The 83,352-nt window shown below is 68.7% G+C and carries 68 protein-coding genes and 1 tRNA gene; 49 read left to right on the forward strand and 20 right to left on the reverse strand.

Translation table 11 applies throughout. The features are described 5' to 3' along the window. The first annotated feature begins 135 nt into the window (after window positions 1-135). The 23 genes from rpsO to AC07YS_RS19580 all read left to right on the forward strand — a co-directional run bounded on the left by rpsO (window position 136) and on the right by AC07YS_RS19580 (window position 21,471). Entirely contained in the window at window positions 136-402 is a 267-nt protein-coding gene (gene rpsO / locus AC07YS_RS19470; protein WP_056579564.1) for a 30S ribosomal protein S15, read from the forward strand. Window positions 403-606: 204 nt separating this feature from the next. After that, complete coding sequence (gene pnp, locus AC07YS_RS19475) at window positions 607-2,940, forward strand: polyribonucleotide nucleotidyltransferase (RefSeq protein ID WP_495268936.1); 2,334 nt, start codon at window positions 607-609, stop codon at window positions 2,938-2,940. Window positions 2,941-3,030: 90 nt separating this feature from the next. Next, a complete protein-coding gene (locus AC07YS_RS19480; RefSeq protein ID WP_495268937.1) occupies window positions 3,031-4,029 on the forward strand; it encodes an NAD(P)H-quinone oxidoreductase in 999 nt (332 codons plus the stop codon). Window positions 4,030-4,042: 13 nt separating this feature from the next. Then, window positions 4,043-4,807, forward strand: coding sequence for a triose-phosphate isomerase (gene tpiA, locus AC07YS_RS19485; protein ID WP_495268938.1), 765 nt, complete (start codon window positions 4,043-4,045; stop codon window positions 4,805-4,807). Between the two features lie 38 nt (window positions 4,808-4,845). Further along, entirely contained in the window at window positions 4,846-5,256 is a 411-nt protein-coding gene (gene secG / locus AC07YS_RS19490) for a preprotein translocase subunit SecG (RefSeq protein ID WP_159271069.1), read from the forward strand. Window positions 5,257-5,375: 119 nt separating this feature from the next. Continuing rightward, window positions 5,376-5,460: transfer RNA gene (locus AC07YS_RS19495), tRNA-Leu, on the forward strand. A 67-nt stretch (window positions 5,461-5,527) separates the two neighbouring features. Next, window positions 5,528-5,887, forward strand: coding sequence for an NADH-quinone oxidoreductase subunit A (locus AC07YS_RS19500; protein ID WP_055805154.1), 360 nt, complete (start codon window positions 5,528-5,530; stop codon window positions 5,885-5,887). A gap of 15 nt (window positions 5,888-5,902) precedes the next feature. Beyond that, window positions 5,903-6,382, forward strand: a complete 480-nt coding sequence (locus tag AC07YS_RS19505) for a NuoB/complex I 20 kDa subunit family protein (RefSeq protein WP_007837763.1) — start codon at window positions 5,903-5,905, stop codon at window positions 6,380-6,382. 13 nt (window positions 6,383-6,395) lie between these two features. Next, a complete protein-coding gene (locus AC07YS_RS19510; protein ID WP_495268939.1) occupies window positions 6,396-7,007 on the forward strand; it encodes an NADH-quinone oxidoreductase subunit C in 612 nt (203 codons plus the stop codon). Window positions 7,008-7,012: 5 nt separating this feature from the next. Beyond that, window positions 7,013-8,266 (forward strand): NADH-quinone oxidoreductase subunit D, encoded by a 1,254-nt coding sequence (locus AC07YS_RS19515; protein WP_070063113.1) that lies wholly within the window; start codon window positions 7,013-7,015, stop codon window positions 8,264-8,266. A 10-nt stretch (window positions 8,267-8,276) separates the two neighbouring features. Then, window positions 8,277-8,819 carry an NADH-quinone oxidoreductase subunit NuoE family protein gene (locus AC07YS_RS19520; RefSeq protein WP_062475406.1) on the forward strand — a complete coding sequence of 181 codons (543 nt, stop codon included), beginning with the start codon at window positions 8,277-8,279 and terminating at the stop codon, window positions 8,817-8,819. Next, window positions 8,819-10,159, forward strand: a complete 1,341-nt coding sequence (gene nuoF, locus AC07YS_RS19525) for an NADH-quinone oxidoreductase subunit NuoF (RefSeq protein WP_070063112.1) — start codon at window positions 8,819-8,821, stop codon at window positions 10,157-10,159. The genes AC07YS_RS19520 and nuoF overlap by 1 nt, the downstream gene beginning before the upstream one ends. 20 nt (window positions 10,160-10,179) lie before the next feature. Beyond that, window positions 10,180-12,345, forward strand: a complete 2,166-nt coding sequence (gene nuoG, locus AC07YS_RS19530; protein WP_495268940.1) for an NADH-quinone oxidoreductase subunit NuoG — start codon at window positions 10,180-10,182, stop codon at window positions 12,343-12,345. Next, a complete protein-coding gene (gene nuoH, locus AC07YS_RS19535; RefSeq protein WP_095949076.1) occupies window positions 12,342-13,418 on the forward strand; it encodes an NADH-quinone oxidoreductase subunit NuoH in 1,077 nt (358 codons plus the stop codon). The genes nuoG and nuoH overlap by 4 nt, the downstream gene beginning before the upstream one ends. Window positions 13,419-13,436: 18 nt before the next feature. Next, the gene (nuoI, locus tag AC07YS_RS19540; RefSeq protein ID WP_062475395.1) at window positions 13,437-13,982 is read left to right on the forward strand and encodes an NADH-quinone oxidoreductase subunit NuoI; all 546 of its coding nucleotides are present in this window, start codon (window positions 13,437-13,439) and stop codon (window positions 13,980-13,982) included. A 37-nt stretch (window positions 13,983-14,019) separates the two neighbouring features. Continuing rightward, window positions 14,020-14,679, forward strand: a complete 660-nt coding sequence (locus AC07YS_RS19545) for an NADH-quinone oxidoreductase subunit J (protein WP_062475392.1) — start codon at window positions 14,020-14,022, stop codon at window positions 14,677-14,679. After that, window positions 14,676-14,984: an NADH-quinone oxidoreductase subunit NuoK gene (gene nuoK / locus AC07YS_RS19550; protein ID WP_007837741.1), complete on the forward strand. Its 309-nt coding sequence runs from the start codon at window positions 14,676-14,678 to the stop codon at window positions 14,982-14,984. Before AC07YS_RS19545 ends, nuoK begins: the two co-directional genes overlap by 4 nt. Window positions 14,985-14,991: 7 nt before the next feature. Then, window positions 14,992-17,037, forward strand: coding sequence for an NADH-quinone oxidoreductase subunit L (gene nuoL, locus AC07YS_RS19555; RefSeq protein ID WP_062475389.1), 2,046 nt, complete (start codon window positions 14,992-14,994; stop codon window positions 17,035-17,037). 25 nt (window positions 17,038-17,062) lie between these two features. Next, window positions 17,063-18,541 carry an NADH-quinone oxidoreductase subunit M gene (locus tag AC07YS_RS19560; protein WP_062475386.1) on the forward strand — a complete coding sequence of 493 codons (1,479 nt, stop codon included), beginning with the start codon at window positions 17,063-17,065 and terminating at the stop codon, window positions 18,539-18,541. A 24-nt stretch (window positions 18,542-18,565) separates the two neighbouring features. Then, complete coding sequence (gene nuoN, locus AC07YS_RS19565) at window positions 18,566-20,053, forward strand: NADH-quinone oxidoreductase subunit NuoN (RefSeq protein ID WP_062475383.1); 1,488 nt, start codon at window positions 18,566-18,568, stop codon at window positions 20,051-20,053. Between the two features lie 15 nt (window positions 20,054-20,068). Next, entirely contained in the window at window positions 20,069-20,374 is a 306-nt protein-coding gene (locus tag AC07YS_RS19570; RefSeq protein WP_062475381.1) for a DUF2818 family protein, read from the forward strand. 1 nt (window position 20,375) lies between these two features. Beyond that, the gene (locus tag AC07YS_RS19575) at window positions 20,376-20,981 is read left to right on the forward strand and encodes an NUDIX domain-containing protein (RefSeq protein WP_495268941.1); all 606 of its coding nucleotides are present in this window, start codon (window positions 20,376-20,378) and stop codon (window positions 20,979-20,981) included. 7 nt (window positions 20,982-20,988) lie between these two features. Beyond that, on the forward strand, window positions 20,989-21,471 hold the full coding sequence (locus AC07YS_RS19580) for a DUF1178 family protein (protein ID WP_495268942.1): 483 nt from the start codon (window positions 20,989-20,991) through the stop codon (window positions 21,469-21,471). A gap of 36 nt (window positions 21,472-21,507) precedes the next feature. Here AC07YS_RS19580 and AC07YS_RS19585 read toward each other — a convergent pair whose 3' ends face one another. Then, complete coding sequence (locus AC07YS_RS19585; RefSeq protein WP_095949072.1) at window positions 21,508-23,295, reverse strand: ABC transporter transmembrane domain-containing protein; 1,788 nt, start codon at window positions 23,293-23,295, stop codon at window positions 21,508-21,510. A 78-nt stretch (window positions 23,296-23,373) separates the two neighbouring features. Between AC07YS_RS19585 and AC07YS_RS19590 the strand changes: the two genes are divergently transcribed. The 5 genes from AC07YS_RS19590 to AC07YS_RS19610 are packed head-to-tail and all read left to right on the forward strand — an operon-like array spanning window position 23,374 to window position 29,268. Continuing rightward, on the forward strand, window positions 23,374-23,910 hold the full coding sequence (locus AC07YS_RS19590; RefSeq protein ID WP_159271080.1) for a MarR family winged helix-turn-helix transcriptional regulator: 537 nt from the start codon (window positions 23,374-23,376) through the stop codon (window positions 23,908-23,910). Next, on the forward strand, window positions 23,903-25,381 hold the full coding sequence (locus AC07YS_RS19595; protein ID WP_495268943.1) for an efflux transporter outer membrane subunit: 1,479 nt from the start codon (window positions 23,903-23,905) through the stop codon (window positions 25,379-25,381). Before AC07YS_RS19590 ends, AC07YS_RS19595 begins: the two co-directional genes overlap by 8 nt. Before the next feature lie 35 nt (window positions 25,382-25,416). After that, window positions 25,417-26,742, forward strand: a complete 1,326-nt coding sequence (locus tag AC07YS_RS19600) for an HlyD family secretion protein (RefSeq protein ID WP_495268944.1) — start codon at window positions 25,417-25,419, stop codon at window positions 26,740-26,742. Between the two features lie 35 nt (window positions 26,743-26,777). Then, entirely contained in the window at window positions 26,778-28,340 is a 1,563-nt protein-coding gene (locus AC07YS_RS19605) for a DHA2 family efflux MFS transporter permease subunit (protein WP_062474087.1), read from the forward strand. Between the two features lie 19 nt (window positions 28,341-28,359). Further along, a complete protein-coding gene (locus AC07YS_RS19610) occupies window positions 28,360-29,268 on the forward strand; it encodes a LysR family transcriptional regulator (RefSeq protein WP_495268945.1) in 909 nt (302 codons plus the stop codon). Between the two features lie 16 nt (window positions 29,269-29,284). On the opposite strand, the gene AC07YS_RS19615 is transcribed toward AC07YS_RS19610, so the two are convergent. The 3 genes from AC07YS_RS19615 to AC07YS_RS19625 all read right to left on the reverse strand — a co-directional run bounded on the left by AC07YS_RS19615 (window position 29,285) and on the right by AC07YS_RS19625 (window position 31,713). After that, complete coding sequence (locus AC07YS_RS19615; RefSeq protein WP_495268946.1) at window positions 29,285-29,728, reverse strand: cupin domain-containing protein; 444 nt, start codon at window positions 29,726-29,728, stop codon at window positions 29,285-29,287. 51 nt (window positions 29,729-29,779) lie between these two features. Then, the gene (locus AC07YS_RS19620) at window positions 29,780-30,397 is read right to left on the reverse strand and encodes a cysteine hydrolase family protein (RefSeq protein WP_495268947.1); all 618 of its coding nucleotides are present in this window, start codon (window positions 30,395-30,397) and stop codon (window positions 29,780-29,782) included. Between the two features lie 107 nt (window positions 30,398-30,504). Then, a complete protein-coding gene (locus AC07YS_RS19625; RefSeq protein WP_495268948.1) occupies window positions 30,505-31,713 on the reverse strand; it encodes an AGE family epimerase/isomerase in 1,209 nt (402 codons plus the stop codon). A gap of 340 nt (window positions 31,714-32,053) precedes the next feature. On the opposite strand from AC07YS_RS19625, the gene AC07YS_RS19630 reads away from it, so the two are divergent. From AC07YS_RS19630 to AC07YS_RS19665, 8 genes are all read left to right on the forward strand, one after another. After that, window positions 32,054-32,824, forward strand: coding sequence for an ABC transporter ATP-binding protein (locus tag AC07YS_RS19630; protein WP_062474077.1), 771 nt, complete (start codon window positions 32,054-32,056; stop codon window positions 32,822-32,824). Then, entirely contained in the window at window positions 32,824-33,531 is a 708-nt protein-coding gene (locus AC07YS_RS19635) for an ABC transporter ATP-binding protein (RefSeq protein WP_062474075.1), read from the forward strand. The genes AC07YS_RS19630 and AC07YS_RS19635 overlap by 1 nt, the downstream gene beginning before the upstream one ends. Before the next feature lie 34 nt (window positions 33,532-33,565). Then, on the forward strand, window positions 33,566-34,765 hold the full coding sequence (locus tag AC07YS_RS19640; protein WP_095949065.1) for an ABC transporter substrate-binding protein: 1,200 nt from the start codon (window positions 33,566-33,568) through the stop codon (window positions 34,763-34,765). A 31-nt stretch (window positions 34,766-34,796) separates the two neighbouring features. Then, window positions 34,797-35,993 carry an ABC transporter substrate-binding protein gene (locus AC07YS_RS19645; RefSeq protein ID WP_062474071.1) on the forward strand — a complete coding sequence of 399 codons (1,197 nt, stop codon included), beginning with the start codon at window positions 34,797-34,799 and terminating at the stop codon, window positions 35,991-35,993. A gap of 45 nt (window positions 35,994-36,038) precedes the next feature. Then, a complete protein-coding gene (locus tag AC07YS_RS19650) occupies window positions 36,039-36,914 on the forward strand; it encodes a branched-chain amino acid ABC transporter permease (protein ID WP_062474069.1) in 876 nt (291 codons plus the stop codon). A gap of 10 nt (window positions 36,915-36,924) precedes the next feature. Then, window positions 36,925-37,911 (forward strand): branched-chain amino acid ABC transporter permease, encoded by a 987-nt coding sequence (locus AC07YS_RS19655; RefSeq protein WP_495268949.1) that lies wholly within the window; start codon window positions 36,925-36,927, stop codon window positions 37,909-37,911. Window positions 37,912-38,018: 107 nt separating this feature from the next. After that, a complete protein-coding gene (locus AC07YS_RS19660; protein WP_062474067.1) occupies window positions 38,019-38,468 on the forward strand; it encodes a cupin domain-containing protein in 450 nt (149 codons plus the stop codon). 142 nt (window positions 38,469-38,610) lie between these two features. Then, window positions 38,611-39,369, forward strand: coding sequence for a hypothetical protein (locus tag AC07YS_RS19665; protein ID WP_062474065.1), 759 nt, complete (start codon window positions 38,611-38,613; stop codon window positions 39,367-39,369). 21 nt (window positions 39,370-39,390) lie between these two features. Here the strand turns inward: AC07YS_RS19665 and AC07YS_RS19670 are convergent, their stop codons facing one another. Further along, window positions 39,391-40,482, reverse strand: coding sequence for a lipocalin-like domain-containing protein (locus AC07YS_RS19670; RefSeq protein ID WP_495268950.1), 1,092 nt, complete (start codon window positions 40,480-40,482; stop codon window positions 39,391-39,393). A gap of 5 nt (window positions 40,483-40,487) precedes the next feature. Beyond that, window positions 40,488-41,567 carry a PLP-dependent cysteine synthase family protein gene (locus tag AC07YS_RS19675; RefSeq protein WP_070063094.1) on the reverse strand — a complete coding sequence of 360 codons (1,080 nt, stop codon included), beginning with the start codon at window positions 41,565-41,567 and terminating at the stop codon, window positions 40,488-40,490. Window positions 41,568-41,674: 107 nt separating this feature from the next. Here AC07YS_RS19675 and AC07YS_RS19680 point away from each other — a divergent pair, with 107 nt between their 5' ends. The 6 genes from AC07YS_RS19680 (at window position 41,675) to AC07YS_RS19705 (ending at window position 59,460) form a co-directional block, all read left to right on the forward strand. Beyond that, entirely contained in the window at window positions 41,675-44,173 is a 2,499-nt protein-coding gene (locus tag AC07YS_RS19680; RefSeq protein WP_495275724.1) for a penicillin acylase family protein, read from the forward strand. 224 nt (window positions 44,174-44,397) lie between these two features. Next, entirely contained in the window at window positions 44,398-45,105 is a 708-nt protein-coding gene (locus AC07YS_RS19685; RefSeq protein WP_495268952.1) for an STN domain-containing protein, read from the forward strand. Window positions 45,106-45,108: 3 nt separating this feature from the next. Then, on the forward strand, window positions 45,109-45,636 hold the full coding sequence (locus AC07YS_RS19690) for an RNA polymerase sigma factor (RefSeq protein ID WP_139702794.1): 528 nt from the start codon (window positions 45,109-45,111) through the stop codon (window positions 45,634-45,636). Window positions 45,637-45,708: 72 nt separating this feature from the next. Further along, window positions 45,709-46,701 (forward strand): FecR family protein, encoded by a 993-nt coding sequence (locus AC07YS_RS19695; RefSeq protein WP_495268953.1) that lies wholly within the window; start codon window positions 45,709-45,711, stop codon window positions 46,699-46,701. A gap of 404 nt (window positions 46,702-47,105) precedes the next feature. Continuing rightward, window positions 47,106-58,793, forward strand: coding sequence for a filamentous hemagglutinin family protein (locus AC07YS_RS19700; RefSeq protein WP_495268954.1), 11,688 nt, complete (start codon window positions 47,106-47,108; stop codon window positions 58,791-58,793). Further along, complete coding sequence (locus AC07YS_RS19705) at window positions 58,780-59,460, forward strand: RNA polymerase sigma factor (RefSeq protein WP_495268955.1); 681 nt, start codon at window positions 58,780-58,782, stop codon at window positions 59,458-59,460. The genes AC07YS_RS19700 and AC07YS_RS19705 overlap by 14 nt, the downstream gene beginning before the upstream one ends. A 4-nt stretch (window positions 59,461-59,464) precedes the next feature. Here the strand turns inward: AC07YS_RS19705 and AC07YS_RS19710 are convergent, their stop codons facing one another. Then, complete coding sequence (locus AC07YS_RS19710) at window positions 59,465-62,050, reverse strand: FtsX-like permease family protein (protein WP_495268956.1); 2,586 nt, start codon at window positions 62,048-62,050, stop codon at window positions 59,465-59,467. A gap of 74 nt (window positions 62,051-62,124) precedes the next feature. On the opposite strand from AC07YS_RS19710, the gene AC07YS_RS19715 reads away from it, so the two are divergent. Next, on the forward strand, window positions 62,125-63,549 hold the full coding sequence (locus AC07YS_RS19715; RefSeq protein WP_495273731.1) for a serine hydrolase domain-containing protein: 1,425 nt from the start codon (window positions 62,125-62,127) through the stop codon (window positions 63,547-63,549). A 5-nt stretch (window positions 63,550-63,554) separates the two neighbouring features. Here the strand turns inward: AC07YS_RS19715 and AC07YS_RS19720 are convergent, their stop codons facing one another. From AC07YS_RS19720 to AC07YS_RS19750, 7 genes are all read right to left on the reverse strand, one after another. Continuing rightward, a complete protein-coding gene (locus tag AC07YS_RS19720) occupies window positions 63,555-64,787 on the reverse strand; it encodes an RNA polymerase sigma factor (RefSeq protein WP_495268958.1) in 1,233 nt (410 codons plus the stop codon). After that, the gene (locus AC07YS_RS19725) at window positions 64,784-65,158 is read right to left on the reverse strand and encodes a YciI family protein (RefSeq protein WP_062478473.1); all 375 of its coding nucleotides are present in this window, start codon (window positions 65,156-65,158) and stop codon (window positions 64,784-64,786) included. Before AC07YS_RS19725 ends, AC07YS_RS19720 begins: the two co-directional genes overlap by 4 nt. A 149-nt stretch (window positions 65,159-65,307) precedes the next feature. Further along, entirely contained in the window at window positions 65,308-66,669 is a 1,362-nt protein-coding gene (locus AC07YS_RS19730; RefSeq protein WP_495268959.1) for an NAD(P)H-dependent oxidoreductase, read from the reverse strand. Window positions 66,670-66,674: 5 nt separating this feature from the next. Continuing rightward, a complete protein-coding gene (locus AC07YS_RS19735) occupies window positions 66,675-67,550 on the reverse strand; it encodes a phytanoyl-CoA dioxygenase family protein (RefSeq protein ID WP_495268960.1) in 876 nt (291 codons plus the stop codon). Then, entirely contained in the window at window positions 67,547-68,257 is a 711-nt protein-coding gene (locus tag AC07YS_RS19740) for a GntR family transcriptional regulator (RefSeq protein ID WP_495268961.1), read from the reverse strand. Before AC07YS_RS19740 ends, AC07YS_RS19735 begins: the two co-directional genes overlap by 4 nt. Window positions 68,258-68,341: 84 nt before the next feature. Further along, entirely contained in the window at window positions 68,342-69,367 is a 1,026-nt protein-coding gene (locus AC07YS_RS19745; RefSeq protein ID WP_495268962.1) for an LLM class oxidoreductase, read from the reverse strand. A gap of 33 nt (window positions 69,368-69,400) precedes the next feature. Further along, window positions 69,401-70,033, reverse strand: a complete 633-nt coding sequence (locus AC07YS_RS19750; RefSeq protein ID WP_495268963.1) for a glutathione S-transferase family protein — start codon at window positions 70,031-70,033, stop codon at window positions 69,401-69,403. A gap of 119 nt (window positions 70,034-70,152) precedes the next feature. On the opposite strand from AC07YS_RS19750, the gene gcvA reads away from it, so the two are divergent. Together gcvA and AC07YS_RS19760 are read left to right on the forward strand one after the other, a co-directional pair. Then, complete coding sequence (gene gcvA, locus AC07YS_RS19755; protein ID WP_495268964.1) at window positions 70,153-71,067, forward strand: transcriptional regulator GcvA; 915 nt, start codon at window positions 70,153-70,155, stop codon at window positions 71,065-71,067. A 9-nt stretch (window positions 71,068-71,076) separates the two neighbouring features. After that, window positions 71,077-72,033, forward strand: a complete 957-nt coding sequence (locus tag AC07YS_RS19760) for a threo-3-hydroxy-L-aspartate ammonia-lyase (RefSeq protein WP_495268965.1) — start codon at window positions 71,077-71,079, stop codon at window positions 72,031-72,033. Window positions 72,034-72,039: 6 nt separating this feature from the next. Here AC07YS_RS19760 and AC07YS_RS19765 read toward each other — a convergent pair whose 3' ends face one another. From AC07YS_RS19765 to AC07YS_RS19775, 3 genes are all read right to left on the reverse strand, one after another. Beyond that, the gene (locus AC07YS_RS19765) at window positions 72,040-72,690 is read right to left on the reverse strand and encodes an ABC transporter ATP-binding protein (RefSeq protein ID WP_095746026.1); all 651 of its coding nucleotides are present in this window, start codon (window positions 72,688-72,690) and stop codon (window positions 72,040-72,042) included. After that, window positions 72,687-73,673: a tRNA (adenosine(37)-N6)-dimethylallyltransferase MiaA gene (gene miaA / locus AC07YS_RS19770; protein ID WP_495273730.1), complete on the reverse strand. Its 987-nt coding sequence runs from the start codon at window positions 73,671-73,673 to the stop codon at window positions 72,687-72,689. The genes AC07YS_RS19765 and miaA overlap by 4 nt, the downstream gene beginning before the upstream one ends. A gap of 126 nt (window positions 73,674-73,799) precedes the next feature. Then, window positions 73,800-74,729: an AraC family transcriptional regulator gene (locus AC07YS_RS19775; protein WP_062478493.1), complete on the reverse strand. Its 930-nt coding sequence runs from the start codon at window positions 74,727-74,729 to the stop codon at window positions 73,800-73,802. 204 nt (window positions 74,730-74,933) lie between these two features. Here AC07YS_RS19775 and AC07YS_RS19780 point away from each other — a divergent pair, with 204 nt between their 5' ends. From AC07YS_RS19780 to AC07YS_RS19790, 3 genes are read left to right on the forward strand one after another with little or no spacing between them, the layout of a single operon-like run. Next, window positions 74,934-75,281, forward strand: coding sequence for a c-type cytochrome (locus AC07YS_RS19780; protein WP_495264558.1), 348 nt, complete (start codon window positions 74,934-74,936; stop codon window positions 75,279-75,281). Window positions 75,282-75,320: 39 nt separating this feature from the next. Then, entirely contained in the window at window positions 75,321-75,794 is a 474-nt protein-coding gene (locus tag AC07YS_RS19785) for a (2Fe-2S)-binding protein (protein WP_070063074.1), read from the forward strand. Window positions 75,795-75,807: 13 nt separating this feature from the next. Next, a complete protein-coding gene (locus tag AC07YS_RS19790) occupies window positions 75,808-78,072 on the forward strand; it encodes a xanthine dehydrogenase family protein molybdopterin-binding subunit (protein ID WP_495270283.1) in 2,265 nt (754 codons plus the stop codon). A gap of 31 nt (window positions 78,073-78,103) precedes the next feature. Here AC07YS_RS19790 and AC07YS_RS19795 read toward each other — a convergent pair whose 3' ends face one another. After that, window positions 78,104-79,096: an alpha/beta hydrolase gene (locus AC07YS_RS19795; protein ID WP_447745695.1), complete on the reverse strand. Its 993-nt coding sequence runs from the start codon at window positions 79,094-79,096 to the stop codon at window positions 78,104-78,106. Between the two features lie 215 nt (window positions 79,097-79,311). Next, the gene (locus AC07YS_RS19800) at window positions 79,312-80,124 is read right to left on the reverse strand and encodes a helix-turn-helix transcriptional regulator (protein WP_495270284.1); all 813 of its coding nucleotides are present in this window, start codon (window positions 80,122-80,124) and stop codon (window positions 79,312-79,314) included. Window positions 80,125-80,227: 103 nt separating this feature from the next. On the opposite strand from AC07YS_RS19800, the gene AC07YS_RS19805 reads away from it, so the two are divergent. After that, complete coding sequence (locus AC07YS_RS19805; RefSeq protein WP_495270285.1) at window positions 80,228-81,802, forward strand: MFS transporter; 1,575 nt, start codon at window positions 80,228-80,230, stop codon at window positions 81,800-81,802. Here AC07YS_RS19805 and mutL read toward each other — a convergent pair. Then, the coding region (gene mutL, locus AC07YS_RS19810; RefSeq protein WP_495275725.1) for a DNA mismatch repair endonuclease MutL at window positions 81,786-83,352 on the reverse strand (1,567 nt) is incomplete at its 5' end. The two genes, AC07YS_RS19805 and mutL, sit on opposite strands and share 17 nt — an antisense overlap.

Consider the following 83,352-nt stretch of genomic DNA (forward strand, 5'->3'; position numbering starts at 1 on the left):
TGACGGGAGGCGGCGGGAAGGAGCGGTCAAGCCGGCCGATGTATACTCCCAAAGCTTTGCATGCCGCAAGGCGCACGGTGAGGGCAGTTCCAGTGCTCACCGCAAGTCAAACATCCCGGAACAAGGAAATTCAACATGATCGCAGCCTCCATCAAGGCCGAAGTTGTCAAGGACAACGCCCGTGCAGCCAACGACACCGGCAGCCCCGAAGTGCAAGTCGCACTGCTGACCGCCCGTATCAACGAGCTGACCCCCCACTTCAAGACGCACGCCAAGGACCACCACGGTCGTCGCGGCCTGCTGCGCATGGTCAGCCGCCGTCGCAAGCTGCTCGACTACCTCAAGTCCAAGGACGCCGAGCGTTACACCGCGCTGATCGCCAAGCTGGGTCTGCGCAAGTAATTCGAATCGCATGAAAAAACGCCTGGGTTAGTCCGCTAGCTCAGGCGTTTTTTACTTCGCGATCCACTTTCGGAGTGCCCAACAGAGCGAAGCTGTGTCATTCCAATGAAGTTCGTCCCGAGCTTCGCTGGAATGGCATCGTGTTCTGAGCAGCCTCCGCCCCTTGCGAATCCTGTGTGATTCGCTATCAAAATAGGAGCAAAAATGAGCCTCTTCAACAAAATCACCAAGTCCTTCCAATGGGGCGACAAGACTGTCGTCATGGAAACGGGTGAAATCGCCCGCCAGGCGACCGGCGCCGTGCTGGTCGACATCGACGGCACCGTGATTCTGGCGACCGTGGTCGCTTCCAAGACCGCCAAGCCCGGCCAGGACTTCTTCCCGCTGACCGTCGACTACATCGAGAAGACCTACGCCGCGGGCAAGATCCCCGGCAGCTTCTTCAAGCGCGAAGCCAAGCCCAGCGAACACGAAACCCTGACCAGCCGCCTGATCGACCGTCCGATCCGCCCGCTGTTCCCCGAAGGTTTCCTGAACGAAGTGCACGTGGTGATCCATACCGTGTCGCTGAACCCTGAAGTCGACGCCGACATCGCCGCCATGATCGGCGTGAGCGCCGCGCTGTCGATCTCCGGCATCCCGTTCAGCGGCCCGATCGGTGCCGCCCGCGTGGGCTACATCAACGGCCAGTACGTGCTGAATCCGGGCCCCACCGCCCGCAAGGATTCGCAGATGGACCTCGTCGTCGCCGGCACGCAAGCCGCCGTGCTGATGGTCGAATCCGAAGCCCAGCAACTCAGCGAAGAAATCATGCTGGGTGGCGTGGTGTTCGGCCACGAGCAAGCCAACATCGCGATCAACGCGATCCACGACCTCGTGCGTGACGCCGGCAAGCCGGAATGGCTCAAGGAAGGCACCTGGGTGCCGGAAGCCAAGGACGAGGACTTCATCGCCAAGATCAACGGCCTGGCCGAAGAAAAGCTGCGCGCTGTCTATCAAATCCGCAGCAAGCAAGCTCGCACGCAAGCCCTGCGCGAAGCCAATGCCAGCGTCTTCACGGCCCTGAAGGCTGAAGGCGCCGAGTTTGACGCCGGCAAGGTCAGCGACCTGCTGTTCGCGATCGAATCGCGCATCGTGCGCGGCCAGATCCTGCAAGGCGAGCCGCGCATCGACGGCCGCGACACGCGCACCGTGCGCCCCATCGAAATCCGCAACTCCGTGCTGCCCCGCACCCACGGCTCGGCGCTGTTCACGCGCGGCGAGACGCAGGGCCTGGTCGTCACCACGCTCGGCACCGAGCGCGACGCACAGCGCATCGACGCGCTGGCCGGCGAGTACGAAGACCGCTTCCTGTTCCACTACAACATGCCTCCCTTTGCCACCGGTGAAGTGGGCCGCATGGGCTCCACCAAGCGCCGCGAAGTGGGCCACGGCCGTCTGGCCAAGCGCGCGCTCGTCGCCGTGCTGCCGACCAAGGAAGAATTCCCGTACACCATCCGCGTGGTGTCGGAAATCACCGAGTCGAACGGCTCCTCGTCGATGGCTTCGGTCTGCGGCGGCTGCCTCTCGATGATGGACGCCGGCGTGCCCATGAAGGCACACGTGGCCGGTATCGCCATGGGCCTGATCAAGGAAGACAACCGCTTCGCGGTGCTGACCGACATCCTGGGCGACGAAGATCACCTGGGCGACATGGACTTCAAGGTGGCCGGCACGACCAACGGCATCACCGCGCTGCAGATGGACATCAAGATCCAGGGCATCACCAAGGAAATCATGCAGGTCGCACTGGCACAGGCCAAGGAAGCGCGCATGCACATCCTGGGCAAGATGCAAGAAGCGATGGGCGAGGCCAAGGCCGACGTGTCGCAGTTCGCACCGCGCCTGACCACGCTGAAGATCAACCCCGAGAAGATCCGCGACGTGATCGGCAAGGGCGGCGCGGTCATCCGTGGCCTGCAGGAAGAAACCGGCACGACGATCAACATCGACGAAGACGGCACCATCACCATCGCCTCGACCGATCCGGAAAAGGCCGAATTCGCCAAGCGCCGCATCGAGCAGATCACCGCTGAAGTCGAAATCGGCAAGGTCTACGAAGGCCCGATCACCAAGATCCTGGACTTCGGCGCGCTGGTCAACCTGCTGCCCGGTAAGGACGGCCTGCTGCACATCAGCCAGATCGCGCACGAGCGCGTCGAGAAGGTGACCGACTACCTGAGCGAAGGCCAGATCGTGAAGGTCAAGGTTCTCGAGACCGACGAAAAGGGCCGCGTCAAGCTGTCCATGAAGGCCCTGACCGAGCGTCCGGCCGGCATGGAATACAGCGAGCGCCCGCCGCGCGAAGACCGTGGTGATCGCGGCGACCGTGGCGACCGCCGCGAGCGTTCGGATCGTGGCGACCGCGGTGACCGCGGCGGCGATCGTGGCGAGCGCGCACCGCGCTTCAACGACCAGCAGCAACAGCCCCGCGGCGAGCAGCAACAGCAGCCCGCCGGCGAGTCGCAGCAGCAAGCGCCGCGCGAACCGCAGGAGTAAGCAGTGAGGCGCGACAGCCCAGTGCCGTCGCCTCTCGTGGACAGCCACTGATGCCCGCCCCTGTGCGGGCATCCGAGTCTCGGAGACCCCATGAAAGCCATTGAGATCACTTCGTACGGCGCCCCCGAGGTGCTGCGCGTCGCTGCGCGTCCCGACCCGGTGGCGGGCGGGGGTGAGCTGCTGATCCGCGTGGCGGCCAGCGGCGTGAATCGCCCGGATGTGCTGCAGCGGATGGGGCACTACCCCGTGCCGCCCGGCGCCTCCGACCTGCCGGGCCTCGAAGTGGCTGGCGAGATCGTGTCGGGCGACGCCAAGGCGCTGGCCGACGCGGGCTTCAAGGTCGGCGACCGCGTGTGCGCGCTGGTGGCTGGTGGCGGCTATGCCGAGCTGTGCGTGGCGCCCGTGGCGCAATGCCTGCCGGTCCCCCAGGGCTGGAGCGACATCGAGGCGGCTTCGCTGCCCGAGACCTTCTTCACCGTCTGGAGCAATGTGTTCGAGCGCGGCCGCCTGCAAAAGGGCGAGACCCTGCTGATCCAGGGCGGCTCGAGTGGTATCGGCGTCACGGCGATCCAGATCGCCAAGGCGCTCGGCGCGACCGTGATCGTCACGGCCGGCAGCGACGACAAGTGCGAAGCCTGCCTGAAACTCGGCGCGGACCACGCGATCAACTACCGCACGAGCGATTTCGTCGAGGTGGCGAAGCAGCTCACGGGCGGCAAGGGCGTGGATGTGGTGCTCGACATGGTGGCCGGCGACTACGTGGCGCGCGAGGTCGAGTGCCTGGCCGAAGACGGTCGGCTCGTGATCATTGCGGTGCAGGGCGGTGTGAAGAGCGAGATCAATGCGGGCCTCGTGCTGCGTCGGCGGCTCACGATCACCGGCTCGACGCTGCGTCCGCGGCCGGTGGCGTTCAAGGGCGCCATTGCCAAGGCACTGCGCGAGAAGGTCTGGCCGCTGCTCGAAAGCGGCGCGGTCAAGCCCGTGATCCACAGCACCTATGCGGCAGCAGGTGAACCCAGCGGTGCGGCCCAGGCTCACACGCTGATGGAATCGAACCAGCACATCGGCAAGATTGTGCTGACTTGGTGAGACGAACAACGCGATGACAACCTTCAAGAAACTGATTGCCGGCAACTGGAAGATGAATGGCGGCCTGGCCGCCAACGAGGCGCTGGTGAAGGCCCTGCAGCAAGGGCTGGCCGACAGCCCCGCGGCTTGCGGCGTTGCACTGTGCGCGCCTGCGCCGTACTTCGCCCAGCTGCAATCGCTGCTGGCGGACACGCCGTCGCTGGCCCTCGGTGCGCAGGACATCTCGGCGCACCCGCAAGGTGCGTTCACCGGCGAGCAGTCGGCGGCGATGCTGAAGGATTTCGGTGTGCGCTATGCCATCGTGGGCCATTCGGAGCGTCGCCAGTACCACGGCGAAACCGACGATGCCGTGGCGGCCAAGACGGCGGCGGCGTTGGCGAACGGCATCACGCCGATCGTCTGTGTCGGCGAGACGCTGGCAGAGCGCGAAGCAGGGCAGACCGAAGAGGTCGTCAAGCGCCAGCTGGCTGCGGTGATCCATGTGAACGGCCATTGCATCAGCGAGATCGTCGTGGCCTACGAGCCGGTCTGGGCCATCGGCACGGGCAAGACGGCTTCGCCGGAGCAGGCGCAGGCGGTGCATGCCGTGCTGCGTGCGCAACTGCACCATGCCGCGAGCGAACACGCCGCGGGCATCAAGATTCTGTACGGCGGCAGCATGAACGCGGCGAATGCCGCCGAACTGCTGGCGCAGGCCGACATCGACGGCGGCCTCATCGGCGGCGCCTCGCTCAAGGCGCCCGACTTTCTGCAGATCATTTCTGCCGCTGCACGCTGATTGCGGCAACGGCAGCCATCACTTAGGAGTAAGAACGAATGAACGTGGTCCTCAATCTTCTGGTCGGCGTGCAAATGCTGGCGGCGCTGGCAATGATCGGCCTGATCCTGATCCAGCACGGCAAGGGCGCCGACATGGGCGCGGCCTTCGGCAGCGGCAGTGCGGGCAGCCTGTTCGGTGCCAGCGGCAGTGCCAACTTCCTCTCGCGCACCACGGCTGTGCTGGCCGCGGTGTTCTTCGCCTGCACGCTGCTGCTGGCCTACTTCAGCCACGCACGTCCTGCGGGCGGTGGCAGCCTGCTGGAGCGCGCAGCCGTGGGTGCGCCTGCTGCACCGGCCGCGCCTGCGACCGGCGCTGCGGGCGAAATCCCCGCTGCAGCAGCGCCTGCCAAGGCCGCTTCGGCGCCTGCTGCACCCGTTTCGGGCTCCGGTCAGATTCCGGCCAAGTAATCAGGTTGTTTTCATGCAGCCGTTCGTGAGAAACGGCTTCATTTCAGGGTAAACTCTAAATCTGTTCAGAAAGCCAAATGCCTCAACGGCACCTCATGCCATCTGGACAGTTAAAAACCGCGGTCGTGGTGAAATTGGTAGACACGCTATCTTGAGGGGGTAGTGGCGAAAGCTGTGCGAGTTCGAGTCTCGCCGACCGCACCAAATCTCACCGGCAGAAGATCTCTTTCCAGAGGCTCTTCTGTCGGTGGCAAGCGGTGAAAATTTCTCGATGAACCTCGATTCCTACCTTCCCGTCCTTTTGTTCATTTTGGTCGGGGTCGGCGTAGGCGTCGCCCCGCAAGTCATCGGATACATCCTCGGGCCCAATCGGCCCGATGCTGCGAAGAACGCGCCCTACGAGTGCGGCTTCGAAGCCTTCGAGGATGCGCGCATGAAATTCGACGTGCGCTATTACCTCGTCGCGATTCTCTTCATCCTCTTCGATCTCGAGATTGCCTTTCTCTTTCCGTGGGCCATTGCGCTCAAGGAAATCGGCGCTGTTGGCTTCTGGGCCATGATGATCTTTCTCGCCATCCTCGTCGTGGGCTTCGTCTACGAGTGGAAAAAAGGCGCGCTCGACTGGGAATGACAAGGAAGCTACACGATGGCCATTGAAGGCGTTCTCAAAGAAGGCTTCGTCACCACGACCTACGACTCGGTCGTGAACTGGGCGAAGACCGGATCTCTCTGGCCGATGACGTTCGGCCTCGCATGCTGCGCGGTCGAAATGATGCACGCGGGCGCTGCCCGCTACGACATCGATCGTTTCGGCATGCTGTTCCGCCCCAGCCCGCGCCAGTCCGATCTGATGATCGTGGCCGGCACGCTGTGCAACAAGATGGCGCCGGCGCTGCGCAAGGTCTACGACCAGATGCCCGAGCCGCGTTGGGTGCTCTCGATGGGCTCCTGCGCGAACGGCGGTGGTTACTACCACTACAGCTATTCCGTGGTGCGTGGCTGCGACCGCATCGTGCCGGTCGACGTCTATGTGCCGGGTTGCCCGCCCACCGCTGAAGCGCTGCTGTACGGCGTGATCCAGCTGCAGCAGAAGATTCGCCGCACCAACACCATTGCCCGCGCCTGAGAGATTGCCGACGATGACTGACTTTGCAATTTCGCCGGAGGTGCTGCGCGCCACCATCGCCGAGACGCTCGGTGCCAAGGCCAAGAGCGTGACGGTTGCGCTCGAAGAAGTGACCGTCGTGGTCAGCGCCGCTGACTACATCGACGCGGCGTTGCTGCTGCGCGATGCGCCCGGCTGCCGTTTCGAACAGCTGATCGACCTGTGCGGCATGGACTATTCCGACTACCGCGAAGGCGAGTGGCAGGGCGAACGCTACGGCGTCGTCTCGCACCTGCTCTCCGTGAGCCTCAACCAGCGCGTGCGCCTGAAGGTGTTCGCGATCAGCGAAGACCTGCCCGTGATCGACTCGCTCCAGCCCGTCTGGAGCGCTGCCACGTGGTTCGAGCGCGAAGCCTTCGACCTGTACGGCATCGTGTTCGACGGCCACGACGACCTGCGCCGCATCCTGACCGACTACGGCTTCATCGGCCACCCGTTCCGCAAGGACTTCCCGGTGTCGGGTCACGTCGAAATGCGCTACGACGAAGAGCAGAAGCGCGTGGTCTACCAGCCGGTCTCGATCGAGCCGCGCGAAATCACGCCGCGCGTGATCCGCGAAGACAACTACGGCGGCGGTTTGCACTGACAGATATGGCCGAAATCAAGAACTACACACTCAACTTCGGTCCCCAGCACCCCGCAGCACACGGCGTGCTGCGCCTGGTGCTCGAGCTGGATGGCGAAGTGATCCAGCGTGCCGACCCCCACATCGGCCTGCTGCACCGCGCGACCGAGAAGCTCGCCGAATCGCGCACCTTCATCCAGTCGCTGCCTTACATGGACCGCCTCGACTACGTGTCGATGATGTCCAACGAGCACGCCTACTGCCTCGCCATCGAGCGGATGATGGGCCTGGACGTGCCGATCCGCGCGCAGTACATCCGCGTGATGTTCGCCGAGATCACCCGCCTGCTGAACCACCTGCTGTGGCTCGGCGCGCACGGTCTGGACTGCGGCGCGATGAACATGCTCATCTACTGCTTCCGCGAGCGTGAAGACCTGTTCGACATGTACGAGGCCGTGTCCGGCGCGCGCATGCATGCGGCGTACTTCCGTCCGGGTGGCGTTTACCGCGACCTGCCGGATTCGATGCCGCAGTACAAGGTCAGCAAGATCAAGAATGCGAAGGCCATCGAGAAGCTCAACGAGAACCGTCAGGGCTCGCTGCTCGACTTCATCGACGACTTCTGCAAGCGCTTCCCGAAGATGGTCGACGAGTACGAGACGCTGCTCACCGACAACCGCATCTGGAAGCAGCGCACCGTGGGCATCGGCGTGGTCACGCCGGAGCGCGCGCTGAACCTGGGCTTCACCGGCCCGATGCTGCGTGGCTCGGGCGTCGAATGGGACCTGCGCAAGAAGCAGCCCTACGACGTCTACGACCAGATGCAGTTCGACGTGCCCGTGGGCAAGACCGGCGACTGCTACGACCGTTACCTGGTTCGCGTGGAAGAAATGCGCCAGGCCAACAAGATCATCCAGCAGTGCTCGGCCTGGCTGCGCGCCAACCCCGGCCCGGTGATCACCAGCAACCACAAGGTCGCAGCGCCCGCGCGCGAGTCGATGAAGGCGAACATGGAGGAGTTGATCCACCATTTCAAGCTCTTCACCGAAGGCTTCCACGTGCCCGAAGGCGAAGCGTATGCCGCCGTCGAGCATCCCAAGGGCGAGTTCGGCATCTACCTCGTGAGCGACGGCGCCAACAAGCCGTACCGCCTGAAGATCCGCGCCCCGGGCTTCCCGCACCTCGCTGCCCTCGACGAAATGTCGCGCGGCCACATGATCGCCGACGCTGTCGCGGTGATCGGCACGATGGACATCGTGTTCGGCGAAATCGACAGGTGAGAAAGAGCGAATGACGACTTCCTCAACCCATCACCATGACGCGGCGCCCTCGGCGCCGTTGAAGGCTGCCATCCTCGAGCGCTTTGCGCGCGAGGTCGCGAAGTACCCCGAAGCCGGCAAGCAGTCGGCCGTGATGGCCTGCTTGGCCATCGTCCAGCAGGACGAAGGCTTCGTGAGCGTGCAGCGCGAGCGCGAGATCGCCGCCTACCTCGGCATGGCGCCCATCGCCGTGCACGAAGTGACGACCTTCTACAACATGTACAACCAGCATCCGGTGGGCAAGTTCAAGCTCAACGTGTGCACCAACCTGCCGTGCCAGCTGCGCGACGGCGTCACCGCGCTCGTGCACCTCGAGAAGAAGCTGGGCATCAAGATGGGCGAGACCACGGCCGACGGCCTGTTCACGCTGCAACAGAGCGAATGCCTGGGCGCCTGCGCTGATTCGCCCGTGATGCTGGTCAACGACCGCACCATGTGCAGCTTCATGAGCAACGACAAGCTCGACCAGCTCATCGACGGTTTGCGCAGTGCCAAGCCAGGGGAGGCTTCGTGATGACGCCTGAACAGGTTCTCTCGCAATTCCAGGCCACCGGTGTCCAGACCTGCTTCCATGACCGCCACATCGGCGCTCAGATCTATGCAGGCCTGGACGGCACCAACTGGCACCTGGCCGACTACGAAGCGCGCGGCGGCTACCAGGCGCTGCGCAAGATCCTCACCGAGGGCCTCACGCCCGACCAGGTGATCGCCGAAGTGAAGGCCTCGGGTCTGCGCGGCCGTGGCGGCGCGGGTTTCCCGACCGGCCTGAAGTGGAGCTTCATGCCCCGCCAGTTCCCGGGCCAGAAGTACCTCGTCTGCAATTCGGACGAAGGCGAGCCCGGCACGTGCAAGGACCGCGACATCCTGCAGTTCAACCCGCACATCGTGATCGAAGGCATGGCCATCGCCGCGTATGCGATGGGCATCAGCGTGGGCTACAACTACATCCACGGCGAGATCTTCCAGAGCTACGACCGCTTCGAGGCCGCCCTCGAAGAGGCGCGCGCCGCCGGCTATCTCGGCGACAAGATCATGGGCAGCACGTACAACTTCCAGTTGCACGCGGCCCACGGCTTCGGCGCCTACATCTGCGGCGAAGAAACCGCGCTGCTCGAATCGCTCGAAGGCAAGAAGGGCCAGCCGCGCTTCAAGCCGCCGTTCCCGGCGAGCTTCGGCCTGTACGGCAAGCCGACCACCATCAACAACACCGAGACCTTCGCGGCGGTGCCCTGGATCATCCGCAACGGCGGCCAGGCCTACCTCGAGTGCGGCAAGCCGAACAACGGCGGCACCAAGATCTACTCGGTGAGCGGCGACGTCGAGCTGCCCGGCAACTACGAGGTGCCGATGGGCACGCCGTTCTCCAAGCTGCTCGAGCTGGCCGGCGGCGTGCGCAAGGGCCGCACGCTCAAGGCCGTGATTCCCGGCGGCTCGTCGTCGCCGGTGCTGCCGGCCGACATCATGATGGCCTGCACCATGGACTACGACTCCATCGCCAAGGCCGGCTCCATGCTGGGTTCGGGCGCCGTGATCGTCATGGATGACACGCGATCGATGGTCGAGTCGCTCAAGCGCCTCTCGTACTTCTACATGCACGAGTCCTGCGGCCAGTGCACCCCCTGCCGCGAAGGCACGGGCTGGCTCTACCGCGTGGTGGACCGCATCCACAACGGCCAGGGCAAGCCCAGCGACATGCAGCTGCTGGACTCCGTGGCCGGCGACATCATGGGCCGCACCATCTGTGCGCTCGGCGATGCGGCAGCCATGCCCGTGCGCGCCATGATCAAGCACTTCCGCCATGAGTTCGAGGCCCTGATCCCGGGTCACGTCCCGACGGCGCCCGTCAAGGCCTGAGTGCGAGAAGAAACACAGACATGATCGAAATCGAACTCGACGGCAAGAAGGTCGAAGTGACCGAAGGCAGCATGGTGATGCATGCGGCCGAAAAGGCGGGCACCTACATCCCGCACTTCTGCTATCACAAGAAACTCAGCATCGCGGCCAACTGCCGCATGTGCCTGGTCGACGTGGAAAAGGCGCCCAAGCCGATGCCGGCCTGCGCCACGCCCGTCACGCAGGGCATGATCGTTCGCACCAAGAGCGACAAGGCCATCAAGGCCCAGCAGTCCGTCATGGAGTTCCTGCTGATCAACCACCCGCTGGATTGCCCCATCTGCGACCAAGGCGGCGAATGCCAGCTGCAGGACCTGGCCGTGGGCTACGGCGGCTCTTCTTCGCGTTACGAAGAAGAAAAGCGCGTCGTGTTCCACAAGGACGTCGGCCCGCTGATCAGCATGGAAGAAATGAGCCGCTGCATCCACTGCACGCGCTGCGTCCGTTTCGGCCAGGAAGTGGCCGGCGTGATGGAGCTGGGCATGTCGCACCGCGGCGAGCACTCCGAAATCGAAACCTTCCTCGGCGACTCGGTCGACTCCGAGCTGTCGGGCAACATGATCGACATCTGCCCGGTCGGCGCGCTCACGAGCAAGCCCTTCCGCTACAGCGCCCGCACCTGGGAACTGTCGCGCCGCAAGTCGGTGAGCCCGCACGATTCCACCGGTGCCAACCTGATCGTCCAGGTCAAGAACAACCGCGTCATGCGCGTGGTGCCGCTCGAGAACGAAGACGTCAACGAATGCTGGATCGCCGACCGCGACCGCTTCTCGTACGAAGCGCTCAACGGCACGGAACGCCTGACGCAGCCCATGCTGAAGCAGGGCGGCCAATGGCAGCAGGTCGACTGGCAGACGGCGCTCGAGTACGTCGCCAACGGCCTCAAGCAGATCAAGACCGACCACGGTGCGCAAAGCATCGGCACGCTGGTCAGCCCGCACAGCACGCTCGAAGAGCTGCAGCTTGCCGCCATGCTCACGCGTGAACTGGGCAGCGACAACATCGACTACCGCCTGCGCAACGCCGAGTTCACGGCCTTCGAAGGCGTGCGCTGGCTCGGCACCTCGATCGCCTCGCTCACGCAAGTGCAGCGCGCGCTGGTCGTCGGTTCGAACCTGCGCAAGGAGCACCCGCTGTTCGCACAGCGCATCCGCCAGGCCGTGCGCAAGGGCGCCGCGCTGTCGGTGATCACCTCGTCCAGCCTCATGGCCGACCGCGGTGCCTGGGCCATCGACGTGGCGCAAGCGTCGATCGTCGAGGCCGACCAGTGGGTCGAGGCGCTGGCCGCCGTGGCTGCTGCCATCGGCCAGACCAACGGTGCCGCCGCGCCGCTGGCACCGAAGAACGCACCCGACGCTGCCGCGCAAGCCATCGCAGCCTCGCTGCTGAGCGGCGAGCGCAAGGCGATCCTGCTCGGCAATGCCGCCGCGCACCACGCGCAAGCCAGCAGCCTGCTGGCCCTCGCGAACTGGATCGGCGCACAGACCGGCGCCACCGTCGGCTACCTGACCGAAGCGGGCAACACCGTGGGCGCACAGCTCGTCGGCGCCTTCCCGCAGAACGGCGGCCTCGATGCCGGCCGCATGCTCGCCGCCGGCTCCGGCCTCAAGGCCGTGCTGCTGCTGAACACCGAACCGGTGTTCGACTCGGCCGCCGGTGCTGCCGCCGCCGATGTCATCGGCAATGCGCAGATGGTGGTCACGCTGAGCCCCTTCAAGGCCAACCTCGAGTTCAGCGACGTGCTGCTGCCCATCGCCCCGTTCACCGAAACGCCCGGCACCTTCGTCAATGCCGAAGGCCGCCTGCAGGGTTTCCATGCCGTCGTGAAGCCGCAAGGCGAAACGCGTCCGGCCTGGAAGGTGCTGCGCGTGCTGGCGAACCTGCTCGGCCTGCCGGGCTTCGCCTTCGAATCGACCGCCGAGGTGCTGGCCACCGTCGGTGACAAGGGCACCGTGCCGGCGAACGCGCTGAGCAACGCCACCTCCGCCAAGGCCGTCGCGGCCAGCGGCGCCGTGGCCGCACCCGTGGTCGCGAGCATCTACCAGCTCGACTCGATCGTGCGCCGCGCACCGTCGCTGCAGCTGACCGCCGACGCGCGCCACAGCGCACAGGCCGCACCCGCTCGTGCCGAGGAGGCCCTGGCATGATCGACGCAATTCATGGCTTCGGCCAGGGGCTGGTCGCCGCAGGCTGGTGGACGTCCGTCGTCTGGCCCGTGGTCTGGACGCTGATCAAGATCATCGTCGTCGTGATCCCGCTGATGTTGGCTGTGGCGTACCTCACGCTGTGGGAGCGCAAGGCCATCGGCTTCACGCAGATCCGCGTGGGCCCGAACCGCATCGGGCCGCTGGGCCTGCTGCAGCCGATCGCCGACGCGCTCAAGCTGATGACCAAGGAAATCATCCTTCCGACGGTCGCCAACAAGGGCCTGTTCCTGCTCGGTCCCATCATGACCATCATGCCGGCGCTGGCCGCATGGGCCGTGATTCCCTTCGGCCCCGACGTGGCGTTGGCCAACATCAACGCCGGCCTGCTGTTCGTGATGGCCATCACCTCGCTCGAGGTGTACGGCGTGATCATCGCCGGCTGGGCCTCGAACTCGAAGTACGCCTTCCTGGGTGCGCTGCGCGCCTCGGCGCAGATGGTGAGCTACGAAATCGCGATGGGCTTCTGCTTCGTCGTGGTGCTGATGGTCACGGGCAGCCTGAACATGTCCGACATCGTGACGGTGCAGGGCAAGGGCATGTTCCAAGACATGGGCATTGGCTTCCTGTCGTGGAACTGGCTGCCGCTGCTGCCGATCTTCGTCGTGTACTTCATCTCGGGTCTCGCCGAAACCAACCGCCACCCGTTCGACGTGGTGGAAGGCGAATCGGAAATCGTGGCCGGCCACATGATCGAGTACTCGGGCATGAGCTTCGCGATGTTCTTCCTGGCCGAGTACGCCAACATGTGGCTCGTCTCGATCCTGACCGTGGTGCTGTTCCTCGGCGGATGGCTGCCGCCGTTCGAGTTCCTGAGCTTCATCCCGGGCTGGATCTGGCTGGGCCTGAAGACCTTCTGCGTGGTCACCATGTTCCTGTGGGTGCGCTCGACGTTCCCGCGCTTCCGCTACGACCAGATCATGCGTCTGGGCTGGAAGATCTTCATTCCCGTCACCCTGGTGTGGCTGGTCGTGGTCGGTGGCTGGATGCAGACGCCGTTCAACATCTGGAAATAAGCAGGAAGCGACGACATCATGACTGCTTCACACACCGCCGGAGGGCTCGGACGCACCTCCAAGCTGGCCTCCGCACCGTTCTCGCTCAAGGACTTCCTGGGCAGCTTCATGCTGTTCGAACTGTTCAAGGGCCTGGCCATCACGGGCAAGTACGCCTTCGCGCGCAAGATCACCGTCCAGTTCCCCGAAGAGAAGACGCCGCTGTCGCCGCGTTTTCGCGGCCTGCACGCGCTGCGTCGCTACGAGAACGGCGAAGAGCGCTGCATCGCCTGCAAGCTGTGCGAGGCCGTGTGCCCCGCGCTGGCGATCACCATCGAATCCGACGTGCGTGACGACGGCTCGCGCCGCACCACGCGCTACGACATCGACCTGACCAAGTGCATCTTCTGCGGCTTCTGCGAAGAGAGCTGCCCGGTCGACTCGATCGTCGAGACGCACATCTTCGAATACCACGGCGAAAAGCGCGGCGACCTGTACTTCACCAAGGACATGCTGCTGGCCGTGGGCGACCGCTACGAAAAAGAAATCGCGGCGAACAAGGCGGCCGACGCCAAGTACCGCTGAGCCGGCTCCGCTCGAAACCCGTACCAATCGAATTCCAATGGACGTCAAGACCGGTCTGTTCTATCTGTTTGCCGCGGTGCTGCTGTTTGCAGCCTTCCGCGTCATCACCTCCCGCAATCCCGTGTACGCCGCGCTGTACCTGGTGCTGGCATTCTTCCAGGCCTCGGCCATCTGGCTGCTGCTGCGCGCCGAGTTCCTGGCGATCTCGCTCGTGCTGGTGTACGTCGGCGCCGTGATGGTGCTGTTCCTGTTCGTCGTGATGATGCTGGACATCGACGTCGACGGCCTGCGAGAGGGCTTCTGGAAGCACTTCCCGCTGGCGGCCGGTATCGGCGCGCTCATCGCGCTCGAAATGGCCGCTGTGCTCATGGGCGGCTTCCGCCTGGGCGAAGGCCCGCGCGCCATGGCGACGACGTCGCCCAACAGCTCGAACACGCTCGAGCTGGGCAAGCTGCTGTACTCCGAATACCTCTATCCGCTGGAAATCGCCGCGGTCATCCTGCTGGTGGCCATCATTGCCGCCATTGCACTGACGCTGCGCACCCGCAAGGACAGCAAGTACGTCAACCCGTCGGACCAGGTGCGCGTGAAGGCGCGCGACCGCGTGCGCATCGTGCAGATGCCCGTCACGCGTGCGGCCGAGCCGGTGGTTGAGGCCCCGGCAGCGGATGCCGCTGCAAAGGAAAACAAGGCATGACGCTCACGCTCGGACACTTTCTCTCGCTCGGCGCGATGCTCTTCGCGCTGTCGGTGATCGGCATCTTCCTGAACCGCAAGAACCTGATCGTGCTGCTGATGGCCATCGAACTGATGCTGCTGGCGGTCAACATGAACTTCGTGGCCTTCTCGCACTACCTGGGCGACATGCACGGCCAGATCTTCGTGTTCTTCATCCTGACGGTGGCGGCGGCCGAATCGGCCATCGGCCTGGCGCTGCTGGTCCTGTTGTTCCGCAACAAGTCCAACATCAACGTCGACGAACTCAACTCGCTCAAGGGTTGACAGCAGTATGAGCGCAACCCTTTCCGCATCCACCTTGCTGGCCGTGCCGCTGGCACCCCTGGTCGGCGCCGCACTTGCCGGCCTGTTCGGCACGAAGTTCGGCGGCAACCACATCGGCCGCAAGGTCACGCATTCGCTGACCATCCTGGGCGTGTTCGTCGCCTTCGTGATCTCGGCGATGACGCTGAAGTCGGTCATCGTCGACGGCGCCCGCTTCAACCAGACCATCTACGAATGGATGATGGTCGGCGGCCTGAAGATGGAAGTCGGCTTCCTGGTCGACGGCCTCACGGCCATGATGATGTGCGTCGTGACCTTCGTGTCGCTGATGGTTCACATCTACACCATCGGCTACATGGAAGAAGACGACGGCTACAACCGTTTCTTCTCGTACATCTCGCTGTTCACCTTCTCGATGCTGATGCTCGTCATGAGCAACAACATGCTCCAGCTGTTCTTCGGCTGGGAGGCGGTGGGCCTGGTGTCGTACCTGCTGATCGGCTTCTGGTTCAACAAGCCCACGGCCATCTTCGCGAACATGAAGGCCTTCCTGGTCAACCGCGTGGGTGACTTCGGCTTCATCCTGGGCATCGGCCTGATCGCCGCCTACGCCGGCACGCTGAACTACGGCGAAGCCTTCGCCAAGGCCCACACGCTGGCTGGCATCACCTTCCCGGGCACCGAGTGGATGCTCATCACGGTGATCTGCATCTGCCTGTTCATCGGCGCGATGGGCAAGAGCGCCCAGTTCCCGCTGCACGTGTGGCTGCCCGACTCGATGGAAGGCCCGACCCCCATCTCGGCGCTGATCCACGCGGCGACCATGGTGACGGCCGGCATCTTCATGGTGGCGCGCATGTCGCCGCTGTTCGAGCTGAGCGACACGGCCCTGAGCTTCATCCTCGTGATCGGTGCCATCACCGCGCTGTTCATGGGCTTCCTGGGCATCATCCAGAACGACATCAAGCGCGTGGTCGCGTACTCGACGCTCTCGCAGCTGGGCTACATGACGGTGGCGCTCGGTGCCTCGGCCTACTCGGTCGCGGTGTTCCACCTGATGACGCACGCGTTCTTTAAGGCGCTGCTGTTCCTCGGCGCGGGCTCGGTGATCATCGGCATGCACCACAACCAGGACATCCGCTGGATGGGCGGCGTGCGCAAGTACATGCCCATCACCTGGATCACCTCGCTGCTGGGTTCGCTCGCGCTGATCGGCACGCCGCTGTTCTCGGGCTTCTACTCGAAGGACAGCATCATCGAGGCCGTGCACGAAAGCCACCTGTGGGGCGCGCAGTTCGCCTACTACGCGGTGCTGGCCGGCGTGTTCGTGACGGCGTTCTACTCGTTCCGCATGTACTTCCTGGTCTTCCACGGCAAGGAACGCTACGACCAGAACCCGGACGCACACCACGACGACCATGCGCACGACGCGCACGGACATGACGATCACGGCCATGGCCACGACGCCCACAAGCCGCACGAATCGCCGATGGTGGTCTGGCTGCCGCTGGTGCTGCTGGCGATCCCCTCGGTGGTGATCGGCTTCATGACCATCGACCCGATGCTGTTCGGCAGCTTCTTCAAGGACGCGATCTTCGTTGACGGTGCCAAGCACCACGCGATGGGCGAGCTGAAGGAAGCCTTCCACGGCCCGGTCGCCATGGCGATCCACGGCCTGCAGACCGCACCGTTCTGGCTGGCGCTGGCCGGCGTGGCGCTGTCGTACTACATGTACATGATGAACCCGGCACTGCCGGCCGCCATCAAGCGCGCCTTCAGCCCGATCTACAACCTGCTCGAGAACAAGTACTACCTCGACTGGATCAACGAGAACATCCTCGCCCGCGGTGCGCGCCTGCTCGGCACGGGCCTGTGGAAGGGCGGCGACCAGGCGCTGATCGACGGCGCGCTCGTCAACGGTTCCTGGAAGGTGGTGGGTCGCGTGGCCGGCGTCGTGCGCTGGCTGCAGTCGGGCTTCATCTACCACTACGCCTTCGCGATGCTGCTGGGCATCTTCATCCTGATGACGTACTTCGTCTGGTTCAAACGTTGAGCCCGAACGCTGGAGAAAAAGAAAAATGGGTTTGTTGAGCCTTGCCATCTGGGTGCCGATCGCATTCGGCGCCGTGCTGCTGGCGTTTGGCCGCGACGAGCACGCCAAGGGCGTGCGCTGGGTCGCGCTCGTCGGTGCCATCGTGAGCTTCCTGGTCACGGTGCCGCTGTTCACGCGCTTCCAGAACGGAACCGCCGCGATGCAGTTCGTCGAGAAGACGAGCTGGATCTCGCGCTTCAACGTCAACTACCACCTGGGCATCGACGGCATGTCGCTGTGGCTGGTGCTGCTGACCTCGTTCATCACGGTCGTGGTCGTGATCTCGGCCTGGGAAGTGATCACCGAGCGCGTGAACCAGTACATGGGCGCGTTCCTGATCCTGTCGGGCTTCATGATCGGCGTGTTCTCTGCGCTCGACGGCATCCTGTTCTACGTGTTCTTCGAAGCCACGCTGATCCCGATGTACCTGATCATCGGCATCTGGGGCGGCCCGAACAAGATCTACGCGGCGTTCAAGTTCTTCCTGTACACGCTGCTCGGCTCGCTGCTGATGCTGGTCGCGCTGATCTTCCTGTACAACAAGTCGGGCGGCAGCTTCGACATCCTGAGCTGGCACAAGCTGCCGCTGGGTTCGACCGCGCAGACCTTCCTGTTCTTTGCCTTCTTCGCGGCCTTCGCCGTCAAGGTGCCGATGTGGCCGGTCCACACCTGGCTGCCCGACGTGCACGTCGAGGCCCCCACGGGCGGTTCGGCCGTGCTGGCCGCGATCATGCTGAAGCTGGGTGCCTACGGTTTCCTGCGCTTCTCGATGCCCATCGCGCCTGACGCTTCGCACGAGTGGGCCTGGCTCATGATCGCGCTGTCGCTCATCGCCGTGATCTACGTGGGCCTGGTTGCGCTGGTGCAGCAGGACATGAAGAAGCTGGTGGCGTACTCGTCGGTCGCCCACATGGGCTTCGTGACGCTGGGCTTCTTCATCTTCAACGAGCTCGGCGTGTCCGGCGGCATCGTGCAGATGATTGCCCACGGCTTCGTGTCGGGCGCCATGTTCCTGGGCATCGGCGTGCTGTACGACCGCGTGCACTCGCGCCAGATCGCCGACTACGGCGGCGTGGTCAACACCATGCCCAAGTTCGCCGCGTTCGCGCTGCTGTTCGCCATGGCCAACTGTGGCCTGCCGGGCACGGCCGGTTTCGTGGGCGAGTGGATGGTGATCCTGGGCGCCGTCAAGGCCAACTTCTGGGTCGGCCTGGGCGCCGCCACCGCACTGATCTTCGGTGCCGCCTACACCCTGTGGATGTACAAGCGCGTGTACCTGGGCCCGGTCGGCAACGACCACGTCAAGGAACTGAAGGACATCAACGCCCGCGAATTCCTGATGCTCTCGCTGCTGGCCATCGCCGTGCTGTGGATGGGCCTGTATCCGAAGCCTTTCACCGACGCGATGGATGCCTCCGTCGTCGAGCTTCTGCGCCACGTGGCGATTTCGAAGCTGCCCGTCTGATGCCACGCTGAAGAAGAGAACGAGATGATTGACAAACTCAGCTGGGTGACGATCTACCCCGAAATCGTGTTGCTGGTCATGGCCTGCATCATTGCGCTGGTCGACCTGTCGGACACGAGCCCGCGCCGTACCCGCACCTACATCCTGACGCTGCTTACGCTGGCGGCGGTGGCCGTGCTCACGGGCCTGGCCGCTGTCGGCGGCAAGACTTCCTACGGCTTCGGCGGCATGGTGGTGAGCGACACGATGGGCAACTGGCTCAAGTGCTTCGCCTCGCTGGCCCTGATGGTGACGCTGGTCTACGGCCGTCCCTACGCGGCCGACCGCGAGATGCTGCGTGGCGGCGAGATGTTTACGATCAGCATGCTGGCGTTGCTGGGCATGTTCGTGATGATCGGCGGCAGCAACTTCCTGCTGATCTACCTCGGCCTGGAACTGCTCACGCTGTCGAGCTACGCGCTCGTGGCGCTGCGCCGCGACAACGCGGTGGCCAGCGAAGCCGCCATGAAGTACTTCGTGCTCGGCGCCATGGCCAGCGGCTTCCTGCTGTACGGCCTGTCGATGATGTACGGCGCCACCGGCTCGCTCGACCTGAACGAAGTGTTCAAGGCGATCTCGACCGGCAAGGTGAACCACCAGGTGCTGGTGTTCGGCCTGGTCTTCATCGTGGCCGGCCTGGCGTTCAAGGTCGGTGCCGCACCGTTCCACATGTGGGTGCCCGACGTCTACCAGGGCGCGCCGACGGCGATCACGCTGCTGATCGGTGCCGCGCCAGAGCTGGCTGCCTTCGGCATCATCATCCGCCTCCTGGTCGACGGCCTGCAGCCGCTGGCCATCGACTGGCAGCAGATGCTGGCCGTGCTGGCGGTGGCGTCGCTGGTGATCGGCAACCTGGCCGCCATCGCGCAGAGCAACCTCAAGCGCATGCTGGCCTACTCGACCATCGCGCAGATGGGCTTCATGCTGCTGGGCCTGGTGGCGGGTTCCGACCTGCAGGGCACGCAGAACGCGCAGGCCGCCTACAGCGCCGCGATGTTCTACGTCGTGACCTACGTGCTGACCACGCTGGCGAGCTTCGGCATCATCCTGCTGCTGGCGCGCGAAGGCTTCGAAAGCGAAGAGATCACCGACCTGGCCGGCCTGAACCAGCGCAGCCCGCTGTACGCCGGCGTGATGGCCATCGCGATGTTCTCGCTGGCCGGCCTGCCGCCGCTGGTCGGCTTCTACGCCAAGCTGGCCGTGCTTCAGGCGCTGATCGCCTCGGGCGCCGCCATCTACATCGGCCTGGCGGTGTTCGCCGTGATCACCTCGCTGATCGGTGCGTTCTACTACCTGCGCGTGGTCAAGGTCATGTACTTCGACGCGCCCGTCACGGCGACCACCGTGTCGGCCTCGTTCGACGTGCGCACCGTGCTCACGATCAACGGCGCGCTGATCCTGATTCTTGGCGTGCTGCCCGGCGGTCTGATGACGCTGTGCTACGACGCCATCGCGGCCACGCTGGCCCACTGACGCGGCCCGCACACGGTGTCGCAAACCGCGTCGGTCTGGGTGGTGCTGCTGGTGGCCCTGGTGGCCGCCAACCTGCCGTTCCTGAATGAGCGCCTGTTCGGGGCGGTGCCGCTGTCGACCGCGCACAAGTCGCTCGCCATCCGCTTCGGCGAACTGGTGGTGCTGTACTTCATTGCCGGCGGCATCGGCCTGCTGTTCGAACGCAGGGCAGGGCAGATCGCCGCGCAGGGCTGGGAGTTCTACGCGGTGACGGCCTCGCTGTTCGTCGTGCTGGCCTTCCCCGGGTTCACCTGGCGCTACCTGATGAAGCACAGGCACTGACATGACTTCTCCCATTGCCGATTCGCACCTGAAGGAAGAGCTCATCAGCAGCGAAGAGCTCTTCAAGGGCAAGTTCCTGCACGCCAAGCGCGACACCATCCGCCTGCCCGACGGCCACAGCGCCACGCGCGAGTACGTGGTGCATCCCGGCGCGGTGGTGGTGATTCCGCTGCTCGACGACGGCCGCGTGGTGCTGGAGCGCCAGTTCCGCTATCCGGTGGACCGGGTGATCGTGGAGTTTCCCGCGGGCAAGCTCGACGCCGGCGAAGATCCGTTGCTGTGCGGCCAGCGCGAACTGCTCGAGGAAACCGGCTACACCGCGCGCGAATGGGCGCATGCGGGGGCCACGCACCTGGCGGTGGCGTACTCGACCGAAGTCATTTACATCTATTTCGCACGCGGCCTCTCGCTGGGCGAGCGCCAGCTGGACCACGGCGAGTTTCTCGACGTGTTCACCGCCACGCCGCAGGAGCTCATCGGCTGGTGCCGCGACGGCACCGTGACCGACGCGAAGACGCTCACCTGCGCCCTGTGGCTGCAGAACGTCCTGTCGGGCGCATGGGCACTGGATTGGCAGGCCGCAGCCTCGCAAGGCGGCGCGGGATAATCCGCGCATGAAGGTCCTCGATCTCCGCTGCACGCACGGCCACGGCTTCGAGGGCTGGTTTGCGTCCAATGAAGCGTTTGACAGCCAACTCGCCAGCGGCCTCGTCGAGTGCCCGGTCTGCGGCGACACCGCCATCGTCAAGCTGCTGAGCGCACCCCGCCTGAACCTGAGCAACGCCAAGGCGCCGAAGGAAGAAGGGCGCGACGCGGCCCAAGCGCCGTCGGCGCCTGCATCGCCTTCCACGCAAGTATCCGCAAGCGCGACTTCACCTGAAGCCCGTTGGATGCGCGCCGTGCGCGAGGTGCTGGCCAAGACCGAAGACGTCGGCGACCGCTTTGCCGACGAGGCGCGCAAGATGCACTACGGCGAAACCGCCGAGCGCGGCATCCGCGGCCAGGCCACGCCGGAGCAGACCGAGGCGCTGCTCGACGAAGGCATTCCGGTGATGGCGCTGCCGATTCCGGCGGCGCTGAAAGAAACCCTGCAGTAACCGGCCGGCTCGACGAGCCCGTCCGGCCCGGCCCGCTCAGGCCGTGAACTGCAGCGCGGCCAGCCGCGCGTACACGCCGCCTTGCGCCACCAGCGCCGCGTGCGTTCCCTGTTCGACGATGCCGCCGTGGTCCAGCACGATGATGCGGTCCGCCTTCTGCACGGTCGCCAGGCGGTGGGCGATCACGAGCGTGGTGCGGTTTTCCATCGCCGATTCGAGCGCGGCCTGCACCATGCGTTCGCTCTCGGCGTCGAGCGCGCTGGTGGCTTCGTCCAGCAGCAGCAGCGGCGGGTTCTTCAGGATGGCCCGCGCGATCGCGATGCGCTGGCGCTGGCCGCCCGACAGCCGCACGCCGCGTTCGCCCAGGAAGGTGTCGTAGCCCTCGGGCAGGGCCTGCAGGAAGTCGTGCGCGAAGGCGGCGCGCGCCGCGGCGTGCACCTCGTCGGCGCTGGCGTCGGGCCGGCCGTAGCGGATGTTCTCGAAGGCGCTGGCCGAGAAGATCACCGCGTCCTGCGGCACGAGGCCGATGCGGGTGCGCAGGTCGTGCAGCGCAAGCGCGTCCAGCGACGCACCGTCGAGCACGATGCGGCCCGACTGCGGGTCGTAGTAGCGCAGCAGCAGCTGGAACACCGTGCTCTTGCCCGCGCCGCTCGATCCCACCAGCGCCACGGTCTCGCCTGGCGCGATGTCCAGGCTGAAGTCGCGCAGCGCCGGCGTGCCCGGCCGCGAAGGGTAGTGGAAGGTGATCGCGTCGAAGCGGATCGCGCTGCCCGCGGCGGGAACGGGCGCGACCGCCGGCCGTGCGGGCGAGGCGATGGCCGTCGGCGCGTGCAGCAGTTCCATCAGGCGCTCGGTGGCGCCGGCCGCGCGCAGCAGGTCGCCGTACACCTCGCCGAGCACGGCCGTGGCGCTCGCCAGGATCGCCACGTAGACCACGGTCTGGCCCAGGTGGCCGGCCGTGATGTCGCCGCGCAGCACGGCCTGCGTGCCTTCGTACAGGCCCCAGAGCAGGGCGGCCGAGGTGGCGATGATGATGAAGGCCACCAGCACCGAGCGCGCGCGCGTGCGGCGCACGGCGGTATGAAAGGCGTTCTCGGTAGAGCCCTTGAAGCGGTCGGCCTCGCGGCCTTCGGCCGTGTAGCTCTGCACCACGGGAATCGCGTTCAGCACCTCGGCCGCGATGGCGCTCGAGTCGGCCACGCGGTCCTGGCTGGCGCGCGACAGCTTGCGCACGCGGCGGCCGAACCACATGCTCGGCAGCACCACCAGCACCAGGATGCCCAGCACCTGCACCATCACATAGGGGTTGGTCCAGACCAGCACCGCCAGTGCGCCCACGCCCATGACGGCGTTGCGCAGGCCCATGCTCAGCGACGAGCCGACCACCGTCTGCACGAGCGTGGTGTCGGCCGTGAGGCGCGACAGCACCTCGCCGGTCTGCGTGGTCTCGAAGAAGGCCGGGCTCTGTTGCAGCACATGGCCGTAGACGGCGTTGCGCAGGTCGGCCGTGACGCGCTCGCCGAGCCAGCTCACCGTATAGAAGCGCGCGGCCGAAAACAGGCCCAGCGCCACGGCCACCGCGAAGAGGGCGCCGAAGTGCTCGCGCAGCGCCATGGTCTGGGCGCCCTTGTCGGCGCTGACCAGGCCGCCGTCAATCAGGCTGCGCAGGGCGATAGGAAAAGCCAGCGTCGTGACCGCCGCCATCACCAGGAAGACGCCCGCCAGCACGATTTGCACGCGGTAGGGGCGAAGGAAGGGGCGCAACCCCGACAGCGAGCGGGGCGAGCCCTTGGCTGCGGAGGACGACGGAGGGGAAGAAGCCATGGGCGCGAATTCTACCGAGCCCTTGCCCCCACAAAGGTCGCCTTGACAGTAATTGCCATGACAACTAATATTTCGGGCATGAGCGATGCCCCCATTTCCCCGGTCCCTCCGACGCCCGACGAGGCCGTGCGCCCGCCGGCCGACTTCTATCGCGCCGAGGACTACCGCGCCGAAGAGAGCATCGGCTACCTGATGCGCCGCATCGTCACGTCCGTCGGCCAGACCGTCGGCACGCGCATGTGCGAGCCCGGCAGCCCCACCTACCCGCAGTGGGTGCCGCTGTACAAGCTGCACGTCGGCGCCGCCACCACCGTGGCCGAGCTGGCCCGCGCCTGCGAACTCGACACCGGCGCCATGACGCGCCTGCTCGACCGCCTCGAGGCCAAGGGCCTGTGCCGCCGCGTGCGCTCGCTCGAAGACCGCCGCGTGGTCAACATCGAACTCACCGACGAAGGCCGTGCGGCCGCGAAGGAAGTGCCCTATGTGCTGAGCCGGGTGCAGAACGAGTACCTGGCCGGCTTCAGCCTCGAAGAATGGGAGCAGCTCAAGGATTACTTGCGCCGCATCCTCGACAACGCACAGGGCCTCGCGGCCCGTGGAGAGAAGAATGACTGAGTCTTTCGCCGTGCGGGCGCTGCGCCGCACGCCCGTCGTGGCCGCCGCGCTGGCGGTGGTCGCGCTCGCCGGTTGCGCCGACATGGCCGGCATCGGCTCGCACGCCACGCTGCGCGATGCGTCCACGCTCGGCATCGCGGCCGACCCTGCGCGCGCTACCGTGCCCAGCCTGGACAGCCAGTGGTGGCAGGCCTTCGGCGACAGCCAGCTCAATGCGCTGGTCGACCAGGCCGTGGCCGGCAACCCGAACCTGCAGGTCGCGCGTGCACGCCTCGTGCGCGCCCAGGCCTCGGCGGACATCGCCGGCGCGGCGCTGCTGCCCAAGGTCGGCGCCGACCTGAACCTGAACCGCCAGAAGTTCAACAGCAACTACATCTACCCGGCGCCGCTGGGCGGCTCGACGCAGAACATCGGCCTGCTGCAGCTGGGCGCGAGCTGGGAGCTCGACTTCTTCGGCAAGAACCGCAGCGCGCTCGACACCGCCCTCGGCGCGGCCAACGCCGCCGCAGCCGACGCCGATGCCGCGCGCGTGCTGCTCGCGAGCAACGTGGCGCGCAGCTACTTCCAGTGGGCGCGCCTGAACGAACAGGTCGAGGTGGCCAAGCGCACGCTGGCCCAGCGCGACGAGACCTTCAAGCTGGTGCGCGACCGCGTCTCGGCCGGCCTCGATACCCGCCTCGAACTGCGCCAGAGCGAAGGCGGCCTGCCCGAGGCACGCCAGCAGATCGAAGCGCTCAACGAGCAGATCGCGCTGCAGCAGCACGCGCTCGATGCGCTCGTGGGCCAACCCAACGTGTCGGCCTCGCTGAAGCCACCGGTGCTCGCCGGCGTGAAGCCGATGGCGCTGCAGGCGAACATCCCGGCCGACCTGCTGGGCCGCCGCGCCGACATCGCTGCCGCGCGCTGGCGCGTCGAAGCGGCCACCAGCGACGTGGCCAACGCCAAGACCCAGTTCTATCCCAACGTGAACCTCACGGCCTTTGCCGGCTTCCAGAGCCTGGGCTTCGGCAAGCTGCTCAAGTCGGGCAGCGAGCAGTGGGGCGTGGGCCCGGCCATCCACCTGCCGATCTTCGAAGGCGGGCGCCTGCGCGCCAACCTGCGCGGCAAGTCGGCCGACCTCGACGTGGCCATCGAAAGCTACAACGCCACCGTGCTCGATGCCGTGCGCGACGCGGCCGACCAGGTGTCGAGCGCGCAGTCGATCGTGCGCCAGCAGACCGAACAGCGCGCCGCGCAGACGGCCGCCGAAGGCGCCTATGACATTGCCGTGCAGCGCTACCGCGCCGGTCTGGGCAACTACCTCAACGTGCTGACCGCCGAAACCGCCGTGCTGGCCCAGCGCCGCCTCGCGGTCGACCTGGCGGCCCGCGCGCTCGACACGCAGGTGGGCCTGGCGCGCGCCCTGGGCGGCGGCTGGCAGCCGCCGGCCACCGCCACGGCGGCGGCCCCGACGGCCGCCACCCAGAACTGATTTGCTGATCCGCCTTCTTCGGAAAGAACTCCATCATGAGCGATAACAACACTCCGACATCCGCTTCCCCCGTGCCCCCCACCGCAGCGCCCGAGGCGCCTGCAAGCAACGGCAAGCGCCGCCGCGCACTCACCGTTCTCACCGCCGTGGTGCTGGTCGCCGGCGGCGGCTGGGGCCTGTACGAATGGCTGGTCGCCAGCCACTACGAGAACACCGACAACGCCTACGTGCAGGGCAACGTCATCCAGATCACGCCGCAGATCGGCGGCACCGTCATGGCCATCGGCGCCGACGACACCGACTTCGTGAAGGCCGGCCAGCCGCTGGTGCAGCTCGACCCGGCCGACGCCAAGGTGGCGCTCGAGCAGTCCGAGGCCGCGCTCGCGCAGGCCGTGCGCCAGGTGCGCACGCTGTACGCCAACAACGGCTCGCTGGCCGCGCAGGTCACGCTGCGCCAGAGCGACATCGCCAAGGCCCAGAGCGACATCGCCAAGGCGCAGGACGACCTGCAGCGCCGCCGCGCGCTGTCGGGCAACGGCGCCGTGTCGAAGGAAGAACTCAACCACGCCGAGACGCAGCTGGCCAACGCCAAGAGCGCACTGGCCGCCGCACAGGCCGGCGTGGTCGCCGCGCGCGAAGCGCTGGCCAGCAACCAGTCGCTGACCGAAGGCACCAGCGTGGCGCAGCACCCGAGCGTGCTGGCCGCCGCCGCCAAGGTGCGCGAGGCCTACCTCGCCACGCAGCGCGTGGCCATGCCCGCGCCGGTCGACGGCTACGTCGCCAAGCGCACCGTGCAGCTGGGCCAGCGCGTGGCCGCCGGCACGCCGATGATGTCCATCGTGCCGCTGCACCAGCTGTGGGTCGACGCCAACTTCAAGGAAGTGCAGCTGCGCAACATCCGCATCGACCAGCCCGTGAAGCTCACCGCCGACGTGTACGGCAAGAAGGTCGAGTACACCGGCAAGGTCGCCGGCCTGGGCGTGGGCACCGGCGCCGCCTTTGCGCTGCTGCCGGCGCAGAACGCCACCGGCAACTGGATCAAGGTGGTGCAGCGCGTGCCCGTGCGCATCGCGCTCGACCCCGAACAGCTCAAGGCCAACCCGCTGCGCATCGGCCTGTCGATGGACGCCGAGATCGACATCACGCAGAAGACCGGCAAGATGCTGGCCGATGCGCCGCGCAGCACCGCCTTCGCGCAGACGCAGGTCTATAGCCAGCTCGACCGCGGCGCCGACGCCGAGGTGGACCGCATCGTGGCCGCCAATCTCGGCCGCGGCGCACCCGCGGCGGCCGTGAGCCGCCCGGCAGCGTCCGCTGCCGCACCGGCCGTGCACGCCGCCACGCAGGGCCAGCCGGGCTGATCGCCGCCGGCCGCTGAACCCTCACAGCCCGCGCCATGGCCACTGCTGCTCCTGCCTATATCGCGCACCCCCCGCTCGAGGGCTCCGCCCGCGTCTGGGGCACGGTCGCGCTGTCCGCCGCCACCTTCATGAACGTGCTCGACTCGTCGATCGCGAACGTGTCGCTGCCGGCCATCTCGGGCGACCTTGGCGTGAGCACCACGCAAGGCACCTGGGTCATCACCAGCTTCGCGGTGGCCAACGCCATCGCGGTGCCGCTCACGGGTTTCATGACCCAGCGCTTCGGCCAGGTGCGCCTGTTCATGGCCAGCGTGATCCTGTTCATGGTCGCTTCGCTGCTGTGCGGCCTGGCGCCCAACATGACCACGCTCATCCTGTTTCGCGCGCTGCAGGGCTTCGTGGCGGGGCCGATGATCCCGCTGTCGCAGACGCTGCTGCTGTCGAGCTACCCGAAGGCCAAGGCCGGCCTGGCCATGGCGATGTGGTCGATGACCACGCTGGTCGCGCCCGTGATGGGGCCGCTGCTCGGCGGCTGGATCACCGACAACATCTCGTGGCCGTGGATCTTCTACATCAACATCCCGGTGGGCATCGTGGCCGCGGCCATCACCTGGACGCTGTATCACAAGCGCGAGAGCAAGACGCACAAGGTGCCGATCGACGCCATCGGCCTGGCGCTGCTGGTGCTGTGGGTCGGATCGCTGCAGCTCATGCTCGACAAGGGCAAGGAGCTCGACTGGTTTCATTCGGCCGAGATCGTCACGATGGCCGTGGTGGCCGTGGTCGGCTTCGCGTTCTTCCTGGTCTGGGAGCTGACCGACAAGCACCCGGTGGTCGACCTGTCGCTGTTCAAGCGGCGCAACTTCTGGTCGGGCGCGGTGGCCACGGCCATTGCCTACGGCCTGTTCTTCGGCAACGTGGTGCTGCTGCCGCTGTGGCTGCAGCAGTGGATGGGCTACACCGCCACGCAGGCGGGGATGATCATGGCGCCCGTGGGGCTGCTGGCGATCTTCTTCTCGCCGGTGGTGGGCCTCACGGTCTCCAAGATCGACCCGCGCCGCTACGCGACCTTCTCGTTCCTCGTGTTCGCGCTGGTGCTGTGGATGCGCTCGAACTTCAACACGCAGGCCGACTTCGTGACGATCATCATCCCGACGATCATCCAGGGCATCGCGATGGCGTTCTTCTTCATTCCGCTCGTGACCATCACGCTGTCGGGCCTCACGCCCGACCGCATCCCGGCCGCGTCGGGGCTGTCGAACTTCCTGCGGATCACGGCGGGCGCCATGGGCACCTCGATCGCCACCACGCTGTGGGACAGCCGCGCGGCGCTGCACCACGCGCAGCTGGTGGAGTCGGTGAACCCGGGCAACAGCGCGGCCACCAGCGCCATCTCGGGGCTGACCGGCAGCGGCTTCAGTTCCGAGCAGGTGCTCGGGCAGATCAACCGCCTGGTCGACCAGCAGTCGTTCATGCTCGCGACGAACGACATCTTCTATGCCTCGGCGGTGCTGTTCCTGCTGCTGATTCCGCTGGTGTGGCTGGCACGGCCGCAAAAGGGCGGCGCGGGCGGCGACGCGGCCGCCGGCGCGCACTGACAACCGGCAGCGCTCGCGCATGGACCAGTTCGCGGCCATGAAGGCGTTCCGCGCCGTCGTGGAGGCCGGCGGCTTCACCGCCGCGGCCGACGCGATGGACGTGTCGCACACGGTGGTCTCGCGCCACGTCAAGCAGCTGGAAACGGCGCTGGGCGTGCAGCTGCTGAACCGCACCACGCGCCGCTTCGCGCTCACGCAGGCGGGCCAGACCTACTACGAGCACGCGCGGCAGATCCTCGACCAGGTCGAGACTGCGGCGCTGGTCGTGGCGCAGCACCAGGTGGAGCCCACGGGCCTGCTGCGCATCAACGCACCGATGTCCTTCGGGCTGGAGGAACTGGCGCAGTGGCTGCCGGCTTTTCTCGACGCGCACCCGCAGGTCAAGGCCGACCTCGTGTGCAACGACCGCTTCGTCGACCTGATCGAAGAGGGCTTCGACGTGGGATTGCGACTGGCGTATGCACTCTCGGACTCGACGCTGATCGTCAAGCGCCTCGCGAGCTTCGAGGAGTGGTGGGTGGCATCGCCCGCCTACCTGCAGCGGCGCGGCACGCCGCGAACGCCCGCCGACCTGGCGGCGCACGACTGCCTGAACTATTCATTGGCCGCGAAGGCCGCCCAGCCCAGCTTCACCGCGCCGGACGGCAGCGTCCACACCGTGGATGTGGGTGGGCGGCTGCAGGCCAACAGCGGGCTCGTGCTGCGCAGCGCCGCGCTGGCGGGCACGGGGCTGGCGGCGTCGCCGGCGTTCCTCGTGCGCGACCCTGTGGCGCGCGGCGAACTGGTGCGCGTGCTGCCCGAATTCCGCCAGCAGCCGTTGAACCTGTATGCGCTGTATCCGCAGAACCGGCACCTGTCGCCGAAGGTGCGGGCGTTTGTCGACTTTGCTGCCGCGCGCTACCTGCCCGCGGACGGGCAGGGCGACTGAGCGCGGCAGCCGCGCCTTACTTCGCTGCGGTGGGCACCAGGTCGAAGCGGTCGCTCTGGTACTGGAACAGCAGGCAGTTCGCGCCCGGTTCGCAGCCGCTGCGGTGCGGCAGCCGCGCCGGCAGCAGGTAGTACGAGCCGGCGGGGTACAGCACCTTCTTGCCGTCATCGAAGATCGCGTAGAACACACCCGAGAGCACGACGGACGGGAGTGCCTGCGTGTGGCGATGGTGCGGGTTGTCGAAGCCGGCCGGGAATTCGACAAAGGCTTCGTAGGGGCCATTGCCCGTCAGGTTGCCGCGCACGTTGGCGTAGCGGATGCCGCCCGCGAGGGCCTGCCATTGCAGCGTGTCGACCGGCGCCGAGATCGGCGTGCGGGGTGCCGGCGTGGCGGCGGTGGCGAGGCCCGGCGCGGACAGGGCGCAGGACAGGGCGAGGAACAAGGCGGAAGAGAACTTCATGGTCATGGATCGAAGAGGGTGGAATCGTGGGTGCATGCGAAGGGCAGGGCGTCAGCGGCCCGCTTCCAGCAGTTGCAACACCTCGTCGGTCGAGCGCACCTCGGCCACCACATCCGACACGCCGCGCAGCGCCGCGCGATGCAGCTCGCGGTGGCCCAGCACGCCGCCTTCTTCCAGGTCGAGGTCGCGCGTCGCGCAGGCATCGCCCACGATGAGGCTCTGGTAACCGCGCGGTGCGGCATCGAAGGCCGTGGCCGATACGCACATGTGCGTCATGAGGCCCGTGAGGATCAGCGTCGTGATGCCGCGCGCCTGCAGCTCGGCCTCGAGCGTGGTGCCGGCGAAAGCACTCGGTGTGGCCTTGCGCAGCACGGCATGCTGAGACGCCGGACTCAGTTCATCGTGGATGCCGAAGGCATGGCTGCCGTCCGCGAAGATCGGGCTGTCGGCGGGCGCCACGTGCTGCACATGGAACACCGGCACCGCATGCCGGTCGGCGGCATCGATCAGGCGTCGCGCCTGGCGCAGGGCGGCCAGTCCGTCGGGAATGGGCATGCGCCCGTCGAAATACTCGTTCTGGAAGTCGATCGCGATCAGCGCCGTGGCGGCGGGATCGAGACGGCTCGTGGGCACGGCGCCGGTGAGGCTGCGAATGCTGGGGTGCTTCATGCGTTCTCTGCGTGAGTGAAAGAAGGCCTGAAGCGTAGGCAGCCCGCGCGCTGCGGGGTAGGGGCGCCGCCGCACAAGATTTGTGCGGATATTGAAGGGTGACGCGGCTATTTGACGCCGTGTCCCAGCGCCTTCAGCACGTCATGGCACGCACCCATCGTGTGGTAATCGGTCTTGCCCGCCGGGCTCTTCTCGTCGCTGATCTTCGCGTTCTGCGGCGTGAGGATGCGGTACCACGCGCCGTGCGTGTGGTCGACGAAGTGGTCCCAGCTGTAGGCCCAGATCCGGTCGTACCAGTCCCAGTAGCCGGCATCGCCCGTGCGCACCGCGAGCAGGGCGGCGGCGGCGAAGCTTTCGGCCTGCACCCAGAAGTACTTGTCGCCATCGCACACCGCGCCGTCGGGCCCGAAGCCGTAGACCAGCCCGCCGTGCGTGGCGTCCCAGCCGCGCTGCATCGCGGTGTCGAAGAAGTGGCGCGCGCGCGGAACGATCCATTCGGTGCCCGGCGCGTCGGGGCCCAGGTGGCCCTCGAGCTGCAACAGCAGCTTGGCCCATTCCGTGAGGTGGCCGGTCTGGAAGCCCCAGGGCCGGAAGATGTTGGTCTTGTCGCCGCGGTTGTAGTCCCAGTCGACCGACCAGTCCTCGCGGTAGTGCTCCCACACCAGCCCGTCGGCGAGCGCGGCCTGCCGGCCCGTGATGCTTTCGGCGAGCGTGCGCGCGCGCTCGAGGTAGAAGGGCTCGCGCGTGGCGTCGTAGGCCGCGAGCATCGCCTCGCAGGCGTGCATGTTGGCGTTCTGGCCGCGGTAGGGGCCGACCTGCCAGCTTGGCGTCGCCTCGTCGGCGTACAGCTGGTGCGCCGGCTCCCAGAAATGCTGTTCCATCAAATCGCGGGTGTGCGCGAGGCTGGCGCGTGCTTCCTCGACGCCGGCCATCAGCGCATGCGCGTGCGCCAGCAGCACGAAGGCCAGGCCGTAGCAGTGCTGCGTGCCGTCCTGCACCGTGGCTTGATGGCCATCCCAGTCGATCTGCCATGCATAGCCACCATTCGGCTGCGCATGCGCGGTCTGCAAAAACGCCAGGCCGTGGCGCACCGCCGCAAGATCGTCGGGCCGGCCGAAGCGGCGCCATGCCATCGCGTGGTTGAACACGAAGCGCGTGCTGCTCACGAGGTGGCGCGTGCGGCGGTCGTACACCGTGCCATCGTCCTTGAAGAAATGGAAGAAGCCGCCCGAGGCATCGCGGCTGCGCGGCGCGTAGAACGCCAGCGTGTGGGCGATGTGGTCGGCAAGGAATTCGGGTGAGCGGAAGTTCGGCATGGCGGTGATGGATTCAATCCGGGTGAAAGCGCATCGTGGCAGCGCAGCGGGCACGCCAGTTTTTCACGAAGCGCGCATGCGTGCCCGACATCCTCATGACGGTGCGCGTGCATGCATCGCGCATTCGCAGGTGTGCGTGTTGCGGTGCGCAATGTCGTTGGGACGACAGTCGCTCGCACAGAGGGGGCGCACTCTGTGAATGGTTGCAGTGCAGCATAGGCATTTGCCCCAGTATGCAATTGCATAGCAGCCACCAACAATCGGTCCGCGCTCGATGGTGGCGCATTGAGATGGACCGCATGACCGATTTCTTTTTTCCGCACACGGACGACGCCGCGAGATGAGCGACGTCATTCTTGAAACACGCCAGCTCACCAAGGAATTCAAGGGATTCACCGCGGTCAGCAAGGTCGACCTCTCGGTGAAGCGCGGTTCGATCCACGCGCTCATCGGCCCCAACGGTGCCGGCAAGACGACCTGCTTCAACCTGCTCACCAAATTCCTCGAGCCCACGGCCGGCACGATCCTGTTCAACGGCCACGACATCACGGGCGAACGCCCGGCGCAGATCGCGCGGCGCGGCGTGATCCGCTCGTTCCAGATCTCCGCCGTGTTCCCGCACCTCACGCTGCTCGAGAACGTGCGCCTGGGCCTGCAGCGCAAGCTCGGCACCTCGTACCACTTCTGGAAGAGCGAGAAGTCGCTCAAGCCGCTCGATGCGCGCGCCCGCGAGCTGCTCGCCGAGGTGGGCCTCGAAGAACTGGCCGACGAACAGACCGTGAACCTGCCCTACGGCCGCAAGCGCGCGCTCGAGATCGCCACCACGCTGGCCATGGAGCCCGAGCTGATGCTGCTGGACGAACCCACGCAGGGCATGGGCCACGAAGACGTGCACCGCGTGGCCGAGCTCATCAAGCGCGTGTCGGCCGGACGCACCATCCTGATGGTCGAACACAATATGAGCGTGGTCTCGACCATCGCCGACACCATCACGGTGCTGCAGCGCGGCGCCGTGCTGGCCGAAGGCCCGTACGCCGAAGTCTCGAAGAACCCGCAGGTGATGGAAGCCTACATGGGCACCACCGACGGCGAAATGCAGGGGGCTCACTGATGACCGCTGCACTCGAAATCAAGGGTCTGCAGGCCTGGTACGGCGAATCGCACGTGCTGCACGGCGTCGACATGGTCGTGCAGCCGGGCGAGGTCGTCACGCTGCTGGGCCGCAATGGTGCGGGCCGCACGACGACGATGCGCGCCGTGATGGGACTCACCGGCGCCCGCAAGGGCAGCATCAAGGTCAACGGCGTCGAGACCGTCTCGATGGCGACGCACCGCATCGCGCATCTGGGCATCGGCTACTGCCCCGAAGAGCGCGGCATCTTCGCCAGCCTCTCGTGCGAAGAAAACCTGATGCTGCCGCCCGAGCTGAAAGGCGCTGGGCAGGGCATGTCGGTCGACGAGATCTACGCCATGTTCCCCAACCTCGCCGAGCGCCGCCACAGCCAGGGCACGCGCCTGTCGGGCGGCGAGCAGCAGATGCTGGCCGTGGCGCGCATCCTGCGCACCGGCGCCAAGCTGCTGCTGCTCGACGAGATTTCCGAAGGCCTGGCGCCCGTCATCGTGCAGGCGCTGGCCCGCATGATCACCACGCTGCGCGCCAAGGGCTACACCATCGTCATGGTCGAGCAGAACTTCCGCTTCGCCGCGCCGCTGGCCGACCGTTTCTACGTGATGGAGCACGGCCGCATCGTCGAGAAGTTCGGCGCCGCCGAGCTCGAAGCCAAGATGCCCGTGCTGACCGAGCTGCTCGGCGTCTGAGTTCTTTCACCCCTTGCCACTGCTGGAGACATCCATGAAAAATCAGCTCACCGCTTTCGCCCTGGCTTTCAGCGCACTGGCGCTCGCCGCGTCCGCCCAGGCGCAAGGCCAGGACAAGGTCAAGATCGGCTTCATCACCGACATGTCCAGCCTGTACGCCGACCTCGAAGGCAAGAACGGCGCGCTGGCGATCCAGATGGCCATCGACGACTTCGGCGGCAAGGCGGCCGGCAAGCCGGTCGAGCTGCTCACCGTCGACCACCAGAACAAGCCCGACATCGCCGCCTCGAAGGCGCGCGAGTGGATCGACACGCAAGGCCTGAGCATGGTCTTCGGCGGCACCAACTCGGGCGTGGGCCTGGCGCTGGCCAAGGTCGCGGCCGAGAAGAAGCGCGTGTACTTCAACAACGGCGCGGCCTCCTCGGCGCTCACCAACGAACAGTGCTCGCCCTACACCGTGCACTACGCCTACGACACCGTCGCGCTCGCCAAGGGCACCGGCGCCGCGGTGGTCGACGGCGGCGGCAAGACCTGGTTCTTCCTGACGGCCGACTACGCCTTCGGCCACGCGCTCGAAGCCGACACCTCCACGGTCGTGAAGGCCAAGGGCGGCACGATCGTGGGCGCGGTGCGCCATCCGCTCAACGCGTCCGACTTCTCGTCGTTCCTGCTGCAGGCGCAGAACTCCAAGGCGCAGATCCTGGGCCTGGCCAACGCGGGCGGCGACACCGTCAACAGCATCAAGGCCGCCAAGGAGTTCGGCATCGGCAAGTCGATGAAGCTGGCCGGCCTGCTGATCTTCCTGAGCGACGTGCACAGCCTGGGCCTGAAGAACACCGAGGGCCTGCAGTTCACCACCAGCTGGTACTGGGACCTGAACGACGAGACCCGCAAGTTCGCCAAGCGCTTCTTCGACAAGACCAAGCGCATGCCCACCGAGATCCAGGCCGCCGACTACTCGGCCACCATGACCTACCTCAAGGCCGTGGACGCCGCCAAGACCGACGATGCCGACAAGGTCATGGCCGAGCTCAAGAAGATGAAGCTCAACGACTTCTTCGGCACCGGCCAGATCCGCCCCGACGGCCGCTACGTGCACGACATGTACCTGATGCAGGTCAAGTCGCCCGCCGAATCGAAGACGCCGTGGGACTACTACAAGCTCGTGAAGAAGCTGCCCGGCGACACGGTGTTCACCACCAAGGCCGAGTCCAAGTGCACGCTCTGGAAGTGACACCACCGAACACCCCACAGGAACAACATCCATGAAGACCACCACATTCGCTCTCTCCGCCGTTTTCGCCGCCGCTGCGCTGGCCGCCGGTGCCGCCCAGGCACAAGACAAGGTCAAGATCGGCTTCGTCACCGACATGTCGAGCCTGTACGCCGACGTCGAAGGCAAGAACGGCGCGCTGGCGATCCAGATGGCCATCGACGACTTCGGCGGCAAGGTCAACGGCATGCCCATCGAGCTGCTCACGGCCGACCACCAGAACAAGGCCGACATCGCCGCCTCCAAGGCGCGCGAGTGGATCGACACGCAGGGCCTGACCATGCTGTTCGGCGGCACCAGCTCCGGCACGGCCCTGGCCATGGCCAAGGTGGCGCAGGAGAAGAAGCGCGTCTTCGTCGTGAACGGCGCGGGCAGCTCGGCGCTCACCAACGAGCAGTGCTCGCCCTACACCGTGCACTACGCCTACGACACCGTCGCGCTCGCCAAGGGCACCGGCGCGGCCGTGATCGGCCGTGGCGACAAGAGCTGGTACTTCCTGACCGCCGACTACGCCTTCGGCCAGGCCCTCGAAGCCGACGCGACCAAGGTCGTGAAGGAAAAGGGCGGCACCGTGCTGGGCTCGGTGAAGGCACCGCTCAACACCTCCGACTTCTCGTCCTTCCTGCTGCAGGCGCAGAACTCCAAGGCGCAGGTGCTGGCGCTGGCCAACGCCGGCGGCGACACCATCAACAGCATCAAGGCCGCGAAAGAGTTCGGCATCACCAAGAGCATGAAGATGGTGGGCCTGCTGGTGTTCGTGACCGACGTGCACAGCCTGGGCCTGAAGAACACCGAAGGCCTGCTGCTCACCACCAGCTGGGACTGGAACCTGGACGACAAGACGCGCGCCTTCGGCAAGCGCTTCTTCGAGAAGACCAAGCGCATGCCCACCGACATCCAGGCCGCCGACTACTCGGCCACCATGACCTACCTGAAGGCCGTGCAGGCCGCCAAGACGGTCGATGCCGACAAGGTCATGGCCACGCTCAAGTCCACGCCCATCGACGACTTCTACGCCAAGGGTAGCATCCGCGCCGACGGCCGCTTCGTGCACGACATGTACCTGGTGCAGGTCAAGTCGCCGGCCGAATCCAAGCAGCCGTGGGACTACTACAAGGTGGTCCAGAAGCTCAAGGGCGAAGAAGTCTTCACGACCAAGGCCGAAAGCCGCTGCGCCCTCTGGAAGTGACCTCCCGCGGGCGCCCCTGCGGCGCCCGGGTTCGTTGAAACGCTTATGAACATTTCCCTTCCCGCCTTGTTGAGCCAGCTCCTTCTGGGGCTGGTCAACGGCTCGTTCTACGCCATCCTGAGCCTCGGGCTGGCGGTGATCTTCGGTTTGCTCAACGTCATCAACTTCGCGCACGGCGCGCTGTTCATGCTCGGGGCCGTCCTCACCTGGATGGCGATGGAGTACCTGGGCGTCAACTACTGGGTGATGCTGATCGCCGCGCCGGTCCTCATCGGCCTGTTCGGCGTGGTCATCGAACGATTGCTGCTGCGCTGGATCTACAAGCTCGACCACCTCTACGGCCTGCTGCTCACGCTGGGCCTCACGTTGCTGATCGAAGGCGTGTTCCGCTCGGTCTACGGCGTGTCGGGGCTGCCCTACGATGCGCCCGAGCTGCTGTCCAGCGCCACCGACCTGGGCTTCATGGTGCTGCCCAACTACCGTGCCTGGGTGGTCGTGGCCTCGCTGGTGATCTGCTTTGCGACCTGGTACGTGATCGAGAAGACGCGCCTGGGCGCCTACCTGCGCGCCGGCACCGAGAACCCGCGCCTGGTGGAAGCCTTCGGCGTCAACGTGCCGCTGATGATCACGCTGACCTACGCCTTCGGCTGCGCGCTCGCCGCCTTCGCCGGCGTGCTGGCCGCGCCGGTGATGCAGGTGTCGCCGCTGATGGGGCAGAACCTCATCATCGTGGTGTTCGCGGTGGTCGTGATCGGCGGCATGGGCTCCATCATGGGCGCCATCCTCACGGGCCTGGGCCTGGGCGTGATCGAGGGGCTCACCAAGGTTTTCTATCCCGAGGCTTCTTCGACGGTTGTGTTCGTGATCATGGTCATCGTGCTGCTCATCCGCCCCGCCGGCCTGTTCGGCAAAGAGAAATAAGGCGAGCGGCATGAACATGAAAAAAATCTCCACCGTCGTCTACGCGCTGCTGCTGGTCGCCCTGGTGCTCGCGCCGTTCTTCGGCGCCTACCCGGTGTTCGTGATGAAGCTCATGTGCTTCGCGCTGTTCGCCGCGGCCTTCAACCTGCTGCTGGGCTACACCGGCCTGCTGTCCTTCGGCCACGCGGCCTTCCTGGGCGGCTCCGCGTACGTGGCGGGCCATGCGATCAAGGTCTGGGGCCTCACGCCCGAGCTGGGCCTGATCGCGGGCACGCTCACCGGCGCGCTGCTGGGCTGGCTGTTCGGCGTGCTGGCCATCCGCCGCCAGGGCATCTACTTCGCGATGATCACGTTGGCGCTCGCGCAGATGATGTTCTTCGTCGCGCTGCAGGCCAAGTTCACGGGCGGCGAAGACGGCCTGCAGGGCGTGCCGCGCGGCAAGCTCTTCGGCATCGTCGACCTGTCGAACGACCTCACCATGTACTACGTGGCGCTGGTGATCGTGGTCGCGGCCTTCCTGCTGATCGTGCGCACCATCCACTCGCCGTTCGGGCAGGTGCTCAAGGGCATCAAGGAAAACGAGCCGCGCGCGCTCTCGCTGGGCTACGACGTGAGCCGTTTCAAGCTGCTGGCCTTCGTGATCTCGGCCGCGCTGTCGGGCCTGGCCGGCTCGCTCAAGACGCTGGTGCTGGGCTTTGCCACGCTGTCCGACGTGCACTGGACCGCCTCGGGCCAGGTCATCCTGATGACGCTGGTGGGCGGCCTGGGCACGCTGTCGGGCCCCATCGTGGGCTCGGCGGTGGTCGTGCTGCTCGAGAACAAGATCGGCGAACTCGGCAACTTCCTGGCGCGCATCACGACCGTCGACTGGTTCAACACGCTGGGCGAGTCGGTCACCATGGTCACGGGCCTGATCTTCGTGATCTGCGTGCTGGCCTTCCGCAAGGGCATCATGGGCGAGATCATCGCCTTCATCGATCGCCGCCGCGCGAAGTAGCGATGCAGGTGGCGCGGCGGCGGGGTGGTTACCCTCCCTGCGGCGCCACCGCTTGTGCCCCCTGGGGCCGGGGCGCAGAATCCGGCTCCCACTTCGAGGAGCCGGCCATGGCCCTTCTTCCGTACTTTGTCCTCACGCCCGAGCGGCGCGAAACGCCCTTGAACGTGCTCGGCACGCAGGTGACGGTGCTGGCGTCGAATGCCTCGACGCAAAGCTACGGCGTCACCTTCCAGCGCGGCGACGAAGGCACGGGCCCGCCACCGCACAGTCACGACTGGGACGAGTCGTTCTACGTGCTCGGCGGCGAGGTCGAATTCCTCTGCGACGGCCAGGCGCATCGGTGCCAGCCCGGCACGCTGGTGCACGTGCCGCGCGGCACGGTGCATGGCTTTCACTACGGCAAGGGCGGCGGGCAGATGCTCGAGATCACGGGGCAGGATGCGATGGCCGCGCAGATGTTCACCGCCATCGACCGCGAGATTCCGGTCGGGCCGGCGCCCGACATTCCGAAGCTGCTGGCGGTGCTGGCGCGCAATGGGGTGACGGTCTCGGCGTGAGTCGCGGCCCTCATCGGCATTGACAATGCCGACGCTGTCCAAAACCACCGGTTCCCGTGGCGACGCCGCATGCAGCGCTCGGCACAATCATCCGCACCCGGCCGCACAGGCCTACACCGACAAGAAGATGGAGGAGACCCCCATGCGCAGACGGCTGCTCGCACTTTTCGTGGCGCTCGCGCTGACAGGGTGCATGACCCCGCCGCCGCTGCCGCCGAACGGCGGCCAGCTCGCGAAGGGCGCGAAGGTCGGCCTGCTGGTGCGCATCCCCACCGCCTCTGCGGAACACATGCACGTGGGCACGACCGTCTTCAACAACTTCTCGACCACGTACCCGTTCCCCTGGAACCCCACGGCCAAGGTCTACGAGGCCTTCACGTCGGAGCTCGAAAAGGCCGGCTTCCAGGTGGTGCGCCTGACGAGCTTTGCCACGACCTCCGTCAACGCACTGGCCGTCTTCAAGCACGATCGATGGATCGCGAATCCTGCGCAGGCGTGGGCGACACGCAAGCTGAAGGACGACCAGATTGCCGCGGTGGTCCTCGTCGAGGCGACGCGAACGCAGGCGCGCCTGGAGTGCACCGGCGGGCCCTGTGGCGAGAGCGTCATGCAGAACTCGGGCCTCTTCACGCGCAGCATGCTGGGGTCGACGCGGTACTACGCGGTGCCCGCGATCGAAGCCAAGGTCTTCGTCATGGACCCGCCGCTGAACCTCGCGGCCTACGAGCCGATGCTCGCCCAGCAGCGGCAACGGGTGCGGCAGCTCAAGGATTTCCAGGAGCCGCGCGACCTCAAGCGGTTGAGCACCGCCGAGTTCGCGCCCGTCGCTTCGGCGATCGACGACCACGTCCGCGCGTTGTCGCGCAACACGGCGCAGGCGCTGAGCCAGGGCGTGAAGTAGCCCATCGCGCCGGGCTTCGGCTCACAGCCGCAGCGGCGCCGCGTACCCCGTCATCTCGAGGTACCCGCGTCCCACGCGCCGGCCTTGCTGCGCATCGCGCAGCTCGCTCAAGCCTTCCCAGTACACGCCGCCCGTGGAGCCGCGGCTGTCCAGTTCCTGGTCGTCGAGCAGCGCCTGCACCTCGAAGCGGCCCGCGGGCGTATCGATGCGCCAGTGCGTCGGGTAGCTGGCGCGCGTGCGCGGGCTGGTCCAGCTGCGAAGCGCCTCGAAGCGCACCTCGCCGGGCTGGAAGATGCGTGCCGCGCCACCGCGCGGGCGGAACGAGCCGCCCGACCACAGCGCGCTGCCGTCGCGGCGACGCAGGTGGAAGGCGGTGAGCGCGCTGCCGTCGTCGAGGTTCATGCCGATCCAGTCCCAGCCCACGGCCTCGGGGTGCATCAGCGCCTCGCTCCATTCGTGGTCGAGCCAGGCGGTGCCGGCGATCTCGAACGGGGCCTGGCCTTGCAGCGTGAGGCGGCCCTGTGCCTGCAGCTGCGGCTCGCTGTAGTAGTAGCTCGCCTGCTCGGGCTCGGGGCCTTTGCGCGACAGGCCTTCGCGGCCCTGCAGCAGCACGGGCTGCGACGGCGCGAAGCGCAGGTCGAGTGTGAATTCGCCGGCAGGGATGCGCGCGGTGTAGGCGCCGCTGCCGGCGTCGCGCACCAGCGACCAGTCGCGCAGCCGCACGTCGGTGTCGGCCTCGCTGGCCGAGGCCACGTCGAAGCCCGCGCGTGCGATGCGCTGGTCGTGCCACAGCACGCGGCCTTCGAGGTCGGTGACGGCGGCGTGCGCGAACACCAGCTGCTTGGCGGCGAAGGCCGAGCGCATGGCCTGCGTGGCGTCGACACGCGAGCGGAAGAAGGTCACCTGGAAACCGAACGCGCGCCCCGCGGCGGTCTGGCCGTGGCCGGTGATGTACCACCACTCGGTGCGCAGCTCGGGGTGGCTGCCGAAGTCGCGCGGGAACTGCAGCGCCTTCGCGGGCAGGGCCCAGGCGGGATGCGGCGCGCCCGCAGCGGCCAGCGCCGCCAGCAGCAACAGTTGCCGCCGCGCGATGAGGCCACGGGACGGGCGCATGGCCATCAGCCTGCCACCAGCGCGTCGATGCGTTGCTGCGCGGGCGCGATGTCGCCGAAGGCGTTGCGCACCCAGTCGGCGTCGTGGTAGCTCGGCAGGTAGCGTTCGCCCGCGTCGCACAGCAGCGACAGGATCGAGCCCTGCTGGCCGGCCGCGCGCATCTCGTGCGCCACGGCCAGCATGCCGACGAAGTTGGTGCCGGTCGACGGGCCGACCTTGCGGCCCAGCAGCGCCGACAGCGCATGCATGGCGGCCACCGAGTCGAGGTTGGGCACTTCGAGCATGCGGTCGACCAGGGTGCGCACGAAGCTGGGCTCCACGCGCGGGCGGCCGATGCCTTCGATGCGCGAGCCGGGCGCCGTGAGCGTGGCGTCGCCGCTGCGGTGGTAGGCCGAGAACACCGAGCCCTCGGGATCGGCCACGCACACCTGCGTGTCGTGGCAGCGAAAGCGCAGGTAGCGCCCGATGGTGGCGCTGGTGCCACCGGTGCCGGCGCCCACCACGATCCACGCGGGCACCGGATGCCGCTCGCGCGCCATCTGCTGGAACATGCTCTCGGCGATGTTGTTGTTGCCGCGCCAGTCGGTCGCGCGCTCGGCGTAGGTGAACTGGTCCATGTAGTGGCCGCCGGTGCGCTCGGCCAGCGCGCGGGCCTCGTCGTACACCTGCGCGGCATGGTCGACGAAGTGGCAGCTCGCGCCGTAGAAGGCGATCTGCGCGACCTTCTCGGGCGAGGTGCTGCGCGGCATCACGGCGATGAAGGGCAGGCCCAGCAGCCGCGCGAAGTAGGCCTCGCTCACGGCGGTGGAGCCACTCGACGCTTCGACGATGGTCGTGCCTTCGCGCACCCAGCCGTTGCACAGCGCGTACAGGAACAGCGAGCGCGCGAGCCGGTGCTTGAGGCTGCCGGTGGGGTGCGTCGATTCGTCCTTCAGGTACAGGTCGATGCCGTGCGCGGCCAGCGCGGGCAGCGGCAGCGGAATGAGGTGCGTGTCGGCGCTGCGCTGGTAGTCGGCTTCGATGCGGCGGATCGCGCCGGCGAGCCAGCTGTCGCAGGAGGAGGTTGAAGGGGTGGTGGGCTGCATAGCGCGCCAGTCTACAAGTCATGCCTTGTAACCCGGCGGGTGACAGAAATCGGGATACTGCCCGCTGCCAATCCACAACAAGACCGGAGACGAACTGCATGAAGAGAATGAACCATCGGCTTTCCCTGGGCGCCATGTCGCTGGCGGTCCTCGCCCTCGCAGGGTGTGCGTCCAATGCCCCGGGCGTGAACACGCCCACGCGACCCTCGTCATCCTTCGCGGTGCCCGGCCTTGAGAAGCCTGCCGAAGTGCTGGTCGACCGCTGGGGCGTGCCGCACCTGTACGCCGGCACGCTCTACGACGCCTTCGTGGCGCAGGGCTTCATCGCCGCGCGCGACCGGCTCTGGCAGATGGACCTGTGGCGCAAGCGCGGCCTGGGCGAGATGGCGAAGGACTTCGGCCCCGCCTGGGTCGAGAGCGACCGCGCCGCGCGCGCCGTGCTCTACCGCGGCGACATGTACCGCGAATGGCTGGCCTACGGCTCCGACGCCAAGCGCGTGGCCGAGGCCTTCACGGCCGGCGTCAATGCCTACGTGGCGCAGGTGCGCGCGCAGCCCGCGCTGCTGCCGACCGAGTTCGCGCTGCTGGGCTACCAGCCGGCCACGTGGTCGCCCGAGGACGTGGTGCGCATCCGTCACCACGGGCTCACGCTCAACTTCACGTCGGAGGTCGACCGCGCACGCGCGTTCTGCGCCGGCGCGCCGGGCGTCAAGGCCGACTGGCTGCGCCGCGAGCTCGATCCGCCGGTGACACCCAAGGTGCCCGAGGGCTTCGACCCTTGCAGCCTTCCCGCGGCGGAGCTGCGCGCGGCCTACCTGCGGGCGACCGATGCGCCGCGCTTCACCAAGGAGAACACGCGCGTGGGCATGAACGCGGGCGCGTCTTCCGCGCCGGTCGCGCTGCTGCCGGGCAGCGCCGAGGCGATGGCCGCGAAGGCCGAGCAGGACGACGCGGCGCAGGCCGACCCCACGGCCGCCTACGGCAGCAACAACTGGGTCATCGCGCCCAAGCTCACGTCCACGGGCCGGCCGATCCTGGCGAACGACCCGCACCGCGCGCACGGCGCGCCGAGCCTGCGCTACATGACGCACCTGAGCGCGCCCGGCATGGACGCCATCGGCGCCGGCGAGCCCTTCCTGCCGGGCCTGTCGATCGGCCACAACGGCACCATCGCCTTCGGCCTCACGCGCTTCTACATGGACCAGGAAGACCTGTACGTGTACGAGCTCAACCCGGGCAACCCCGAGGAGTACCGCTACCAGGGCCGCTGGGAGCCGATGACGCGCGTCACCGAGCGCATCGCGGTCAAGGGCGAGGCCGCGCCGCGCGAGGTGGTCAACACCTTCACGCGCCACGGCCCGGTGCTGGTCGCGGAGCCTGGCAAGCGCCGCGCCTTCGCCTTGCGCGCCGCCTGGCTGGAGCCCGGCATGGCGCCGTACTTCGGTTCGATGGACTACATGCGCGCGCGCAACTGGGACCAGTTCCGCGCGGCCATGAACCGCTGGGGCGCGCCGGGCGAGAACCAGGTGTATGCCGACAGCAGCGGCAACGTCGGCTGGATTCCGGGCGGGCTCACGCCGATCCGCCCGAACTGGGACGGCCTCATGCCCGTGCCGGGCGACGGCCGCTATGAATGGTCGGGCTTTCGCAACGGCGACGAGCTGCCTTCGGAGTTCAACCCCGCGCGCGGCTACGTGGTCACGGCCAACGAGAACAACATCCCGCCCGACCATCCGGCTGCGAAGAAAGGCGTGGGCTACGAGTGGAGCGATGCGGCCCGCGCGCGCCGGCTCAAGGAACTGTTCGCGGCCAAGGTGGCCGCGGGTTCGCGCTTCACCATCGAAGACTCGGAGCGCATGCAGAACGACATCGTCGCGACGCCGGCGCAGCGGCTGCTGAAGCTGCTGGCCGGCCAGCGCAGCGACGACGCCCAGACTGCGGCGGCGCTGCGCCTGCTCCAGGGCTGGGACGGCGCCATGGACCGCGACAGCGCGGCCGCCGCGCTGTACGAGGTGTGGAGCAGCAAGTTCCTGCGCCAGGCCGTGCTCAAGGCCGGGGCGGGCGATGCCGGTGCCGCACTGGCCGCGCCGGGCGACAACACGCGCATGGTGCTGCTGCTGGAGAACCCGTCCGGCTGGGTGAGCAACGCGCAGCGCGATGCCTTGCTGCTGACGACCTTGCCCGCCGCCATGCAGGAGCTGTCCGCCAAGCTCGGGCCCGACCCGGCGGCGTGGAAGTGGGGCGCGTTGCACCGCGCCGAGTTCCGGCATCCGCTGGGCGGCGTGGTCGATGCGGCCACGCGCAAGAAGCTCGAGGTGGGCGACTGGCCGATGTCCGGTTCGTCGTTCACGCCGATGGCGGCCACCTACCGCGCGAACGACTACAAGCTGACCTCGGGCGCGTCGTTCCGCATGGTGCTCGACGTGGGCAACTGGGACGCCTCGCGCGTCATCAACACGCCGGGCCAGTCGGGCAACCCCGACAGTCCGAACTACCGCGACCTCGCGCCGCTGTGGCTCGAAGGCAAGTACGTGCCGCTGGTCTACAGCCGTGGCGCGGTCGAGAAAGAAACGGTGGAACGGATCCAGCTGACGCCGGGGCGCTAGCAGGAACGGCAACGCAAGAGGGCGCTGCCCCGCGCCCCGCGGCGGCGCGCCCGGCCCCACCGGGCGTCACGCGGTCGTCATTCGCCGATGTGATGCTTGCAGGAGTTGAAATACTGCCCACAAGCTTGCTGACACGATCCACTTCTTCCTTGTTGACTTCAGCGCATGGTGGTCGTGGGCGAGTGGTTGGACGGGGCTTGGGCCGGGGCAGGGACGACAGGCTCGTGCGAGCCTTTGTCTCCGGCCTGACGTGCACCGTGGTGTGCGTCTGCATCGCCTGGGGATCGACAGCGAAGGCCGTGGCCGCAAGCACCGACGTGCAGTCGGCAGATGCCGCCACCCGCGCGTCGCCCGAAGCGCAGATGCTGGACTTCGACCTGCCGGCGCAGCCCTTGGCGACTGCCCTGGCGCAATACGCCGCGGTGTCGGGGCGATCGGTGATGTTCATCGACGAGTGGGTGGCGGGGCGAACCTCCGCCCCGGTGCGCGGGCGCCATGCGCCGCATGCCGCCTTGCGGGCCTTGCTGGCCGGCACGGGTTTCACCGCGGATGACGTGGACACGCAGCTTTCCGGTGCCTTCATCCTGAAGCGCGTCGCAGCGGCGCCCGGGGTGGCGTCGACTGCCGGTTCGCCACGCGGGTACGACGCCCTGGTCCAGGCCCGCGTCTGGGACGCGCTGTGCGCCGATCTGCGTACGGCCCCCGGCCACTACCGCGCGATCCTGCAACTGCAGGTGACCGCGTCGGGCCGAATCAGCCAGGCCCGCCTGGTGTCGTCTTCGGGAGACCCTGCGCGGGACGCCGCCATGCTTGCGGCATTGGCTCCTCTGAAGATGGACCATCCTCCGCCGGTGGACCTGGCGCTGCCGCTCACGCTGGCCATCCTCCCGCACGATGTGTTGCCCGGGCCCCGCTGTGCCACGGTGCACTGACGCATGACGGAGAACGTCATCCCGCTGCTGCGCAGCTTCCTGGTGCAACGCTACGAGCAGCTCAGGCAACGCCTGGCCGTGCGGCTGGGCAATCGCGAACTGGCGGAAGACGCCCTGCACGAAACCTGGCTGAAGCTGGAGCGCAGCCAGCCCATGGCGGGCCCCATTGCCACCCCCCAGGCGTACCTGCTGCGCATGGCGGTCAATCTGGCCATCGACGTCCGGCGCGCACAGAGCCAGGTCTTGCTGTCCGACGACATCGAGCTGCTGATGAATGAGCTGCCGGACCCGGCGCCCGGTCCCGCCGAGGTTGCCGAGGCCCGTTCGCAGCTGGAGGCGCTGGACGGCCTGCTGTCGCGCCTGCCGCCGCGCCGCCGCGAAATCCTGCTGCTGGTTCGCCTGGAGGGCTGGTCCCAGCGGGACGTGGCCACGCGGCTCGGCATTCCTGTGCGGACCGTCGAGTACGAACTGAAGGCCGCGCAGGATCTTCTGTTCTCGCGGCTGGAACCGCGCCCTGGCAGGTCTTCATGACGGCACGAAGAAATAGTTTGCGGATTGCGGTGTCGGCAACCGTCTATCAAGTACGGGGCCCCTGAAACCGACATGACGACGCACCCTTCACCACCGACGCTTCCCGAGACGCTGCGCGAAGACGCGCGCGCCTGGGTGCGCAAGCTGCATTCGGGCGCCGCCACACAGTGGGAGGCGCAGGCGTTCCGCCGCTGGCGTGACGCGAGTCCCTTGCATCAGGCGGCGTTCATCGAGGCCCGGCAGCAGTGGCGCGTGCTTCAACCCGCGCTGAACCGGCTGGTGCGCACCGACGCCGAAGCGGCGAGCCTTCACCGCGAGACCCTGCGCAAGCCCGCGGCGGGCCGCCGGGCCTTCCTGGGCGTGGCGGGCGCAGCCGCCGCGGCGGGTGTCGCCGGGGTGGCGGTCTATTCGCCCTTGGGGTTGTGGCCCGCGGCCAATGAATGGCGTGCGGACTGGCGCACAGCCGCCGGCGAGCAGCGTGCGATCGCGTGGTCCGACCAGATCGGCGTGACCTTGAACACCCGCACCAGCATCCGCCGGGGGGCCTCGGACGAGCAGGCCGAGGGGCTGGAGTTGCTGAACGGCGAAGCGGCCATCGAGATGCTGCCCAGTGCGCGCACCTTCAGCGTCGTGGCCGGCGCCGGCCGCAGCATTGGCGAATCGGCGCGCTTCGAGATCAGCCGATTGGAAGGGCGGGTGTGCGTGACCTGCCTGGCGGGGCGCGTGCGCATCGAGCATCCGGCCGGCGACCGTGTGCTGCTGGCGCGCCAGCAAGCGGTCTACCGCGATCACTCGATCAGCGGCATCGCCGCCGCAGACCCCGAGGTGGCTTCTGCCTGGCGGCGCGGTGAACTCGTGTTCAAGCAGGCGCCCTTGTCGGCGGTGCTGGACGAGATCAATCGCTACCGCCCCGGGCGTGTGGTGCTGATGGTGGATGCGCTGCGGGGGAAAACGGTCACCGCGACCTTCAAGCTCGACCGCCTCGATCTGGCCTTGCTCCAGATGCAGCGCTCCTTCGGTTTGAACGCCCGGTCGCTCCCCGCCGGCGTGCTGGTCCTGAGCTAGAGGTGGACCTCGGGGTTGGGTGGCGACCCTGTTTCGATGTCGCGGCTTCCCATGGTGGTCGTGCGCAGCCACTGTGAAGCTTTCGTGACTTTGCCGAGGTGCAGTGCGTCCCCGCCGTTGATCTGCAAGGACTTTCCGGACCAAGGCCGCAGCAGCACGCGCGCGCCCACAACGAGGCCAAAAATATTCTTCTGGAATTCGACGTTTCCGTCCCGTCAAGAAACTGACGGCTCCTGTCGCCTTGGCTTTCGATCGCCATCGCAGGGGCTTCTTGAATGGGGCTGGCCTGCGCGACGCGCACAGCCCCTTCGGCACAGGCTTTACTTCGGCGGGAACGAGAAATGACCATCAGTGGGTGCAAGGAAAAGAATCGACCGGCGCGCGCGGCGCAGCAGGTTTTCAGGATGGCGCCCCTCGCGCGGGCCATCGCGGTGGCGCTGGCCGCTGGTGGTGTCCTCGGCAGCGCGCACGCCCAGCGGGCGTTCAGTCCGGCGTGGTTCGCCGACAAGGGCGCGGCGCAGGCGGGTGCGATCGCCACGGGCAAGCTGCCGAACGGCGCGCCGGCGTCCAGCCTGATCCACCCGACGCAGCCGTCGTCGGCGGCGAGCCAGCAGCTGCAGACGTCCATCACCAACCTGAACCTGGCTGCGCGCGCGATCGCCGCGCAGCAGGCGCAGCAGACACAGAAGCGGGCCGAGGCGCTGGCCAGCGGTGAATCCGCGCCGGACGGCCTGGCCGAAGGCGGCCTGAAGGTCGACACGAATTCGCTGACCGCCGGCTGGCTCAACGCCAGGGACCCCGTGCAGTCCGCAGCGAACGGCAGGACCACGGTCACCATCGAGCAGACCGCCGACAAGGCCATCCTGAACTGGGAGACCTTCAACGTCGGCAAGAACACGACGGTGAAGTTCGACCAGCGTGCAGGCACCCACGCCAAGACCGGCGCCAACGAGTGGATCGCGCTCAACCGCATCAACGACCCCAGCGGCCGACCCAGCCAGATCGCCGGCCGCATCGAGGCCGAGGGCAGCGTCTACCTCATCAATCGCAACGGCATCCTGTTCACCGGCAGCAGCCAGGTCAACGTGCGCAACCTGGTCGCCTCCAGCCTGAAGCTCAGCGACGAACAGTTCAAGGTTGGTCTCAACACGCGCCTGGGCGCGAAATCGGGTGACCCCGGTTACTGGAGCGGCCTCGAAGTGGGCGTCGGCATTCCCACCTTCGGCGAGAACTCCAAGCAGATGCCGGCCGATTCGAACGTGCAGTTCGCCGACATGGGCCCTGCCTTCGATCCGGGCAAGCCGCCGGGCGACGTCAAGGTGCTGGCCGGTGCGCAGATCACGGGCCAGGGCGGCCACGTGCTGATGTTCGCGCCCAAGGTCAGCAACGCGGGCAGCATCCGCACGCCGAGCGGCCAGACGCTGCTGGGCGCCGGCGAAAACGTGTGGCTGGAAGCCAAGGAGATCAGCCCCACCGTGCGCGGCTTCGATGCCGTCACCTCGTCGGTGCGGCCCTGGCTCTTTCCGGCCAAGTTCCTGATCAACCCACAGACAGCGCCCGCCTTCCAGCCCTACCTCATCGGGCGCATCGTGTCCGACATCCTGCCGCTGATGGAACAGCGCGCAGCCCAGGTCGGCTACAGCGTGCACAACACCGGCATCGTCCAGGCCGATCACGGCGACATCACCATGGTGTCGCGCGAGATCCACCAGGGCGGCATCCTGCAAGCCAGCACCGCGCTGAACAACCGCACGGGCTCCATCCGCCTGCGCGCCTGGGGCCAGGGCGTGCACAACATCGACATCAACCTGGCGGCCGACGTCCCGCGCCTGACGGCCTGGTCGGGCGGCACGCTGACCCTGGGGCCGGACAGCATCACCCAGGTCGTCAACGACTGGCAGGACACCACGCGGATCGAAAGCGGCTCGCTGGCCAACCGCTACCAGCCCGGGCGCATCGAGCTCTACGGCAAGACCATCGACGTGCAGACCCGTGCCCAGGTCACCGCCGCCGCGGGCCACATCGACATCCAGGCCCAGGCCAACCCGGCGGCCTTGCAGCGCAACACCCAGGTGGGCGACGGCAGCCGCATCCTCATCGGTGAACACGCCACCGTCAGCACCGCGGGGCTGATGCAGATGCCGGTGGACATGGCCAGCAACTTCGTCGAGGCCGAACTGCGCATCAACGAACTGCGCGACTCCCACCTGCAGGCGAACACCTGGCTGTACGGCCGGAAGGTCATCGTGGATCGCCGCCGGTCGGGTGCCTTCAAGGGGCTGATGGCGGGCGTCGAATGGGTCACCGACGAGTCCGGCAAGGCGCTCAAGGGCGTCTGGGTCGGCACCCCGCTGGCGGACGTGACGGGCTGGGTGGGCAACGGCCTGGTCGGCCTGTCCGAGCTGGCGGCGCGAGGCGGCGACATCACCATCCAGTCCAACGGTTCGGTGATCACGCGGCCGGGCTCCATCCTGGATGTGTCCGGCGGCTCGGTGCGCTACAGCGACGGCTGGAACACGGAAACCTTGCTGCGCGGCGCGGACGGGCGCACCTACACGATGTCGTCCGCGCCGGCGGACATGACCTACACGGGCATCGCGGGCCAGTACCTGCACGCGCATGCGCGCTGGGGCGTCACGCAGACCTATGTCAATCCGATGCTGTCGGGGCGGCGCTGGGAGCCGGGCTACGAAGAAGGCCGCAATGCCGGTTCGATCGACATCCGTGCCGGCAGCGCCTTCATCCTGGAGGGCGAGTTCAGGGGCTCGGTGCAGCCGGGCGACCGGGTGCAGGAAGTGGCCGAGCTGCCTCGGGCCGGCCGCCTCACGGTGGGTTCCAACCGGGCGCAGGAGGGCATGTGGACCCTGGGCCAGGTCGTCATCAGCGACAAGCCTGCGTTGCTGCCGGCGGGTTTCAGCATCGACAGCCCGCTGGGCAAGGACGCCTTCCTGACAGAGCCGGAAGGGCAATCCCCCGGCGCCGGCGCGGGCGTGGGCCGCACCACCTGGCTGTCCGCCGCGGGGCTGAGCCATTCAGGCCTGGGGGCCATCGAGCTGAACCTCAACACCGGCTTCGTGCTGGAAGACAGCGCGGTGGTGACTCTGCAGCCGGGGGCGCGCTTCACGGCCGCGGTCTACGACGGCCAGGGCATCCCCGGCAACTTCGACATCCAGGGCAAGCTCATCGCCCCGGGCGGCTCCATTGCGCTGAGCGCCGGCGGCAAGGCGGACAGCGTGCTGCGCCTGGGGGCGAACAGCCTGCTGAGCGTCGCGGGCCAGTGGGTCAACGACACCGGCCAAGGCGTCACGCTGGGCCGTGCCATCCACGGCGGCTCGATTGCACTGGGCACCCCGATGAAAGAGGGCCTCGGCACCGTGTACGGCAACGTGGAGGTGGCCGCCGGCGCGGCGCTGGACGTGTCCGGCGGCGGCTGGCTGTCCGGTGCCACGGCGGGCGGCAAGGCCGGCAAGGTGAAGGCGGGCAACGGTGGGGCCATCAGCCTCACGGCGTTCGACAACACGGCGCTCGAGACGCTGGACCTGCGCGGCTGGGCGGGGGGCGATGCGTCCCGGCTCACCCTCACGGCGATCGGCGACGTGCAGGTGGGCGGCGCCGCGCCCGTGGCCGACGCCACGGGCGGGAAGGCATCGGGCGCAGCCAAGCCGCTGCACCTGCCGCAGACCCTGTACACCGAGCGCGGCTTCGGCACGATCGGCATCCGTTCGCTCGGCGGGGACGTCGTGGTCGCGGAAGGCGCACAGGTGCACATCCAGCCCACGAGCTGGGACATGCCTGCCGCGGCATCGACGCTGCGCACGCTGCCCAGCGGCAGCGCCTTGGGCGATGTGCTGGCCCCCAAGGCACTGGACGAACTGAGCGAACAGCGCCGTGCCGCGCGCGCGCCCGGTGGCCTGTCGCTGGCGACCGGCGCGACCGGCGGCGGCATCCGCATCGACGCGAACGCCAGCATCCAGACAGAACCCGGCGGCGCGATCTCGCTGGACGCGGACGGGTCCGGGCAGGCCTCCGTGCGGGTGGCGGGCCGCCTGCAGGCGCCGGCCGGCACGCTGAACATCCGCGCCAAGAACACCCTGACGCTGGCCGACGGGGCCGAGCTGCTGCTGCCCGGCGTGGCGCAGATCTTCCACGACCCGGCCATGCGCCTGCCCCAGGGCAAGGTGCTGCCGGGCGGCACGGTCACACTGAGCGCCGGCACGCTGGACGCGCAGGCGGGTGCGCTGATCGACGTGTCGGGCGCGCGGGGCACGGTGGCGTATTGGGATCGCGGCACGGGCGCGCTCGGCGCCTTGCGGCGCGTGGAACAGGAACTGGGCAGCGACGGCGGCGCGGTCGTGATGGAGGCCGCCGCCGGCGGCGCCATGAATGCCAGGCTGCGCGCCCACGGCGGCAATGCCCAGGCGGCGGGCGGGTCCTTGTCCATCACGGACACGAGCGCGGCTGGGCGTGCGTCCGGGGACCTGGTGGCGCCGGACATCGGCTCCTTCCTCTACTACAAGAGCCCCACCGGCACGTACACCTTCAACGGAGAAAAGTACGCGCGGATCATCGGCACCAGCGGCAACCTCGACGTGCGCGACGAGTACGCCGGCGACGTCAAGATGAACAGCGCCATGCGCACCGCGATCAACACCACGCTGCCGACGTCGGTGTCCAGCAGCAAGGGGCTCGTCCTCGACGCGGGTGCGGCGCTGGCCGCGGGACCGGGCGCCGACAGGGCGCCGTGGGAGCACGACGCGACCATCGACAAGCGGGTGGTCGAACTGCTCAACAAGTACTTCTGGAGCGGCACCGGCACGGCGCTGAGCCACAAGATCCAGATCGGCAACATCGCCACCTCGGATGGCACCCTGCACGTGTCGGCGAAGGCGCTGCAAGACACCGGCTTCTCGGCGGTCGATCTGCGCTCCACGCAAGTGGGCGTGCAGCTGGCCGGCGGCGTCGACCTGAGCGTCGCCGGTCGCCTGGGCATCACCGCCCCGGTCATCCAGAGCGACGGGCTGGGCGGCGTGGTGCGCTTGCATGCCCACCATCTGCAACTGAACCCACTGACAGGTGCGGTGGGCGCGGTCGGTGCGGTCGGCGCCACGGCCCGCAATGCGGGCGAACTGATCCTGTCGGCCACCCAGGCCATCGACATCGCAGGCAGGGGTGCGAAGGGCGAGTCCGCCTCGCCCGTCGACGTCAAGCTGCGCGGCTTCGAACGCACCGTGCTGGAAACCGGCGACATGCGCTTCGTGGCGGGCGCCTACAGCGAAGGCGGCACCGACTACGACGACCCCCAGCTGCGGGCCACGCTCGACGTGGGTGGCGCGCTGGAGATCAAGGCCGCGCAGGTCTATCCGGCCACGGCCGTCACGGCGCGAATCAACTCGGACCACTCCATCACCGTGCGCGGCAACGGGAGCGCCGCGGCGCCTCTGTCGGCCGGCGGCAGCCTGACGCTGAACGCGCCCGTCATCGAGCAGGACGGCGTGCTGCGCGCGCCCTTCGGGCAGATCGCGCTGAATGCCGGCGAGCGCCTGACGCTGGGCACGAACAGCCTGACCTCGGTGTCCGGCGCGGGCCTGGACGTGCTCTACGGCAGCCTGCGCAACGCCGAATACTGGCTGGACCCGGCCAACCCGCAGGGCCGCAACCGTGCCAATGCCGGCGATGCCAGTTCCCTGGACGAAAACCGCTATCTGTCGTCCCTGCCGGAAAAGCGCGTGCTGCTGCAAGCGCCGGACGTGGCCATGGCCGCGGGCGCGGTGGTGGACATCGCGGGCGGCGGCGACCTGCATGCGTGGGAGCACGTGCCCGGCTCGGGCGGCTCGCACGACGTGCTGACGCTGCCCGGCATGTACGCCGTGCTGCCGGGCTACCAGGGCCTGTCGCCCGTGGCGGGCGGTGCGGCGGGCCAGAAGGTCTGGCTGGCCGGCGGAGGCCTGGGCGCTGGCTGGTACACGCTCCTGCCGGCACGCTATGCGCTGCTGCCCGGCGCCTTCGCGGTGCAGAGCACGGGCCAGGCCTTGCCGGCGTGGGCCGCGTCCCGTGGCGAGGTGGTGAGCCTGCGCGACGGCTCGACGATCGTGGCCGGGCGGGAACAGAACACGATCAGCGGCGCGCGCGATGCCACGGCCTCGGGCTGGCGCGTGCTGCCCGCCAGTCTGGTGCGCAAGGTCAGCGAATACAACGAAGCACATGGCAACGCCTTCTTCTCGTCGGATGCGTTCAAGCTGACGCAATACCGCCTCACAGGGCAGGACGTCGTGACCCCGCGCCTGGCGCGCGATGGCGGCGCCGTGGTGTTCAAGGCCGACCGCGCTCTGACGCTGGACGGCGAACTGCGCGCGCAACCCGATGCGGGCGGGCGCGGCAGCCTGGTGGACATCGCCGCCGCCAAGATCGCGATCGTCGGCGCGGGGCAGGACAGCAGCGACCTGCGCGCCGACGGCTACCTGGTCGTGGATGCCGGCAGCCTGACGCGCTTCGGCGCGGGCAGCCTGCTGGTGGGCGGCACGCGCACGGGCAATGTGCGCGGCCTGCAGGTGGACGTGGCCGCCAGCGACGTGGTGCTGCGCAACGCGGCAGGCACCGCGTTGAGCGGCCCGGAGGTGATCCTGGCCGCGGCGAATGCGGTGTCGATCGAGTCGGGCAGCGTGCTGCGCGCGCACGGCGCCGCGTCGGGCGACGAGGCGAACCTGGTGCTCAAGCCGCAGGTGGCGGCCGTGTGGAGCGACAACAACACGCCCAACGACACCAGCGACGACCACATCGTCACGCCTTCCAGGGACTGGGGTGCGCTGGTGCGCGTGAGCAGCGGCCAGGCCGTGCGGGCGCTGCGCGAGAACGTGGACACCACCGTCGGCGGCCAGGTTCGCATCGGCGCCGGTGCGCTGCTGCAGGGCGGCGAGGCGTTGCTGCTCGACGCCACCAGCAACACCGAGATGGCCGCCGGCGCGCAGCTGTCGGGCAAGGCCTTGTCGGTGGCCGCGAGCCGCATCGGCATCGGCGGCGGCAGCGGCGGCCTGGTGCTGGACACCGACGCCCTGGCGCAGTTGTCGCGCGCGCAGTCATTGACGCTGCACAGCTACGGCAGCCTGGACTTCTATCGCTCGCTGGACATGCGCGGCCTGGCGCAGGTGGTGTTCGACGCCGCAGCCTTGCGGGGCCATGGCGCCGATGCCGTGCAGGTGCAGGCCTCCCACCTGACGCTGCAGAACACCGGCGCGTCGCTCGGCAGCGCGGGCACAGGCAGTGGTCGCCTGGAACTGTCGGCCGGCGAGCTGGTGCTGGGCGCGGGCGACAAGACGATGTCCGGCTTCGACCAGGTGCTGCTGTCGGCCAGCCGGCGCATCGCCGGCGAAGGCACCGGGAGCCTGGACGCCGGTGCGGCGGCGCTGACGCTGCGCACGCCGGTGCTGCAAGGGGTGTCCGGCGCCGACCAGGCCCTGCGAGCGCAGGGCCAACTGGTGTTGCAGCAGGACGCGCAGCTGGATGCGCAGGAGATGGCGTCACTGGGCCGCGCCAGCCTGGGCGCGCGCCTCAACCTGTCGGGCCAGGGCGTGACCGTGGCGCTGCCGGTGCTCGCGCTGGGCGGCAGCATTGCGGTCGATGCCGGCACGGGCAACCTCACGCTGGCAGAGTCCGGCCGCCTGCACGCGGGCGGCCTGGAAAAAGTCTTCTTCGACGCGGCCCAGTACGTGGACGCCGGCCAGATCAGCCTCGCGACGCGAGGCGGCCTGATCGACCTGGCTCCGGGCAGCCTGCTGGACCTGTCCGCCCATCCGCACGGTGGCGACGCCGGCCGCCTGACGGTGGACGCATCGGCCGGCGGACGGGTCCACTTCGGTGGCACTGTGCAAGCGCAGGCCGGTGCCGGCGGCAACGGTGGCAACTTTGCGCTGGCCATCGATCGGCTGGACGATTTCGGCGCGCTGGCGCGAACGCTCAACGATGCGGGCTTCAGCCGCTCGCGCCAGTTCCGCGTCCGCCAGGGCGACCTCACGATCGCGGGCACCACGCGCGTGGCCGACTTCGAAGTCATCACCGACCGCGGCGTGATTGCTGTCGACGGCACGGCGCGCGTCGAGGCCCACGCGGCCTACGGCGGCAGCATCCGCCTGGTCGGCGGGGCAGGGCTGACGATGCAGCCTGGCGCGGTGCTGGCGGCCCATGCCACCGACGCCGTCGATGGCCTGGGCAGCAGCCGCATCGACCTGGAAGCGGTCGACGGCCAACTGAACCTGGCCGGCGGCACGCTGGACCTGAGCGGCGGCGAAGGCGGCAAGCTGCGGCTGAGGGCGCAGCGCACTGCAGGCAACGACGGCCTGAACGTCACGGCGCTGAACGCCGCCGTGCAGGGCGCGCGCTCCGCGGTGCTCGAAGGCGTGCGCCGCCATGCGAGCACGGATGGCACAGTGGAATCCGTGGCCCCGCAGGCGATCGCCGAGGCCAATGCCTTTGCAGGCCACACCGGCATCCTGGCGAGGCTGGGTGGCAACGCCGCCGCCTACACCTTGGCGGCGGGCATCGAGATCACCAGCCCGGGCGACCTGACGCTGGGCCGCGACTGGAACCTGTTCGACAGCTTCGGTGCGGCGCACCGCGAAGGCACGCTCACGCTGCGCGCCGGCGGCAACCTGAACATCGACGGCCATCTGAGCGACGGCTTCGACGTGGCGGGCCGCGACAACGGCGCGGGCCGGGCGGCGCGGCTGCAGCAGGCCGCGTCGTGGAACCTGCGCCTGGTGGCGGGTGCGGACCTGGGGTCGGTCGATGCACTGGCCACGCGGCCATCGGGCGCGCTTGCAGCCGACACCGGCACGATCCGCGTGGGCACGGCCGGCACCGAGTCGGGCGCCGGCAAGCTGGTGCGCACCGGCAGCGGCGACCTGACGGTACGCGCCGGGCGCGACCTCGTGCTGGCGCACAAGGAGTCCGCGCTGTACACCGCAGGCCGGGCCGAGGCCGATCCCACCTTGGGCGGCGGCTTCGACACCGCCAGCGTCGATGCCCAGTACGGCACCGCAGGTGGCCACGTGGATGTCGCGGTCCAGGGCAGCGTGCGTGCGCCCACCGCGCAGGGCGCGCGTTCGGACCAGATCCTGACCGAATGGCTGTTCCGCCAGGGCCGCTATGGCGGAGATCTCAGCAGTCCCACCGGCTACTACGACGCGTACAACATGGGCGAGAGCTGGGCGCCGGTCATGTCCGCCCGGGGCCAGCAACCGAGCTGGTGGGTGAACCACGCCAGCTTCCAGCAGGGCCTGGGCGCGCTGGGCGGCGGCAACGTGAAGCTGTCGGCGGGCGGCGACCTGGTGAACCTGGTGGTGGCCTTGCCCAGCACCATGCGCGTGACGGGCGGGCGTTCCGCTGGCGATGCCGCGGCCTCCACGGTGACCCGCAACGGCGGGCAGCTGCAGGTGGCGGCGGGCGGCACCCTGAAGGCCGGCCAGTACTACGTGGGCCGCGGCGCCGGCGAGATCGAAGCCGGCGCAAGCGCCTCCGGCTATGCCCTGACCGGCATCTCGAGCAGCTGGCCCAACACCGCCTATTCCTACGACATCGCGCCCGTGCTGGCGCTGTCGGACGCCACGCTCAAGCTGCAGACGCTGGGCGACCTGGTCCTGCAGACCGTGATCGACCCGATGCAGATACGCCGTGCCTACGTCGACCAGGCCGACCGGGACACCAGCGGCGCGTCCAGCCATGCGATGTTCATGAGCAGTCAGACAGAGCGCAGCGCCGTCAGCCTGGTGTCCACCGGCGGCAACGTGCGCCTGGTCAACCAGTCGGAATTCGTGGCAGGAAACGACACGGAGAACACCACCAGGCTGGTGAGCGGCATGACGGACACCAAGCTCCAGACGGACATGGTGGGCCTGTACCCGGCCAAGGTCAGCGTGTCGGCCCTGAGCGGCAACATCGACGTCGCGGGCCTGCTGGCGATGGCGCCGGCGAACAGCAGCGACCTGTCTTTGCTGGCCGCGAAAGACCTGCGCTTCCTGCGCGGCAGCAGCCTGCAGAACACGGGTGCCATCGTCATGACCCAGACCACGCTGGACAAGTGGCCGTCGATATTCCGGCCGTGGATGGGTTTCACGATCACGCTGGGCGGGGCATCGGCGTTCGGCGCGCCGCTGAAGTCGGTCTATGGCGGCTTCTCGGTGACGAACACGTTCCTGACCAACAGCCTCAATGGCATGGAGCTGTTCGACAACCCCGATGTGCTGCCGATGCAGGTGCATGACTTCACGCCCAGCCGCTTGTACGCGGCGACCGGTTCCATCAGCGACCTGAATCTGATCGCGTCGGAATCGGTGCACGTGCAGGCCGGCACCGACATCCGCAACTTCGAGCTCAGCGCGCGCAACCTGCGCCCCACCGACACCACCATGCTGGCGGCGGGCAACGACATCCTGGCTGTCGCCAACAGGCTCCTGTCGCACCGATATGCGCGATACAGCGGCGACGCGGCGGCCTACTACTACGACAGGGGCAGCCGCACCGCGCTGCAAGGGCCGGGATCCCTGCTGCTGCTGGCCGGGCGCGACATCCAGGGCAACAACCTGTCGCTGTACACCAATGCCAATCGCTATTGGGACTACGTGTCGGCAACGCCGCTCGGCGAAGAATCGAACGTCATCAAGGCCCTGCCCGCCGAGGGCGCCGGCATCACCCTGATGGCCGGCATGAACAAGGCCGCCAGCTACGACGCCTTCGAGCGGGCCTACCTGAACCCGGCCAACGTGGCCGCCATGCCGGACTATCTGAAGACCACCCTGGCCGACGGCACCGTGGCGCCGCTGTACCTGAGCGACGGGGTGGAAAACCGCGGCGACCTGGCCAAGTTGGCGCGCCGGGGCCTGGTGTCCTTCGTGGAAGGCATGCTCGGTGCCGACAAGGTCGCCAGCCTCACCGGCACTGCGGACGGCAGGCTGAGCCCGCAGCAGGCGTGGGAGCAATACCGGCAACTGCCGCCCCTGGTGCGCGAGCAGTTCCTGCGCCAGGTCTTTGTCTATGAACTGCGCGAAGGAGGGCGCGACCAGAACGGGGGCGATGGGCAGAACGGTCCGATCAACGGCGGCTACCGTCGCGGCTCCGCGGCCATCGACACGCTGTTCCGCGGTGCGACGGCCGAAGGCCAGCCCGTTCGCTACGCCGCGGACCTGCCGGACAACTGGCGCAGCAGCTGGTCCGGCGTGGGCAGCATCGCCGCGACCCGGATGGCGGCGCGCACCCACCAGGGGGGCGACATCAACGTCTTCACCCCCGGCGGTGGCCTGCAGGTGGCGGGGCTGGGCGCGGTGGTGCCGGACGGATACGGCCTGGTGACGCTGGCCTCGCCGGGGCAGGTCAATGTGTTCACCGACCGGGACATCATCGTGAACCGTTCGCGCATCCTGTCCTTCGTCTCGCAGGCCGAGCCGCTGGGCAGCGACCAGGTGTTGTGGTCCAGCCAGGGCGACATCGACGCCGGCCGCGGCGCCAAGACCGTGCGCATCCCGCAGGCGCCGGAAGTCACGTCGGATGCGGACGGCAACATCACCGTGGAGGAAAAGCGCGACATGAGCGGCGCCGGCATCGGCACCGTGGGCGAAGGCGACGTGGACCTGGTCGCACCGAGGGGCACCATCGATGCGGGCGATGCCGGCATCCGGGTCGCGAGCAACCTCAACATCGCCGCACTGCAGGTGCGCAACGCCGACAACATTCAAGTGAAGGGCGAAACGACCGGGCTGCCCGTGGTGGCCGCGGTGAACATCGGGGCACTGACCACCGCCAGCGCGGCGGCGTCGGCAGCGGCCATGGCGGCGCAGGAGTCCATGCGCCAGGAGCGGGCCGCGGCACGGCAGAACCTGCCCTCGGTCTTCACGGTGCGGGTGCTGGGCTTCGGCAACGACAGCCTGCCGTCGGGCGGTGCGGGTGCATCGTCGCCGCCACGCCCCGGTGCGCAGGCGGGCGCTTCGCCTCGGTACGACTCTGCCAATCCCGTGCAGGTCTTCGGACACGGCAACCAGTTCGACGCGTCGGTGATGTCGCTGTTGACCGACGCCGAGAAGAACAGGTTGCGCCATGCCGGCAAGTAAGACGATGTCCGCGGTTGAGCTCGATCCCGGTCCTTGTTTTCAAGGGCCATTCACGGGTCACGGCGAGCCCGTCGGCGTCGTGCTGCGGGCGTTCCTGACGGCGAACTACGCGTACCTGCATCGCCGGTTGGCCCGCGATCTTGGCTGTTCCGACCAGGCCAGCGAGTGCCTGCACGACGCCTGGCTGCGCCTGGGCGAGATGACGGCATCGGAGCCCGTGCGCAGTCCCGGGGCCTATGTCTATCGAACGGCGCGCAACCTGGCCATGGACCGCCTGCGCAGCGACCGGTCCTGGCAGTACGTGGGCGAATGGGATACGGCCCTCGATCTCCTGGCCGATCACGCGCCCGGCCCCGATGCCATCGCCGAGGCGCGTTCGGCCGTGGAGGCCGTCGAGCAGGCGATGCAGCGGCTTTCGCATCGGCATCGTTCGGTGCTCGTGGCACTGCAGATCGAGGAGATGACCCGTCAGGACGTGGCAGACCGGCATTGCATCTCCTTGCGCCGGGTGGACACGGCGCTTCGCCAGGCCCTGGACTACTGCGCGCATGCGTCCGGTCACACCGTGCGGGCGGAGGGCGCTTCGCCGCGGCGGGGTCTTTCGCGGCGATGGCAGGAGAAAGTCGTTGCCCCGATGCGCGCCGGCGCGCCGCGCGCGCAGAAGTGAGGCGCTACCAGTCCTCTTTCACCGCCAGCACCACATCGTGCCCCGCCGCGGCGCGCCCGGCCATCCACGCCGTGAACGTGCCGGCTGCCACCACGGCCGCGCACAGCGCCAGCAGCCGTACCCAGGGCACCAGCAGGTCCATGCTCCAGTGGAAGCTCTGCGGGTTCACCACCTTCACCAGCACCACCGACACGGCCAGCCCGAGCAGCAGCCCGGCCACCGCGCCGATGGCGGTCCAGGCCGCGCCTTCGCCGGCCACGACGGCCAGCACCTGCCGCCGCGTGAAGCCCAGGTGCGCGAGCAGGCCGAACTCCTTGCGCCGCGCCAGCACCTGCGCGCTGAAGCTGGCCGCGATGCCGAACAGGCCGATGGCGATGGCCACGGCCTGCAGCCAGTAGGTGACGGCAAAGCTGCGGTCGAAGATGCGCAGCGAGGTGGCGCGGATCTGGCCGACCGAGGCGAGCTCCACGGCGCCGTCGCGTGATGTTCGCGACGCGAGTTCGCGCACAGCCGCTTGCACCTCGGCCTCCGACGCACCGGGTGCGAGCCACAGCGCGACGTCGCTCACGTCGTGCTCGCCGGTGATGCGCTCGAAGTCGCGCGCGTCCATCGCGATGGCGCCGAACTGCCGCGCGTAGTCGCGCCACACGCCGGCCACGAAGAACACCTGCGGCGTCGCCGTGCGCATCGCATCGGACAGCGGCGCGAACGCGCTGCCCGGCTTCGCGCCGTACAGCTCGACCATCGGCTCGCTCACGTAGATGCCGGTCTGCCCGGGCGGCACCGGCAGCGCCTCGCCCACCAGCGGCAGCCCGCGCACCACGCCGCCTTCGAGGCTGCGCGCGATCAGCGTCACCGCGGGCTGCGCGGGGTCGAGCTGCAGCGACTGCGTGCGCAGCGTGCCGGTGCGCGCCACGCCCGGCAGCTGCGCCAGTGCCTGCACGAAGGCCGGCGCGAAGGTCGCGGTGTCGGTGCTGCTCGTGCCGCCGCTGTTGCCGCTGCCGCGCCCGCCCGAGGTGGCGCGCACGTACAGGTCGGCCGGCAGCACCACGTCGAGCCAGTGCGTGACCGACTCGCGAAAGCTCGCGACCATCACCGTGAGCGCCACCGCCAGGCTCAGGCTTGCGACCACGCCGCTCACCGCCACGGCCGCCGTGCCGCGCATGCGCCGCGCGCGCTCGACGGCAAGCATCGGCAGCACGCGCCGCGCAAACGCCGGCGCCACGCGGTCGTACAGCAGCGCGATGAGCCAGGGCAGGGCGGTGATGCCGCCCACCAGCAGGCAGGCCACCGACAGGTACGCCGCCACCGGAATGCCGCCGATGGCCGGCAGGTTGGCCAGCGCCGCGCCCGCGCCGATGAGCCCGAGCGCGAGCCAGTGGTGGCGGCCCTGCGCGGGCGCCGCGCCCAGGCCCTTGAGCGTCTGCGCCTCGGGCAGCGCCTGCGCGGCGCGCGCGGGCCACCAGCCACCCACCAGCGCGGCCACCACGCCGAGCCCGCCGTACAGCAGCGCGGCGCCACTGCTCCAGTGCAGCCGGGGCGCCACGCCTTCGAAGTAGCCGCCGCCCAGGTCGCCACCCAGCACGCGCAGCGCGAAGGCCGCGAGCGCGGTGCCCAGCGCCAGGCCGGCGGCGCTGCCGATCAGCCCGAGCACCAGCGACTCGGCCAGCACCAGCCGCAGCCGGCCGCGCGGCGTGAGGCCCAGCACGCCGAGCAGCGCGAACTGCTGCGCGCGCTTGGCCACGCTGAGCGCGAGCACCGAGAACACCAGGAACGCGCCCGTGAACAGCGCCACCAGCGCCAGCACCGTGAGGTTGACGCGGTAGGCGCGCGACAGGTTGCTCACGCGCTCGGCCGCATCGCCCGGCTCTGCGAACTTCAGGCCCGCCGGCCAATCGGGCGACTTCTCGAGCGCGGCCACGAAGGCCGCGCGGTCGGTGCCCGGCGCGAGCCGCAGGTCGATGCGGCTCAGCTGGCCGAGCGGGCCGAACAGCTCCTGCGCGACCGCGATGTCCATCACCGCCAGCGCCGCGCCGCCGGCCGTCACGTGGCCCGACACCGCAAGGCGCTGCCACGCGGCGCCGCTGCGCAGCTGCAGGCGTTCATCGGGCGCAGGCTGCAGCGGCAACTGCAGCGCCTGGCGCGCCGCAGCGTTGAGGAACACATGGCCGGGCGCGAACAGCGCGAAGCGGTCCGCACCGGCGGCCGACTGCGGCATCAGCGCAGGCGCGATGGTGGGCAGCGCTAGCGCATCGACACCGATCACGCGCAGCGGCACCTGGCGCCCGTCGTGGCCCAGGGCCAGGGCCTGGAACTCGAGCACCGGGCTCGCCAGCGCCACCTCGGGCCGGCGCGCGAGCCGGCCGAACACGGCCTCGTCGAAGCTGCCCTGCGCGGCGCGCACCTCGAGGTCGGGCTGGCCGTTCACCGAGCGCACCGCGCTGGAGAACTCGTCGAGCGCCGAGGCGTTGATGAGCTGCACCGAAAACGCCAGTGCCACGCCCAGCATCACGGCCAGCACGGCCGCCGCGTTGCGCCAGGGGTGGTGGCGCAGTTCCTGCCAGGAGAAAGTCGAAAGCAATGCACGCATGGGGTCATTGTGGCCGCCGTGGCAGGATGGCGGCTCTTTCGACGATGACGACTTCACGCCCGAGGATTCCGACGATGCGGCTTCTGCCCTCCGCCTGGTGCCGCCGCTGGCTGGCACCCTGGCTTCTCGTGCCCTGGCTGGCGGGCGCGGCGAGCGCGCAACTCGCACCGCCGTCCGCACCGCTCTCGCTCGCCAGCGACCCCGCCGTGCTGGCCCGCACCGCGCTCGGCGCCGAGCGCGGCACGCTGGTGGTCGGCGTGCTGCGCGGCGACAAGGCCGCCTACGGCATCGCCCACAACCCCGAGCCGCTGGTGGCGCGCGCCATTGCGGCGGCCAGCGCGGAGCAGCCGATGTTCGAGATCGGCTCGGTCACCAAGGTCTTCACCGGCCTGCTGCTGGCGCAGGCCGTGGAGCGCGGCGACGTGGCGCTCGACGACAGCGTGGGCAAGCTGCTCGCCGGCCATGCCGAGGACGTGCCGCCCGCCGTGGCGTCGATCACGCTGCGGCAGCTCGTCACCCACACCGGCTGCCTGCCCGTGATGGCCGACGGTGTCACCGGTGGCGCCGCGCTGGCCGAGCAGTTCCGCAGCTTCGACCTGCCGATGTTCTGGGCCGCGCTCGCGCGCATCCACCTCACCGCCGCCGCGCCGCCGTGCGAGGCGCGCTACAGCAACTTCGGCATGGCGCTGCTCGGGCAGCTGCTGGCGCTGCGCTACGGCACCTCGTGGGGCGAGCTGGTACGTGCGCGCATCACCGAGCCGCTGGGCATGAACGACACCGTGATCCCGCTCGGCGACAAGGCCTCGCGCATGGCGCCGCCGTTCGCGGGCGACCAGCGCCAGCGCCGCTTCGACATGCATGCCTACGCGCCCGCCAGCGCGCTGCGCTCGACCGCCGCCGACATGCTGGCCTTCAGCCGCGCCATCCTCGCCGGCGCCCACGGCCCGCTGGGCCCGGCCGCCGTGCGCCTGCTCACGCCGCTCGCGCGCTACGAGGGCGCCGAGATCGGCTACGCCGTGATGGTGCGCGGCCCCGAGACCGGCCGGCGCACCTACTACCACGCGGGCGTCACCGAGGGCTACCGCACGCTCTGGCTGCTGGCGCCCGACACCGGCGAGGCGCTTATCGTGCTGGCCAGCAACCAGCGCGCACCGCTGCAGCCCGTGATGCTCGCCATCGGCAAGAGCCGCTACCCGGTGCCGACGACCGAAGTGCCCATCGATCCGAAGCGCCTGGCCGACTACGCGGGCGAATTCCGTGTCGGCAAGGCGCAGGTGCTGGGCTTCACCGTGCGCGACGGGCGTTTGCTGGCGCGTGAATCGGGCAAGGGCTACAACGGCCTCACGCCCACCGGGCCGGACCGTTTTGCGGTGACGGCCATTGGCGCGCAGTTCGTGTTCCGGCGTGGGGAGGGTGGCGAGGTGATCGGCGTCACGCTGACGCAGGGTGGCAGCCGGCTCGAAGGGCGGCGGGCCGGCGTTGCTGTGCCGCAGGACTGAGCGCCTCAGGCCCGTTCCGACATCGCGTGCAGGTACGCCCGCACCGCGCCATTGCTGCTCAACCCGATCGCCCTGTCGTAGGCCTGCCGCGCCGCCACGCGCGCGCCACCGGCCGCGAGCAGGTGCGCACGCGCCGCCCAGAACGGCTGGTAGCTCGCCACCTCGTCCGACGGAATGGCATCGAGCGCGCGCAGCCCGGTTTCGGGCCCGCGCGCATTCGCCAGCGCACACGCCAGGCTGACCTGCGCGCCGATGCTGGGCCGCAGCGCGAGCAGGCCTTCGTACAGCGACACCAGCACCTCGGGCGGCACCGGTGCGCCCGCGCGGCGCTCGCAGTGGGCCGACTGGATCGCGGCCTCGAGCTGGTAGGGCCCGAGCGACTGCATGGCCGAGGCGATGCGCAGGTGGTGCTCGGCCTCGGCCAGCAGCGCGTGGTCCCAGCGCGTGATGTCCTGCTGGTCGAGCGGCACGTAGGCGCCGGCCTCGGTGCGGCGCGCCGCGGTGCGCGCCTCGCAGAACAGCATCAGCGCCAGCAGGCCCAGCGGCTCGGGCTCGGCGGGCAGCAGGCGGCACAGGATGCGGCCCAGGTCGATGGCCTCGGTCGTCAGGCCGCGCGGCAGGGCGTCGGCGCCGTCGACGTCGTCCCAGCCGGTGCCGTAGGCGGCGTAGATGCCGTCGAGCACGTCGCGCAGCCGGTGCGGCAGGTCGCGCGCCTGCGGGTATTCGAAAGGAATGCCGGCGGCACGGATGCGGGCCTTGGCGCGCACCAGCCGCTGGCCCAGCGCGGACGGCGAGGTGAGGAAGGCGCCGGCCATGCGCGCGGCGTCGAGCCCGAGCACGGTCTGCAGCATCAGCGGCGCGCGCGCGGCGGCGTCGATGGCCGGGTGCGCGCAGACGAACAGCAGGCGCAGGCGCTCGTCGGGCACGGTGGCGGCATCGGGGTCGGCTTCGTCCATCTCGCCGGCGAGCAGCAGCAGGGTCTGCGTGGCGTCGTCCTGCACGCGGCTGTGGCGCCAGGCGTCGAACTTGCGGTGCCGCGCGACGCTCAGCAGCCAGGCGTCGGGCTGCACCGGCACGCCGTCGGCGGGCCAGCGCTCGAGCGCGCGGGCAAAGGCGTCGGCCAGGGCGTCTTCGGAGGCCGCGATGTCGTGCGTGCGGGCGGACAGGATGGCCAGCAGCCGCCCGTACGACTCGCGTGCCGCGCGTTCGGCGGCGTGGTGTGCCGCCGGAGTGGTCACGTCTGGCTCGCGCCCGCCGCTGCGGTGGCGGTGAAGACCGGCCGGACTTCGACACCGCCACTGGCGGCGCAGGGCGCACGCGCGGCCCATTCGAGCGCCGCGTCGAGGTCGGGCACGTCGACGACGAAGTAGCCGCCGAGCTGTTCCTTGGTGTCGGCGAAGGGACCGTCCTGCACCTGGCGCTTGTCGCCGCGCACGCGCAGCGTGGTGCCGGTCATGGGCGGCAGCAGGCCGTGGCCGCCGAGCGAAATGCCCGACTGGCGCACCGCGTCGGCGTACGCGACCCAGCTGGCGCGGTAGGCCTGTGACGAGGCGTCGTTGCGTTGTTCGAATTCGGCCGCGGGTTGGTAGAACATCAACATGTACTGCATGGTGTTTCTCCGTGAGGAAAAGCTTGCCGAGCAAGAGCGCTCACCACAATGACGGCCCGCAACCGGTCATTTCGACACCGGACCGGTGCCGAGCAGAAGATTCTTGATCTGTTCGCTCTTTGGCGCAACGTGGGCGCCAGGCCCCGCGCTCAGGCCGCGCGGGCGCGCACCGCGGGCGTGAACAGCGCTTCCATTTCCTGGCGCAGCCGGTAGGCGGCGGTGGTGGTGTCCATCGCCACGTCGGCCCAGCTCAGGCTCTGGCCCTTCTTCACGGGGCGCACGAGCTTGACGTTGTGCGCCAGCCCGAGCGGCAGGCCGCCCAGGCGCAGCGAGCGCTCGGCCGGCAGCAGCTTGCCCCAGACGGTGTAGCCGCCTTCGCCGTCGAGCATCTCGCCCGCGGCGAGGTCACGCTTGGCGGTGGCGACCACGTCGGCGTTCCAGCCGGTGGCCACGCCGGTGGGCTCGCCGCGCAGCGCCACGCTGGCGACCGACATGCCCACCTCGAGCCCGATCAGGTGCCAGCGCTTGTACAGCGTGAAGTAGCGCCCGCTCGGGTCGGTGTGGGCGTTGTATTCCTCGAAGCAGTTCTTGATGTAGTCGGTCTCGGCCTCGACCGTGACCCACACGCCCATGCGGATGTCGTACGGGATCTTGCGGCCATCGGCCTCGAGCGACGAGATCACCTCGACCATGCCCTTGCGCTCCAGCACGCCGCCTTCGCTCTTCGGACGCGTGACGAAGGGAATGTCTTCCACGCTCGCGGGCGGGTAGAGCAGGCCGTCGGAAGGCACGCCCAAGCCGGTGGCGTTGGCCACGGCCGAGCTTTCGATCGACGGCTTGGAGCCGTCGAGAAAACTGTTGAACATCTTCGGGTTGAGCCCGCCGCGTTTCGCCTGCTCGGGCGTGAGGCCGTAGTTGCCCCACACGGTCTCGGGCGTCGATTCGGTGAAGTGCGGCAGCCACTTGTGGCCGCGCCCGGCCGCCACCACCGGAAAGCCGCAGGTGCGGGCCCAGTCGACCAGGTCGCAGATCAGCGCGGGCTGGTCGCCGAAGGCCAGCGAATACACCACGCCGGCCTGCTGCGCCTTGTGCGCGAGCAGCGGGCCGCAGAAGGCATCGGCCTCGACCGTCACGTTGACCACGTGCTTGCCGTGCGCAAAGGCGTCCAGGCAATGGTCGACCGCGGCAATCGGGTTGCCGGTGCACTCGACCACGATGTCGATGGACGGCTCGCGCGTCACGGCCTGCCAGTCGTCGGTGATCCAGGTGGCGCCGGTCTTCAGCGCCTCCTGCACCGAGCCGGCGTTGCTGCGCTCGGCCTGCCAGCCCACGCGTTCCAGGTTGACGCGCGCGGCGGCGGGCGAGAGGTCGGCAATGGCGACCAGCTGCACGCCGGGCGTGCGCGGGATCTGCGCCAGGTACATGGCGCCGAACTTGCCGGCGCCGATCAGGCCGATGCGGATGGGACGGCCTTCGGCGGCGCGTTGTTGCAGGCGGGTGTGCAGGCTCATGGCGGTCAGGCTTCCACGGTTTCGATGACGTCGGGCGAGGTGCGCAGCGCGCTCTCGGGCAGGCCGTCTTTCCACGGCACCTCGACGGGGTAGGGCGTCAGCAGGCAGTCGTCGGGCAGCACCTCGATGGGCGTGAAGTTTCTGTGCGCGATGTATTCGGGCCGCTGGTGGCGGCGGATGTGGTTGCTGACCGCGCACAGGCTCAGGTACACCGCCACGCGGTTGAAGGGCGAGAGGTTGCTGCCCGAGGCATGCACGAGGCAGCTGTGGAACAGGATCATCGAACCGGCCGGCCCCTTGGGCGAGACGATGCCGCCTTGCGTGCCACCGGCGCGATCGACCAGCTGGCGGATCAGGTCGTTGTCGACCGTCCACAGCGGGTAGCTGGTGGTCGTGAGGTCGTGCTTGGCATCGACCACGCCCTTGCGGTGGCTGCCCGGAATGAACATCAGCGGGCCGTTGTGCTCGGTCACTTCGTCCAGAAAGATGGCCACGTTCATCGCGCGCTCGGTGGGCATCAGGTCGTCGTTGAGCCAGGTGCCGTAGTCCTGGTGCCACTGCCACACGTCGCCTTCGAAGGCCATCTTGCCGTTGATCTTGAACTGGTGCATGTAGACCGCTTCGTCGAACAGGTCCATCACCGGCCCGACCATGCGCGGGTGCCGCGCCAGCCGCGCGAAGGGCTCGCTGATGAGGTGCGCCGCGAAGTTCGTGCGCACGGCGTCGGAGCCTTTCTCGCGCACGTTGAAGGCCGCGCGCTTGCTGTACAGGTCGGGCACCGCCTCGGTCAGCACCTTCGTCTCTTCGGGCGAGAAGTGGCCGGGGAAGAACAGGTAGCCCTCGCGCTCGAACTGCGCGCGTTGCTCGGGGGTCAGCTTCATGCCTTGTCTCCTTTTTTGGTGGGGATTCCAGATGAGGATGCCGGGCGTGCCAGCTGCTGCGCGAGCCGCTCGGCCAGCGCGTCGCTGGCGCGCGAGACGTGCTCGTCGCTCAGGCGCGCGGCGCGTTCGACGTCGCCGGCGGCAATCGCGTCGGCAATGGCTTCGTGCTCGTCCCACAGCGACTCGCGCTGCGGCTCGGCCTGCAGCACCGCGCCCATCGCGCGGCGCAGGTGGCGCCAGTGCGGGTCGGCGCTCTGGCCGATCAGCGGGTTGCCCGAGGCGGCGTAGATGGCCTGGTGAAAGGCCACGTCGGCATCGATCATGGCTTCGACGTTGCGCCCGCGCGCCGCGCGCCGGCCACGTTCGATGAGCTTCGGGTCGATGCGAAAGCGCTGCTGCGCCGCCAGCCGCGCGGCCAGCACGTCGAGCGCGCCGCGCACCTGGTAGACCTTGCGCATCGCCTCGGCCTCCAGCGGCGCCACCAGCACGCCGCGCCCGGGCGCGTCCTGCACGAAACCGTCCTTCTTGAGCAGCCGCAGCGCCTGCAGCACCGGCTGGCGCGACACCGCGAGCCGCGCCGCGATGTCCTCCTGCGTGAGCCGCTCGCCCGGCGCGAGCGCGCCGCTGCTGATGGCGCCGAGCAGGGCGCGGTAGACCTGGTCGACGAGGTCGGGAGCGACTTCGATGCTGAGCAACTGGGCGGGCATGGTGGGCCTTTTCTGAACTCTGTATACAGAGTACGGACTTCGGCCCAGGGGTGCACTGGGGGTTTTCACCCACGCGACGGCGCGTTACCAGGGCGCTGGCAGCGGCGCGACGCTCTCGTGGGAAGGAAAGTGCGGCAGCACTTCTTCGGCCAGTTCCTGGAGGACTTCCCTCGCAGGCCGGCGCGAGAACTGAATGCCGAGCGCGGCATGGTTGACGCCGGCGTCGCGCCATTCCGTCAGCAGGGCGATCAACCCCTTGCGGCCCGTCTTGAGCACGTAGCCGCCGTTCATCGGGGTGCGCGGATGGTCGGGGTCTTCGCTCAGGTCGATCCATTCGTTCGTCATGTGCGGGCGGAAGCCGCCGCCGGGAATCAGCGCGCGCCAGGCGCGGATCTTCTCCGCCAGTTGGCGCGGCCCCATGACGTTCTGCGTCGAGCCCGGGTAGGTGAGCCAGCCGTCGGCGTGCATGCCGATCCACTCGAGGGACTGCTGCGACGACCCGGTCACCATCAGCGGGATCGCACCGCTGGCGGGCCGGGGCAGCAGCGTTGCATCGCTCAGTTGCCCCAGTGGCGAGGCGATGGGGCCGCCGTCCGGTCGCAGCAGTTGCCGGAAGTAGGCGACCGATTGCGCGAAGCGCGCGCCGCGTGTGCCGTGCTCCAGGCCGTAGGCGGGAAACTCGACGGGGCGGTCGCCCGACGCCACGCCGAGCACCAGCCGCCCGCCCGAGAGCTGGTCGATGGTGACCGCCGCCTTGGCGAGGTCGATCGGATGCCGCAGCGAAAAGATCGCGCTCCCGATCGCCAGCGACACGCGCTGCGTGCGCGCGGCCAGGAAGGCCAGGTAGGTGAACGGATCGAACACCTGGCCTGCGTCGCCGAAGCGCGGATCGAACAGCGGCACGTCGCGCGCCCAGATCGCCGCGAAGCCCTGGCGGTCGATGTCGGCCAGCAGCGCCGACTGGCCTTCGAGCACGGCCATGTCGCCCTCGAAGAAGCGCAGCGGCAGGAAGATGCCCAGCGTGAGGGCGTCGGGCGCGAACATGCGGCGGTAGCCGGGGTGGGTGGCGAAGGCGTGGGCGGAGGCGCCGGTGGGCAGAGAAGCTTGCATGTCAGAGGTTGGAAGAAGAAGGGGAAGGCAACGTCAGGCGTCCGTCGCGGGTTCGGGCAGTGCGATGCCGCGTTGCACCGCCGGCCGCGCGGCCATGCGTTCGTGCCACGCGGTCAGGTGGCGGTGGCGGCTGAAGTCGAACGCGACGATCCGCGCGATGTGCGTCCAGCCGAAGGTCGCGATGTCGGCCACGGAGTACGAATCGCCCGCCAGCCAGTGGTGGCTTGCGAGGTGACCGTCCAGCGTCGAGAACGCGGCCTCGGTGAGCTCGCGATAACGGTCGATGGCCTCGGGGTTGCGGTGTGCGGCAAACCGTTCGAAGTGCACGCGCTGCCCCAGCAGCGGCCCCATGCTCGACGCATGGAACATCAGCCACGTGATCGCCTTCCAGCGCGCGGCAGGTTCCGTCGGCAACAGGCGCCCGGCTTTGTCGGCCAGGTACAGCAGGATGGCCGCCGACTCGAACAGCGTGATGCCGGCCACGTGGTCCACCAGCACGGGAATGCGGCCATGCGGGTTGAGCGCGAGGAACGCGGGGAGGCGGTGTTCGCCGCGGTCGATGCGCACGTGGTGCAGCGTGTAGGGGAGCGCCAGTTCCTCCAGCGCGATGGTGATCTTGAAGCCGTTGGGCGAGCTGTCGGTGTAGAGCGAGAGGCTTTGCGTCATGAAAGATAGAAAATCTGATTTCCTTGGCCATCGATGGATCGATGCTAGGGAGAGAGAATCCGATAGACAAACGATGATTCGTCGATCAAGAAATCAGTTTTTCTAATGACTGGAAGCCCATGGGAAGCGTCCTGCCCTTGCTCGCCTTGCGTGCCTTCACCGAAGCCGGCCGGTGCGGCAGCCTCAAGGCCGCCGCCGACGTCCTGGGCGTGACGCCGGGCGCGGTGAGCCAGCAGATCCGCGTGCTCGAACAGCGCCTGAACGTGTCGCTGTTCGTGCGCGAGCGCTACGGCGTGCAGCTCAGCGAGGCGGGGGCGCGCATCCATCCGAACCTGGTGCGCGCGTTCGACCAGATCGAACACGCCGTGTCCGTGCTGGAGGCCGCGTCGAAGCAGCAGACCCTCACCGTCAGCACCGTCGCGTCATTCGCCGCAAGCTGGCTCGTGCCGCGCCTGGGCGCGTTCTCGGCGCTGCACCCGGAGATCGAGGTGCGGGTCGAGGCCTCGTCCAAGCTCGCCGACCTGCAGCGCGACGGGGTCGACGTGGCGATACGCCACGGGCTGGGCGTGTACCCGGGCCTGCAGGTCGAGCATCTGATGGCGCCCGTGCTCTTGCCGGTGGTCAGCCCCTCGTTGCTGGCTCAAGGCCCGGCGATCCGCAAACCCGCCGACTGCCTGAAGTACACGCTGCTGCACGACAGCGACCGCGCGGACTGGGCGCTGTGGCTGCAGGCGCATGGCGTCGAGCCTGAGGATGCCGCGCTGCGTGGTCCCGGTTTCGAGGAAGACCTGTTGCTGCTGCGCGCCGCAGCGGCCGGCCAGGGCATCGCGCTCGTGCAGGACACGCATGCGCAGGAGTACCTCGGCGAAGGCCGCCTGGTCGTCGCATTGAACAAGCGCTGGCCCTCTCGCTTTGCCTACTACCTGGTGAGCAAGCCGGGCGCCATGCGGCGGCCGGCGGTGAAAGCGTTTTCGGAATGGGTGACGGCGCAAGCGGCATCCCCCGCGCGTGCGCCGCAGGCCAGCAGCCGCTAAGCTCGACCCATGCAACTCCCTACCTACGACGACGTCATCGCCGCGGCCGCGCGGCTCGAAGGCCATGCCCACCGCACGCCGGTGCTGCAATCGACCACCGCCAATGAACGCTGGGGCGCGCAGTTCTTCTTCAAGTGCGAGAACTTCCAGCGCATGGGCGCGTTCAAGTTCCGCGGTGCGTTCAATGCGCTGTCGAAGTTCGACGCGGCGCAGCGCCAGGGCGGCGTCATCGCCTTCTCGTCAGGCAACCACGCGCAGGCCATCGCGCTGTCGGCGCGCCTGCTGTCGATGCCGGCCGTGATCGTCATGCCCAAGGACGCGCCCGCCGCCAAGGTCGCGGCCACGAAGGGCTATGGCGCCGAAGTGGTGATGTACGACCGCTTCACCGAAGACCGCGAGGCGCTGACGAAGCGGCTCGCGCAGGAGCGCGGCATGACGATGATTCCGCCCTACGACCACCCCGACGTGCTCACGGGGCAGGGCACGGCGGTGAAGGAACTCATCGAAGAGAGCGGCCCGCTCGATCACCTGTTCGTGTGCCTCGGCGGCGGCGGGCTGCTGTCGGGCTCGGCACTGTCGGCGCGTGCGCTGTCGCCCGCCTGCAAGGTCTACGGCGTGGAGCCCGAAGCCGGCAACGACGGCCAGCAGTCGCTGCGCGCCGGGAAGATCGTGCACATCGACACGCCCAAGACCATCGCCGACGGCGCGCAGACGCAGCACCTGGGCGAGTACACCTTCGGCATCATCAAAAAGGATGTCGATGACATCTTCACCGTCACCGACGAGCAGCTCGTCGAGGCGATGCGCTTCTTCGCCGAGCGCATGAAGATGGTGGTGGAGCCGACGGGGTGCCTCGCGTTCGCGGGCGCCATCGCCGCTGCGAAGGCCATCGAAGGCCAGCGCGTGGGCATCGTGATCAGCGGCGGGAACGTCGACCTGTCGCGCTACGCGTCGCTGATCGGCTGATTCTTTTCAGGCCCGGATACCGCTCGCCGTCAGGTGCAGCAACCGATCCGCGCGCGCCGCCGCGCTCTCCGAGTGCGTGACCAGCACCAGCGAGGCGCCGTGCTCGCGTGTCTGGCCGATCAGCAGGTCCATCACCTTCGCGGCGGTGGACGGGTCGAGGTTGCCGGTGGGCTCGTCGGCGAGCAGCAGCGCGGGCCGGTGCACCAGCGCGCGGGCGATGGCCACGCGTTGCAACTGGCCGCCCGAGAGCGTCTGCGGCAGCCTCGCGCCCATGCCGGGCAGGCCGACGGCTTCGAGCATGTGGGCCACGCGCGCGTCTTCGCGCGGGCGACCCAAGAGCATCAGCGGCAGCGACACGTTCTGCGCCACGTCGAGGTGCGGCAGCACGTGGAAGGCCTGGAACACGAAGCCCACGTGCTGGCGCCGCCACAGCGCGCGGGCCTCGCCGTCGAGCGCGCCGATGTCGGTGCCGTCGTGCGACACGCTGCCTTCATCCCAAGTGTCGAGGCCGGCCATGCAGTTGAGCAGGGTCGATTTGCCGACGCCCGATTCGCCCACGATGGCGACGAACTCGCCGGGCGCGACCTGCAGGCTCACGTGTTCGAAGACGGGCGCGTCGCCGTAGTGCTTGCCGAGGTTGGAGAGGTGCAGCGTCATGCGGGCGTCGCCCCGCATGCGATGTGGGCGATGTGCTTCACGGCGGCCTGCACCGCGTCGGGCGCGTCGCAGGCGATCACGGTGCGCTGCGGCATGCTGCGCAGCCAGGTGATCTGCCGCTTGGCGAGCTGGCGCGTGGCGGCGATGCCGCGCTCGCGCAACTCGTTCAAGGCCTTGGCATCGGGCGGCGCGTCGCCGCAGGCGTCGAGCATCTCCCAGGCCTGGCGGTAGCCGACGCAGCGCATCGAGGGCAGGTCGGGCGACAGGTCGCCGCGCGCGCGCAGCGCCTTCACCTCGTCGAGAAAGCCGGCCGCGAGCATCGCGTCGAAGCGCTCGGCGATGCGCCCGTGCAGCCAGGCGCGGTCCTCGGGTTCGAGCGACACGAGCACGCCGCCGTCGACGGCCTTGGCGGCCTTGGTGTCGCTCGCATGGAAGCTCGACAGCGGCTGGCCGCTGCTCTCCCACACCTCGAGCGCGCGCTGGATGCGCTGGCTGTCCTGCGGGGCGAGCCGGGCGGCGGTGACGGGGTCGACCTGCGCGAGCCGCGCATGCATGGCGGGCCAGCCGAGCGCGGCGGCTTCGGCATCGAGGCGCGCGCGCACGGCGGGGTCGGCCGCGGGCATGGCGTCGATGCCGTCGAACAGCGCCTTGAAGTACAGCATGGTGCCGCCCACGAGCAGCGGCAGCGCGCCGCGTGCGCGGATGGCGTCGATGAGCCTTGTGGCGTCGGCCACGAAGGCGGCGGCGCTGTAGCTGTCGCGCGCGTCGAGGATGTCGATCAGGTGGTGCGGCACCGCGGCCTGCTCGGCGGCGGTGGGCTTGGCGGTGCCGATGTCCATGCCGCGGTAGACCAGCGCCGAGTCGACGCTGACGATCTCGACCGGCTGCAGCCGGGCCACGGCCAGGGCGACGGCGGTCTTGCCGGACGCGGTGGGGCCGGCGAGCGCGATGTAGCGCGGGGGAACAGGGGAAGCGGGGGGCATGCGTCGAGGGTAGCAAATGGCACGCGCCGGGCGGCTGCCCGGGGCTTGTCTGAGACGCCGGGCCGCTGCCCGGGGCTTGCCTGGGACGCCGGGCGGCTGCCCGGGGCTTGCCCGCGACGCCGTGCGTCAGGCGACGGCGGTCGCGTCCCGCATCCGCCGGATGTCGCGCAGCGGCGGCGCGCCGAACAGGCGCGCGTACTCGCGGCTGAACTGCGAGGCGCTTTCGTAGCCCACGCGCACGCCGGCGGTGCCGGCATCGATGTTCTGGTTCAGCATCAGCTGCCGCGCTTCCTGCAGGCGCAGCTGCTTCAGGTACTGCATCGGGCTCATGCCGGTCACGGCGCGGAAGTGCTGGCGGTAGGTCGACGGGCTCATGTGCGCGGACGCGGCCAGCTCGTCCGCCTGCACGGGCTTCCTGAAATTCATCTTGAGCCACGCCAGGCTCTGCGCCACCTGCTGGCTGGGCGAGCCGACGGTCATGAGGCGCTGCAGCTGCGGGCCGTGGCGCCCGGCGAGCAGGCGCACGACGATTTCCTTTTGCAGCAGCGGCGCGAGCTGCGGAACGAGCCGGGGCTCGGCCAGCAGCTCGACGAGCCGCGTGACGGTGCCCAGCAGCGTCGGGTCGAGCGCGCCCAGCGACAGGGCGCGCTGGTTGTGGGGCTCCCTGGAGGGCGGCGGCAACGCCATTTCGGTCGCCACCTGCACGATGGCGCGTGGATCGAGCCGGATCATGAGGCCCAGGAAGGGCTGTGCCGCGCTGGCGCGGGTGACGTGGGCCACCACGGGCAGGTCGGCCGTGATCAGCAGCGACTGGCCGGCGCCGTATTCATAGATCTCGTCGCCGAGCGCCGCGCGCTTCTGTCCGCCGACCGTGATGCCAAGGCCGAAGCCGTAGATGCAATGCACGGGCTCGGTCGCGGCGCTGCGTCGGTGCAGCGAGAGCTCGGGAATGGCGGTGGCGTGGTCGCCGTCGTTTCGGGCAATGCGCCCGACGGCCGCGGCCAGGGCACCGAGGACGGCCGAATCGTCTGGCTGCGTCGGCTGTAGCACTTCCATCTGAATCCTTTCGGGTGCTTGCGCAAAGTCTAGCGGGCGCATCTCATGCGCTTGGCGTTTTTGGCGCAGTCTCGTTGTTTCAGGCAAGAACGCGCGCGGATTGGGCAAGTGGCCGTGGGCGCTTCGTCGGACACTGGCCGCCGTGAAGTCCTGCCGCGCGTGGCGCGAGGACCGTGCTTCCCCTCCACGATGATGAAAAAAGAAATGACCCACGACGAACGACATCCGCATCGCATCACCGCCTCGCTCGTGGCCGCACTGGCCATCGGCGTGAGCATGGCCGGGTCCGCACCCGCTTTCGCCAGCACCGCGCTGGCGCAGAAGTACGCGTGCGTGGCCTGCCACCAGCCCGCCGTGAAGGTGGTGGGCCCTTCCTGGAAAGAAATCGGCGCGCGCTACGGCGACGGCAAGGGCACGGCCGCGCAGCTGGCCGCCAGCATGAAGGCCGGCAGCTCGGGCAAGTGGGGTGCGATGCCCATGCCCGCGCAAGCCCAGGTCCCCGACGCGGACCTGCAGGCGCTCGCGCAATGGGTGCTCGACGGCGCCAAGTGAATCCGATCCATCCCACCCCTACCCACGGAGAAAACCAACATGAGCGCGCTCCACGTCAACGGCCGTGACCACACGGTCGACGCCGACCCCGGCACCCCCATCCTCTGGGCCCTGCGCGACACGCTGGGCATGACCGGCACCAAGTTCGGCTGCGGCGCGGCGCTGTGCGGCGCCTGCACCGTGCACATGGACGGCCAGGCCATCCGCTCGTGCATCACGCCGATCGCGGCGGCCGAGGGCAAGAAGATCACCACCATCGAAGCCGTGACCGGCGGCAACGACCGCGTGGGCGCGGCCGTGCATGCCGCGTGGGTCAAGCACGACGTCGCCCAGTGCGGCTACTGCCAGAGCGGCCAGATCATGAGCGCGACCGCCTTCCTGCAGTCGCTGCCCAAGGGCAAGCAGCCCAGCACCGACGAGATCGACTCGGCCATGGCCGGCAACATCTGCCGCTGCGGCACCTACGCCCGCATCCGCGCCGCCGTGGCCGATGCGGCCAAGACCCTCGCCTGAAGGAGCCGACGACATGCTGCCAAACATCGACTACAACGACCTGCCGCGCGCGCTGCAGCGCCTGATGGCCCAGCCTGCGACCGAGGACGCCGACGCGGTCGCCACGCTGCCGCGCCGCAGCTTCCTGAAGATGGCCGGCGCCGGCGGCCTCGTGCTCGGCGCGTTCCCTCACATGGCCATGGCGCAGGCCGACGGCCCGGCCAAGGCCGGCGGTGCGCTCAAGCCGACGCAACAGCCTTCGGCCTTCGTGCAGATCGCGCCCAACGGCGAGGTCACGGTGACCATCAACCGCCTCGAGTTCGGCCAGGGCGTGCAGACCGGCCTGCCGATGATCCTGGCCGAAGAGCTCGATGCCGACTGGGCCCTGGTGCGCAGCCGCAACGGCACCAACGATGCCGCCTACGCCGACCCGCTGTTCGGCATGCACCTGACCGGCGGTTCCAACTCGATCAAGAACAGCTACACGCAGTACCGCGAACTGGGCGCGCGTGCGCGGGCCATGCTGCTGTCGGCCGCGGCGCAGCGCTGGAAGGTCGATGTGGCCACGCTGCGCACGCAGGCCGGCACGGTGATCGGCCCGGGCGGGCGCAAGGCGGGGTACGGCGAACTGGCCGAAGCGGCCATGGCCCTGCCGGTGCCCGAGACGGTCACGCTGAAGAACCCGAAGGACTTCCGCCTCATCGGCCGCCCGACCACGCGCCTGGACGCGCGCGCCAAGAGCAGCGGGCGACAGGACTTCGGCATCGACGTGAAGCAGCCCGGCCAGCTGACGGCCGTGGTGGCGCATCCGCCCGTGTTCGGCGCCCGCCTGGCCTCGGTGGACGACAGCGCCGCGCGCGCCGTCAAGGGCGTGAAGGCCGTGCTGCGCATTCCGCTGGACCGTGGCGCCGAAGGTGTGGCCGTGGTGGCCGACGGCTACTGGCCCGCCAAGCTGGGCCGCGACGCGCTCAAGCTGCAGTGGAACACCGATGCGGTGGAGAAGGTCGACAGCGACAAGCAGCTGGCGCAGTACCGCGAACTGGCCGGCCGCCCCGGCAACCGCAAGTTCGACGCCGACATGGCGCCGCTGGCCGGCGCACCGCACAAGCTCGAGGCCGAGTTCGTGTTTCCCTACCTGGCCCACGCGCCCATGGAGCCGGAGAACTGCACCGTGAAGCTGTCGGACAGTCGCGCCGAGCTGTGGGTCGGCACGCAGTCCGCCGACCTCGACGGCCAGGCCGCGGCACGCACGCTGAAGCTCGACCCCGCACAGGTGAAGGTGAATGTGCAGATGGCGGGCGGCGGCTTCGGCCGGCGCTTCGTGGGCTCGAGCGACTTCGTGGTCGAGGCCTGCGAGATCGCCAAGGCCGCGCGCACCGCCGGCCTGAAGGACGCCCCCGTGCGCCTGCTGTGGAGCCGCGAGGACGACATCAAGGGCGGCTACTACCGCCCCATGCACTTGCATCGCGCACGCATCGGCTTCGACGCGCGCGGCAAGATCCTCGCGTGGGACCACGTGATCGTGGGCCAGTCGATCACCGCGGGCACGGTGTTCGCCGGTTCCATGGTGAAAGACGGCATCGACGCCACGGCCGTCGAGGGCATGCGCGATCCGTACCCCGTGCCGATGCGCCTCACGGTGCATCACCCGCAGGTCAACGTGCCGGTGCTGTGGTGGCGCAGCGTGGGCTCCACGCACACCGCCTTCGTGATGGAGACGCTGATCGACGAGATCGCCCGCACGACCAAGCAGGACCCGGTGGCCTACCGCATGAGCCTCTTCGGCGACAAGCACCCGCGCCATCGCGCCGCGCTGCAACTGGCGGTCGACAAGAGCGGCTACGGCAAGAAGAAGCTGGCCGAAGGCCGCGCCTGGGGCGTGGCCGTGCACGAGTCCTTCGAGTCGGTGGTGGCCTATGTGGTCGAAGCGTCGGTGAAGGACGGCCAGCCCGTGCTGCACCGCGTGACCTCGGGCGTGCACTGCAACCTGGCGGTGAACCCGCGCAGCGTGGAGGCGCAGGTGCAGGGCGCGGCGGTGATGGGGCTGTCGACCTGCCTGCAGGGCAGCGCCATCACGCTGAAGGACGGCGTCGTGCAGCAGGGCAACTTCGGCGACTTCAGCGTGGCGCGCATCACGCAGGTGCCCGAGTTCGACGTGCACATCGTGCCGAGTGCCGATGCGCCCAAGGGGATGGGTGAACCGGGCCTGCCGCCGCTGGCGCCTGCCTTCGCCAACGCCGTGGCGCGGCTGACGGGCAAGCCCTTGCGCCAGCTGCCGTTCGACCTGGCCTCGGCCTGACGCGGGAACGGAACCGCCTGAAAAAGGCGGGCTAGATGGCAGCGGGGGCGGGCGTGTGCGCCTCGCCCCGCACCTCTTGCGGCGACAGCGCCGCGGAAGGCAATGAAGGCGGTGCGGGCCGCGGCGACACCAACCGCGGTTGCGGCCGGCTGTCCGCCACGGTGCTGCTGTCCTCGGGCTTCATGCGAAACAGCTGCGACAGCGCCGCGCGGTACTGCGTCGCGCCCACCGAGTTGGTGTTGTGGTGCGAGCCGCCCTCGACCAGCACGAACATCTTGGGCACCGTGGCCGCGTCGTACAGCTTGCGCCCGAGCGTCGGGTTGATCAGGCTGTCGGCGGTGCCGTGCACCACGAGCAGCGGCGCGCCGATGTCCTTGACGGTGCGAATTGCCTCGAAGCGCTGCGTGATGAACGGGCCGAAGGGCAGCCAGCCCCACTTGAAGCTGCTGGCCACGTCGGCGATGGAGGTGAAGGTGCTCTCGACGATGGTGCCGCTCTCGTCGTTCACGGTGGCTGCCAGGTCGATGCCGATGGCGCCGCCCAGCGAGTGGCCGAAGATGTAACGGTGCTGGCGCGGATGGCGCGCGGCCAGCCAGGTCCAGGCGGCGCGGGCGTCTTCGCGGGCCGAGGCTTCCGAGGGCAGGCCCTTGGAGCTCTTGCCGAAGCCGCGGTAGTCGATGGCCAGCACCGAGAAGCCCAGCTCGTGCATGCGCTGGATGCGCGGCGCCGAGCCGGCCACGTTGTAGCGCGCACCATGCAGGTACAGCAGCACGGGGGTCTCGGTGGTTTCGGGGGCGCCGCCGAGCCACAGGCCGTGCAGGCGCGCCGGTTCACCGGTGATGGACGACTGGAAGTCGATCCAGACATCCTGCATGCCTTCGGTCATCTGGGCCGAATTGCCCCAGCTGCGGTCGCTGGGCTGGAAGATCCATTCGCGCTGGCGTTCGTCGAGGGTCGAACAGCCGGCTGCCAGGAGGGCACAGAGCGAAAAGATGGACGCGAGGAGGGGCCAGCGTTTGATCATGGGGTGGAGGGACAGCGAAAGTCGGCCGAAAGTTCATCTGCTTGCTTTCTGAAACGCGTCGGCATCGCGTGTCAGCTCCCCCTGTGCAGCGCTCGCCGGCGCCTGGCACGAGACCATGCAACGTGCGTGCCCGCACCGTGGATGACGCCACAAAACCCTCGAAAACCCTCGAAATGGGCGCTGACGGCGCTTATCTGCCGTACAGGCCCCCGTGTTCAGTCCGGTGCCGGCTGCACGAAATACACCACCATCCGCAGGTGCCGGTGCGCGTCGACGACCAGTGTTTCGTGGTGAAACTCCAACGGCCCGGTGTCGGTCCTGTCGGCCATCCGTACGCATCCGAGGCCGCGCCGGGCGGGCGCGCTGTCGGGGGTGTCCCACCAGCGGCGGAAGTCGGGTGAGAGCGCTTTCAGGTCCGCGACCAGATCCAGCATGGCCGGATCGTCGGGTGCGATGGCGAAGTCGTATCGGAATTGCGCCAGCAGCCCGGGCGCATCGTCGCGCCAGGCGGGCAGGCGCCGGCGCAGTTCGGGGTCGGCGAACACCATGCGAAGGAGGTTGCGCGCCTCGCGTTCGCGCGCGCTGAAGCCGAAGAGCGCGTCGGCCGCGGCGTTCCAGGCCACGACGTCCCAGCGCAGGTTGAACACATAGGCAGGGCGGGTGGGCAGCTCGTCCATGAGCTGCTGAATGCGAGGGGTGACCGACGCCTGCTGATGGGCCTCGGGCGGCGGCGGGCGCTTGTGGGCCAGCAGGAACAGGTGGCTGCACTCGGCGTCGTCCAGCTTCAGGGCATGCGCCACGCCGAGCAGGAATTTCTGCGACACCTGGATCTCCCGCCCCTGCTCGAACCAGGTGTACCAGGTGAGCCCCACGCCGGCCATCACCGCGACCTCTTCGCGCCGCAGGCCGGGCGTGCGGCGCCGGCCCTGCGAGGGCAGGCCGACATCGGCGGGCGTGAGTTTGCGGCGATGCCGGGTCAGGAACTCCGACAGCTCGTTCTTGGTGCGGCTGAGGCTGCGTTCGATCAAGCCTGTTGTCTCAAGTAATAGGATAAACGCTTAAATTGTAATGTGATGATCTTGTCCTGAAGATGGGGCTTCCGCAACCCGAACGCGCTCCCGGAGGCCCCTTTTGACCGCACCTTGCGATTCACTTTCCCTTTCCGACCACCTTCCGGCCGCGAGGCGCGAAGGCCGTGCCGGCGCCCGCGAATGGACCGGGCTCGCGCTGCTGGCGCTGCCGACCCTGCTGCTCGGCCTCGACCTCACGCTGCTGCACCTGGCCCTGCCCGCGCTGGCCCTGGACCTGCGCCCCACGAGCGCGCAGGCGCTGTGGATCGTCGATGCCTACGGTTTCATGATTGCCGGCTTTCTCGTCACGATGGGCACGCTGGGCGACCGCATCGGGCGGCGCAAGCTGCTCATGGTGGGGGCGGCGGCGTTCGGCGTGGCGTCGGTGATCGCGGCCTCTTCGACCAGCGCCAACCAACTGATCGCTGCACGTGCCGTGCTCGGCGTGGCGGGCGCGACGCTGATGCCGTCGACGCTGGCGCTGATCAGCAACATGTTCCTGCACCCGCATCAGCGCGCGCTGGCGATCGGGCTGTGGGCGACCATGTTCGCGCTCGGCATGGCGGCCGGGCCGGTGGTGGGCGGCCTGCTGCTGGCGCATCACGGCTGGGGTGCGGCCTTTCTCGTGGCGCTGCCGGTGGTCGGGCTGCTGCTGGTGGCGGCGCCGTTCCTGCTGCCGGAGTACCGCTCGCCGCAGCAGGGGCGGCTCGATCTGCCCAGCGTCGCGCTGTCGCTGCTGGCGTTGCTGCCGGTGGTCTACGGCATCAAGCAGGTCGCGAAGGACGGGGTCGGTGTCGGGGCCGTGCTGGCGCTCGTCGGCGGGCTGGCGTTCGCGCTGGGGTTCGTCCGGCGGCAACGGCGGTTGCGCCATCCGCTGATCGACCTCGGCCTGTTCGCCAGCCGGGCCTTCAGCGTCGCGCTGGTGGTGTTGCTGGTGGGGCTGGTCGGTGTCGGCGGCACGATGCTGCTGGTGACCCAGTACCTGCAGCTGGTGGCGGGGCTGTCACCGCTGGAAGCCGGGCTGTGGATGGGCCCGCCGGCGCTCGCGATGCTGGTGGCCGGCATCACCGCGCCGCTGCTGGCGCGGCGCATCCGGCCGGGCCATGTGATGGCGGGCGCGCTGGGGCTCTCGGTCGTGGGCTACCTGGTGCTGAGCCAGCTCGATTGCACGCCGCATGGCATCGCGTGGGTGACGGCCGCGTTCTCGCTCGTGTACCTCGGCCTGGGCACCATCGCCGCGCTGGGCACCGACCTGGTGGTGGGCGCCGCGCCGCCCGAGAAGGCGGGATCGGCCTCGGCCTTGTCCGAAACGGTGCAGGAGCTGGGCCTGGCCGTGGGCATCGCCACGCTGGGCAGCCTGACGACGGCGGTGTATCGCACGCGGATGGGCGACCCGATCGACGGCATGGCGGTGAACCTTCAACGCGCGGTATCGGACAGCCTGGCCGGCGCTACAGCGGTCGCGCATGAATTGCCCGCAGGCGTGCTCGAACAGGCGCAAGCCGCCTTCCTCGCAGGACTGAATGCAGCCGCAGCCACCAGCGCCGTCAGCATCGCAATCCTGGCGGTGCTGGCCGCCGTCACGCTGCGGCATGTCGGCGCGGCCGCCGATGACGGGCTCAGCGCCCGCGCATGAACAGCGAATCGAGCTCGCGGATCGACAGCTGGCGCCAGGTCGGCCGGCCGTGGTTGCACTGGTCGGAGCGCTCGGTGGCTTCCATCTGGCGCAGCAGGGCGTTCATCTCGTCGATGGTGAGCTTGCGGTTGGCGCGCACCGCGCCGTGGCAGGCCATGGTCGACAGCAGCTCGTTCTGCGCGCGCTGCACCACGGTGCTTGCGTCGTGCTGGCCCAGTTCGGCGAGCACGCTGCGCGCCAGTTCCACCGGGTCGCCGTCGGCCAGCGTGCCGGGCACGGCGCGCACGGCCAGCGTGCGGGCCGAGAAGGGCGTGATCTCCAGCCCCAGCGTGGGCAGCACCTCGGCGCAGGCTTCGGCCGTGGCCACTTCCTGCGGCGTGGCGGCGAAGGTGGCCGGAATCAGCAGCGGCTGGCTCGTGATGGCCGCGCCGTCGAGCTGGGTCTTGAGCCGCTCGTAGACGATGCGCTCGTGCGCGGCGTGCATGTCGACGATCACGAGGCCCTGGCTGTTCTCGGCCAGGATGTAGATGCCCTGCAACTGGGCCAGCGCGCGGCCCAGCGGCCAGGCGTCCTGGTTCATGACGGGCGCTGGCATGGGGGCCAGAGCCTCGCTGTCGGGCAGTCCGACCGGCGCGCGGAACGACATCGCCGGCGCTTCGGTCTGCCACTGCGACGGGGCCGTGACCGGCGCGTGCCCCTGTTCCTCGGAGCGCCGCGGCCACATGGCCTCGAAGTCGCCGGCACCGCGCTCGCGCGCCTGGAACGGGATCGCGGGCTGCGACCAGCTGGCGCTCGGCGGCAGCGGGGTCTGCTTGAAGAAGGGCTGCGGCGGCACATCGGCCGGTGCCAGGGCATCGCCGGCGCGCGGCGCGGCCAGGGCGTCCTCGATGGCGTGGCGCACCGCCTGGTGCACCTCGCGCCCGTCGCGAAAGCGCACCTCGATCTTGGTCGGGTGCACGTTGACGTCGACGCGCGCGGGGTCGATCTCCAGGTACAGCACGTACACCGGCTGGCGCTGGCCGTGCAGCACGTCTTCGTAGGCGCTGCGCACCGCGTGCGACAGCACCTTGTCGCGCACGAAGCGGCCGTTGACGTAGAAGAACTGCTGGTCGTTGCGCGAGCGCGCCGCGTCGGGAATGCCGGCACGGCCGACCACGCGCACCGGGCCGCCTTCGCGCAGCACGGAGACGCTCTGCGACACGAAGTCGTCGCTCAGCGCATCGGCCAGCCGCTGCTCGGGCGTGGCGGCGGCGCGCCATTGTTCGATCAACTTGCCGTCGTGCCAGACCGAGAAGCCCACCTCGGGCCGTGCCAGTGCATGGCGGCGCACGGCCTCGATGCAGTGGGCCAGCTCGGTGGCGTCGGTCTTCAGGAACTTGCGCCGCGCGGGCGTGGCAAAGAACAGCTCGCGCACCTCGACCGTGGTGCCCACGGAGCGTGCCACCGGCCGCAATTCGCCCGTGCCGCCGTCGAGCACGAAGGCGCTGTCGGCGCCGGTGAAGCGCGAGAGGATGCTGAGCTCGGCAATCGCGTTGATGGCCGCGAGCGCC

This window comes from Variovorax sp. GW458-11-26-14-LB1, assembly GCF_059423965.1.

Bases quoted from the DNA above. Each gene is read 5' to 3' on its own strand.
- rpsO (WP_056579564.1), top strand. From the start codon at position 136: ATGATCGCAGCCTCCATCAAGGCCGAAGTTGTCAAGGACAACGCCCGT.
- pnp (WP_495268936.1), top strand. From the start codon at position 607: ATGAGCCTCTTCAACAAAATCACCAAGTCCTTCCAATGGGGCGACAAG.
- AC07YS_RS19480 (WP_495268937.1), top strand. From the start codon at position 3,031: ATGAAAGCCATTGAGATCACTTCGTACGGCGCCCCCGAGGTGCTGCGC.
- tpiA (WP_495268938.1), top strand. From the start codon at position 4,043: ATGACAACCTTCAAGAAACTGATTGCCGGCAACTGGAAGATGAATGGC.
- secG (WP_159271069.1), top strand. From the start codon at position 4,846: ATGAACGTGGTCCTCAATCTTCTGGTCGGCGTGCAAATGCTGGCGGCG.
- AC07YS_RS19500 (WP_055805154.1), top strand. From the start codon at position 5,528: ATGAACCTCGATTCCTACCTTCCCGTCCTTTTGTTCATTTTGGTCGGG.
- AC07YS_RS19505 (WP_007837763.1), top strand. From the start codon at position 5,903: ATGGCCATTGAAGGCGTTCTCAAAGAAGGCTTCGTCACCACGACCTAC.
- AC07YS_RS19510 (WP_495268939.1), top strand. From the start codon at position 6,396: ATGACTGACTTTGCAATTTCGCCGGAGGTGCTGCGCGCCACCATCGCC.
- AC07YS_RS19515 (WP_070063113.1), top strand. From the start codon at position 7,013: ATGGCCGAAATCAAGAACTACACACTCAACTTCGGTCCCCAGCACCCC.
- AC07YS_RS19520 (WP_062475406.1), top strand. From the start codon at position 8,277: ATGACGACTTCCTCAACCCATCACCATGACGCGGCGCCCTCGGCGCCG.
- nuoF (WP_070063112.1), top strand. From the start codon at position 8,819: ATGACGCCTGAACAGGTTCTCTCGCAATTCCAGGCCACCGGTGTCCAG.
- nuoG (WP_495268940.1), top strand. From the start codon at position 10,180: ATGATCGAAATCGAACTCGACGGCAAGAAGGTCGAAGTGACCGAAGGC.
- nuoH (WP_095949076.1), top strand. From the start codon at position 12,342: ATGATCGACGCAATTCATGGCTTCGGCCAGGGGCTGGTCGCCGCAGGC.
- nuoI (WP_062475395.1), top strand. From the start codon at position 13,437: ATGACTGCTTCACACACCGCCGGAGGGCTCGGACGCACCTCCAAGCTG.
- AC07YS_RS19545 (WP_062475392.1), top strand. From the start codon at position 14,020: ATGGACGTCAAGACCGGTCTGTTCTATCTGTTTGCCGCGGTGCTGCTG.
- nuoK (WP_007837741.1), top strand. From the start codon at position 14,676: ATGACGCTCACGCTCGGACACTTTCTCTCGCTCGGCGCGATGCTCTTC.
- nuoL (WP_062475389.1), top strand. From the start codon at position 14,992: ATGAGCGCAACCCTTTCCGCATCCACCTTGCTGGCCGTGCCGCTGGCA.
- AC07YS_RS19560 (WP_062475386.1), top strand. From the start codon at position 17,063: ATGGGTTTGTTGAGCCTTGCCATCTGGGTGCCGATCGCATTCGGCGCC.
- nuoN (WP_062475383.1), top strand. From the start codon at position 18,566: ATGATTGACAAACTCAGCTGGGTGACGATCTACCCCGAAATCGTGTTG.
- AC07YS_RS19575 (WP_495268941.1), top strand. From the start codon at position 20,376: ATGACTTCTCCCATTGCCGATTCGCACCTGAAGGAAGAGCTCATCAGC.
- AC07YS_RS19580 (WP_495268942.1), top strand. From the start codon at position 20,989: ATGAAGGTCCTCGATCTCCGCTGCACGCACGGCCACGGCTTCGAGGGC.
- AC07YS_RS19585 (WP_095949072.1), bottom strand. From the start codon at position 23,295: ATGGCTTCTTCCCCTCCGTCGTCCTCCGCAGCCAAGGGCTCGCCCCGC.
- AC07YS_RS19590 (WP_159271080.1), top strand. From the start codon at position 23,374: ATGAGCGATGCCCCCATTTCCCCGGTCCCTCCGACGCCCGACGAGGCC.
- AC07YS_RS19595 (WP_495268943.1), top strand. From the start codon at position 23,903: ATGACTGAGTCTTTCGCCGTGCGGGCGCTGCGCCGCACGCCCGTCGTG.
- AC07YS_RS19600 (WP_495268944.1), top strand. From the start codon at position 25,417: ATGAGCGATAACAACACTCCGACATCCGCTTCCCCCGTGCCCCCCACC.
- AC07YS_RS19605 (WP_062474087.1), top strand. From the start codon at position 26,778: ATGGCCACTGCTGCTCCTGCCTATATCGCGCACCCCCCGCTCGAGGGC.
- AC07YS_RS19610 (WP_495268945.1), top strand. From the start codon at position 28,360: ATGGACCAGTTCGCGGCCATGAAGGCGTTCCGCGCCGTCGTGGAGGCC.
- AC07YS_RS19615 (WP_495268946.1), bottom strand. From the start codon at position 29,728: ATGAAGTTCTCTTCCGCCTTGTTCCTCGCCCTGTCCTGCGCCCTGTCC.
- AC07YS_RS19620 (WP_495268947.1), bottom strand. From the start codon at position 30,397: ATGAAGCACCCCAGCATTCGCAGCCTCACCGGCGCCGTGCCCACGAGC.
- AC07YS_RS19625 (WP_495268948.1), bottom strand. From the start codon at position 31,713: ATGCCGAACTTCCGCTCACCCGAATTCCTTGCCGACCACATCGCCCAC.
- AC07YS_RS19630 (WP_062474077.1), top strand. From the start codon at position 32,054: ATGAGCGACGTCATTCTTGAAACACGCCAGCTCACCAAGGAATTCAAG.
- AC07YS_RS19635 (WP_062474075.1), top strand. From the start codon at position 32,824: ATGACCGCTGCACTCGAAATCAAGGGTCTGCAGGCCTGGTACGGCGAA.
- AC07YS_RS19640 (WP_095949065.1), top strand. From the start codon at position 33,566: ATGAAAAATCAGCTCACCGCTTTCGCCCTGGCTTTCAGCGCACTGGCG.
- AC07YS_RS19645 (WP_062474071.1), top strand. From the start codon at position 34,797: ATGAAGACCACCACATTCGCTCTCTCCGCCGTTTTCGCCGCCGCTGCG.
- AC07YS_RS19650 (WP_062474069.1), top strand. From the start codon at position 36,039: ATGAACATTTCCCTTCCCGCCTTGTTGAGCCAGCTCCTTCTGGGGCTG.
- AC07YS_RS19655 (WP_495268949.1), top strand. From the start codon at position 36,925: ATGAACATGAAAAAAATCTCCACCGTCGTCTACGCGCTGCTGCTGGTC.
- AC07YS_RS19660 (WP_062474067.1), top strand. From the start codon at position 38,019: ATGGCCCTTCTTCCGTACTTTGTCCTCACGCCCGAGCGGCGCGAAACG.
- AC07YS_RS19665 (WP_062474065.1), top strand. From the start codon at position 38,611: ATGCGCAGACGGCTGCTCGCACTTTTCGTGGCGCTCGCGCTGACAGGG.
- AC07YS_RS19670 (WP_495268950.1), bottom strand. From the start codon at position 40,482: ATGCGCCCGTCCCGTGGCCTCATCGCGCGGCGGCAACTGTTGCTGCTG.
- AC07YS_RS19675 (WP_070063094.1), bottom strand. From the start codon at position 41,567: ATGCAGCCCACCACCCCTTCAACCTCCTCCTGCGACAGCTGGCTCGCC.
- AC07YS_RS19680 (WP_495275724.1), top strand. From the start codon at position 41,675: ATGAACCATCGGCTTTCCCTGGGCGCCATGTCGCTGGCGGTCCTCGCC.
- AC07YS_RS19690 (WP_139702794.1), top strand. From the start codon at position 45,109: ATGACGGAGAACGTCATCCCGCTGCTGCGCAGCTTCCTGGTGCAACGC.
- AC07YS_RS19695 (WP_495268953.1), top strand. From the start codon at position 45,709: ATGACGACGCACCCTTCACCACCGACGCTTCCCGAGACGCTGCGCGAA.
- AC07YS_RS19700 (WP_495268954.1), top strand. From the start codon at position 47,106: ATGGCGCCCCTCGCGCGGGCCATCGCGGTGGCGCTGGCCGCTGGTGGT.
- AC07YS_RS19705 (WP_495268955.1), top strand. From the start codon at position 58,780: ATGCCGGCAAGTAAGACGATGTCCGCGGTTGAGCTCGATCCCGGTCCT.
- AC07YS_RS19710 (WP_495268956.1), bottom strand. From the start codon at position 62,050: ATGCGTGCATTGCTTTCGACTTTCTCCTGGCAGGAACTGCGCCACCAC.
- AC07YS_RS19715 (WP_495273731.1), top strand. From the start codon at position 62,125: ATGCGGCTTCTGCCCTCCGCCTGGTGCCGCCGCTGGCTGGCACCCTGG.
- AC07YS_RS19725 (WP_062478473.1), bottom strand. From the start codon at position 65,158: ATGCAGTACATGTTGATGTTCTACCAACCCGCGGCCGAATTCGAACAA.
- AC07YS_RS19730 (WP_495268959.1), bottom strand. From the start codon at position 66,669: ATGAGCCTGCACACCCGCCTGCAACAACGCGCCGCCGAAGGCCGTCCC.
- AC07YS_RS19735 (WP_495268960.1), bottom strand. From the start codon at position 67,550: ATGAAGCTGACCCCCGAGCAACGCGCGCAGTTCGAGCGCGAGGGCTAC.
- AC07YS_RS19740 (WP_495268961.1), bottom strand. From the start codon at position 68,257: ATGCCCGCCCAGTTGCTCAGCATCGAAGTCGCTCCCGACCTCGTCGAC.
- AC07YS_RS19745 (WP_495268962.1), bottom strand. From the start codon at position 69,367: ATGCAAGCTTCTCTGCCCACCGGCGCCTCCGCCCACGCCTTCGCCACC.
- AC07YS_RS19750 (WP_495268963.1), bottom strand. From the start codon at position 70,033: ATGACGCAAAGCCTCTCGCTCTACACCGACAGCTCGCCCAACGGCTTC.
- gcvA (WP_495268964.1), top strand. From the start codon at position 70,153: ATGGGAAGCGTCCTGCCCTTGCTCGCCTTGCGTGCCTTCACCGAAGCC.
- AC07YS_RS19760 (WP_495268965.1), top strand. From the start codon at position 71,077: ATGCAACTCCCTACCTACGACGACGTCATCGCCGCGGCCGCGCGGCTC.
- AC07YS_RS19765 (WP_095746026.1), bottom strand. From the start codon at position 72,690: ATGACGCTGCACCTCTCCAACCTCGGCAAGCACTACGGCGACGCGCCC.
- miaA (WP_495273730.1), bottom strand. From the start codon at position 73,673: ATGCCCCCCGCTTCCCCTGTTCCCCCGCGCTACATCGCGCTCGCCGGC.
- AC07YS_RS19775 (WP_062478493.1), bottom strand. From the start codon at position 74,729: ATGGAAGTGCTACAGCCGACGCAGCCAGACGATTCGGCCGTCCTCGGT.
- AC07YS_RS19780 (WP_495264558.1), top strand. From the start codon at position 74,934: ATGACCCACGACGAACGACATCCGCATCGCATCACCGCCTCGCTCGTG.
- AC07YS_RS19785 (WP_070063074.1), top strand. From the start codon at position 75,321: ATGAGCGCGCTCCACGTCAACGGCCGTGACCACACGGTCGACGCCGAC.
- AC07YS_RS19790 (WP_495270283.1), top strand. From the start codon at position 75,808: ATGCTGCCAAACATCGACTACAACGACCTGCCGCGCGCGCTGCAGCGC.
- AC07YS_RS19795 (WP_447745695.1), bottom strand. From the start codon at position 79,096: ATGATCAAACGCTGGCCCCTCCTCGCGTCCATCTTTTCGCTCTGTGCC.